Origin of the sequence: Streptomyces flaveolus, from assembly GCF_044765825.1 — a bacterium.
In the GTDB taxonomy this organism is placed as follows: Bacteria; Actinomycetota; Actinomycetes; order Streptomycetales; family Streptomycetaceae; genus Streptomyces; species Streptomyces flaveolus.
In genome coordinates, this window is the sequence record NZ_JBIWKU010000001.1 from 35,977 (window position 1) to 149,226 (window position 113,250).

The 113,250-nt window shown below is 72.5% G+C and carries 101 protein-coding genes, 1 tRNA gene and 1 pseudogene (1 of these 103 only partly in view); 42 read left to right on the top strand and 61 right to left on the bottom strand.

The features are described from left to right. Positions 1–166: 166 nt before the first annotated feature. From ACIRG6_RS00155 to ACIRG6_RS00175, 5 genes are all read right to left on the bottom strand, one after another. A complete protein-coding gene (locus ACIRG6_RS00155; protein WP_364817837.1) occupies positions 167–1,156 on the bottom strand; it encodes a TerC/Alx family metal homeostasis membrane protein in 990 nt (329 codons plus the stop codon). 285 nt (positions 1,157–1,441) lie between these two features. Then, positions 1,442–3,397 (bottom strand): TerD family protein, encoded by a 1,956-nt coding sequence (locus ACIRG6_RS00160; RefSeq protein WP_403320040.1) that lies wholly within the window; start codon positions 3,395–3,397, stop codon positions 1,442–1,444. Positions 3,398–3,491: 94 nt separating this feature from the next. After that, positions 3,492–4,070, bottom strand: a complete 579-nt coding sequence (locus ACIRG6_RS00165) for a TerD family protein (RefSeq protein WP_225635961.1) — start codon at positions 4,068–4,070, stop codon at positions 3,492–3,494. 142 nt (positions 4,071–4,212) lie between these two features. Further along, entirely contained in the window at positions 4,213–6,351 is a 2,139-nt protein-coding gene (gene uvrB, locus ACIRG6_RS00170; protein WP_364817833.1) for an excinuclease ABC subunit UvrB, read from the bottom strand. Between the two features lie 40 nt (positions 6,352–6,391). Next, complete coding sequence (locus tag ACIRG6_RS00175; protein ID WP_364677945.1) at positions 6,392–7,270, bottom strand: MHYT domain-containing protein; 879 nt, start codon at positions 7,268–7,270, stop codon at positions 6,392–6,394. 278 nt (positions 7,271–7,548) lie between these two features. Between ACIRG6_RS00175 and ACIRG6_RS00180 the strand changes: the two genes are divergently transcribed. The 4 genes from ACIRG6_RS00180 (at position 7,549) to ACIRG6_RS00195 (ending at position 10,985) form a co-directional block, all read left to right on the top strand. Beyond that, positions 7,549–8,439, top strand: a complete 891-nt coding sequence (locus ACIRG6_RS00180; RefSeq protein WP_403320042.1) for a glycerophosphodiester phosphodiesterase — start codon at positions 7,549–7,551, stop codon at positions 8,437–8,439. A gap of 77 nt (positions 8,440–8,516) precedes the next feature. Continuing rightward, positions 8,517–9,071, top strand: a complete 555-nt coding sequence (locus tag ACIRG6_RS00185; RefSeq protein ID WP_403320043.1) for a methylated-DNA--[protein]-cysteine S-methyltransferase — start codon at positions 8,517–8,519, stop codon at positions 9,069–9,071. 85 nt (positions 9,072–9,156) lie between these two features. Further along, positions 9,157–10,065 (top strand): pseudouridine-5'-phosphate glycosidase, encoded by a 909-nt coding sequence (locus ACIRG6_RS00190; RefSeq protein WP_403320044.1) that lies wholly within the window; start codon positions 9,157–9,159, stop codon positions 10,063–10,065. Continuing rightward, positions 10,062–10,985, top strand: coding sequence for a carbohydrate kinase family protein (locus tag ACIRG6_RS00195; RefSeq protein ID WP_403320045.1), 924 nt, complete (start codon positions 10,062–10,064; stop codon positions 10,983–10,985). Before ACIRG6_RS00190 ends, ACIRG6_RS00195 begins: the two co-directional genes overlap by 4 nt. A 132-nt stretch (positions 10,986–11,117) precedes the next feature. On the opposite strand, the pseudogene ACIRG6_RS00200 reads toward ACIRG6_RS00195, so the two are convergent. Further along, positions 11,118–11,647, bottom strand: a pseudogene (locus ACIRG6_RS00200) (SAM-dependent methyltransferase); the annotation flags it as partial. 39 nt (positions 11,648–11,686) lie between these two features. Beyond that, positions 11,687–12,319: a nucleoside/nucleotide kinase family protein gene (locus ACIRG6_RS00205; protein ID WP_364677937.1), complete on the bottom strand. Its 633-nt coding sequence runs from the start codon at positions 12,317–12,319 to the stop codon at positions 11,687–11,689. 175 nt (positions 12,320–12,494) lie between these two features. Between ACIRG6_RS00205 and ACIRG6_RS00210 the strand changes: the two genes are divergently transcribed. After that, a complete protein-coding gene (locus tag ACIRG6_RS00210; RefSeq protein WP_318218111.1) occupies positions 12,495–12,974 on the top strand; it encodes an anthrone oxygenase family protein in 480 nt (159 codons plus the stop codon). Positions 12,975–13,156: 182 nt separating this feature from the next. Next, entirely contained in the window at positions 13,157–14,647 is a 1,491-nt protein-coding gene (locus tag ACIRG6_RS00215; RefSeq protein WP_350721691.1) for a glutamate synthase subunit beta, read from the top strand. 60 nt (positions 14,648–14,707) lie between these two features. Here ACIRG6_RS00215 and ACIRG6_RS00220 read toward each other — a convergent pair whose 3' ends face one another. The 3 genes from ACIRG6_RS00220 to ACIRG6_RS00230 form a co-directional block, all read right to left on the bottom strand. After that, entirely contained in the window at positions 14,708–15,511 is an 804-nt protein-coding gene (locus ACIRG6_RS00220; RefSeq protein WP_364677934.1) for an SAM-dependent methyltransferase, read from the bottom strand. A gap of 91 nt (positions 15,512–15,602) precedes the next feature. Next, positions 15,603–15,878: a DUF397 domain-containing protein gene (locus tag ACIRG6_RS00225; RefSeq protein WP_161168324.1), complete on the bottom strand. Its 276-nt coding sequence runs from the start codon at positions 15,876–15,878 to the stop codon at positions 15,603–15,605. Further along, positions 15,879–16,739 carry a helix-turn-helix domain-containing protein gene (locus ACIRG6_RS00230; RefSeq protein WP_318218114.1) on the bottom strand — a complete coding sequence of 287 codons (861 nt, stop codon included), beginning with the start codon at positions 16,737–16,739 and terminating at the stop codon, positions 15,879–15,881. Between the two features lie 276 nt (positions 16,740–17,015). On the opposite strand from ACIRG6_RS00230, the gene ACIRG6_RS00235 reads away from it, so the two are divergent. The 3 genes from ACIRG6_RS00235 (at position 17,016) to ACIRG6_RS00245 (ending at position 20,411) form a co-directional block, all read left to right on the top strand. Next, positions 17,016–17,657: an ATP-binding protein gene (locus ACIRG6_RS00235; RefSeq protein ID WP_350721693.1), complete on the top strand. Its 642-nt coding sequence runs from the start codon at positions 17,016–17,018 to the stop codon at positions 17,655–17,657. Beyond that, positions 17,654–18,088 carry a hypothetical protein gene (locus ACIRG6_RS00240; RefSeq protein ID WP_239771494.1) on the top strand — a complete coding sequence of 145 codons (435 nt, stop codon included), beginning with the start codon at positions 17,654–17,656 and terminating at the stop codon, positions 18,086–18,088. Before ACIRG6_RS00235 ends, ACIRG6_RS00240 begins: the two co-directional genes overlap by 4 nt. Before the next feature lie 457 nt (positions 18,089–18,545). Further along, complete coding sequence (locus tag ACIRG6_RS00245; RefSeq protein ID WP_403320741.1) at positions 18,546–20,411, top strand: ABC transporter ATP-binding protein; 1,866 nt, start codon at positions 18,546–18,548, stop codon at positions 20,409–20,411. Positions 20,412–20,442: 31 nt separating this feature from the next. On the opposite strand, the gene ACIRG6_RS00250 is transcribed toward ACIRG6_RS00245, so the two are convergent. From ACIRG6_RS00250 to ACIRG6_RS00265, 4 genes are all read right to left on the bottom strand, one after another. Further along, a complete protein-coding gene (locus ACIRG6_RS00250; RefSeq protein WP_318218117.1) occupies positions 20,443–20,628 on the bottom strand; it encodes a hypothetical protein in 186 nt (61 codons plus the stop codon). A 155-nt stretch (positions 20,629–20,783) separates the two neighbouring features. Then, on the bottom strand, positions 20,784–21,473 hold the full coding sequence (locus tag ACIRG6_RS00255; protein ID WP_364677931.1) for a DUF899 domain-containing protein: 690 nt from the start codon (positions 21,471–21,473) through the stop codon (positions 20,784–20,786). 146 nt (positions 21,474–21,619) lie between these two features. Continuing rightward, a complete protein-coding gene (locus ACIRG6_RS00260) occupies positions 21,620–23,497 on the bottom strand; it encodes an FUSC family protein (RefSeq protein WP_403320046.1) in 1,878 nt (625 codons plus the stop codon). 225 nt (positions 23,498–23,722) lie between these two features. After that, positions 23,723–24,502, bottom strand: a complete 780-nt coding sequence (locus ACIRG6_RS00265) for a nucleotidyltransferase domain-containing protein (protein WP_364677927.1) — start codon at positions 24,500–24,502, stop codon at positions 23,723–23,725. 148 nt (positions 24,503–24,650) lie between these two features. Here ACIRG6_RS00265 and ACIRG6_RS00270 point away from each other — a divergent pair, with 148 nt between their 5' ends. Together ACIRG6_RS00270 and ACIRG6_RS00275 are read left to right on the top strand one after the other, a co-directional pair. Continuing rightward, positions 24,651–25,064 carry a RidA family protein gene (locus ACIRG6_RS00270; RefSeq protein WP_365020589.1) on the top strand — a complete coding sequence of 138 codons (414 nt, stop codon included), beginning with the start codon at positions 24,651–24,653 and terminating at the stop codon, positions 25,062–25,064. Between the two features lie 8 nt (positions 25,065–25,072). Beyond that, the gene (locus tag ACIRG6_RS00275) at positions 25,073–25,537 is read left to right on the top strand and encodes a GNAT family N-acetyltransferase (protein ID WP_403320743.1); all 465 of its coding nucleotides are present in this window, start codon (positions 25,073–25,075) and stop codon (positions 25,535–25,537) included. 16 nt (positions 25,538–25,553) lie between these two features. Here the strand turns inward: ACIRG6_RS00275 and pip are convergent, their stop codons facing one another. Both pip and ACIRG6_RS00285 read right to left on the bottom strand, forming a co-directional pair. After that, complete coding sequence (gene pip, locus ACIRG6_RS00280; protein WP_403320047.1) at positions 25,554–26,519, bottom strand: prolyl aminopeptidase; 966 nt, start codon at positions 26,517–26,519, stop codon at positions 25,554–25,556. 32 nt (positions 26,520–26,551) lie between these two features. Beyond that, positions 26,552–27,274, bottom strand: a complete 723-nt coding sequence (locus ACIRG6_RS00285) for a uracil-DNA glycosylase (RefSeq protein WP_403320048.1) — start codon at positions 27,272–27,274, stop codon at positions 26,552–26,554. Between the two features lie 185 nt (positions 27,275–27,459). Between ACIRG6_RS00285 and ACIRG6_RS00290 the strand changes: the two genes are divergently transcribed. Continuing rightward, positions 27,460–27,990: an RNA-binding S4 domain-containing protein gene (locus ACIRG6_RS00290; RefSeq protein WP_364677921.1), complete on the top strand. Its 531-nt coding sequence runs from the start codon at positions 27,460–27,462 to the stop codon at positions 27,988–27,990. An 83-nt stretch (positions 27,991–28,073) separates the two neighbouring features. Here the strand turns inward: ACIRG6_RS00290 and ACIRG6_RS00295 are convergent, their stop codons facing one another. Then, complete coding sequence (locus ACIRG6_RS00295) at positions 28,074–28,529, bottom strand: DoxX family protein (protein WP_364677920.1); 456 nt, start codon at positions 28,527–28,529, stop codon at positions 28,074–28,076. 124 nt (positions 28,530–28,653) lie between these two features. Next, entirely contained in the window at positions 28,654–29,340 is a 687-nt protein-coding gene (locus ACIRG6_RS00300; protein WP_403320049.1) for a class I SAM-dependent methyltransferase, read from the bottom strand. Positions 29,341–29,516: 176 nt separating this feature from the next. On the opposite strand from ACIRG6_RS00300, the gene ACIRG6_RS00305 reads away from it, so the two are divergent. After that, positions 29,517–29,840 (top strand): DUF6343 family protein, encoded by a 324-nt coding sequence (locus tag ACIRG6_RS00305; RefSeq protein ID WP_350721705.1) that lies wholly within the window; start codon positions 29,517–29,519, stop codon positions 29,838–29,840. A gap of 45 nt (positions 29,841–29,885) precedes the next feature. Here ACIRG6_RS00305 and ACIRG6_RS00310 read toward each other — a convergent pair whose 3' ends face one another. The 4 genes from ACIRG6_RS00310 to rpsA form a co-directional block, all read right to left on the bottom strand. Then, positions 29,886–30,266 (bottom strand): tetratricopeptide repeat protein, encoded by a 381-nt coding sequence (locus ACIRG6_RS00310; protein ID WP_239771294.1) that lies wholly within the window; start codon positions 30,264–30,266, stop codon positions 29,886–29,888. Positions 30,267–30,365: 99 nt separating this feature from the next. Further along, positions 30,366–30,968 carry a dephospho-CoA kinase gene (gene coaE / locus ACIRG6_RS00315; protein ID WP_403320051.1) on the bottom strand — a complete coding sequence of 201 codons (603 nt, stop codon included), beginning with the start codon at positions 30,966–30,968 and terminating at the stop codon, positions 30,366–30,368. A 56-nt stretch (positions 30,969–31,024) separates the two neighbouring features. Beyond that, entirely contained in the window at positions 31,025–31,963 is a 939-nt protein-coding gene (locus ACIRG6_RS00320; protein WP_239771296.1) for a PAC2 family protein, read from the bottom strand. A gap of 190 nt (positions 31,964–32,153) precedes the next feature. Beyond that, positions 32,154–33,653: a 30S ribosomal protein S1 gene (gene rpsA, locus ACIRG6_RS00325; RefSeq protein ID WP_225634200.1), complete on the bottom strand. Its 1,500-nt coding sequence runs from the start codon at positions 33,651–33,653 to the stop codon at positions 32,154–32,156. 373 nt (positions 33,654–34,026) lie between these two features. On the opposite strand from rpsA, the gene ACIRG6_RS00330 reads away from it, so the two are divergent. Beyond that, positions 34,027–34,851: a class I SAM-dependent methyltransferase gene (locus tag ACIRG6_RS00330; RefSeq protein WP_364677956.1), complete on the top strand. Its 825-nt coding sequence runs from the start codon at positions 34,027–34,029 to the stop codon at positions 34,849–34,851. A 61-nt stretch (positions 34,852–34,912) separates the two neighbouring features. Further along, positions 34,913–37,594, top strand: coding sequence for an ATP-dependent RNA helicase (locus tag ACIRG6_RS00335; protein ID WP_403320052.1), 2,682 nt, complete (start codon positions 34,913–34,915; stop codon positions 37,592–37,594). A gap of 100 nt (positions 37,595–37,694) precedes the next feature. Here the strand turns inward: ACIRG6_RS00335 and ACIRG6_RS00340 are convergent, their stop codons facing one another. Beyond that, on the bottom strand, positions 37,695–39,503 hold the full coding sequence (locus ACIRG6_RS00340) for a lytic transglycosylase domain-containing protein (RefSeq protein ID WP_403320053.1): 1,809 nt from the start codon (positions 39,501–39,503) through the stop codon (positions 37,695–37,697). A gap of 247 nt (positions 39,504–39,750) precedes the next feature. On the opposite strand from ACIRG6_RS00340, the gene ACIRG6_RS00345 reads away from it, so the two are divergent. Continuing rightward, positions 39,751–40,605, top strand: a complete 855-nt coding sequence (locus ACIRG6_RS00345) for a DUF4184 family protein (RefSeq protein ID WP_364817803.1) — start codon at positions 39,751–39,753, stop codon at positions 40,603–40,605. 697 nt (positions 40,606–41,302) lie between these two features. On the opposite strand, the gene polA is transcribed toward ACIRG6_RS00345, so the two are convergent. After that, positions 41,303–44,029 carry a DNA polymerase I gene (polA, locus tag ACIRG6_RS00350; protein ID WP_364677909.1) on the bottom strand — a complete coding sequence of 909 codons (2,727 nt, stop codon included), beginning with the start codon at positions 44,027–44,029 and terminating at the stop codon, positions 41,303–41,305. A 316-nt stretch (positions 44,030–44,345) separates the two neighbouring features. On the opposite strand from polA, the gene ACIRG6_RS00355 reads away from it, so the two are divergent. The 9 genes from ACIRG6_RS00355 (at position 44,346) to ACIRG6_RS00395 (ending at position 54,380) form a co-directional block, all read left to right on the top strand. Next, positions 44,346–46,625, top strand: coding sequence for an FdhF/YdeP family oxidoreductase (locus ACIRG6_RS00355; RefSeq protein WP_403320054.1), 2,280 nt, complete (start codon positions 44,346–44,348; stop codon positions 46,623–46,625). A gap of 65 nt (positions 46,626–46,690) precedes the next feature. After that, on the top strand, positions 46,691–47,179 hold the full coding sequence (locus ACIRG6_RS00360; RefSeq protein WP_318218134.1) for a PaaI family thioesterase: 489 nt from the start codon (positions 46,691–46,693) through the stop codon (positions 47,177–47,179). Between the two features lie 80 nt (positions 47,180–47,259). Further along, positions 47,260–47,718: a hypothetical protein gene (locus ACIRG6_RS00365; protein ID WP_364677906.1), complete on the top strand. Its 459-nt coding sequence runs from the start codon at positions 47,260–47,262 to the stop codon at positions 47,716–47,718. Further along, positions 47,715–48,335, top strand: a complete 621-nt coding sequence (locus ACIRG6_RS00370) for a Tat pathway signal sequence domain protein (protein ID WP_364677904.1) — start codon at positions 47,715–47,717, stop codon at positions 48,333–48,335. The genes ACIRG6_RS00365 and ACIRG6_RS00370 overlap by 4 nt, the downstream gene beginning before the upstream one ends. Positions 48,336–48,622: 287 nt before the next feature. Continuing rightward, positions 48,623–49,864 (top strand): branched-chain amino acid ABC transporter substrate-binding protein, encoded by a 1,242-nt coding sequence (locus ACIRG6_RS00375; RefSeq protein ID WP_364677902.1) that lies wholly within the window; start codon positions 48,623–48,625, stop codon positions 49,862–49,864. A 118-nt stretch (positions 49,865–49,982) separates the two neighbouring features. Then, positions 49,983–50,915 (top strand): branched-chain amino acid ABC transporter permease, encoded by a 933-nt coding sequence (locus ACIRG6_RS00380; RefSeq protein ID WP_225634130.1) that lies wholly within the window; start codon positions 49,983–49,985, stop codon positions 50,913–50,915. A gap of 5 nt (positions 50,916–50,920) precedes the next feature. Next, entirely contained in the window at positions 50,921–52,747 is a 1,827-nt protein-coding gene (locus ACIRG6_RS00385) for a branched-chain amino acid ABC transporter permease (RefSeq protein WP_364817797.1), read from the top strand. Between the two features lie 5 nt (positions 52,748–52,752). Next, the gene (locus tag ACIRG6_RS00390; RefSeq protein WP_225634125.1) at positions 52,753–53,667 is read left to right on the top strand and encodes an ABC transporter ATP-binding protein; all 915 of its coding nucleotides are present in this window, start codon (positions 52,753–52,755) and stop codon (positions 53,665–53,667) included. Next, a complete protein-coding gene (locus tag ACIRG6_RS00395; protein ID WP_350721717.1) occupies positions 53,664–54,380 on the top strand; it encodes an ABC transporter ATP-binding protein in 717 nt (238 codons plus the stop codon). The genes ACIRG6_RS00390 and ACIRG6_RS00395 overlap by 4 nt, the downstream gene beginning before the upstream one ends. A 137-nt stretch (positions 54,381–54,517) precedes the next feature. On the opposite strand, the gene ACIRG6_RS00400 is transcribed toward ACIRG6_RS00395, so the two are convergent. The 6 genes from ACIRG6_RS00400 to ACIRG6_RS00425 all read right to left on the bottom strand — a co-directional run bounded on the left by ACIRG6_RS00400 (position 54,518) and on the right by ACIRG6_RS00425 (position 61,656). Beyond that, positions 54,518–54,688: a hypothetical protein gene (locus ACIRG6_RS00400; protein ID WP_364817998.1), complete on the bottom strand. Its 171-nt coding sequence runs from the start codon at positions 54,686–54,688 to the stop codon at positions 54,518–54,520. Positions 54,689–54,711: 23 nt separating this feature from the next. Continuing rightward, positions 54,712–55,032, bottom strand: a complete 321-nt coding sequence (locus ACIRG6_RS00405; RefSeq protein ID WP_364677895.1) for a hypothetical protein — start codon at positions 55,030–55,032, stop codon at positions 54,712–54,714. Between the two features lie 20 nt (positions 55,033–55,052). Beyond that, positions 55,053–59,777, bottom strand: a complete 4,725-nt coding sequence (locus tag ACIRG6_RS00410) for a putative T7SS-secreted protein (protein ID WP_403320057.1) — start codon at positions 59,775–59,777, stop codon at positions 55,053–55,055. Positions 59,778–59,779: 2 nt separating this feature from the next. Beyond that, positions 59,780–60,445, bottom strand: a complete 666-nt coding sequence (locus ACIRG6_RS00415; protein WP_403320059.1) for a hypothetical protein — start codon at positions 60,443–60,445, stop codon at positions 59,780–59,782. Next, positions 60,442–60,849 carry a hypothetical protein gene (locus ACIRG6_RS00420; RefSeq protein WP_364677889.1) on the bottom strand — a complete coding sequence of 136 codons (408 nt, stop codon included), beginning with the start codon at positions 60,847–60,849 and terminating at the stop codon, positions 60,442–60,444. Before ACIRG6_RS00420 ends, ACIRG6_RS00415 begins: the two co-directional genes overlap by 4 nt. 150 nt (positions 60,850–60,999) lie before the next feature. Then, entirely contained in the window at positions 61,000–61,656 is a 657-nt protein-coding gene (locus ACIRG6_RS00425) for an ANTAR domain-containing response regulator (protein WP_189228316.1), read from the bottom strand. 103 nt (positions 61,657–61,759) lie between these two features. On the opposite strand from ACIRG6_RS00425, the gene ACIRG6_RS00430 reads away from it, so the two are divergent. Beyond that, positions 61,760–61,834 (top strand) — tRNA-Leu (locus ACIRG6_RS00430). Positions 61,835–61,919: 85 nt separating this feature from the next. Here the strand turns inward: ACIRG6_RS00430 and pyk are convergent. Continuing rightward, positions 61,920–63,356 (bottom strand): pyruvate kinase, encoded by a 1,437-nt coding sequence (gene pyk, locus ACIRG6_RS00435; RefSeq protein ID WP_403320061.1) that lies wholly within the window; start codon positions 63,354–63,356, stop codon positions 61,920–61,922. Between the two features lie 213 nt (positions 63,357–63,569). Between pyk and ACIRG6_RS00440 the strand changes: the two genes are divergently transcribed. Continuing rightward, positions 63,570–65,375, top strand: coding sequence for a bifunctional metallophosphatase/5'-nucleotidase (locus tag ACIRG6_RS00440; protein WP_403320063.1), 1,806 nt, complete (start codon positions 63,570–63,572; stop codon positions 65,373–65,375). A gap of 22 nt (positions 65,376–65,397) precedes the next feature. Here the strand turns inward: ACIRG6_RS00440 and ACIRG6_RS00445 are convergent, their stop codons facing one another. The 4 genes from ACIRG6_RS00445 to ACIRG6_RS00460 form a co-directional block, all read right to left on the bottom strand. Then, positions 65,398–66,810, bottom strand: coding sequence for a lysine N(6)-hydroxylase/L-ornithine N(5)-oxygenase family protein (locus tag ACIRG6_RS00445; RefSeq protein WP_364677884.1), 1,413 nt, complete (start codon positions 66,808–66,810; stop codon positions 65,398–65,400). Then, positions 66,807–68,165 carry a pyridoxal phosphate-dependent decarboxylase family protein gene (locus tag ACIRG6_RS00450; protein WP_403320066.1) on the bottom strand — a complete coding sequence of 453 codons (1,359 nt, stop codon included), beginning with the start codon at positions 68,163–68,165 and terminating at the stop codon, positions 66,807–66,809. Before ACIRG6_RS00450 ends, ACIRG6_RS00445 begins: the two co-directional genes overlap by 4 nt. Positions 68,166–68,387: 222 nt before the next feature. Next, positions 68,388–70,985: an aminopeptidase N gene (gene pepN / locus ACIRG6_RS00455; protein WP_365020606.1), complete on the bottom strand. Its 2,598-nt coding sequence runs from the start codon at positions 70,983–70,985 to the stop codon at positions 68,388–68,390. Positions 70,986–71,150: 165 nt separating this feature from the next. Continuing rightward, positions 71,151–71,489: a chorismate mutase gene (locus tag ACIRG6_RS00460; RefSeq protein ID WP_403320068.1), complete on the bottom strand. Its 339-nt coding sequence runs from the start codon at positions 71,487–71,489 to the stop codon at positions 71,151–71,153. A 121-nt stretch (positions 71,490–71,610) separates the two neighbouring features. On the opposite strand from ACIRG6_RS00460, the gene ACIRG6_RS00465 reads away from it, so the two are divergent. Both ACIRG6_RS00465 and ACIRG6_RS00470 read left to right on the top strand, forming a co-directional pair. Further along, a complete protein-coding gene (locus tag ACIRG6_RS00465) occupies positions 71,611–72,504 on the top strand; it encodes a hypothetical protein (protein ID WP_318218153.1) in 894 nt (297 codons plus the stop codon). Between the two features lie 27 nt (positions 72,505–72,531). After that, positions 72,532–73,167 (top strand): SIMPL domain-containing protein, encoded by a 636-nt coding sequence (locus tag ACIRG6_RS00470; protein WP_225634019.1) that lies wholly within the window; start codon positions 72,532–72,534, stop codon positions 73,165–73,167. Between the two features lie 16 nt (positions 73,168–73,183). On the opposite strand, the gene ACIRG6_RS00475 is transcribed toward ACIRG6_RS00470, so the two are convergent. Beyond that, on the bottom strand, positions 73,184–73,912 hold the full coding sequence (locus ACIRG6_RS00475; RefSeq protein WP_403320071.1) for a vWA domain-containing protein: 729 nt from the start codon (positions 73,910–73,912) through the stop codon (positions 73,184–73,186). 143 nt (positions 73,913–74,055) lie between these two features. Between ACIRG6_RS00475 and ACIRG6_RS00480 the strand changes: the two genes are divergently transcribed. Then, positions 74,056–74,985: a rhomboid family intramembrane serine protease gene (locus ACIRG6_RS00480; RefSeq protein WP_364817784.1), complete on the top strand. Its 930-nt coding sequence runs from the start codon at positions 74,056–74,058 to the stop codon at positions 74,983–74,985. Beyond that, positions 74,982–75,884, top strand: coding sequence for a chitosanase (locus ACIRG6_RS00485; protein ID WP_364677870.1), 903 nt, complete (start codon positions 74,982–74,984; stop codon positions 75,882–75,884). Before ACIRG6_RS00480 ends, ACIRG6_RS00485 begins: the two co-directional genes overlap by 4 nt. A gap of 92 nt (positions 75,885–75,976) precedes the next feature. Here ACIRG6_RS00485 and ACIRG6_RS00490 read toward each other — a convergent pair whose 3' ends face one another. The 3 genes from ACIRG6_RS00490 to ACIRG6_RS00500 form a co-directional block, all read right to left on the bottom strand. Beyond that, on the bottom strand, positions 75,977–77,440 hold the full coding sequence (locus ACIRG6_RS00490; RefSeq protein ID WP_350718926.1) for a glutamate synthase subunit beta: 1,464 nt from the start codon (positions 77,438–77,440) through the stop codon (positions 75,977–75,979). Further along, complete coding sequence (gene gltB / locus ACIRG6_RS00495; RefSeq protein ID WP_364677868.1) at positions 77,433–81,971, bottom strand: glutamate synthase large subunit; 4,539 nt, start codon at positions 81,969–81,971, stop codon at positions 77,433–77,435. The genes ACIRG6_RS00490 and gltB overlap by 8 nt, the downstream gene beginning before the upstream one ends. Before the next feature lie 429 nt (positions 81,972–82,400). Continuing rightward, positions 82,401–83,132, bottom strand: a complete 732-nt coding sequence (locus tag ACIRG6_RS00500; RefSeq protein ID WP_225633995.1) for a VIT1/CCC1 transporter family protein — start codon at positions 83,130–83,132, stop codon at positions 82,401–82,403. 256 nt (positions 83,133–83,388) lie between these two features. On the opposite strand from ACIRG6_RS00500, the gene ACIRG6_RS00505 reads away from it, so the two are divergent. From ACIRG6_RS00505 to ACIRG6_RS00530, 6 genes are read left to right on the top strand one after another with little or no spacing between them, the layout of a single operon-like run. Next, positions 83,389–84,618, top strand: a complete 1,230-nt coding sequence (locus ACIRG6_RS00505) for an ADP-ribosylglycohydrolase family protein (protein ID WP_403320074.1) — start codon at positions 83,389–83,391, stop codon at positions 84,616–84,618. Beyond that, on the top strand, positions 84,615–85,973 hold the full coding sequence (locus tag ACIRG6_RS00510; protein ID WP_403320076.1) for an ADP-ribosylglycohydrolase family protein: 1,359 nt from the start codon (positions 84,615–84,617) through the stop codon (positions 85,971–85,973). Before ACIRG6_RS00505 ends, ACIRG6_RS00510 begins: the two co-directional genes overlap by 4 nt. Beyond that, positions 85,970–87,145, top strand: a complete 1,176-nt coding sequence (locus tag ACIRG6_RS00515; RefSeq protein ID WP_364677863.1) for an ADP-ribosylglycohydrolase family protein — start codon at positions 85,970–85,972, stop codon at positions 87,143–87,145. Before ACIRG6_RS00510 ends, ACIRG6_RS00515 begins: the two co-directional genes overlap by 4 nt. Beyond that, positions 87,133–88,515 carry an ADP-ribosylglycohydrolase family protein gene (locus tag ACIRG6_RS00520; protein WP_403320078.1) on the top strand — a complete coding sequence of 461 codons (1,383 nt, stop codon included), beginning with the start codon at positions 87,133–87,135 and terminating at the stop codon, positions 88,513–88,515. Before ACIRG6_RS00515 ends, ACIRG6_RS00520 begins: the two co-directional genes overlap by 13 nt. Continuing rightward, a complete protein-coding gene (locus tag ACIRG6_RS00525; protein ID WP_364677859.1) occupies positions 88,497–89,723 on the top strand; it encodes a CaiB/BaiF CoA transferase family protein in 1,227 nt (408 codons plus the stop codon). The genes ACIRG6_RS00520 and ACIRG6_RS00525 overlap by 19 nt, the downstream gene beginning before the upstream one ends. Next, positions 89,720–90,544, top strand: coding sequence for an HpcH/HpaI aldolase/citrate lyase family protein (locus tag ACIRG6_RS00530; protein ID WP_364817776.1), 825 nt, complete (start codon positions 89,720–89,722; stop codon positions 90,542–90,544). Before ACIRG6_RS00525 ends, ACIRG6_RS00530 begins: the two co-directional genes overlap by 4 nt. 57 nt (positions 90,545–90,601) lie before the next feature. Here the strand turns inward: ACIRG6_RS00530 and lgt are convergent, their stop codons facing one another. The 11 genes from lgt to hisI form a co-directional block, all read right to left on the bottom strand. Continuing rightward, on the bottom strand, positions 90,602–91,609 hold the full coding sequence (lgt, locus tag ACIRG6_RS00535; RefSeq protein ID WP_403320080.1) for a prolipoprotein diacylglyceryl transferase: 1,008 nt from the start codon (positions 91,607–91,609) through the stop codon (positions 90,602–90,604). An 85-nt stretch (positions 91,610–91,694) separates the two neighbouring features. After that, positions 91,695–92,468, bottom strand: coding sequence for a DsbA family protein (locus tag ACIRG6_RS00540; protein ID WP_364817774.1), 774 nt, complete (start codon positions 92,466–92,468; stop codon positions 91,695–91,697). 87 nt (positions 92,469–92,555) lie between these two features. Then, positions 92,556–93,371 carry a tryptophan synthase subunit alpha gene (trpA, locus tag ACIRG6_RS00545; protein WP_318218167.1) on the bottom strand — a complete coding sequence of 272 codons (816 nt, stop codon included), beginning with the start codon at positions 93,369–93,371 and terminating at the stop codon, positions 92,556–92,558. Next, positions 93,368–94,654 carry a tryptophan synthase subunit beta gene (gene trpB, locus ACIRG6_RS00550; protein ID WP_318218168.1) on the bottom strand — a complete coding sequence of 429 codons (1,287 nt, stop codon included), beginning with the start codon at positions 94,652–94,654 and terminating at the stop codon, positions 93,368–93,370. The genes trpA and trpB overlap by 4 nt, the downstream gene beginning before the upstream one ends. A gap of 114 nt (positions 94,655–94,768) precedes the next feature. Then, entirely contained in the window at positions 94,769–94,963 is a 195-nt protein-coding gene (trpM, locus tag ACIRG6_RS00555) for a tryptophan biosynthesis modulator TrpM (protein WP_350718903.1), read from the bottom strand. Between the two features lie 20 nt (positions 94,964–94,983). Then, positions 94,984–95,793 carry an indole-3-glycerol phosphate synthase TrpC gene (gene trpC, locus ACIRG6_RS00560; protein WP_225633911.1) on the bottom strand — a complete coding sequence of 270 codons (810 nt, stop codon included), beginning with the start codon at positions 95,791–95,793 and terminating at the stop codon, positions 94,984–94,986. Positions 95,794–95,910: 117 nt separating this feature from the next. Further along, on the bottom strand, positions 95,911–96,375 hold the full coding sequence (locus ACIRG6_RS00565; protein WP_403320081.1) for a DUF2752 domain-containing protein: 465 nt from the start codon (positions 96,373–96,375) through the stop codon (positions 95,911–95,913). A gap of 95 nt (positions 96,376–96,470) precedes the next feature. Next, entirely contained in the window at positions 96,471–96,722 is a 252-nt protein-coding gene (locus tag ACIRG6_RS00570; protein ID WP_225633906.1) for an HGxxPAAW family protein, read from the bottom strand. 196 nt (positions 96,723–96,918) lie between these two features. Continuing rightward, complete coding sequence (locus tag ACIRG6_RS00575) at positions 96,919–97,560, bottom strand: TIGR02234 family membrane protein (protein ID WP_403320082.1); 642 nt, start codon at positions 97,558–97,560, stop codon at positions 96,919–96,921. Between the two features lie 62 nt (positions 97,561–97,622). Further along, positions 97,623–99,113, bottom strand: a complete 1,491-nt coding sequence (locus tag ACIRG6_RS00580; protein WP_350718975.1) for an anthranilate synthase component I — start codon at positions 99,111–99,113, stop codon at positions 97,623–97,625. Between the two features lie 20 nt (positions 99,114–99,133). Then, complete coding sequence (hisI, locus tag ACIRG6_RS00585) at positions 99,134–99,544, bottom strand: phosphoribosyl-AMP cyclohydrolase (protein ID WP_391982658.1); 411 nt, start codon at positions 99,542–99,544, stop codon at positions 99,134–99,136. Positions 99,545–99,618: 74 nt separating this feature from the next. On the opposite strand from hisI, the gene ACIRG6_RS00590 reads away from it, so the two are divergent. After that, on the top strand, positions 99,619–100,254 hold the full coding sequence (locus ACIRG6_RS00590) for a TIGR03085 family metal-binding protein (protein WP_350718895.1): 636 nt from the start codon (positions 99,619–99,621) through the stop codon (positions 100,252–100,254). Positions 100,255–100,416: 162 nt separating this feature from the next. Here ACIRG6_RS00590 and ACIRG6_RS00595 read toward each other — a convergent pair whose 3' ends face one another. The 9 genes from ACIRG6_RS00595 to hisD all read right to left on the bottom strand — a co-directional run bounded on the left by ACIRG6_RS00595 (position 100,417) and on the right by hisD (position 107,467). Beyond that, positions 100,417–101,670, bottom strand: a complete 1,254-nt coding sequence (locus tag ACIRG6_RS00595; RefSeq protein ID WP_403320083.1) for an MFS transporter — start codon at positions 101,668–101,670, stop codon at positions 100,417–100,419. An 86-nt stretch (positions 101,671–101,756) separates the two neighbouring features. Then, positions 101,757–102,512, bottom strand: coding sequence for an imidazole glycerol phosphate synthase subunit HisF (hisF, locus tag ACIRG6_RS00600; RefSeq protein WP_161167565.1), 756 nt, complete (start codon positions 102,510–102,512; stop codon positions 101,757–101,759). After that, positions 102,509–102,913 carry a RidA family protein gene (locus ACIRG6_RS00605; protein ID WP_189228287.1) on the bottom strand — a complete coding sequence of 135 codons (405 nt, stop codon included), beginning with the start codon at positions 102,911–102,913 and terminating at the stop codon, positions 102,509–102,511. Before ACIRG6_RS00605 ends, hisF begins: the two co-directional genes overlap by 4 nt. Beyond that, positions 102,910–103,635 (bottom strand): bifunctional 1-(5-phosphoribosyl)-5-((5-phosphoribosylamino)methylideneamino)imidazole-4-carboxamide isomerase/phosphoribosylanthranilate isomerase PriA, encoded by a 726-nt coding sequence (gene priA / locus ACIRG6_RS00610; RefSeq protein ID WP_239771359.1) that lies wholly within the window; start codon positions 103,633–103,635, stop codon positions 102,910–102,912. Before priA ends, ACIRG6_RS00605 begins: the two co-directional genes overlap by 4 nt. A 2-nt stretch (positions 103,636–103,637) precedes the next feature. Continuing rightward, the gene (gene hisH, locus ACIRG6_RS00615) at positions 103,638–104,282 is read right to left on the bottom strand and encodes an imidazole glycerol phosphate synthase subunit HisH (RefSeq protein ID WP_403320084.1); all 645 of its coding nucleotides are present in this window, start codon (positions 104,280–104,282) and stop codon (positions 103,638–103,640) included. Continuing rightward, entirely contained in the window at positions 104,279–104,443 is a 165-nt protein-coding gene (locus ACIRG6_RS00620; protein ID WP_189228284.1) for a hypothetical protein, read from the bottom strand. The genes hisH and ACIRG6_RS00620 overlap by 4 nt, the downstream gene beginning before the upstream one ends. Next, the gene (hisB, locus tag ACIRG6_RS00625) at positions 104,440–105,033 is read right to left on the bottom strand and encodes an imidazoleglycerol-phosphate dehydratase HisB (RefSeq protein WP_225633878.1); all 594 of its coding nucleotides are present in this window, start codon (positions 105,031–105,033) and stop codon (positions 104,440–104,442) included. Before hisB ends, ACIRG6_RS00620 begins: the two co-directional genes overlap by 4 nt. Then, entirely contained in the window at positions 105,030–106,145 is a 1,116-nt protein-coding gene (locus tag ACIRG6_RS00630; protein WP_365024121.1) for a histidinol-phosphate transaminase, read from the bottom strand. Before ACIRG6_RS00630 ends, hisB begins: the two co-directional genes overlap by 4 nt. Beyond that, positions 106,142–107,467: a histidinol dehydrogenase gene (hisD, locus tag ACIRG6_RS00635; RefSeq protein ID WP_364677842.1), complete on the bottom strand. Its 1,326-nt coding sequence runs from the start codon at positions 107,465–107,467 to the stop codon at positions 106,142–106,144. The genes ACIRG6_RS00630 and hisD overlap by 4 nt, the downstream gene beginning before the upstream one ends. Before the next feature lie 200 nt (positions 107,468–107,667). Between hisD and ACIRG6_RS00640 the strand changes: the two genes are divergently transcribed. The 4 genes from ACIRG6_RS00640 to ybaK all read left to right on the top strand — a co-directional run bounded on the left by ACIRG6_RS00640 (position 107,668) and on the right by ybaK (position 111,944). Next, positions 107,668–109,245 carry an oxidoreductase gene (locus tag ACIRG6_RS00640; RefSeq protein WP_403320085.1) on the top strand — a complete coding sequence of 526 codons (1,578 nt, stop codon included), beginning with the start codon at positions 107,668–107,670 and terminating at the stop codon, positions 109,243–109,245. Positions 109,246–109,644: 399 nt separating this feature from the next. Then, positions 109,645–110,613 carry a hypothetical protein gene (locus ACIRG6_RS00645; protein WP_403320086.1) on the top strand — a complete coding sequence of 323 codons (969 nt, stop codon included), beginning with the start codon at positions 109,645–109,647 and terminating at the stop codon, positions 110,611–110,613. Positions 110,614–110,686: 73 nt separating this feature from the next. Beyond that, positions 110,687–111,427 carry an LON peptidase substrate-binding domain-containing protein gene (locus ACIRG6_RS00650; protein WP_364677839.1) on the top strand — a complete coding sequence of 247 codons (741 nt, stop codon included), beginning with the start codon at positions 110,687–110,689 and terminating at the stop codon, positions 111,425–111,427. Between the two features lie 13 nt (positions 111,428–111,440). Beyond that, entirely contained in the window at positions 111,441–111,944 is a 504-nt protein-coding gene (ybaK, locus tag ACIRG6_RS00655; RefSeq protein WP_403320087.1) for a Cys-tRNA(Pro) deacylase, read from the top strand. A 218-nt stretch (positions 111,945–112,162) separates the two neighbouring features. Here the strand turns inward: ybaK and ACIRG6_RS00660 are convergent, their stop codons facing one another. Beyond that, a complete protein-coding gene (locus ACIRG6_RS00660; protein WP_403320088.1) occupies positions 112,163–112,861 on the bottom strand; it encodes an AAA family ATPase in 699 nt (232 codons plus the stop codon). Positions 112,862–112,895: 34 nt separating this feature from the next. Continuing rightward, positions 112,896–113,250: the final stretch of an ABC transporter permease gene (locus ACIRG6_RS00665; protein WP_318218181.1), read on the bottom strand. The gene runs 464 nt beyond the window's last position; 355 of the gene's 819 nt are visible here — the last part of the coding sequence; its start codon lies off the right edge, out of view; the stop codon is at positions 112,896–112,898.

A 113,250-nucleotide genomic window follows, 5' to 3' on the forward strand; every position in this document is an offset into this window, starting at 1 on the left:
GCCCCCGCCCCCCCCGGCCCCCGGGCGGGGACCCGCGGCCGGGGGGGGCGGGGGGCCGGGGCCCCCCCCCCCGCCGCGGGCCCCCGCGCGGGGGGGGGGGGGGGGCGCGCCCCCCCCCCCCGCTCCCGGTGGTGGCCTGCGCGCCCGACGGGCGGGCGTACACGGGTCAGGCGTCTATGTCGTGCTTCGACGCGTCCTGGGCAGCCGTCGCCTCCGCCTGCTTCCGGGAGGCCCGGAGGCTGGTGATCGTGGTGACGATCAGGACCGAGCAGATCACGCCGAGCGAGACCGGAATGCTGATCTCGGGGACGTGGACCCCGGACTCGTGCAGGGCGTGCAGCACCAGCTTCACGCCGATGAAGCCCAGGATGATCGACAGGCCGTACGAGAGGTGGACCAGCTTCCTCAGCAGTCCGCCGATGAGGAAGTACAGCTGCCGCAGACCCATCAGGGCGAACGCGTTGGCCGTGAACACGATGTACGGGTCCTGGGTCAGGCCGAAGATCGCCGGGATGGAGTCGAGCGCGAAGAGGACGTCGGTGGTGCCGATCGCGAGCATCACGACCAGCATCGGGGTCATGACGCGCTTGCCGTTCTCCTCGATCCACAGCTTGGTGCCGTGGTACCGGTCGGCGACACCGAACCGGCGCTCGGCGGCCTTGAGCAGCTTGTTCTCCTCGAACTCCTCGTCCTCCTCGTCGGCCCGGGCCTCCTGGATGAGCTTCCAGGCGGTCCAGATCAGGAAGGCACCGAAGAGGTAGAACACCCACGAGAAGCTGGCGAGGATCGCGGCACCGGCGGCGATGAAGATGGCCCTGAGGACCAGGGCGATGAGAACACCGACGAGGAGCACTCGCTGCTGGTACTGCGAGGGCACCGCGAACTTCGCCATGATCAGGACGAAGACGAAGAGGTTGTCGACGCTCAGGGACTTCTCGGTGATGAAGCCCGCGAAGAACTCGCCGGCGGGCTGGCCACCGCCGAAGACGAGGAGCCCGAGTCCGAAGAGACCCGCCAGCGCGATCCAGACGACCGTCCAGATCCCGGCTTCCTTGATCGACACGTCGTGCGGCTTGCGGCCGATGAAGAAATCGACCGCGATGAGGGCGGCGAGGCCCACGATGGTCAGGACCCACAGGGTCATGGAAACTTCCACTTACGCCTCCGGCAGTACGTCACACGGCAGATGTCAGCGTCGTCGCTGCCGGAGGTCTCTTCCACCCCGGACATCCGGTGCGCGAAGCGCGTCCGGAGCCCACGGGCCGACGCCCCGGGATCTGGCCTGATCCGTATTGACGGGTACGCCGCAGTTGGCAGGGAGTACTCCCCTCCGTACGAAAAACAGTACCCCAATCACCAAGGAACGGTAAAGAGGAGGGTAAAGGAGAAGCCAAAACGCCAGGTCAGCATGGCTTTACAAGGACTTGGTGCGCGCTGCGGCTCACCGGTTCCACGAGTGACGGGCCGCGGCGACCATGGTCAGCACCTGCTGGAGCACCTGGCTGCCGGGCGGCACGAGCGAGGGCTCGTAGGTCCACGCGTGGCCGACCCAAGGGTCGGCCAGATGGTCGTCGGCCACCGGGGTCAGGCGCAGCAGCGAACGCCACAGCGGGTCGAGCAGTGGTCCGTACGCCGCGGACTCCTCGCGGTCGGCGACCAGCATCAGGTGCACACCGACGGCCGGGCCCTCGTCCGCGAGGTAGCGCAGCTGGTTCACCGCCCGGTCGTCGAAGCCGTGCGGGAAGTCGTTGACGATCAGGAGCTGCTGGGACGTGTCGAGACCGGGCGGCAGCGCGTCGGCGGCGCCTCCGCGCAGCGCCATCTGCACCAGGTCGACGCGCTGGGTGAGCCGGGCGAGCACGTCGGCCGTCCCCGCCGCGCCCAGGGCCGGCGGGGCGGCGAGCACTCCGGTCCGCACCAGCGGCGCCAGGGCCGGCGTCCCCGCTCCGGCCGGGTCGATGACGTGGACGGTGAACTCGCCCGCCGGGTAGACGGCGAGCAGCCGGGCCGCGTGCGCGACCGCCGTCTCCAGCGCCAGGCGTCCCCTCTCGTGGGAGTCGGCGAACGAACCGTCGAGCGAGCCGCAACGCCCGCTGTCGATCCACAGGCCGCGCTCCAGCGGCAGCCGGACGAGCATCGGTATGCGTATGCGGTCGGCCTCGGGCAGACGGAGGTCGCCCAGGCGCACCGCCATGGGGATCTCCATGGGCACGCGATAGGCGTGCCAGACGGGGTTGTCCCAGCGCGCGTAGGCCGCCGGCAGGGCGGGCTCGACGACCGCCGACTCCGCGGCGAGCTGGGCGAGGTCCCGGTCGAGGGCTTCCCTGGCCTGGGCCACGAGCTGAGCGTGCCGGGCGCGGGCGGCCTCGCGCGCGGCGTCGCCCTGCCCGCCGATCCGGCTGCGCGGGTCGGACAGGGCCTGGTCGATCTCCTTCTCCATGCGCGACTCGGCGAAGTCGACGGCGCTGCGGTACGCGGCCGCGGTGCGGGCCAGGTCCTCGAACATGCCCCACACCTGGTTGTACAGCCGCTCGTCCATCGACCAGCCGGTGGCGTCGCCCGCGACGGGCTGTGCGGGCTGACCGGGTGCGGCCGGGGGCGCGGTCGGCGCGGGCGCGGGCGGAGCCGCGTGCTGCCGGCGCGGGTGGCTGTAGTCGATCGGGCCGCCGGGCGTCTGCGGGCCGCCGGCGCCCTGGGGGTCGTACGGGGACGCCGCCGGTACGGGGCCGGGCGTGCCCTGGGGCGCGCCCGCTCCGTGGTCCGGGCCGAGCGCCGGGGCGGCGGTCTGCCGGGTACGGTCACCGTCCGCCGCATGCGGCGAGGGCGCCGGCACCGAGCGGGCCAGGCCGCCGGCCACCGCCTCCTGGACCGTGCCGGCGAGCCGGTGGGCCTGCGGCAGGCCCTGGTCGGCGAGGAGTTCGGCGAGACCGCCCGCGTAGCCCTGGCCGACGGCCCGCACCTTCCAGGCGCCCTGCCGGCGGTAGAGCTCCAGCGCGACGACGGCCGACTCGGCCTCCAGGCCGGTGATCGTGTAACTGGCGATCTCGGTGCCGTCGAGGCCGGTGACGGCGACGAAGGGAGCGGCGACGGCGCCGAAGCGGAACGGGCCCGCCGCGTCGGCCGCGGCCAGGGCGAGCAGCACGCTGACCCGGTGCACGGCGTCCGGAACGGCGTCCAGGTCCACCGCGAGCCGGTGGTCGGCGGCTGCCTGCCGGGAGACCTCCAGTCCGGGCAGCGCGGGCGTGCCCGGGTGGGCCACCCACTCGGCCCCGTGGACCGTCCCGTTCTCGTCGCCGAGCGTGGCCGCGGCCACCACCGGCGTGCCGGCCGAGACCCGGATCTCCAGACGGGCCTGGGGAAGCGGGTGGTTCTGCCCCCGCACCAGCTCGGCCGTCATCGTCTTTCCCCCTGTGTCACCCGTGCGCCACTCGTGATGTGTGCCGAACCGCCCGCCCGTCCCCTGGCGGAACGGGCCGGGCCGGTGTCCTGCCCTACAGGACCGGCAGGATCGCCGGCATCAGGTCCTGGAAGGTACGGCCGTTGGCCGGGGAGCCGAGGGCGGTCATCGACCAGCCCTGTCCCACCCGGTGGACCTTGGCCATGATCTGGGCCGTGAAGGCGCCGCCGCCGGCCAGCGTGTAGCGGGCGAGCTCCTGGCCGTTGGTCTCGTCCACCAGGCGGCAGAACGCGTTCTGCACCTCCTGGAACGTCTGGCCCGTGAAGGAGTTCACGGTGAAGACGATCTGGTCGATGTGGACCGGGACCCGCTGCAGGTCGACGAGGATCGCCTCGTCGTCGCCGCCCTGGCCGACACCGCCGACCAGGTTGTCACCGGTGTGGCGCACCGAGCCGTCGTCGCTCACCAGGTGGCGGAAGAAGACGACGTCGACCGGCTGCTTGTCCGCGAACAGGACGGCGGAGGCGTCGAGGTCGATCTCCCGGGTGCGCGAGCCGAACAGGCCGCGCCGGGGAGCCGCCTGCCAGCCGAGACCCATGCGCACCGACGTCAGGCTGCCGCCGTCGTTCTTCTGCAGACTGATGGCCTGACCCTTGGTCATGTTGACGGTCACGCGCTGATTCCCCTCTACGAACTGTCCCCTGTTGCCGCGGCGCCCGCGGTTGACCAGAACCCTACGCAGAGCCACCGACGGTGCCCTACCCAGGTCCGCACTTTGTGTCGGTCTTGCAACACACCGCGTGCCGGACGGGCCGTCAGGCCAGGCCGGCCTCCTTCATCTGGCGCAGTTCCTTCTTCATCTCGGAGACCTCGTCGCGCAGTCGGGCGGCGATCTCGAACTGGAGGTCCGCGGCGGCGGCCCGCATGCGGGTGGTGAGGTCCTCGATCTGCTCGGCGAGCTCCGCCGCGGGGCGGTCGGTGGGCGCCGTCTCCGTCTTCCTGCCCTTGGCCGCCTTGGCGCCGGCCGCCGCCTTGCCGGCGAGGGCGGGCACGGGGGCCTTGGCACCGTTGCCGTCCTTCGTCCGGCGGTAGCCCGAGCCGAGGAGCTGCTCGGTGTCGACGTCCTCGCGGGCGATCTGCGCGACGATGTCGTTGATCTTCTTGCGGAGGGGCTGCGGATCGATGCCGTTCGCCGTGTTGTAGGCGACCTGCTTCTCCCGGCGGCGGTTGGTCTCGTCGATGGCCTTCTCCATCGCCGGGGTGATCTTGTCGGCGTACATGTGGACCTGGCCGGAGACATTGCGCGCCGCGCGGCCGATGGTCTGGATCAGGGAGGTGCCGGAGCGCAGGAAGCCCTCCTTGTCGGCGTCGAGGATGGCCACCAGGGAGACCTCGGGCAGGTCGAGGCCCTCGCGCAGGAGGTTGATGCCGACCAGGACGTCGTACTCGCCGGCGCGCAGCTCGCGCAGCAGTTCCACGCGGCGCAGCGTGTCGACGTCGCTGTGCAGGTAGCGGACCTGGATGCCGAGCTCCAGGAAGTAGTCGGTGAGGTCCTCGGCCATCTTCTTGGTGAGCGTGGTGACGAGGACGCGCTCGTCCTTCTCGGTCCGCTTGCGGATCTCGTGCACCAGGTCGTCGATCTGGCCCTCGGTGGGCTTGACGACGACCTCCGGGTCGACGAGGCCGGTGGGGCGGATGATCTGTTCGACGGCGCCGTCCGAGCGGGAGAGCTCGTAGGTGCCGGGGGTCGCCGACAGGTACACGGTCTGCCCGATGCGCTCCTGGAACTCCTCCCACTTCAGCGGGCGGTTGTCGAGCGCCGAGGGCAGCCGGAAACCGTGGTCGACCAGGGTGCGCTTGCGGGAGGCGTCGCCCTCGTACATGGCACCGATCTGCGGCACGGTGACGTGCGACTCGTCGATGACGAGCAGGAAGTCGTCCGGGAAGTAGTCCAGGAGGGTGTTGGGCGGGGAGCCGGGCGAGCGGCCGTCGAAGTGCATCGAGTAGTTCTCGATGCCGGAGCAGCTGCCGATCTGGCGGAGCATCTCGAGGTCGTACGTCGTGCGCATCCGCAAACGCTGGGCCTCCAGGAGCTTGCCCTGCTTCTCCAGCTCGGTCAGGCGCTCGGCCAGTTCCTTCTCGATGTCGTTGACCGCACGCTCCAGGCGCTCGGGGCCCGCGACGTAGTGGGAGGCCGGGAAGACGTAGAGCTGCTGGTCGTCGCTGATGATCTCGCCGGTGACCGGGTGGAGCGTGGAGAGGGCCTCGATCTCGTCGCCGAACATCTCGATGCGGACGGCGAGCTCCTCGTAGACCGGGAAGATCTCGATGGTGTCGCCGCGCACGCGGAAGGTGCCGCGGGCGAAGGCCATGTCGTTGCGTGTGTACTGGATGTCCACGAAGCGGCGCAGCAGCTCGTCCCGGTCGTGCTCGTCGCCGACGCGGAGGGGGACCATGCGGTCGACGTACTCCTGCGGGGTGCCGAGACCGTAGATGCAGGAGACGGAGGCGACCACGACGACGTCGCGGCGGGTGAGCAGCGAGTTGGTCGCCGAGTGGCGCAGGCGCTCCACCTCCTCGTTGATCGAGGAGTCCTTCTCGATGTAGGTGTCCGACTGCGGGACGTAGGCCTCGGGCTGGTAGTAGTCGTAGTACGAGACGAAGTACTCGACGGCGTTGTTCGGCAGCAGCTCCCGGAACTCGTTCGCCAGCTGGGCGGCCAGGGTCTTGTTCGGCGCCATCACGAGGGTGGGGCGCTGGAGCTTCTCGATCATCCACGCGGTGGTGGCGGACTTGCCGGTGCCGGTCGCGCCGAGCAGCACGACGTCCTTCTCGCCTGCTTCGATGCGCCGGGCGAGGTCGGCGATGGCCGTGGGCTGGTCGCCGCTGGGCTGGTAGGGGCTGACGACCTCGAAGGGCGCCACCGTGCGTTCGATCTGGGAAACGGGCCGCATGGCATCAACCGTACGACCCCCCACTGACAACCGGTCCGGATCAGCGGTTCTGCGGGGTACGGGGACGCCGGTGGGCGAGGTGGCGGGGCGTGGGGTGCGTGGGGTGGTGCGCCGGACGGTGAGCCCTCGGCGGGAACTCGCCGTGGGCGGGGACGCCCGGCTTGCGCTCGACGGGCACTCCGGCCGGCCGCCCCATGACCATCAGCGGGTCGAACATCACCACGACGCCGGCGAGAAGGAGGAAGGCGAGGGGGCCGATCAGCATGGGGGCCAGCAGCTCGGCCGGTGAGCCGCCCGAGGCGGGCTCGGACGTGCCGTGCAGATGGACGTCGAGCGCGGCCATGCCGGTGTAGTGCATGCCGGTGACGGCGAGGCCCATCACGAGGCTCGCGCCCAGGCTCCAGAGGAAGCCCCGGACCTGCCCGGCCGCCCACAGGGCCGCGGTGGCGGCGGCCATGGCTATGGCGACGGACACGGCCACGGTGACCGTGTTGTACTCAAGCTGCCCGTCCAGCCGCATACCGGCCATTCCCAGGTAGTGCATCGAGGCGACACCCAGGCCGGTGATCGTGCCCCCGGTGAACAGGGCCGTTCCCCTCGCGCCCCGGTAGCCGACGATGAAGATCCCCACGCCCACCATGACGATGGCGACGGCCAGGCTCGCGAACGTCATCGCCCAGTCGTAGCGGATCGGCGTGTGCTCGATCGTGAACCCCATCATCGCGACGAAGTGCATGGTCCATATCCCGGAGCCGATCGCCGCGGAGCCGAGGGCGAGCCAGGCGGGGCGCCACGACCGGGTGACCAGCATGGACCTGGTGGTGCAGCGCAGGCCGAGGGCCCCGCCCAGGCAGGCCATGAGGTAGGCCACCAGCGGTGTGACGAGTCCGTAGCTGAATCCGTCGACCGTGCCTTGCATGTGCGGCTGCCCTTCCGCCCTTGTACGTCCCGGAATGCTCTGATGTGCGCCCTTCCCAGGACCGTACGAACGGTCAGGGCCGAGGCAGAGAGTATGACTCCCACCGGAATGGTCGAACGATTCTCCGGCAAAGAAACACGGCCTTGCCCCAGTTGTGCGGCCCCGGTGAGCGGAGATGAGCAGCTCCATTCAGCCTGTGGCCATTCTGCACCCATCTCTCGTTGACTCTCTGCTGTCACAGTGGTGCTGTCCGTGAATGCTCGACGCGAGGAGTACGCATGCACGCGCGCGCAGTTGCCGTCCTGACCACCGCGCTCGTGGGGGTCGTCCTCATGGCTCCCGGTTCCCACGCAGACACCCTGGACAGTGGCGACGCGCCGACGGTCGTCGCCCACCGGGGCGCCTCGGCCTACGCGCCGGAGAACACGCTGGCCGCCGTCGACAAGGCGGCCGAGCTGGGCGTCCGCTGGGTGGAGAACGATGTTCAGCGCACCAAGGACGGCGAGCTCGTCGTCATGCACGACGAGAGCCTGCAGCGCACCACCGACGTCGAGGAGGTCTTCCCCGACCGCGCGCCCTGGAAGGTGAAGGACTTCACCGCCGCCGAGATCGCCCGTCTGGACGCGGGGAGCTGGTTCGGCGCCCAGTACGCGGGCGCGCGCGTGCCGACCCTGGAACAGTACGTGCACCGTGTGGATCTCCACCACCAGAAGCTGCTGCTGGAACTCAAGAGCCCGGGGCTCTACCCGGGGATCGAGCAGCAGACCCTCAAGGTCCTCGCCAACGAGGGCTGGCTCGACCGGCGGCACGTGGCCGGCCGGCTGATCGTGCAGAGCTTCGACGCGGACAGCATCCGGACCGTCCACGACCTCAAGCCTGCCGTCAAGACCGGGTTCCTGGGCACGCCGGCCGTGGCGGACCTGCCCGAGTACGCGAAGTTCACCGACCAGATCAACCCCTCCCACGGCTCGATCTCCCTGAGCTACGTCGCCACCGTCCACACCTTCACCGGACCGCACGGCAGGACCATGGAGGTCTTCACCTGGACGGTCGACGACGCGGCCACCGCCCGGCGGGTCGCCGGGTACGAGGTGGACGGCGTCATCACCAACAAGCCCGACGTCATCCGGGACGCGGTGGGCGGAGCGGCGGACTCCTCCGGCCTGTGATCCCACGACGCCCGGGGCGGCGGGCGTCCGCGTCCGCCGCCCCGGGCGTTGTCAGTGGCGGGCCGTACGGTGGGCGCATGGACAGCCATGGGCAGTACGAGCAGCAGGTGGTGTGGGCCGTGGTCGGCACCGGCATCGGCCCGCTGCTGCTGGCCGCGACGGGCGACGGTCTGGTCAACGTCGTGTTCCACGCCACGGACGCCGTGCGCGACCGGGCACTGGAACGGCTCGCGTCCCGGCTGGGCACCCGGCCCGTCGAGGCGCCCGGCTCGCCGCTGCTGGCCGAGGCGGTACGGCAGGTGGAGGCGTACTTCGCGGGCGAGCGGCACGACTTCGACTTGCCGCTGGACTGGTCGCTGATATCGGGCTTCAACCGGCAGGTGCTGCGGGAGCTGGCGTCCGGCGTGCCCTGCGGCTCGGTCGTCGGCTACGGCGATCTGGCCGGGCGGGTGGGCCAGCCCGGGGCCGCCCAGGCGGTGGGCACGGCGATGGGGGCCAACCCGCTGCCGGTCGTCGTGCCGTGTCACCGGGTCGTGGAGAGCGACGGCGGCATCGGCGGGTTCGGCGGCGGCCTGGAGACCAAGCGGCGGCTGCTCGCGCTGGAGGGTGTGCTGCCCGAGCCGCTGTTCTGACCCGAGCCTGAGTGCTCCAGTGGTTTGACCGGGTCTCCCGACCGCCAGGGATGAGGGAGGACCGACGGACTAGGGAGGCAGGCGCGTGATGCTGGTGGTGTCGGAAGAGGTACGGGAGGCGATCGACGCGCATCGCCCCGTGGTGGCCCTGGAGTCCACGATCATCGCGCACGGGCTGCCGCGCCCGCGGAATCTGCTGGTGGCACGGGAGCTGGAGGAGGCCGTGCGGCAGGAGGGCGGCGTACCGGCGACGATCGCCGTGCTCGAGGGGCGACCGCACGTCGGCCTGGACAAGGAACAGCTGGAGCGGGTCGCGAACGAGGAAGGCATCCGCAAACTGGGCCACCGCGATCTGCCGCTCGCCCTGGCCACCGGGGCGAGCGGGGCGACCACCGTGTCGGCGACCGCTCTGCTGGCCGCCCGGGCGGGGGTGCGCGTCTTCGCGACCGGCGGACTCGGCGGCGTGCACCGGCAGTGGACCGTGACACAGGACGAGTCGGCCGACCTCGGTCTGCTGGCGCGCACCCGGATCACGGTGGTGTGCGCGGGCGTGAAGTCCATCCTCGACGTGCCGGCGACCCTGCAGCGGCTGGAGACGCTGGGCGTCGCGGTGGCCGGGTACGGCACGGACCGCTTCCCCGGCTTCTACCTGTCCGACTCGGGGCATCCGGTGGACTGGACGCTGCACACCCCGGAGCAGGTGGCGGCGGTGATGCGCGCGCAGGACACGCTCGGCGGACCGGAGTCCGCGCTCGTCGTCGCCAACCCCGTCCCCCGGGAGGAGCAGCTCGATCCCGCGCTGCACGCACGCGTGCTCGCCGACGCGCTGCACGCGTGCGAGGCGGAGGGGGTCACGGGCCAGGCGGTCACCCCGTTCCTGCTGGACTACCTGGTTCGGCACACCGACGGCGCGTCGCTGAGCGCCAATCTGGCGGCGGTGCGCGGCAACGTGCGGCTGGCGGCACGGGTCGCGGCGGCGTGGGCCGGGGCGTGACCACCGGACCGGGCGGCGCGCTGCTGGTCGTCGGGGACGTCGTCACGGATGTCGTCGCCCGGCACCGGGGGCCGCTGGCCACCGGCACGGACACGGCCGCCTCGATCCGGCGGCTGCCCGGCGGGGCGGGGGCCAACGTGGCCTGCTGGGCCGCGTACGCGGGGTGCGGGGACGTACGGATGCTGGGGCGGGTCGGCGCGGACGCGGCGGCCTGGCACGAGCGGGAGCTGCTGGCGCACGGGGTACGGCCCCTCCTGGTGGTCGACGGGTCGGCGCCCACGGGGACGGTGATCTGCCTGGTCGATACGGGCGCCTCGGCCGAACGGACGTTCCTGACGGACAGTGGGGCGTCACTGCGCCTGGAGCCCGGTGACTGGTCGGACGCACTGCTCGACGGGGTCGCACGGCTGCACCTGTCGGGCTATCTCCTCTTCTCGGAACCGGGCCGCGCCCTGGTGGAGGTCGCGCTGGCCGCGGCACACGCGCGGGGAGTACCGGTGAGCCTGGATCCGGCGTCGGCGGGCTTCCTGACGGACCTGGGCGTCGACCGTGTCCTGGGCCTGATCGAGGGAGTCGACGTCCTGCTGCCCAGCCGCGACGAGGCATGTCTGCTCACCGGGCTGCCCGACGGCGCGGACGCCGCGGCCAAGCTGAGCCGGCACGTTCCGCTGGTGATCGCCAAGCAGGGCGCCGAGGGGGCCCTGGTGGCCCGGTCCGGCGCCGTGTGCGCGCGTGTCCCCGCCGTCCCGGCGTCTCCACGGGACAGTACGGGCGCCGGTGACGCCTTCACGGGTGCGTTCCTCGCCGCGCTGGTCGCGGGTGCGACGCCCGAGGACGCTGCGACGGAGGGATGCCGGGCGGGAGCCGTGGCGGTCGAGCGGCTGGGCGGGAGGCCCCCGCGAACCGGGGATGACGGCTGATCGGCGGGCCCGCCGGGACAGGCGCACCGCGCCGGACACGCCGTCGTGCGCGCCGCGACGTGCCGTCCGTCCGAGCGGCCCGGGGCGCATGCGGCGCACCCGGCCGACGGGAGGCATCGGGAACGCCCGCCGCTACGCCTGGCGCCCCCACGCGGAGATCATCGGGGCCGTCGCCAGGTCCATGCAGCCGGACGCGACGTGGGCGAGGTGCCGGTCGATGTCCCCGTCCGTGGCCACGCCGGCGGAGACCAGCTGATCGCGGATCTGCCGGACCGTCGCGGACTCGAGCGCGGAGCACGCGGGTGAGGTGACCGGGAGGCAGGCGTCGGCCCCCACGTGGCGCAGACCGCTCTCCCACAACAGGCGCGGGAGCCTGCGTCCGTAGGACAGGTCGGCACCGCGGCGGACGAGCAGTTCGCGGAAACCGTGCCGCGGCCGGTTCGCCGACTGCTGCTCGGGACCGCGCTCATCGGGGCACAGCAGGGGCTGCGGCGCGGGATCGGCGTCCTCGAGAGCGGCCGGCCGCCCGGCCGCAGGGCCTCGGCCATGGACCGCAACGCCCGTTCCCGGTCCGGGACATGGACGCGGACGAGGTGCTGGGCGTCAGATCCGTCGCGTGCGTGGTGCTGTACCGGGGGTTCCGGCGCAACGGCCGGCTCTGACCAAGCCCCTGCGTGGCGGGCGCCGCGGGAGGCGTCCGGTCAGCCGTTCCACGCCGGGTGGCGTGGGTCGTCGGCGCGCACCAGGACGTCGGCGGTGCCGGCGGGGTCGGCCTCCTCGGCGTAGCGGTCGAAGGCCGGGAGGGTCCAGTGCTCGGTCTCGGGGGTGCGGCGGCGCAGGGCACCGGGGGTGAGGACGAGATGGACGCTGAGATCGAGGGGGAACCAGTGGCGCAGCAGAAAGGGCCCGTGCAACAGCAGTACGCCGCCCGCCGGGAGGTGGACGTACGGGCTGCGGGTGGCCCGGTCGGTCACCGGGTCCCACAGGTCGGGCAGCACCCGTCCGTCGCCACCGGGACCGAGGGGGTCGAAGACCTCACGCCACAGGGCGCCGGTGTCGTGCCAGCCGTTGTAGTAGGCCTCGACGTCCTGACGTCCGTACTCCAGGCGGAGGGAGGCGGGGCGCAGGAAGCCCTCCGTCCCGACGACGAGGGAGGGGCGTCCGCGCAGGCGCAGTGCCTCGCCGACCCGTTCGGCGAGGTCGCCGGGGCGGGCGGCGGGCGCACCGTCGAAGGCGACGCGCGGCCAGGGGCTGCCGTCGGCCGGCGCGAGGTCGAGCAGGCGCTCGGCGAGCCGGTCGCCGAGCCGGTCCCAGGTGATCGCTTCCAGTCGCACGTGCCCATGATGCGCCGTCGCCCGTCCCGCACGCGTGGGGGCCCGTCCGGACGCCCGCGTCCGGTTCCGCGCGGCTCGGCCATGGTCACCGCCCCCGTGCTGGAGTTGACTGGGGGTGATCGATGGCAGGCGGTGCCGGAGGGGCACCTGCCCGACGGGTGGGAGTGGACGCGACATGATCGATGGGCCGTACTTCGTGCTGGCGGTGCTGGGCGTGCTCGGGACCGGCCTGGCGGCGGGGGTGTTCTGCGCGTTCTCGACGTTCGTCATGCGGGGTCTCGCCGCGCTGCCGCCCGCGCAGGGCGTCGCGGCGATGAACGCGATCAACACGGCCGCGGTGCGCCCGGCGTTCATGCTGGTGTTCCTCGGGACGACGGTGGTCTCCGCGGTGATCGCGGTGGTGACGTTCGTGCTGTGGCCGGACGAGGGCGCGGTGGAGCTGCTGCTGGGCAGCGCGCTGTATCTGTTCGGGTCGTTCGGGGTCACGGCGGCGGCGAACGTGCCGCGCAACACGGCGCTGCTCGGCCTGGAGCCGGGCTCGGCGGAGGCGGCCGGCCGCTGGCCCGCGTACGTGCGCGAGTGGACGGCGTGGAACCACGTCCGCACGGGTGCCTCGGCCGCGGCGGCGGTGGCGTACGTGCTGGCCCTCGCCTGAGCGCCGGCGCCGCGCCGGAGCTGCGGCGGTCCTGAGCGAAGACGGTCGGGCGGGTTGCCGGGAGAGCCGGTGGCACGGCGCGGTCCGGCGCTCTGCGGGCGGCTGCGGCCGGACGTATCGTGACCGGGAGAGCGTCGCACGGCGACGCCCGGCCTGCCAGCCCGCACGCAAGGAAGACGGCCATGGCCGACCCCAAGGGATTCATGACCACGCCCCGCGAGGACTGGCCCCGCAGGCCCGCCGGGGAACGGGTGCGGGACTGGAACGAGGTGTACGTTCCGGGCGCGCTGCTTCCCCTGATCGGTCCGCAGGCCGACCGGTGCATGGACTGCGGTGTGCCCTTCTGCCACGACGCCTGTCCGCTCGGCAACCTGATCCCGGAGTGGAACGAGCTGGTCGCCCGCGAGGACTGGCGGGCGGCGAGCGACCGGCTGCACGCCACGAACAACTTCCCCGAGTTCACGGGCCGGTTGTGCCCGGCGCCGTGCGAGACGGGGTGCGTGCTCGCCATCAACCAGCCGGCGGTCACCATCAAGAACGTCGAGTGCGCCATCGCCGACAGGGCCTGGGAGGAGGGGTTCACCTCCCCGCGTCCGCCGGACCGGCTGTCGGGGCGGACCGTGGCGGTGATCGGGTCGGGGCCCGCCGGGCTCGCGGCCGCCCAGCAGCTGACCCGGGCCGGGCACACGGTCGCCGTGTACGAGCGGGACGACCGGATCGGCGGGCTCATGCGGTACGGCATCCCCGCGTTCAAGATGGAGAAGCGGCATCTGGAGCGCCGTATCGAGCAGATGCGGGCCGAGGGGACGAAGTTCCGTACGTCGACGGCGGTCGGGCGGGACGCCGACGCGGCGCAGCTGCGGGTCCGCTACGACGCGCTCGTGATCGCCACCGGGGCGACCGTCTGGCGCGAACTGCCCGTGCCGGGCCGGGAGCTGGCCGGGGTGCACCAGGCGATGGAGTACCTGCCGCTGGCCAACCGGGTGTGCGAGGGGGACCTGGCGGCCTCCCCGCTGTCCGCCGCCGGCAAGCACGTCGTCATCGTCGGCGGCGGTGACACCGGCGCCGACTGCCTCGGCACGGCGGTGCGCGACGGGGCCGCGTCCGTGACCCAGCTCGACATCTACGCCCAGCCGGGCACGGCACGTGACGAGGAAGCCGAGCCCTGGCCGACGTATCCGAGGCTCTACCGGCTGTCGGTCGCGCACGAGGAGGCACGTCATCTGCGGTCGGCGCCGGCGGCCGACGCGGACGCGCGGCTGTTCGCGGCGTCCACGCTCCGCCTCACCGGCGACGCGGAGGGGCACGTGCGCTCGCTGCATCTGGTCGGGGTGGACGCCGGCCGCCGGCCGCTGCCCGGGACCGAGCGGGCGCTCCCCGCCGACCTGGTGCTGCTCGCCCTCGGGTTCTCCGGCCCCGACCGGACGGACGGGCTCGTCGACGGGCTGGGGCTGGCGCTGGACCCCCGGGGCACGATCGCCCGCGACCGGGACTTCGCCACCAATGTCCCCGGGGTGTTCGCCGCGGGGGACGCCGCCCGCGGGCAGTCGCTCATCGTGTGGGCGATCGCCGAGGGGCGGTCGGTGGCGGCCGCCGTCGACCGCCACCTGTCCGGCGGCAGCACGCGACTGCCGGCACCGATCGGCCCGTACGACCGTCCGATGACGGCCTGAACCGTCCGAACCGCCCGCCCGGTGATCGGCCCTGCGCCCCCGGCAGGCCGCGCCTGTCGGTCACGGCTTTCGGGCCACCGCCCCGTATCCGGGGATGACCCCGTCGTCCTGCCCGGCGACCGGCTCGCCCAGCTCCGGGTGCCACAGGTGGGGCACCTCGATGCCCGGTTCGACCAGGTCGAGGCCCTCGAAGAAGCGGGTGAACTCCTCGCGTGAGCGCAGGGCCAGGGTGACGCCGGCGGCCCTGAGCTTCTCGGTGGCCGCCCGCGACTCCTCGGGCGTGAAGTCGGCCGTCGCGTGGGTCATCACCAGATGGCTGCCGGAGGGCAGCGCGGACAGCAACCGCCCGACCAGGTCGTGCGCGCCGTCCTCGTCGGAGACGAAGTGCAGCAGCGCGACCAGCGACAGCGCCACGGGCCGGTCGAAGTCCAGGACCTTCCTGGCGCCGTCGAGGACGGCGTCGGGGTCCCGAACGTCGGCCTGGAGGTACTCGGTCGTGCCCTCGGGTGTGCCGCGCAGCAGAGCCGCCGCGTGGGCCAGCACGATCGGGTCGTTGTCGCAGTAGACGACGCGGGAGTCGGGCGCGATCTCCTGCGCGACCCGGTGGAGGTTGGGCTCGGTGGGGATGCCGGTGCCGACGTCCAGGAACTGCCGGACGCCGTGGCCGGCCAGCCAGCGCGTGGCGCGGTGCATGAAGGCGCGGTTGACCCGCGCCATCACCGGCACCCTCGGGTCGAGAGCGAGCATCTGCCGGCCCATCTCCTCATCGACCGGGTAGTTGTCCTTGCCGCCGAGATACCAGTCGTACATCCGCGCGGGGTGCGGCCTGCTCGTGTCGATGCCGGCATGGTGCTGCCCGGTCATGGCGCGCTCCAAGGTGTGAAGTTTTCGCAGCAATCGGTGATCGACTCAATGCCAAACAGCTTAAGAACATGCATCAACAACGGTGCGGGTTTCAGGACAGCAGGAAGTCCGCCTCTCCCGCCTTCGCTCCCTCGATGAAGGCCGTCATCTCGGCGGAGGTGTAGATCAGCGCCGGTCCGTCGGGATCGGTGGACTGCCGTACGGCGATGCGGCCGTCGGCGAGCTTCATCGCCTCCAGGCAGTTGCCGCCGTTGCCGCCGCTCCACGGTTTGTGCCAGCCCTCGCTGCCCAGTTCGCGGGCGGGCATGCCGTTGTAGATCCGCTCGGCGCGGCCGCGTGGCGATGGCTGGGACTTGATGCGGTTCATTCACAGCTCCTTGCGGAGATCCCGGAGGATCTCCTTCGTGCGATGTGCCGTGGCGGCCTGGGCCGCCATGCGGTCCATGACCTCGAGGTGGGTCGCCACCTCGGCGCGCGCGTCGAGGTAGACGGCGCCGGTCAGGTACTCGCTGTAGACCATGTCGGGAAGTTCCGGCACGGCGAATCGGAACAGCACGAAGGGCCCGTACGTGCCGGGGTGCGGCCCGTTCGCGAACGGGGCGATCTGCAGCGTCACGTTGGGCAGCTTCGTGGCGTCGAGCAGCCTGTCGATCTGGGCACGCATCACCTCCGGGCCGCCGACCGGGCGGCGCAGCGCGGTCTCGTCCATGACGACCCACAGCCGGGGCGCGTCCTCACGGGTGAGCAGGTCCTGGCGTTGCATGCGCAGGGCGACATGGCGCTCGATGTCGTCCGGCCGGGTCTGGCCGATGGCGCCCGAGCGCAGCACCCCGCGCGCGTAGTCCTCGGTCTGCAGCAGCCCGGGGACGAAGTGGGGCTCGTAGGAACGGATCAGCGCGGCCGCGCCCTCCAGGCTGACGTACATGGAGAACCAGCCCGGAAGGATGTCGTGGAAGCGCTGCCACCACCCGGGTTTGTTCGCGTCCTCGGCCAGCTGGACGAAGACCTCGGCCTCCTCGTCCCCGATGCCGTAGGCCTTCAGCAGCAGCTGGAGGTACGGGATCTTGAGGGCGACCTCGGCCATCTCCATGCGGCGGACCGTCGCGGGGGCCACGCGCAGGATACGGGCGGCTTCCTCACGCTTGAGCCCCGCGCGTTCACGCAGGTCGAGCAGGCGACGGCCGAGGACGACCTGGCCGACCGTCGGCGCGGACCGCGGCTCGCTCACCGCCCCACCTCCACGAAGAGTCCTGAACCGTCCGGTGATCCGGTGATCCCCGAACCGGCGACCCCGTGATCATCGACGAGCCGGCCGCGATGCGCGCGGACAGCCCGGCGGCGCCATTCGAAGACCTATTCGAAAGTCTGGGCAGACCTTCGGTGATCTGAAGTGGCGCCGCTCGACGTGCTGTTGCGAAGCAGTGTGCCACGGCCTTCCAGACCGTCACACAGCACTCTGCAATTTTCAGAGTGACTCTTGCCAAGTGTTCCCGGCGGGGCGATAGTGGCAAGCGTGATTCCGTCCGCGCCCTTAGGAACAGACGCCGTCGCGGCCTCGCCGGCCCTCGGCGCCGCCACGGGAGCCGGCCCCGCGGGGGCCGCCGCTGCCGAGCGGCGGTTCCGTTTCGAGCTGGCCGCACACCCGGGCTCTCCCGCGCAGGCCAGACGCCTGACGCGAGCCCGGCTGAACGGCTGGTCGGTGTGCGAGGACACCTGCGACACCGCGGCCCTGGTGGTCTCCGAGCTGGTGACCAACGCGATCGTGCACACCGCGAGCCGGCACATCGTGTGCGAGCTGCACGACGGTGACGAGCTGGTGCGCATAGCCGTACGCGACGAGGGATGCGCGCCCGGCCAGCCGCATCCGTCGGACGGGCAGCGGCCCGACGACGAGCACGGCCGGGGGCTCCTCCTCGTCGACGCCCTGTGCGACGCCTGGGGCGCCCACGAGCACGGGCCCGGACTCCTGGTCTGGGCCGAACTGCCGCGCAAGGCCGACACACCGCGCGACCCGTCCGAGCCCCGCAACGACCTGGGCTGGGGCGCCCGCCCGAAGCCCGGTCCCGCCGACGACACCGGCGACGACGGCGAGGCGGAGGGACACCACCGAGAGGCACACCACGGAACGGGGACCGCATGGCTATGAGGGCTCCGTCCGGCGTCCGTCCGCTCGGCCTTGACACCCTGGTCCGTCTGCAGCGCGCGCTGCGCGAGCCCGGAACGCCCCGGCGGCTGCCCGTGCCCGACGGCATGACGGCCCCGCTGGGCTGCGACGCGGTGGCGGTGCCCGCGCGCTTCGGCCCCCTGGTGATGCCCCGGCTGCCGCGCGTGGGGTGCGTCTACGCCGACGAGGCGCACTGGTGGTGGATCGTCCCGTCCGACTCCGACTACGCCCTGGAGTGGCCCGCCCCGGCGCGGTACGCCACCGGTGCGGTGGTCCCCGACGCCCCGGGCGTTCCCGGCCTGATACACCGGCCGGACGGCACGGTTCCCTACACCCCGCCCATCCCGCTCTACCTGGCGCTGTGCCGCCTGACGGACACGACGCCGACGTGGTCACGCCCCGTGAGCGCGTAACGGCCGCCGCGCGCCGCGCCGCCCGCGCCTGCCTGAGCCCGCCGACCCGTTCCGCCCCGCGCTGCCCGCACCTCCCGACGCCCCCACACACGAGGCGCGCTCCCGTGCGCGGGCGTGCCCGGCCCGGAACATCCGTGCCGCGAGCCGCCGCCTTTCCCGCGCGCTCCCTCCACCCCTCCCGAGCCGCCGGCCCTCGATCCGCGACTCCTCACTCTCTCCCGAGCCGCCCGCTCCCCCCTCGCCCCCGGCGCGCCCCTGCCCGCTTCGGGGCCGGTACGGCGTGCGCCCGTGAGCTCCGGTCTCCCCCGCTCGCGCCCTGCCCCGAGTGAGCCCGCCCCCGCGACAGTGGCCCTTCGTCCACGAACGGAGGCCGGCGGTGGGGAAGAGAGGCGGCGCGGAGCCGGCCGGGGTGTCGGAGTCGGAGCGGCTGCTCTTCGGCGGGCCCCTGCGCTACGACATGGGCTGGAACCAGCACGCGGACGCGTTCCTGGAGCTGGGCTTCCGGGCCATGGTGACCCGGCTGCCGTCCCTGCTGCTGTCCAGCCTCCGGCTCGCCCGGCAGGCCGATCCGCAGGCGGCACGGGTCGTGCTGGCCGCCGAGGTGGGCCGGGGCATGGCCCAGGCGGTCAGCCTGCTCGCCGTGAACAGCGTGCTGGCCGGGCTGATGGCCGCCGGCCCGATCGAGGAGCGGCTGCGCGGGACCGTCCCCGCGCTGGTCACGGTCGCCGCCGTGATGCTGGTGGCGGCGCTGCTGCGGGCGGCCTCGACGTACGCGACCGGGCGGCTGGAGCCCAAGGTGGAGCGGGTGGCCACCGAACGCTATCTGGAGCGGGCGGCGGCCGTGGAGCTCGCCGCGATCGAGGACCACGCCTTCCACAAACTGCTGGACACCGCCCAGTACGGCGCGGCCTCCGCGCGACGCATGATCATGTACGGCACGCGCGTGGTGAACGCGATGATCTCGCTCGTCGCGGCGGCCGGCGTGCTGACCGTGCTGCATCCGGCGCTGCTGCCGCTGCTGGTGACGATGACGCTGCCGAGCGCCTGGAGCGCCCTGACCCTGGCCCGCCGCCGGTACGAGTCCTTCCACGCCTGGGTGCAGCACGAGCGGGCGGGACGCCTGCTGGGCAGTCTGCTCATCGAACCGGCGGCGGCCCCCGAGATCCGGGTGCACGGCGTGGGCCCCTTCCTGCTGCGGCACTTCCGCGCGATGTCGGAGACCGCCGAGGCGGAGCAGGCCCGGCTGGCCCGGCTGGCGGCCCGTACGGGGCTGGTCGCGGCGGCGTGGACGGGGCTGGCGACGGCGGCGACGTACGCGACGCTCGGCGGGCTGCTGCTGGGCGGCGCGATGGCCCTGTCGGTGGCGGGCACGGCCGTGATCGCGATCCGCACCGGCTCGCAGAGCCTCGGCACGCTCGTCGTGGAGCTCAACGCGCTGCACGAGGAGGCCCTGTTCGTCGGCGATCTGGAACGGCTGCACGTGGAGGCGGCCGGCCGGGCCATCCCCGTGGGCGGCACCGCGCTGCCGGAGGACCCGAAGGAGATCCGCTTCGAGAACGTCACGTTCCGCTACCCGGGCGACTCCACCCGCCCCGCGCTCGACGACGTGACGCTCTCGCTGCCGCTGGGCCGGATCATCGCGCTCGTCGGCGAGAACGGCTCGGGCAAGACGACCCTGGTCAAGCTGCTCGCCGGGCTGTACACCCCGGACGGCGGCCGGATCACGTGGGACGGTGTCGACGCGGCGACGGCGGACCGGCACGCGCTCGCCGAACGCGTCGCGATGGTCGCCCAGGACTTCAAGCGCTGGCCGTTCACCGCCCGGGTGAACGTCGCCGTGGGCCGCTCCTCCGTGCCGCTCGGCGACGAACGGGTGGCGGACGCGGTCGCCGAGGCCGGCGCCGAGGAGGTGGTCGCGGACCTGCCGCGCGGCCTGGACACCCTGCTGGCCCGCAACTTCAGCGGCGGTCACGAGCTGTCCGGCGGGCAGTGGCAGCGGATCGGGATCGCCCGGGCGGCATACCGCAGGGGCCGCATCCTCATCGTGGACGAGCCGACGGCCGCCCTGGACGCCCGGGCCGAACTGGAGGTCTTCGAGAAGATCCGCGCCCTGGCCGGCAGCGGGCAGACGGTCGTCCTCATCACCCACCGGCTGGCGTCCGTGCGCCACGCGGATCTGGTGCACGTCCTCGACCAGGGCCGGCTGGTGGAGTCCGGGACACCGGAGGAGCTGCTCGCCACGGGCGGGGTCTACGCGGAGCTGTACGCGCTCCAGGCGGAGCAGTTCACGAAGGCGCCGGTGCCCGCCCCGAAGGCGGGCTGATCCCGCCGTTCACCCGGTGCGCCGCATGTCGTCACGCGGCCGCGTCACCGGCCGTCCCGCCGCTGCGGACGACGACCAGGAACATGTCCGTGGCGAGGTCCATGACGACCTCGGCGGGCAGGCCCTCCAGACGCCGCGCATGCGCGAACTCCTCCGCCGGCCAGGACCCACGCGGCCCGCCGGCGGGAAAGCGCTCGAGCACCGTTCGCCCGTTCACCCTGCACCTCCATGTAGCGCTGTACTCGTAGAGTTAAACGCCAACCATGGAGTGAACGCCTCGTGAAGTGATGGTACTGAGACTAAGTTGACACTCGTTCACCGCAAAGTGTGAGCGCCGTCTCAGCCGTTCGGACCCTTTCGCTACACTGCGTGTCACTCTTCGTACTCGTCGTGGTACCGCACTCCCTCACTGCCCGCAGGCGCCCCGAGAGCCGACGCACGCCCCTCCGGCCGCTCCCACTGCTCCTGCCGGCCGAGCGCGGTCAGGTCGAGGAGGCTGGTTGTCGAGCCGAGCCCGTCGAGGCCGCGCTCGTACGTCGAGTAGGTGTGGAAGACCCGGTCGCCCTCCCGCAGGAAGCAGCTAAGTCCCGGCCGCTCGCTGAGTTCACCCTCGTGTTCGAGGGTCACCTCGAAGTCGGCGTTGAAGTCGCTGACGTACGACGAGTACCAGGGCAGCGTCCAGCCCATCCGCGCCTTGAACGGCAGGATCTTCGGGTACGGCGCCCGGGACACCGCCGCGAACGACGTGCCGCGTGCGCGCAGGTGCGCGAGGTGCCCGATCTGGTCCAGGAACGCCGAGCAGCTGCGGCAGCCGGCGTCCCACTCGGGGGCGAACATGAAGTGGTAGACGACGAGCTGGTCGCGCCCCTCGAAGAGGTCGAGGAGGGTCGCCTTGCCGTCGCCGCCCTCGAAGACGTACTCCTTGTCGATCTCCACCATGGGCAGTCCGCGCCGCTCGGCGTTCAGCGCGTCCCGGGCGCGCGTGGCCGCCTTCTCCTTGGCCAGTAAGGCCTCGCGTGCCGCGCGCCAGTCCTCGCGCGAGACGATCTCGGGAAGCGACATGGGCTCCAGCTCCTCCTGTGCGACGGTCCGTCGGGGGTACTGACCGGTGGGAGAAGCGGAACTCATCGCAGCGCGGCAAGGTTCTTTTCCGGGCGGTCGTTCCGTCACGCCGGCCACCCGGCGTCACGGCCACCCGGCGTGTCGGTTCACCCGGCGACCGGCAGCTCCGGCAGGCGCAGTCCCGCCCGTTCGCGGCGCGCGGTCAGCTCGTCGCGCAGCTCGGCGAGCCGTTCGGTGTGCCGGGGCGTGAGGCGGCCGCTGTCGTCGAGGTGCACGGCACACGCGGTGGTGGTGTCGACGAGCCGTTCCAGCACGGCGGCGACCTCGTCGGCGCCCGCGGAGTGCCGGGCGAGCGCCGGCAGCTCGGCGGCGGCGAGGGCCACGGCGGTACGGGCTTCGGCGAGGGTGCGGTAGGCCTCCCGGCGCAGCCGCCATCGGACTGCGCGGTCGTCGGACTCGCTCAGGACATGGGCGAGGTAGGCGTACGCGGCGCCGCCCGCCGCCTCCAGTCGGGCGCGGACCGTGCCGCCGCGCTGTCCCGGCATCGGCAGATGCCCGACGATCAGCACGATCGCGCAGGCCAGCAGGGTCTCCCCGATGCGGCTGAGCGCGGCCTGGGGCTCGCCGCCGGTCATGACCAGCGCGAGGACGAGGACGGTGACGACGGCGGTCTGGGCGGCGAAGTGCCGGGCGGCGACGGGCACGAGGGCGCCGCTGACGGCGACGAGCGCGACGAGCCCTTCCGGCCGGGGCAGCACGGCGGCGAACCCGGCGAACACGAGCGCCCCGAGGACGGTCCCGGCCGCCCGGCACAGCACCCGGGACACGAGCGGCCCCAGGTCGGGCTTGACCAGGAAGACGGCGGTGGCGGGCAGCCAGTACCAGTGCTGGTGCGAGCCGTACCAGTGGCCGTGGTGCAGGATCTGGGCGACGGCGGCGCTGGCTCCGAAGCACAGACCGACGCGCAGCCCGTACTCCCGGCCGCCGGCGCCGAGGACGGTGCGTGCCACGGAGGCGAGCGACCGGTTGCGGGTGTGCAGGTCCCGGCCGCTGCCCCGGTCGAAGGCCTCCGCGGCGTGCAGGAGGGCGTCGTCGAGGGCGCGCAGGGCGGGTTCGGTGCGGGTGGGGGCGGGCAGCGGCCCGGTGTGGGTGTTGCCGCGGACGGCCGCGGCGAGTCGCCGGGGGCCTTCGGCGGCTCGCGCGGGCACGGGGTCCTCGGCCCAGGCGAGCGCGGTCGCCGCCTCGCCGAGGGGCAGCGCGGCGGCGTACTGCGCGTGCAGCCGCCGTTCGGCCGAGGAGGAGGCGTGGCGCCGCAGCCGGGGCCCGGCGAGCGCGTCCTGCGCGTGGTCGAGGGCGGCGGTGAGCGCGGCCCGGCGGGCGGCGGCGTGTTCGGTGCCGGCGGCCTCCAGCAGCGCGGCGACGGCGTCGTACACGCCGGCGACGGCCGCGCGTTCCCCGTCGAAGCGGAAGTCGAGGCGCACGTCGCCGGTGAGGGAGCCGGGTGTGGGCAGGAGCAGCCGCAGGGTGAGCAGCCATCCGGCGCCGGCGAGGAAGGCGAGGGCGCTCTGCCACCCGGGGTCGGGCAGCGGCATGCCGGCCCCCACGGCGGTGGTGACCAGCACCTGTGTCCCGGTCCCGGACGCGACGGTGCCGATGGCGCTGATGCCTCCGGCGACCAGCCCGAGCACGGTCAGCGCCAGGGTCAGCGGGACGGGGCCGAGGTGCTGCCCCGCGTACGTACCGGCCAGCAGCCCGGCCGTCCCCGCGAGCGCCGGCACGCCGATCCGCCTGACGGAGGTACGGCGACTGCCCGGACGGTCGTTGATGCCGGCCAGCATGGCGGCGATGGCGGCGACGACACCGAGGGACGCCCGCCCGGCGAGCAGGGCGGCGAGCAGCAGCGGCCCGCCGGCCAGCGCTCCCCGCGTGACCGCGCTCCAGGGCACGGGTCCGCGCTGGGCACTCAGGGCGTGGGCGAGCCAGGGCGGAAGCGCGAGGGCGGCGGGGCGGGCGGTGCGAGGCACGGGGTGCGGGGCTCCTGTCGGCTGGTCGAGGGCGGGGGTGAGCCTTCGGGCGACGGTGGCCGGGCTGTGACGTGCGCTGTCAAGGGTACGGTCGGTTTTTGATCGGGCGGAAACGGACGGGTTTCGGTGAGGTGACGGCCGGCGGCGCGGCAGGGCTTTCCCCGACGGTTCGTCGATGCCGCGGGCGCGGCTCCGCGCAGAAGCCGCTTCCCCCGTCGGGAGTGGTCACCGACCGCGCCGGGCCGCCTCCATGGCCGCGCTCAGCAGTTCCTCGGTCCGTGTGAGCGCCGCTGTCAGGGACCGCGGGTCCGTCGTCAGACGCGTCAGGAGTACGTCGGTCCCGCCCAGCCCTGCCCGTTCGACCAGCCCTTTCTCGTTGGTGACCCACTGCCCGCGGGCCGCCAGCACCGCGTGCGCCGTCTGTGTCGCGGCGAGGGCGATCGCACCGGCGACCTGGGTCAGCGCTCCCTTGGGGGCGTGGCCGGCCTTGGCGTAGGCGAGGCCGGCCGTGGCCGCGCCGTACCAGTGCTCCGGGGCGGTGACCCGGAGGGCCTCCGGGTAGGCGGGGCGGGGCAGCTCGCCGCGCAGCACGTCGTTGACGGCCAGCTCCGCGACCACCAGGTACGTCGGGATGCCGGCCAGGTGGAACATCAGCGGCTCCACGCCGAAGCGGCCCGCCGCCGCCCGTGCCGTCTCGTGCTCGACCACGTCGAGGTCGCGGTAGTGCAGGTCGACCCGGCGCTCGTCGATGGTCAGCCAGGCGCCGCCGTTGAAGACGCCGCCGCCCCAGGCTCCGATGCCGGAGACCTCCCCCGGCCAGCCGACGGCACGGAGGTCGTCCGGGTCGAAGGCGCCCCGGTAGTAGACCGCCAGGTCCCAGTCGCTGTCGGGCCGGTGGGTGCCCTGGGCCCGGGATCCGCCGAGGGCGACGGCCCGGACGGTGGGCAGGGCGGCGAGCCGGTCGGCGGTGGTGTCGAGGAAGGCCTGGTCCGTGAGGGAGGGCACTGCGGTGGGCTCCTGGTGGTGGGGCCGGCAAGGACGGACGTCGGCAGCCTAGGCGGCCGGGACGCGGGGCACGAGGCAAATTCGGATGCGGCGGGCGTGCGGGGAGCGGAGGATCCAGGAGTTGTCCGTACTCCTCCCAGGAGCCCACATGATCCAGCGCGTCACCGTACCCGGCCTGTTCCCGCCGCCCGCCTACTCCCACGCCTCCGTCGTCGAGGCCGGGACGAAGCTCGCCTTCCTAGCCGGGTCCGTGCCGCTCGACGCGGACGGGAAGCTGGTCGGCGAGGGCGATCCGGTCCGGCAGGCGGAGCAGGTGATCGCCAATCTCACCGAGCAGTTGCGCGCTGTGGGGAGCCGGCTGGAGCACGTCCTGTCGACCGATGTGTACGTCGTGGGCACCGGGACCGCCGCGCTGTCCGCGGTCTGGGACGTCGTCGAGGCATCCGGGTTGAGCACCGGCCCGCATTCCTCGACGCTGCTCGGGGTGAGCTGCCTCGGCTATCCCGGGCAGTTGGTCGAGATCACCGCGACGGCGGTCGTGCCGGAGCAGGTACGTCCGTGAGTACGTCCATGAGCCGGCTGGTGGATGAGCAGGTCGCCCTGCGGCGCGCCACGGCCGCCGACGCCCGCGCCGCGGCCGACGTCTGGCTGCGGTCCTTCGCCGCCGCCCTGCCGGCCGTGGTCCGGCCCCGCACCGACGAGGAGGTCCGGGACTGGTTCCGGCACGTGGTGGTGCCCCGGTACGAGACGTGGGTGGCGGAGTCCGCGGGTGAGGTGGTGGGCGTGATGGTGCTGGAGGAGAGCGAGCTGGCGCAGCTGTACCTCGCCCCCGACCGGCGCGGACGCGGGATCGGGGACCGGTTGGTGACGCTGGCCAAGGAGCGCCGGCCGGCGGGGCTCTCGCTGTGGACCTTCCAGGTCAACACGCCCGCGCGGCGCTTCTACGAGCGGCACGGGTTCACGGCCGCTCAGTGGACGGACGGCGCCCGGAACGAGGAGCGGGAGCCCGACGTGCGGTACGTGTGGCAGCCGTAGGGCTCGGCCGCTCCGGTCAGGCCTCGGCCCGGGCGTACGTGTCGGTCGCGGCCACCAGCGCCTCGTCCCCGACCGCTCCGGCGTCGTGTCCCGCCGCGTCCACGACCACCAGTTCGCTGTCCGGCCAGGCGTGGTGGAGCCGCCAGACGATGCCGAGGAGATTGCCGAAGTCGAGGCTGCCCTGCACCAGGGTGCCGGGGATGCCCTTCAGCAGGTGCGCGTCCCGCAGGACCACGCCCTCGTCGTTGCCGTCGCCGAGGAAGTGGTCGTTGCCCCAGTAGTGGGTGACGGTACGGGCGAAGCCCAGGCGGAACACCGGGTCCTGGAATCGCGCGACCGACCCCGGCGGCGCGGGGATGATCGCCGTCTCCCAGTCGGTCCAGGCCCGCGCGGCCCGCTCCCGCACGGCCGGGTCGGAGGACTCCAGCAGCCGGCTGTAGGCGGCGGCCAGGTTGCCGTCGCGCTCGTCGGCGGGCAGCTCGGCGAGGAAGCGCTCGTGGGCCTCCGGGAAAATGTTCCCCAGCCCTCGGGTGAGCAGGTCCACTTCGGGGTTCGAGCCGGTCGCGACTCCGGTCAGTACGAGCGCGGACACGACGCCGGGGTGGGTCTGCGCGTACCGCAGTGCCAGGGCCGACCCCCACGACACGCCCCACACCAGCCACCGCTCGATCCCCAGGTGGGCGCGCAGTCGCTCCAGGTCCGCCATGACGTGGGCGGTCGTGTTCACGCTCATGTCGGTGGCGGGGTCGCTCGCCGCGGGTACCGACCGTCCGGCGCCGCGCTGGTCGAGCAGCACGATCCGGTACGCGGCCGGGTCGAAGTAGCGCCTGAGGTTGGGGCTCGTGCGGGACCCGGGGCCGCCGTGCAGCACCAGTGCCGGCTTGCCGTGCGGGTTCCCGGAGGTCTCCCAGTAGACGTGGTTGCCGTCTCCGACGTCGAGCATGCCGTGGTCGTACGGTTCGGTCTTCGGATACAGGCCCATTGGGGCACCGTAACGCCGGCCGCCCCGACGGTTCATCTCCTTTCCGCCGTGGGCAGCCCCGCCGCCCCTGCCGCGGTGCGCAGCACCTCCCGCAGCATCTCGGGGGTGAGCCGGCCGGTGAAGGTGTTGCGCTGGCTGACGTGGAAGCAGCCGAAGAGGTGCAGGTCGGGGTCGTCGGGGGCGTGCAGGGTGACGTGGGCGCCGTGCGCGAAGGCGGGGCGGGGCCGGGGCACGGTCCAGCCGGCCGCGGCGAACGCGGGCAGCGCGGCCTGCCACCCGAAGGCGCCGAGGACGACCACGGCGCGCAGCGTCGGCCGCAGCAGGCCCAGTTCCTGGACGAGCCACGGGCGGCAGGTGTCGCGCTCCGTGGGGGTGGGCTTGTTGGCGGGCGGGGCGCAGTGCACGGGGGAGGTGACGCGCACGCCGCGCAGTTCCAGGCCGTCGTCGGCGGAGACCGCGGTGGGCTGGGACGCGAGCCCCACGTCGTACAGCGCCTGGTACAGCACGTCACCGGAGCGGTCTCCGGTGAACATCCGGCCGGTGCGGTTGCCGCCGTGGGCCGCGGGGGCGAGCCCGACGATCAGCAGGCGCGCGTCCGGCGGGCCGAAGCCGGGCACCGGGCGGCCCCAGTACGTCCAGTCTGCGAAGGCCGCCCGCTTGGTGCGGGCCACCTCCTCCCGCCAGGCGACCAGCCGCGGACAGGCCCGGCACCCCGCGATCCGCTGATCGAGTCCGACGAGGCCGCTGGTGTCCATGTCCTCCACCGTAAGACCACCGGGCCGCCGCGCCGCCGCCCGGGGATCACGGTGCCGCCCGCCTGCCGGTCGGCACGACACCCGGCGTCCCGGCGCTCCGGCGCTCCGGCGCTCCGGCGCTCCGGCGCTCCGGCCTCACCGATATCCGGTCCCCCGCACGGGGTCCTGGCGACTAAGGTCGGGGCATGGCTTCCGAGCATGACGAAGGCAGCAACGGCGAGGCGACGGCCGTACCGGACTCCGCCGAGGCGAAGGCCGCCGACCACGCCCCGGACCCGAAGACCGCCGCCGCGATCGCCGCCGCCGAGGCTGCCGGGCCGCAGCACGGCGAGAGTGTCCGGGTCGACAGCTGGATCTGGGCCGTCCGCCTGATCAAGACCCGCTCCCTCGGTGCGACCGCCTGCCGGGGCGGTCACGTCCGGGTGAACGGCGAGCGTGTGAAGCCCGCGCACTCCTTGCGTGTCGGCGACGAAGTGCGCCTGCGGCACGAGGGCAGGGAGCGGGTCGTCGTCGTGAAGCGCCTGATCCGCAAGCGGGTCGGGGCCCCGGTCGCCGTCCAGTGCTACATCGACAACTCCCCGCCGCCCCCGCCCCGCGAGGCCGTTGCCCCGGCCGGCATCCGTGACCGCGGCGCCGGACGCCCGACCAAGCGGGACCGGCGCGAGCTGGAACGCCTGCGCGGCCTGGAGGGCCTGGGCCGGCCGGAAGGCCACTGAGACGACGGACCCCGCTCCCGATGCGAACTCCGGGGGCGGGGCCGGTGGCGGCCTGGTGCGGGTCGGGGCCGCCTGCGGACCAGTCACCTGCGGACCAGCCGGAGCAGCTCCGCGTTGTGCCCCCGGCGGGCCCAGGCCACGAGCAGCAGCGGGACCATGAGGATGAGCGGCGTCGCCGCGTTCTCGCCGTCGAAGTAGGTGAGCTGGACGACGAACGCGCCCACCATCAGCGCGCTCAGCGCGGTCGCCGCCACCGACTGGAGCACCGGGACCAACAGGGCGACCGCTCCGGCCAGTTCGAGGATGCCGATGGCGTACATGCCGGCATGGCCCCAGCCCATCTCGTCGAAGGCCTCGGCCGCCGACGGGTGCGCGATCAGCTTCGGCAGGGCGCTCGCGACGGCGAAGAACAACGCGAGGATCACCTGTACCCCACGCAGGGCGATCCGGGCACCGCGCCTGCGGGCCGCCGGGACGGAGGCCGCGGAGAGGGCGGAGGTGGTGGAGGGGGCGGAGGTGGTGGCGGTGGTCTCGGACATGGGGATCTCCTGGGCTGAGCGGTCCGTGCTGCTGTCGGGGAGGTAGACCGCTCCTCGCCCCGGAACTCATCGCCCTCTGCCGCGACGCCCGCGCCCTTTCCCGCGCAGCCTGCGGCGTCGCTCCCTAGCCCTGGCCCACGGGCACCGCCCGCACCCAGGTCCCGTCCTCGGTGAGATACCGGTCCACCCTCAGCCCCACCTCTGCGAGCGCCTCCTCGAACTGCTCCGCGGTCAGCGGCCGGGCACGGAAGGTCTGCGTCCAGACCGCGTCCGGGAACTCGTACTCCACATGCACCGAGTTGACGCCGTCCCCGACCGGCTCCGCCGACACGATCCGCACGGTGAAGCCGCTGGGGTCCACCCGCTCGCGCGGCACGTTCGTGTGGTAGTCCTCGCCCTCCCGCTGGATCAGTACGCAGCCGCCCTCCGCGACATGCCGGGCGCACGCACTCAGCAGCCCCCTTCTCACCTCGACGTCCCCGGCGTGGACGAGGAACGACGCCAGCATCACCGCGTCGAACGTCTCGCCCAGGTCGAGGCGCTCGATCGGGCCGCATATCGTCCGTGCCCCGCGCACGTGCTCCAGCATCTCGGCGGACTCGTCGACCGCCGTGACGGCGAACCCGCGCTCCAGCAGCGGCCGGGTCATGCGGCCCACCCCGCTGCCCAGTTCCAGAATGCGTGCGCCCGCGGGCACCGCGGAGGCCACGATGTCCGGCTCGGCGCCGACGGGCAGCCGGGAGTAGAGCTCGACCGCGCAGCCGTCCGGAGTGATGGCTCCGGGTCCCGTCCCCTGATGTCCCTCTCGCATTTTCAGCTCCATGCCCGCCCAACGGGCCGCACCCGCACAGTCGTTCCACTCCGCACCCGATTCACCCGACCGAGTGAACGCCCGGCGGCGGCCACCCGCCCGCAGCCGGTCCCCGACGGCTCGGTTTCCTCCTCGGCGTTCCGGGAGTACGTTTTTTCACAGGAGTGGTCGTCACCATGCGTACGGGCAGTGAACCGACAACCGCGCGCAGTGCCCTGCGGGCGCGGTTCTGGCTGTGCGTGTGGGGACTGGTCTGGACGATCTTCGGGACGGCCGTCTTCGCGCTCACCGGGCGGCCCGGCTGGGCCGCTGCCTTCGGGGTGCTGTGGCTGATCATCACGGTCGACCTGACGGTGGTCCTCCGGCACATCCGCCAGGGCCCGCACTACCAGCCCGGCCCGGACGTCCCGCCGTACCGGCCGCCGGAGCACCGCATCCGGACCGATCCGCCGCCGCGGTCCCCCAAGAAGCCGGGGACACGCGGGAGCCCGTGGGACTGAGCGCCGCACACCTGACGCCCGGAACCCCGGCCGCCCGCCGGGGGATCAGGAGTCGAACCGCGCCTGTTGCAGGTACTCCGGGTTCGGGTCCAGGGCCGCCGCCAGCCGGAAGTGACGTCTGGCCTGGTCGGGACAGCCCCGGCGCTCGAAGGTGCGGGCCAGCGCGAAGTGCGCGAACGCGTTGTCCGGCTCGCGTTCGAGGACGATGGTGAACTCCAGCTCGGCCGGTCTGAGCTGCGCCGCCGCGAAGAAGGCACGGGCGCGCAGCAGCCGTGCCGCGGTGCTCTCCGGGTGCGCGGCGATGACTTGGTCGAGGAGCTTCACCGCGCCCCGCGGATCACGCGCGGCGAGCAGTTGCTCGGCGGCGCGGAAGTCGATGACGTCCGTCTCCGGGGTCCGTCCGGTGGAACCGCTGGTCTCGGGCACGGCTGAGTCCTTCCCTCGCTGGAAGGGATCAACGCCCGCGCGAAGACCGCTATTCCTGGGCCGGCCGGGGCGTGCGGGGTCCTCGCCGGAGCCGCCGGGCTACTCCGCGTGCGCCCTGCGGGCCAGCTCCGCCCACACCTCTCGCACGCGGTGCCGGAGCTCCTCCAGCGGCACGTCGTTGTCGATGACGACATCGGCGATCTCCCGGCGCTGTTCCCGGGTCGCCTGGGCGGCCATGCGCGCCCGTGCGTCCTGCTCGGACATGCCGCGCAGCCGCACCAGCCGGTCGAGCTGGGTGGCCGGGTCGGCGTCGACGACGACCACGACGTCGTACAGCGACGCGAGGCCGTTCTCGGTGAGCAGGGGGACGTCGTGGACGACGACGGCGTCCTCGGCGGCGGACTGCTCGAGTTCGCGGGAGCGGGCGCCGACCAGGGGGTGCACGATCGCGTTGAGCGCGGCCAGCTTCTCCGGGTCGGCGAACACGATCGAGCCCAGCTTGGGCCGGTCCAGACTGCCGTCGCCGGCGAGGACGTCCTCGCCGAACGCCTCCACGACCGCCGCGAGCCCCGGGGTCCCGGGCGCGACGACCTCGCGCGCGATGCGGTCCGCGTCGATCAGTACGGCCCCGCACTCGACGAGCAGCCGCGACACCTCGCTCTTGCCGGCGCCGATCCCGCCGGTCAGGCCCACTGTCAGCATGAGCGGAAGCTTAGGGCCTGCCGGTGACGGCACCTCGGACGGGGCATCGCCTGACGTCAGCCTTCGCCCTCCCGCTCGGCCAGGAAGCGTTCGAACTCGCGGCCGATCTCGTCCGCCGACGGGATCTCGACCGGCTCGGCGAGCATGTTGCCCCGGGTCTGGGCGCCCGCGGCGGCGTCGTACTGGTGCTCCAGGCCCTGGACGAGCGCGGTGAGCTCCTCGTCGCCCTCCTGGATCTGCCGGTCGATCTCGGTCTGGGTGCGGTGGGCCTCCGTGCGCAGGGAGTGCGCCACGCCGGGCAGGACCAGTCCGGTCGCCGCCGTGATGGCCTCCAGGACGGTCAGCGCCGCGTCCGGGTAGGCGGACCGGGCGATGTAGTGCGGCACGTGCGCGGCGACGCCCAGCACCTCGTGGCCGGCCTGCATGAGCCGGTACTCGACGAGCGCCTCGGCGCTGCCGGGGACCTGTGCCTCCTCGAAGGGGCTGCGGTGGCCCGGGACGAGGTCGGTGCGGTTGCCGTGCGGGGTGATGCCGACGGGGCGGGTGTGCGGGACGCCCATGGGGATGCCGTGGAAGTTGACCGAGAGGCGGACGCCGAGCCGCTCGACGATCTGCCCCACGGCGGCGGCGAAGCGCTCCCACTCCACGTCCGGTTCGGGGCCCGACAGCAGCAGGAAGGGTGCTCCGGTGGCGTCCTGGACGAGCCGCACCTCGATGGTGGGTTCCTCGTAGTCGGTCCAGGTGTCGCGCTTGAAGGTCAGCAGCGGGCGGCGGGCCCGGTAGTCCACGAGCCGGTCGTGGTCGAAGCGGGCGACGACCTGGTGGGGCAGTGAGTCGAGCATCTGGTCGACGATCTGGTCGCCGGTCTCGCCGGCGTCGATGTATCCGTCGAAGTGGTAGAGCATGACCAGCCCGGCCGACTCCTGGGCGAGTGCCGTGTCGACCACGGCCAGGCCCTTCGGCTCCCACGCGTACAAACCCTGCGGATCAAGCACAGTGACCGCTCCCCTCCTCGTGTCCGTACGTCATAACGCCGTTGCCGGGGCGGGCATTCCCGGAGCGGGGCGCTGTGATCTTGACGGCGGGGGCCGGTATCGCCGGGGCCGAGCCGGGGCAACGCCGAAGGGCCGTACCTCGAAAGGTACGGCCCCTCGGTGTCAACGGCTAGGCCTCAGCGGCCCGCGATCAGCTCTGGCCGCCGGCCAGCTTCTCGCGGAGCGCGGCAAGCGCCTCGTCCGACGCGAGGGCGCCGGAGTTGTCGCCACCCTCGGAGGAGTACGAACCGCCACCGGACGCGGCCGGAGCCGCACCCGCGGTGTCGCCACCCTCGGCAGCGGCCTTCTCGTCCGCCTCGCGGGACTTGATGACCTGCGCCTGGTGCTGCTCGAAGCGCTGCTGCGCCTCGGCGTACTGGGTCTCCCAGGCCTCGCGCTGGGTCTCGTAGCCCTCGAGCCAGTCGTTGGTCTCGGGGTCGAAGCCCTCGGGGTAGATGTAGTTGCCCTGGTCGTCGTAGGACGCGGCCATGCCGTACAGGGTCGGGTCGAACTCGACCGCCGACGGGTCGGCACCGAAGGCCTCGTTGGCCTGCTTCAGCGAGAGGCTGATGCGACGACGCTCGAGGTCGATGTCGATGACCTTGACGAAGATCTCGTCGTTGACCTGGACGACCTGCTCCGGGATCTCCACGTGGCGCTCGGCCAGCTCGGAGATGTGGACCAGACCCTCGATGCCCTCGTCCACGCGGACGAACGCACCGAACGGAACCAGCTTCGTGACCTTGCCAGGCACGACCTGCCCGATCTGGTGGGTGCGGGCGAACTGCTGCCACGGGTCTTCCTGGGTCGCCTTCAGCGACAGGGAGACACGCTCGCGGTCCATGTCGACGTCGAGGACCTCGACGGTGACTTCCTGGCCGACCTCGACAACCTCGGAGGGGTGGTCGATGTGCTTCCAGGACAGCTCGGAGACGTGGACCAGGCCGTCGACGCCACCCAGGTCCACGAAGGCACCGAAGTTGACGATCGAGGAGACGACGCCGGAACGGACCTGACCCTTCTGGAGGGTCGTGAGGAACGTCTGGCGGACCTCGGACTGGGTCTGCTCCAGCCAGGCACGGCGGGACAGGACCACGTTGTTGCGGTTCTTGTCCAGCTCGATGATCTTGGCCTCGAGCTCCTTGCCCACGTAGGGCTGGAGGTCGCGAACACGGCGCATCTCGACCAGGGAGGCCGGGAGGAAGCCGCGGAGGCCGATGTCGAGGATGAGACCACCCTTGACGACCTCGATGACGGTACCGGTGACGATCCCGTCCTCTTCCTTGATCTTCTCGATGGTGCCCCAGGCACGCTCGTACTGGGCGCGCTTCTTCGAGAGGATCAGGCGGCCTTCCTTGTCCTCCTTCTGGAGAACAAGGGCCTCGATCTCGTCACCGACGGCGACGACCTCGTTGGGGTCGACGTCGTGCTTGATCGAGAGCTCGCGGCTCGGGATAACGCCTTCGGTCTTGTAACCGATGTCGAGCAGGACCTCGTCCCGGTCGACCTTCACGATGACGCCGTCGACGATGTCGCCGTCGTTGAAGTACTTGATCGTCTCGTCGATCGCGGCGAGGAAGGCTTCCTCGTTACCGATGTCGTTGACCGCAACCTGCGGGGTGGTGGCGGTGGTCTCGGTGCTGCTCGTCATGTGGGAAAGGGCTCCGGTACGGACATTGAAGTCGTAGGTACTGCTTACGCCGGGAGCCCGTTTCGCTCTGCAGAAGCCGGACAGCCAAGTAAGCGTCACCGAAAAAACTGGCGACGCCTCGAGAACCGAGGGGACATACAACAGATGCGAGCGCGACCTGCTACGTCTGAGGTGCGCAGGCCCGCAGCGCAACTTGTAGCATACGGGGGCGGCCGGGCATGGTCAATGCGCGAAGCCGCCCACCCGGGGCGAACAGCCGCATATCCGGCACAAGAGCCGTCTTCCGAGGCCGCACGGAGCCCACCGGGTCCCGTGCCCGACGCCTGGGACGGGCCGGTCGGAAGAGCCGCAGACTAGTACGAGGGAGCCGGTCATCCAAGAGTCCGTAACGTCCGAAGCCGGAGAGACCGAAGCCGAGGCCACCCGGCGTGCCGCCGGTGTCACGGAGAGTGCCCGCGCCAACCGTGGCTGGTGGGACCGGAACGCGGACGAGTACCAGATCGAGCACGGCACCTTCCTCGGCGACGACCGCTTCGTGTGGTGCCCCGAGGGCCTGGACGAGGTGGAGGCCGAGCTGCTCGGCCCGACGGAGGAGCTGAAGGGCAAGGACGTCCTGGAGATCGGCGCCGGTGCCGCCCAGTGCGCGCGCTGGCTGGCCGGCCAGGGCGCGCGTCCGGTGGCCCTGGACCTCTCCCACCGCCAGCTCCAGCACGCGCTGCGCATCGGCGCCGGCTTCCCGCTGGTGCAGGCGGACGCGGCCGTGCTGCCCTTCGCGGACGGGTCCTTCGACCTGGCGTGCTCGGCGTACGGGGCGCTGCCGTTCGTGGCCGACCCCCGGCTGGTGCTGCGGGAGGTGCGCCGGGTGCTGCGGCCCGGGGGCCGCTTCGTCTTCTCCGTCACGCACCCGGTGCGCTGGGCGTTCCCGGACGAGCCGGGCCCCGAGGGCCTGTCGGTGTCCGCGTCCTACTTCGACCGCACGCCGTACGTCGAGCAGGACGACGAGGGCCGCGCGGTGTACGTCGAGCACCACAGGACGCTCGGCGACCGCGTCCGGGACGTCGTGACGTCGGGGTTCCGCCTGGTGGATCTGGTGGAGCCGGAGTGGCCGGACTGGAACACCTCGGAGTGGGGCGGCTGGTCGCCGCTGCGCGGGCATCTGATCCCCGGCACGGCGATCTTCGTGTGCGAGCGCGACTGACCCGCTGTCGCCGGGCACGCGCGCGTGGAGGGCGGTTCTGCCGGCGTACGACACTGGGGGCGTGATCCGTTACGACGCCCTGGAGGCGCTGCCCGTACGCGGTGCCCTGCCCGCTCTGCACGACGCCCTGGAGGGCCACGGCACCGCGGTGCTGGTCGCGCCGCCCGGCACCGGCAAGACGACGCTGGTGCCGCTCGCGCTGGCCGGACTGCTCGGCGAGGGGCCGGCGCGGCGCGTGGTCGTGGCCGAGCCCCGGCGGATCGCGGCGCGGGCGGCGGCCCGGCGGATGGCCTGGCTGCTGGGCGAGAAGCCCGGCGCGAGCGTCGGGTACACCGTGCGCGGCGAGCGGGTGGTCGGGCGGCACACGCGCGTGGAGGTCGTCACGACCGGTGTCCTGTTGCAGCGGCTCCAGCGCGACCAGGAGCTGACCGGCGTCGACGCGGTCGTGCTCGACGAGTGCCACGAACGGCATCTGGACGCGGACACGACGGCGGCGTTCCTGTGGGACGTGCGGCAGGCGCTGCGGCCGGAGCTGCGGCTGGTGGCCGCGTCGGCGACGACCGACGCGGAGGGCTGGGCCCGGCTGCTGGGCGGGGCGCCGGTCGTCGAGGCGCGGGGGGTGTCGTACCCGGTGGAGGTGGTGTGGGCGCCGCCCGCCCGTCCGGTGCGGCCGCCGCACGGGATGCGGGTCGACCCGGCCCTGCTCGCCCACGTGGCGTCGGTGGTGCGGCGGACACTGGCCGAGCGGGACGGGGACGTGCTGTGCTTCCTGCCGGGCGTCGGGGAGATCGCCCGGGTCGCGGGGCAGTTGTCCGGGCTCGGGGACGTCGAGGTGCTCCAGGTGCACGGGCGGGCGCCGGCCGCCGTGCAGGACGCGGTGCTGTCCCCTGGGGAGCGGCGCCGGGTGGTGCTGGCGACCTCGGTGGCGGAGTCGTCGCTGACGGTGCCGGGCGTGCGGGTGGTGGTGGACGCGGGGCTGGCCCGGGAGCCGCGGGTCGACCACGGGCGCGGGCTGAGCGCGCTGACAACGGTACGGGCGTCGGTGGCGGCGGCACGGCAGCGGGCCGGGCGGGCGGGACGTGAGGCGCCGGGCGCGGTGTACCGCTGCTGGACGGAGGCCGAGGACGCCCGGCTGCCGCGCTTCCCGGCGCCGGAGATCAAGGTGGCCGACCTGACGGCGTTCGCTCTCCAGGCGGCGTGCTGGGGCGATCCGGACGCGTCCGGGCTGGCGCTGCTGGATCCGCCGCCGGGCGGGGCGATGGCGGCAGCGCGGGCGGTGCTGACGGCCGTGGGTGCGGTGGACGCGGCCGGGCGGGCCACGGAGCGGGGCGTACGGCTGTCGCGGCTGGGGGTGCATCCCCGTCTGGGGCGGGCACTGCTCGACGCGGGCGCCTCCGGTGCGGTGGCGGAGGTGGTGGCGTTGATCGGCGAGGAGCCGCCGCGGGAGTACGGGGACGACCTGGCGTCCGCGCTGCGGGCGGCCCGGCGCGGGGGTGACGCCTACGGGGCGCGGTGGCGGGCGGAGGTACGACGCCTGCGGGCCGCCGCGACCCCGGCCGCCGGACTCGCCGGCGGTCCGGGGGACGTCGTGGTCGACGGCGCGGGCGGCGCCCCGGGGGCGACCGACGCGCCTGCCGGCGGGGCGCAGGGCGCCGTGGCGGAGGCCGTGGCGGGCGGCGCTGTGGGACGAGCGAACGCCGGCCACCGCCGGGCGGGGGGCGGCGGGGTGAAGGGGGACGTGCCGTTCGGCGGGGAGGACGGAATCGTCGGGCTCGTGGCCGCGCTGGCGTTTCCCGAGCGGGTGGCCAGGAAGGACGGCGGTTCGTATCTCATGGTGTCCGGGACGCGGGCGGAGCTGCCGGAGGGGTCCGAACTGCGCGGGGCGCCGTGGATCGCCGTGGCCGTGGCCGACCGGCCGGTGGGCAAGGGGCACGCGCGCGTGCGGCTCGGCGCGGTCGTCGACGAGGCGACGGCGCGGCTCGCGGCCGGCGCCCTGCTGACGGAGCGGGACGAGGTCCACTGGGCCGGCGGTGACGTGGTGGCCCGGCGGGTCGAACGGCTCGGGGCCGTCGAACTGTCGGTGGGGCCCCCGGCCGACGCCGCCCCCGGCCTCGTACGGGACGCGCTGCTGGAGGGGCTGCGGCAGGAAGGGTTCGGGCTGCTGCGCTGGTCGGCCGATGCGCGGGTGCTGCGGCAGCGGCTCGCGTTCCTGCGGCTGCACCTGGGCGAGCCCTGGCCGGACGTCTCGGACGAGGCGCTGCACGCGCGCGTGGACAAGTGGCTGGAGCCGGAGCTCGGACGGGCCCGGCGGCGGGCCGACCTGGCACGGATCGACGCCGGGCAGGCGCTGGCGCGGTTGCTGCCCTGGGCGTCGGGCGAGGCGGCACGGCTGGACGAACTCGCCCCGGAGCGGATCACCGTGCCCAGTGGGTCCAGGATCCGGATCGACTACGGCGATCCGGGGCAGCCCGTGCTCGCGGTGAAGGTGCAGGAGATGTTCGGGCTGGAGCGGTCGCCCGAGATCGCCGGGGTGCCGCTCCTCGTCCACCTCCTCTCCCCCGCCGGCCGGCCCGCCGCGGTCACGGCCGACCTGGCCTCCTTCTGGCGGGACGGCTACAAGGGCGTACGGGCGGAGCTGCGCGGCCGGTATCCGAAGCATCCGTGGCCCGAGGACCCGGCCACGGCGGAGCCGACGCGGCACACGAAGGCGCGGCTCGGGCGGGAGTCCGCGTCCGGTTCGTGACCGCGCCCGGCCGTCGCACGGCCCACAGCCCGAGGGCGCCCCGCCGCCGTGGCGGTGGGACGCCCTGGGTGCCCGGTCCGGTGGGTGCCTGTGCGGGTGCCTACGCGGTGGGCTCGGTCGAGGGTTCGGCCGAAGGGGTCTGCGAGGCGTCCGGGGACGGCTCGGTGGACGGGCTCGGTGACGGCTCCGCCTCGGGCTTCGCCACCGTGAGCTGGACGTCGAGGGTGGCGCCGCCCGCGGTGGTGAGACGCAGCACGAACGTGCCGGCGGTGTCGTCCGCGTACAGCTTCGGCAGCGTCAACAGGCCCTTGGCGTCGGTCGTCAGGCCGCCCAGGGTGCGGACGGCCTTGCCGTCGGCGTCCTTGAAGTAGGGGCCCTTGTCGTTCTCGGCCGGGTCGGCCGCCGACTTGACGAGCGTGGCGGTGACGGCGACCTTGTCCGCGACGGCGCCCTTGTACGTCGCCTTCACCTCGACCCGGTCCGCGAACTCGCCGCCCGCGGTGCAGGTGAGCGCCGCGTCACCGGTGCGCGCGAGGGCGTCGGCGACGCGCTCGGTGACGGTGGCCCGGTAGTCGAGGCCGACGACCATGCGGCCGACGACGGTCGCCCGGACCGTGAACGCACCGGTCTTCTCGCCCGCCTGGAGTGCGGGTGCCGCGGCCACGCCCGCGCTGCCGGTGATGACGGTGGCGACGTTCTCACCGCCGGCGAAGGTGGCGTCCGTGTCCCCGATGATCGTGAAGCGGATGCGGACCTTGGCGACGGCCTCGCCGCTCTTCGTCTCCGCCCGGGCGCTGATCCTCTTGGCGAACGTGTCGCCCGCGGTGGCGGTGAGGCCGGAGGTACCGGCGTTCTCCAGGTGATCCACCGTGTCGGTGGGGGTCTGCGTCGGTGGCGGGGTCGCCGGGGCGGTCGGAGGGATGGGGCTCGGTGAACCGGCGCCGGGCGGCGTGGGCTTGACGGGGCCGGTGGGGTTGCCCGGAGCCGGCGTCGACGTGCCGGGGGTCTGGGGTGCCGTGGGCAGACCGGGGGTGCCGGTGACGGCGGGCGACGGGCTCTGCCCGGTCACGGCGGAGTCGGCGTCGCTGCGGCCCACCGGCAGCGCGCCGGTGCCGTCCGGGACCTCGTGGGTGCCCTTGCGGTAGTACTCCAGCCAGGACAGGACCGTGTGCAGGTACTCCTGCGAGTTGTTGTAGCTGAGGATCGCGCGGTTGAGGTCTGCCTGGTCGGACAGGTCCCAGCCGTTGCGGCACAGGTAGTGGCCGGCGGCGAGGGCGGCGTCGTAGACGTTGTTGGGGTCCTTCTTGCCGTCACCGTTGCCGTCGCGGCCCGCCCAGGCCCAGGTGGACGGGATGAACTGCATGGGGCCGACGGCGTTGTCGTAGCTGCTGTTGCCGTCGTAGACGCCGTTGTCGGTGTCCTTGATGAGCGCGAACCCGTTGCCGTCGAGCTGCGGGCCGATGATCTGGCTGGTGGTGGTGCCGTTCGCGTCGACACGGCCGCCGCGGGCCTGACCGGACTCCACCTTGCCGATGGCGGCGAGGAGTTGCCAGGGGAGGTTGCACCCCGGCTTGGTCCGGCGCAGCTCCGACTCGGCCTTCTTGTAGGCGTCGAGGACGGTCGCGGGGATGCCCGCCTCGGCGGGGCCCCGGGACACGGGGGTGCCGACGGTGGGCGCGGGGCTCGGGCTGTTGAGCGGCGGCAGGTCCGTGTAGTAGGGCGAGTTGCCGGTGGCGCTGTCGTCGGAGGGTGCGGAGGGCGACGCCGCGCTGTCGGCGGTGGTCCGTCTGCCGTTGCCGTCCGCCGTGACGTCGGGAGCCTGGGACGCGGACAGGGCCGCGACCGCGACCGCCGCGACGGTGGTGGTGACCGCCGCCTTGCGGAGTCTCCTGTCGAACTGCGCCGCCATAGAGTGACCCCTCCCGTGGACGCCCGCGCGTCCGTCTCCGTCGTCCGTCTGTCTTCGGCTGTGGTGCTCGCGCCGTACCGCCCCTGTTGTGACGATCGACCCGAGCCGAGGGTTGCGCCGCAACTTTCCGAGCACGACGGTCGTCTGTTCGACCAGTACGGCGCCGCAGGTGACCCTACGACAACTTGCTTTGCGCGGGCACCCGTTCGTGCCCGATATTCACCAGTTGGCCATATGAGGAGCGGCGTTGCCTTTCACCCTCAGTCATGCGGCGGCCGTGCTGCCCGCCGTGCGCGGCGACGGATCCGGGCGGGGGCGTCTGGTGCCCGCCGTGTTGATCGCGGGGTCGTTCTCGCCTGACATGACCTATTACGCGGCGAGTCTGGTGTCCGGTGCGATGGAGTTCGGGGATGTGACGCACTCCTTCGCCGGGGTCTTCTCGGTCGATGTGCTCATCGCCTGGGCGCTGGTGGGGCTGTGGCTGCTGGTCCGCGAGCCGTTGGTGGCGCTGCTGCCGCGGGCCCGGCAGGGACGCGCCGCCGCCCTGCTGCGCTGCGGGGCGCCACGGGCGCGGGTCCGGCCGTCCCTGGTGGGGTGGTGGTACGTGTCGGCGGCGCTGGGTGCGCTGACGCATGTGGTGTGGGACGCGTTCACGCATCTCGACCGGTGGGGGATGCGGGTGTTCCCCGTGCTGGGGCGGGAGATCGCGGGTTCGCCGCTGTACTGGTACCTGCAGTACGGCGGTTCCGCGGTGGCCGCGGTGGTGATCGCCGTGTTCCTGGCCCGGGCGCTGCGCCGCCTGCCCCCGGCCCGGCCGCTGGGCGTCCCCGCGCTCTCGGTGCGGGACCGGTGGTGGGCCGGGGCGGTGCTCGGCGGCTGCGCGCTGGCCGGGGTGGCCCAGCGGACCACCCGCTGGTGGGACCAGCGGGGGTCCCTGGCGAGGCTCTGGGAAGTCGTCCCGACGGTGTGTTTCGGGGCGGGCGCGGGGCTCGTCCCGGGGCTGCTGCTGTGTGCCGTGGGGATCAGGGTGTGGCGTCCGGTCCCGGTTTCCGGAAGCCCGGGAGGCGTCGGTACGGAGCCGGGCCGCCGGGTCGCGCGCTGAGGGTGTCGGCGGTGGCGACGAACACGGTGGAGGTGTGTGCGGGGCGTGAGCGCGGCAGCAGGGTGACGGCGAGCGTCAGGTAGCCGCGCGCCAGGCCGGCCCACAGGCGCCGGGCGGGCGTCTCGCGTGGCGTCGCGGCGGCCGGGTCACGGCGGGAGAGGCTGCGGCGGAGGTCTGCCGCGGTGCGGCGCAGGGCCGTCGCGAGGGTGGTGGGGGTGCGGCCGGTACTTGCGCCCGGCGCGAAGACCGGGACCGGGAGGAGTGGCACGCGGGCGGGTCGGTCTGTGCTTGCCCGTGCCGGTGTCGTCCGGTGGTGGAGCATGCGTATACCCATGCCCAGCATCCTCGGGGGCGACAGGGGGCGGGGGCTTTTCCGCGGGGGCCACCTGAGTGACGGGCCCTCCGGGGGTTGGCGGGCCGGTGTGAGCCGACGCCCTCTGACGCCAACGGCCCTGTCCCCGCCTGGGCGGGGGCGGGCGCGGGCCCTGGAGGTGCGGGGCCCGCGGGTACGGGGGCGTGCGCGGGCCGGGTATCGGGCGGGACAGCGCCTACCGGTACCGGCGGCCGGTGGGGGTGGCTCTTGGGCGGACGCGGACGGTCCCCTACGTCGCTCACCCCCCGAGGGCCGGGCACCGCAAGAGCCGGGGAGGGCAGACGTCGGCCCGCTCCCCGGCCCCCGCGGCGCCACCGCCGGAGGCTAGTGCGCTGCCGATTCCCAGTCCGGGCCCGAGCCCACCGAGACGCCCAGGGGGACCCTGAGGTCGACGGCGTTCGCCATCTCGCGGCGGACCAGTTCCTCCGCGGCCGCCCGCTCGCCGGGGGCGATCTCCAGGACGATTTCGTCGTGGACCTGGAGCAGCATGCGGGAAGCCAGGCCGGCCTCGCGCAGCGCCTTGTCCACGTTGAGCATGGCGATCTTGACGATGTCGGCCGCCGTGCCCTGGATCGGGGCGTTCAGGGCCATCCGCTCGGCCGCCTCGCGGCGCTGGCGGTTGTCGCTGTTGAGGTCGGGCAGGTAGCGGCGGCGACCGAAGAGCGTCGCCGTGTAGCCGGTGGCCCTGGCCTCGTCGACGACCCGGCGCAGATAGTCCCGGACTCCGCCGAACCGCTCGAAGTAGGCGTCCATCAGACCCCGGGCCTCGGCCGCCTCGATGTTCAGCTGCTGGGAGAGACCGAAGGCCGACAGGCCGTACGCCAGGCCGTAGGACATGGCCTTGATCTTGCGGCGCATCTCCGCGTCCACCGCGGACTGCTCGACGGAGAACACCTGCGCGGCGGCCGTGGTGTGCAGGTCCTCGCCGGAGGTGAACGCCTCGATCAGGCCCGCGTCCTCGGACAGGTGGGCCATCACGCGCAGCTCGATCTGGCTGTAGTCCGCCGTCATCAGGGACTCGAAGCCCTCGCCGACGACGAAGCCGCGGCGGATCGCCCGGCCCTCGTCGGTGCGGACCGGGATGTTCTGCAGGTTCGGGTCGGTCGAGGAGAGGCGGCCGGTCGCGGCGACCGTCTGGTTGAACGTGGTGTGGATGCGGCCGTCGGCGGCGATCGTCTTGATCAGCCCCTCGACGGTGACGCGCAGCTTGGCCTGCTCGCGGTGCCGGAGCATGATCACCGGCAGTTCGTTGTCCGTCTGCGTCGCCAGCCACGCCAGGGCGTCGGCGTCCGTCGTGTAGCCGGTCTTGGTCTTCTTCGTCTTGGGCAGGTTCAGCTCACCGAAGAGGACTTCCTGGAGCTGCTTGGGCGAACCCAGGTTGAACTCGCGTCCGGCCGCCGCGTGGGCCTCCTTCACGGCCTGCTGGACCGCCCCCGCGAACATCTGCTCCATGGCCTGCAGGTGCTCCCGGTCGGCCGCGATACCGTGCCGCTCCATGCGGGCCAGCAGGGCGGACGTGGGCAGTTCCATGTCGCGCAGCAGGTCCGCGGCGCCGACCTCCGCCAGGCGGCCCTCGAAGGTCTCGCCCAGATCCAGGATCGCGCGGGCCTGCACCATGAGCGCCTCGGCCTCGGCGGCGTCGTCCGCGCCGAAGGCCAGCTGCCCGTCGGCCGCGGCGGCGGGGGCCAGCTCGCGGTGCAGGTACTCCAGGGACAGCGCGTCCAGGTCGAAGGAGCGCCGGCCCGGCTTGACCAGGTAGGCGGCGAGCGCGGTGTCCATGTCCACGCCGGCGACGCTCCAGCCGTGCTCGGCGAAGACGCGCATGGCGCCCTTGGCGTTGTGGAAGACCTTCGGCCGGTCCGGGTCGGAGAGCCAGGCCGTGAACGCCGCCTCGTCGGCCTCGTCGATCTCCGTCGGGTCGAACCAGGCGGCCTTCCCGTCGGAAGCGGCGAGCGCCACCTCGGCCACCGAGCCGGTGCCCAGCGCCCAGGTGTCGACCGTGGCGACACCGAGAGGCCGGCTGCCGTGCTCGGCGAGCCAGCCGGCCACCTCGCCCGTGCCCAGCACCGTGCCGTCCAGCTCCACGCCGTCCGCCACGACCGGCGTCGCCTCGGCCTCCTCGGCTCCCGGATCGACGGCGAACAGGCGCTCGCGCAGCGAGGGGTTGCGGATCTCCAGGGTGTCCAGGATCATCGCGACGCCCTTGCGGTCGTACGCCGGCCGCTCCAGGTCGGTGACCGCCTTGGGCAGCTCGACCTGCCGCTCCAGCTCGGTGAGCCGGCGGTTGAGCTTCACGGACTCCAGGTGGTCGCGCAGATTCTGCCCGGCCTTGCCCTTGACCTCGTCGACGCGCTCGACCAGCTCCGCGAAGGACCCGAACTGGTTGATCCACTTCGCGGCCGTCTTCTCGCCGACGCCCGGGATGCCCGGCAGGTTGTCCGACGGGTCGCCGCGCAGGGCGGCGAAGTCGGGGTACTGGGCGGGCGTCAGTCCGTACTTCTCGACGACCTTCTCCGGGGTGAACCGGGTGAGCTCGGAGACGCCCTTGGTCGGATACAGCACCGTGGTGTGCTCGCTGACCAGCTGGAACGAGTCCCGGTCTCCGGTGACGATCAGCACCTCGAAGCCCTCGGCCTCGGCCTGCGTGGCGAGTGTGGCGATGACGTCGTCCGCCTCGAAGCCCTCGACGGCGAAGCGGGTCACGTGCATCGCGTCGAGCAGCTCGCCGATCAGCTCGACCTGGCCCTTGAACTCGTCCGGCGTCTTGGAGCGGTTCGCCTTGTACTCCGTGAACTCCTCGGAGCGCCACGTCTTGCGGGAGACGTCGAACGCCACCGCGAAGTGCGTGGGCGCCTCGTCACGCAGCGTGTTGGCCAGCATCGACGCGAAACCGTAGATCGCGTTGGTCGGCTGGCCCGTCGCGGTCGTGAAGTTCTCCGCGGGCAGCGCGAAGAACGCGCGGTACGCCAGCGAGTGCCCGTCCATGAGCATCAGGCGCGGCCGGCCGCCGCCGGTGGGGGTCTCGGTCTTCTTCGATGCTGTATCTGCCACGTCCCCGATCCTGCCACGTGCCGCTGACAGTCGGTCCCGCCGGCGCCGGTGGCACGGGTGCGGAGCCTTCCCGGCCGCGGGTGCGGAGCCGCTTGTCCCCGCGGGTACGTCGTGGCCGGTCGCGCCCGCGCGGCGGAGCCGCACGTCGCACACAGCCCCCTTCAGGGCGTCGCTCGCGTCCGGCGCCGCGGGACCGGTGTTCCTCCGTCGCCGCAACCACGGCTTCCGGGCTCCGGACCGTCCGGCCTCCGTCGCTGTCACAGGGTCATGCGAGGATCGAAGACGTACCTCACACGTGCAGGCGAAGGAGCGCGCGATGGCCACGAAGCCGCCCAAGGGTGATCCGGTTCAGGACGCTCCGGAGGTCACCGAGCCCCAGCATGCGGCGGCGGGCATTCCGGCGATCGGCCACACCCTGCGCATCGCGCAGCGGCAGATGGGCGTGCGGCGGACCGCGCTGACGCTGCTGAGCGTGAACCAGAAGGACGGCTTCGACTGCCCGGGCTGCGCCTGGCCGGAGCCGGACCACCGGCACAAGGCGGAGTTCTGCGAGAACGGCGCGAAGGCCGTGGCCGAGGAGGCCACCCTGCGCCGGGTCACCCCGGAGTTCTTCGCCGCGCACTCGGTGGCCGACCTCGCGACCCGCAGCGGCTACTGGCTGGGCCAGCAGGGGCGGCTCACGCATCCCGTGTACCTCCCGGAGGGCGGCGAGCACTACGAGCCGGTCACCTGGGAGCGCGCCTTCGACATCGTCGCGGAGGAGATCACCGCCCTGGACTCGCCCGACGAGGCGGTCTTCTACACCTCGGGGCGCACCAGCAACGAGGCGGCGTTCCTCTACCAGCTCTTCGCGCGCGAGCTGGGCACCAACAACCTGCCGGACTGCTCCAACATGTGCCACGAGTCGTCCGGCTCGGCCCTGTCCGAGACCATCGGCATCGGCAAGGGCAGCGTCCTGCTGGAGGACCTCTACAAGTCCGACCTGATCATCGTGGCCGGCCAGAACCCGGGCACCAACCACCCGCGCATGCTCTCCGCACTGGAGAAGGCCAAGGCGAACGGCGCGAAGATCATCAGCGTCAACCCGCTGCCCGAGGCCGGCCTGGAGCGCTTCAAGAACCCGCAGACGCCGAAGGGGCTCACCACCGGCGCCGCGCTCACCGACCTGTTCCTGCAGATCCGCCTCGGTGGCGACCAGGCCCTGTTCCGGCTCCTGAACAAGCTGATCCTCGAGACCGAGGGCGCGGTCGACGAGGCGTTCGTCCGGGAACACACGCACGGCTTCGAGGAGTTCGCCGAGGCCGCGCGTGCCGCCGACTGGGAGGAGACGCTCGCGGCGACCGGTCTGTCCCGCGCGGAGATCGAGGAGACGCTGCGCCTGGTCCTCGCCTCGAAGCGCACCATCGTGTGCTGGGCGATGGGCCTGACCCAGCACAAGCACTCGGTGCCCACCATCCGCGAGGTCGTGAACTTCCTCCTCCTGCGCGGCAACATCGGCCGTCCGGGCGCGGGCGTCTGCCCGGTGCGCGGCCACTCCAACGTGCAGGGCGACCGCACGATGGGCATCTTCGAACGCCCCGCGCCCGCGTTCCTGGACGCCCTGGAGAAGGAGTTCGGCTTCGCTCCGCCCCGCGAGCACGGCTTCGACGTCGTACGGGCCATCCGCGCGCTGCGCGACGGCGAGGCGAAGGTCTTCTTCGCGATGGGCGGCAACTTCGTCTCCGCGTCCCCCGACACGGAGGTCACCGAGGCGGCGATGCGCCGCGCCCGCCTCACCGTGCACGTCTCGACGAAGCTGAACCGCTCGCACGCCGTCACGGGCGCGCGGGCCCTGATCCTGCCGACGCTGGGCCGTACCGAGCGCGATCTCCAGGGCGGCGGCGAGCAGTTCGTCACCGTCGAGGACTCGATGGGCATGGTGCACGCCTCACGGGGGCGGCTCGAGCCCGCGAGCCGGCACCTGCTGTCCGAGCCGGCCATCGTGTGCCGGCTGGCGCGCCGGGTGCTCGGCGAGGACAGCAAGGTGCCGTGGGAGGAGTTCGAGAAGGACTACGCGACGATCCGCGACCGCATCGCCCGTGTGATCCCCGGGTTCGAAGACTTCAACGCGCGCGTGGCGGACCCGGGCGGCTTCGCCCTTCCCCACGCGCCGCGCGACGAGCGCCGCTTCCCGACGGCCACCGGCAAGGCCAACTTCACCGCCGCACCCGTCGAGTACCCCGAGCTGCCCGAGGGCCGGCTGCTGCTGCAGACGCTGCGCTCGCACGACCAGTACAACACCACGATCTACGGCCTGGACGACCGCTACCGCGGCATCAGGAACGGCCGCCGGGTGGTCCTCGTGAATCCGGAGGACGCCGAGAAGCTGAGCGTCCGGGACGGCTCCTACGTCGACCTGGTCGGCGAGTGGTCGGACGGCGTCGAGCGCCGGGCACCCGGTTTCCGCGTCGTGCACTACCCGACGGCCCGGGGCTGCGCCGCCGCCTACTACCCGGAGACGAACGTCCTGGTGCCGCTGGACGCCACGGCGGACACCAGCAACACCCCGGCCAGCAAGTCGGTCGTCGTCCGTCTGGAACAATCGGCGACCGACTGAGCGTTCGCTCAGTCGAGCCGACAGGCGCGTCGGACCGACGGATCGCAATGAACGGAGCCAGGCCCATGGGCGAGCAGCAGCAGGTGCAGTTCCCGCAGGAGATCATCGACGAGTACGCCGCGATGGGCGTCGATCTTCCCGCGCTGTTCTCCGCGGGCCACCTGGGGGCGCGGATGGGTGTCCAGGTCCTGGAGGCGGCGCCCGAGCGGGTCGTGGGCACCATGCCGGTGGAGGGCAACACCCAGCCGTACGGGCTGCTGCACGGCGGTGCCTCCGCGGTGCTGGCCGAGACGCTGGGGTCGGTGGGCTCGATGCTGCACGGCGGCAGCTCCAAGATCGCTGTCGGTGTCGACCTGAACTGCACCCACCACCGCGGGGTCCGCTCCGGCCTGGTGACCGGCGTGGCCACGCCGGTGCACCGCGGCCGGACGACGGCGACCTACGAGATCGTGATCAGTGACGAGCAGGAGCGGCGGGTGTGCACCGCCCGTCTGACCTGCCTGCTGCGCGAGGTGACTCCCGGCGACGCCGCCCGGGCGGGCGCGGCGGGCTGAGCGCGCCCGCCGGCAGCGGTGTCCTCAGCGGTGCCGGCAGCGTCATTGCCCCCGTGGGCCCGGCGCCTTAGCGTCGGGTCATGGAACGGGGAGGAGTCCCTCGGCCGGCGGCCGCCACGAGCGGGATCCGGCGCGCGCTCTCACTGGCGCTGCTGACGGCCGCCCTGGCGACCGCATGCGGCAACTCCGGGACCGGCGGCCCACGTTCGGCCACGGTCACCACCGGCACCGGAATGGGCTCCGGGGACACCGGCTCCTCGCGGCCGTCGCCGTCGCCCGCGTCGGGCGCCGAGTTGTGCGTGCGCGTCGTCGCCCACTGGTCGCGCGAGGTGCTGGACGGTGGCACCTACGGCGACTACCAGTCGATGGGCCTGTCGAACCGGCAGTACGACATCCTGCGGGAGGTCGTGGACGCCGCGCGGCCCGTGCGTCGGGAGCAGGGCGACCGCGCCGCCGACGAGTTGATCGACCGTCGGACGCGCGCCCGGTGCGCCGAGCACCACGGCGACGGCGGCGCGGGCAAGGGTCCGTGGCGGTGAGCGGCACCGGGCCCGTCGAGCCGGGCGAGGGTACGCACGCGCGGGAGGCCCCGCAGCGCCCCCGCCGCCCCGCCCGGCCGCGCGGGCGTCTCGGCCGCGGCTGCACCCGTCACCGCCGGGCGGTCCACGCGGTGGTCACGGCCCTCGTCGTCCTGGCGGGCGGCGGCTATCTGTACGCCGGCCGACCGCAGGAGCGGCCGGCTCCCCCGCCACCGCCCCCGCCCTTCCCCTCCCAGGCGGTCGACCTCGTCTATCTGGACCCGGTGGCCGGTCCCGGCAACGCTCCGACCAGCGGCTTCAGCTTCGCGGTGCTGCTGAGCGTGCGGTCCGGACCGCCCGTCACGGTGACGCGGGTGACCCAGCCCTACGCCGGGCTTTCGGCGACCTCGACCCCCGCGGCACCTTTCCAGACAAAGTCGCATTCCGCCCGCAAGATCATCGTCACTCTGCGGGTGACGGAATGCGAAAAAGCACCACGGAACCCCGGACTCCCTTTCCTGGATGTAACGCTGCGTAATACGCGCGCAATAGAGGATCACAGTTTCATCCTCGGGACGCGCTATGCGCGGCACCTCTCCGAGGCCCTGCAGGTCGCCTGTGGCAACGATTCCCGGTAATCACCAAAACGCCTTACACGCCTGAACGCTCCCCGTCGGTCCTGCGGGTTCTCACCATGTGGACGGAGCAAATCGGCCTGAATTCCGCCGTTCTTCCCAGCCAGTACCGCTCTGCATTACCGCGTGTCATAACAAGAGCGTCACAGCATGAGTCAGACCCTCCTCCACGTTCCCCACACACGCTTAGAGTCACGGCCAGTCACCGCGCCGTCGGATTGTCACTTCGGCCCAGCGCTCGACTCGGCCGTCTCCACGGGGAAACGGCTGCGCCAGGGAAAGGACTGATCGTGCGTCAACGTTCGCTCATCGCCATCACCGCCGCTCTGGCGGCGGGAGCGCTCACCCTCACCGCCTGCGGTTCGCGCGACGACGACGGCGGCTCCGACTCCGGGAACGGCGGCAGCGGTGGCGGCACCACCGTCGTCATCGGTGTCGACGCCCCGCTGACCGGCGACCTGTCCGCGCTCGGCCTCGGCATCAAGAACTCGGTGGACCTCGCGGCGAAGACCGCCAACAAGCAGAAGACCGTCGAAGGCGTCACCTTCAAGGTCGAGGCCCTCGACGACCAGGGCCAGCCCTCGGTGGGCCAGCAGAACGCCACCAAGTTCGTCGCCGACAAGGACGTCCTCGGCGTCGTCGGCCCGCTGAACTCCTCCGTCGGCGAGTCGATGCAGAAGGTCTTCGACACGGCCAAGCTGGTCGAGGTCTCCCCGGCCAACACCAACCCGTCCCTCACCCAGGGCGTGGACTGGCAGAACAAGAAGGTCCGGGCCTACAAGTCGTACTTCCGCACCGCGACCACGGACGCCGTCCAGGGCCCGTTCGCCGCGCAGTACGTCTACAACGACTCCAAGAAGAAGAAGGTCTTCGTCATCGACGACAAGAAGACCTACGGCGCCGGCCTCGCCGGTACCTTCACCGAGGAGTTCAAGAGGCTCGGCGGCCAGGTGGTCGGCACCGAGCACATCAACCCGGACAGCAAGGACTTCAACGCGGTCGCCACCAAGGTCAAGAACTCCGGCGCCGACGTCGTCTACTACGGCGGCGAGTACCCGCAGGCCGGCCCGCTCAGCAAGCAGATCAAGGAAGCGGGCGCCAAGATTCCGCTGGTCGGCGGTGACGGCATCTACAGCGCCGACTTCATCAAGCTCTCCGGCGCCAGCGGCACCGGCGACCTCGCGACCTCCGTCGGCGCACCGGTCGAGGAACTGCCCTCCGCCAAGGAGTTCGTCGCCAACTACAAGGCCGAGGGTTACAAGGACGCCTACGAGGCGTACGGCGGCTACTCCTACGACTCCGCCTGGGCGATCATCGAGGCCGTCAAGAAGGTCGTCGCCGACAACGGCGGAAAGCTCCCCTCCGACGCCCGCGCCAAGGTCGTGGACGCCATGCAGAACGTCTCCTTCGACGGTGTGACCGGCAAGGTCTCCTTCGACGAGTTCGGTGACGCCACCAACAAGCAGCTCACCGTGTACGCCGTCGAGAACGGTGCGTGGAAGGCCGTGAAGTCCGGCACCTACACCGGCTGACCCACCCGCACCACACCACTGCCCACGAGCCGCGCGGGGCGCTGTTCCACAGGCGCCCCGCGCGGACTCGCATCCGGGCCACATCCGTCGAACATCCGAAAGTCTCGGAGGACATGCGGTGAACGAACTGCCGCAGCAGCTGGTCAACGGCCTGCTACTGGGATCCATGTACGGGCTGGTCGCCATCGGCTACACAATGGTCTACGGCATTGTCCAGCTCATCAACTTCGCGCACGGTGAGATCTTCATGGTCGGCGCCTTCGGCGCCCTCACGGTCCACCTGTACATCCTGCCCGACGGCACCACCATGTGGGTCGCCCTGCCTCTGATGCTGCTCGGTGCCGTGGTGGTCTCCGTCGCCGTCGCGATCGGGGCGGAACGGTTCGCCTACCGCCCGCTGCGCGGCGCTCCCCGTCTCGCGCCGCTCATCACCGCCATCGGCCTCTCGCTCGCCCTTCAGCAGGCGGTGTGGGCGCTGTACCCGAACGCCAAGTCGAAGCTCGCCTTCCCGCAGATCGAAGGCGGCCCGTTCCACATCGGCAGCGCCACCATCCAGACCGGTGACATCTTCCTGCTCGTCGCCGCTCCGGTCAGCATGGCCATCCTCGCCTTCTTCGTGATGCGCACCCGCACCGGACGGGGCATGCAGGCGACCGCGCAGGACCCGGACACGGCCAAGCTGATGGGCATCAACACGGACCGCATCATCGTGGTCGCCTTCGCGCTCGGCGCCGTCTTCGCCGCCGTCGGAGCCGTCGCCAACGGCCTCAAGTACGGCCAGATCGACTTCAAGATGGGCTTCATCCTCGGCCTGAAGGCCTTCACCGCGGCGGTGCTGGGCGGCATCGGCAACATCTACGGCGCCATGATCGGCGGCGTCGTCCTCGGCGTCGCCGAGACCCTGGCCACCGCCTACATCGCCGACATCCCCGGCCTGGACAAGTTCGGCAGCCAGTCCTGGGCCGACGTCTGGGCGTTCATCCTCCTCATCCTCGTGCTGCTGTTCAGGCCACAGGGCCTGCTCGGCGAACGCGTTGCGGACAGGGCGTGACACCGATGACCACACAGACCACCGCTTCGAAGACCGCGGACACCCCCACCACGGGTGCCCCCACCGGCCTCATCGGGATACCCGCGCACATCGGACGTGCCCTTGCCACCGGCGGCGGCGTCCTCAGCGTTCTGTCCACGTTCCTCGCCTGGACCTGGACCGCCGAGTTCCCCGGCGACCTCACCGTCTACGGCTACCCGGGCGGCCTGCAGGTCCTGGTGCTGATCGGCGGTGCCCTCACCACCCTCCTCGGCCTCGCCTCGTACGGCGTCAGGGGGCTGGGCTGGCTCGCGCCCGCGGGTGCCGACGCGGCCGTCAAGCTCGCCGCACTCGCCACCTTCGCCACCGCCTGGTACACGGTCGTCGCGATGAGCTTCCAGCTCGGCGGCGTGGTGAACCTGGAGCCCGGCGGCTACGTCGTGGCGGCCGCCACCCTGATCGCCCTGCTCGGCTCGCTGGCCCTGCCGTTCGAGCGTCCCGAACCGGACCCGGCCGACCCCGACGACACCGGCTGGGAGCAGTTCAAGCACACCGCCGGCCAGAACTGGCAGACCGTCAGGGCCGCCTTCGCGTCCGGCACCCCGCGCCCCGCGCGCGCGCTGCCCTCCTACGCCGAGATCCTCATCATCGTCGCCGTCCTCGCGGTCGCCCTGCTCGTCTTCACCTACGGCATCGGCACCGAGTACGACGAACTCTTCGTCGGCTTCCTGATCATGACCGGTCTCGGTTTCGCGGCCCTCAACAAGTCGGGACTGATCGGCCGGGTCACACAGATCACCGCCCGGCACCAGAACATCACCGTCTGCGGCGCCTTCGTGGCGGCGGCCTGCTTCCCCTTCACCCAGACCGACGACCAGTACGCCACCCTCGGCGTCTACATCCTCATCTTCGCCACGGTCGCCCTCGGTCTGAACATCGTCGTCGGCCTCGCCGGCCTGCTCGACCTCGGTTACGTCGCCTTCCTCGGCGTCGGCGCCTACGCGGCCTCCATGGTCTCCGGCTCCCCCAGCTCGCCCTTCGGCGTGCACTTCCCCTTCTGGGCAGCGGTGCTCGTCGGCGCCGCCGCCTCCCTGGTCTTCGGTGTCCTGATCGGCGCGCCCACCCTGCGGCTGCGCGGCGACTACCTCGCCATCGTCACCCTCGGCTTCGGTGAGATCTTCCGCATCGCCGCCAACAACCTCGACGGCACCTCGGGACCGGACGTCACCAACGGCTCCAACGGCATCTCGTCCATCCCCGACCTCAAGATCCTCGGCTTCGACCTCGGGATCCCGCACGACATCGCCGGCTTCACCATCGGCCGGTTCGCCAACTACTTCTTCCTGATGCTGATCATCACGGCCGTCGTCGTCCTCGTCTTCCGGCGCAGCGGCGACTCCCGCATCGGCCGGGCCTGGGTCGCCATCCGCGAGGACGAGACCGCCGCGCTCGCCATGGGCATCAACGGCTTCCGCGTCAAGCTCATCGCGTTCGCCGTCGGCGCCACCCTCGCCGGTCTCGCGGGCACCGTGCAGGCGCACGTCACCTACACCGTCACCCCCGAGCAGTACCTCTTCGCCGGTACCACCCCGCCCAACTCCGCCTTCCTGCTCGCCGCGGTCGTCCTCGGCGGCATGGGCACCATCGCCGGTCCGCTCATCGGTGCCGCACTGCTCTTCCTGATCCCCAACAAGCTCCAGTTCCTCGGCGACTACCAGCTCCTCGCCTTCGGACTCGCACTCGTGCTGCTGATGCGCTTCCGCCCCGAGGGCCTCATCCCCAACCGGCGCCGCCAGCTGGAGTTCCACGAAGAGGCCGACGCGCCCGCAGTCCTGAGCAAGACAGGGGCCTGACCACCATGACCACCGACACCACCACCAAGGACACCACCGCGGGCGCCCCCGCCCCCGGCACCCCCGTCCTCGACGCACGCGGCGTCACCATGCGCTTCGGCGGACTCACCGCCGTGCGCGGCGTCGACCTCACCGTCAACAGCGGGGAGATCGTCGGCCTCATCGGCCCCAACGGCGCCGGCAAGACCACCTTCTTCAACTGCCTGACCGGTCTGTACATCCCGACCGAGGGCGAGGTCCGCTACAAGGACAAGGTCCTGCCCCCCAAGTCCTTCAAGGTCACGGCCGCGGGCATCGCCCGCACCTTCCAGAACATCCGGCTGTTCGCCAACATGACGGTTCTGGAGAACGTCCTCGTCGGCCGCCACACCCGCACCAAGGAAGGCTTCTGGTCGGCCGTCCTGCGCGGCCCCGGCTTCCACAAGGCGGAGGCGGCCTCCCGCGAACGCGCCATGGAACTCCTGGAGTTCGTGGGCCTCGCCGACAAGGCCGAGCACCTCTCGCGCAACCTCCCCTACGGCGAGCAGCGCAAGCTGGAGATCGCCCGCGCCCTCGCCAGCGAACCGGGCCTGCTGCTCCTGGACGAGCCCACGGCCGGCATGAACCCCCAGGAGACCCGGGCCACCGAGGAACTCGTCTTCGCCATCCGCGACAAGGGCATCGCCGTCCTCGTCATCGAGCACGACATGCGCTTCATCTTCAACCTCTGCGACCGCGTCGCCGTCCTCGTCCAGGGCGAGAAACTCGTCGAGGGCGACAGCGCCACCGTCCAGGGCGACGAACGCGTCGTCGCCGCCTACCTCGGCGAACCCCTCGAGAACGACCCCGGCGCGGCGGAAGCCGCCGAGGTCGAGGCCGCCGAGGCCGCGCAGGCCGACACCACCACGGACACCTCGGCCGGCAAGGAGAACGACCGATGACCGCACTGCTCGAGGTCGAGGACCTCCGCGTCGCCTACGGCAAGATCGAGGCCGTCAAGGGCATCTCGTTCAAGGTCGACGCAGGTGAGGTGGTCACCCTCATCGGCACCAACGGTGCCGGCAAGACCACCACCCTGCGCACCCTGTCGGGGCTCCTCAAGCCGGTCGGCGGCCAGATCAAGTTCGGCGGCAAGTCGCTCAAGAAGGTCCCCGCCCACCAGATCGTCTCCTTGGGGCTCGCCCACTCCCCCGAGGGCCGGCACATCTTCCCCCGCATGACGATCGAGGACAACCTCCGCCTCGGCGCCTTCCTCCGCGACGACAAGCCGGGCATCGAGAAGGACATCCAGCGCGCCTACGACCTCTTCCCGATCCTCGGCGAACGCCGCAAGCAGGCCGCGGGCACGCTGTCCGGCGGTGAGCAGCAGATGCTCGCCATGGGACGCGCCCTGATGTCCCAGCCCAAGCTGCTCATGCTGGACGAGCCCTCCATGGGCCTCTCCCCGATCATGATGCAGAAGATCATGTCGACGATCGCCGAGCTGAAGTCGCAGGGCACCACCATCCTGCTGGTCGAGCAGAACGCCCAGGCCGCCCTGTCGCTGGCCGACCACGGCCACGTCATGGAGGTCGGCAACATCGTCCTGTCCGGCACCGGCCAGGACCTCCTCCACGACGAGTCGGTCCGCAAGGCGTACCTCGGCGAGGACTGAGCCGACGGCACCCGGCACGCGAGGGCCGCCACCGCACTCCGGTGGCAGCCCTCGCGCGTCGGTGCCGTGGCGTCACCTCGTCGAACACCGCATGGTGACCAGGCCCGGGCACCGTGCGTAAGCCACGTGCCGGAGGACTACTGTTCCAGCTCCGCCGCGCGTCGCTCGAGGTCCTCCGCCTCCGCGTCCCAGTCGGGGCCGAAGCACAGCAGGTCGGCGGCGGCCTCGCGCAGCAGCTCCGGGTCGTCCGGACGCTGGAGGCAGGCGAGACGGTAGGCCGGATTGCGGGCCCACGGCGGCAGCCCCATCCAGTCCTCGGCGAGCCTTCACTTCACCCCTCCAGAAGATCGGTGACGTAGTCGCGGAGCTGAGGAGGAAGGTCGTCGACGTCGATCTCACGCAGAGGCGAGAGGTGATCGACCTGGACATGGCCGGTGGAGGTGAGCTCGATGATCGCGTGCAACTCGGCTTCCAGGGCGGATTCCTCCCCCTCTGAGGCCGCGGTCGCCGCCAGCAGGGTCGCCAGAGCGGAAGCCTGAGCAGACGTGTACGAACCCACATGGTCCGACGCTTCGTCGGCCGCGCGTTCCCGCGCCGATGCGTCGACGCCCAAAACCGTCCGAGCCACGCTGATGAAGTCGTGGGACTTCATTGTGAAACACCCGTTCGTCACTAGTACGGAAGCGGAAACTGCGCCGGCCACGGAATGTGTGTGGCATGGGCCGCGTCCGGATTGTAATGAGGACTGTTGGCGTTGTGGACCTGACGGTGATACAGGTTTCCCGCCTCGTCCTGGTACTTCCCGCCGATCGAGATACGGTAGATGTCCCCGTTCGCCGCGTTGGACCCGGCGGGAGCGGTTCCGTCCTTGTCGTGGACCCGCAGACGAACCTTGTTGCCCGTCTCTGGATCGTCCCACTTGTATTCGACGCCCTTCTGCGCACCGCCGTTGGGGTCCGGCTTGAGGACCCGCATCTCGGCATCGTCCGGGACGATGTCGAGCGGGTTGCGACCTCTCACGTCCCAGCCGCCCCCCTCGACGCGGGAGGGATAGGGGGACAGGCCCAGTGGGTCGGCCCACACGTGGGGGTTGACCACGTACGCCGTCGGATTGGGAGCGGGCTCCAGACCGAGCGGATCGGCGGTGAGGTAACGGGCCGTCTCGGGATCGTAGTGGCGGAAAACGTTGTAGTGGAGGCCGGTCTCAGGGTCGTAGTACTGGCCGGGGAACCGTAGCGGGGTGTAGGTGGTCCCGGCAGTGGACCATGCTGTGGTGCCCCACAGCGTGCTCCGGCTGCGCCAGGCGATGTCACCGTTCTCGTCGACCAACTCGGTGGGAGTGCCGACGAGGTCGGCGGCGATGGCGAAGAAGCGGCGGTCGATCTCTTCCTGCCGGACGTCCGCGGTGAGGATGCGCTCGGTCTGGGCCAGCGGCGCCAGGCCGCGGTGGTCCCACGTGAGGACCACTGGGCGGGGCAAGTCCGGGGACACCGTGCTCTGTTCGCACAGTGCCGCGCCGTCCCAGGTGAAGAGAACCTCCTCGACAGCCGTTTCACCGTCGGCGGCGAGGCGCTGCTTGGCGGTACGGCGACCCAGCGGGTCGTACCGGTACCGCCACCGCGCTCCGTCCGGGGTGACCACGGACGTCAGGCGGCCTTCGATGTCCCACGTGAAGCGCCAGGTGTCCGGCTTGCGAGACAGACGGGTCCTCCGACGCAGGATCACGCGGCCGAGCGCGTCGTGTTCGTAGCGGACGCTTCCGGCGCGAGTGAGGGCGGTGCCCTCGTACGTCCGGCGACCGGTGGCCTCGTGGCCCGGGTGGGAGACCGGCCAGGACGCCTCCGTCTGATTGCCGCTCGTGTCGTAGGCGTACCGCTCGCTCCAGCCGTCGGCGGTCACGGAGGTGACGCGGCCGACCGGGTCGTGAGCGAATGCACGGGTGCCGGAGAGCTGGTCGACGAGCGTGACGAGGTGCCCGTCCGCGCGGTAGGTGTACGCCCGGCTGTTGAGCGTCCGGCCCCCGGCGGTCAGGTGCTGGGCGGCCAGCCGCCCCGACTCGTCCCAGGCGGAGTGCACGGTGAAGATGTCGTCGTCGAAGACCCGGGACAGCTCACGGCCCGCGGCGTCGTGGGCGAAGGCGATGTGGTGGCCACCGGTGGTCAGATGGTCGGGGCGGCCGGCCTTGTCGTAGGCGTACGTGGTGACATGCCCGGTGGGGGTCACGCGCCGGGACCGGCGGCCGAGCGCGTCGTAGGCGTACGTGATCACATGGCCGTCGACGACTTCGGTCTTGAGCCGGCCGCAGCGGTCGTAGCCGCGTGCCAGTTCGGTGTCCGGGCCGGAAGCGTGGACGAGACGCCCTGCAAGGTCGTAGGCGTACTCGGTCACCTGCCCCGCGACGTCCTTGCGGATCACCCGGTCCAACGAGTCGTGTGTGAGAGAGACGACGTGGCCGAGAGAGTCCTCCCGTGCGGTCAACCGGCCTGCCCGGTCCCGGCGGTAGAGAATGGTGCGGCCGTCGAAGTCGGTCTCGGCCGTGAGCCGCCCGGCCGCGTCGTACACGTAGCTCCAAGGGAGTCCGTGCGGATCGGTGACCCTGGTGAGACGCAAAGCCGCATCGTGCTCGAACTCGTAACGGGCACCGTCCGGGTAGGTACGGGCAGCGAGCAGGTCGAAGTGGGTGTACTCGAAGCGGGTCACCCCTCCGACCGGGTCGGTGTGGGTGAGGCAGTTGCCTTCGCCGTCGTACGTCCACGACGTCGTGGCCCCGCCCGGATCGACACGTCGGGCGAGATTGCCGTCGGCGTCCCACACGAAACGGGTGGCCCCGCCGGCCGGGTCGGTGATCCGCACGACTCTGCCGAGGGCGTCCCGTTCCAGGCGAGTGGTGCCGCCGGCCGGATCGGTAACCTCCACCGGCAGACCAGCGGCATCGCAGCGGACCCCCGTGGTGGCGCCGAGGGCATCGGTGACGGAGGTCGGACGGCCGGCGTCGTCGTAGGCGTAACGGGTCGTGCGGCCGGCCGGGTCGGTGACCGAGACCCGGTTGCCGCGCCCGTCGAACTCCTGCGTGCGGCGGGCACCGTCCGGTTCGTTGATCTCCACCGGCAGCCCGAACCGACCGTACGAACCCCGGACCTGGCTGCCGTCCGGCCGGGTGACCCCGGTGAGACGGCCGTCCTCGTCATAGGTGTAGGCGGTGATGCGGCCCAGCGGGTCGGTGCGGCTCGACAGATTGCCGCGAGCGTCGTACGTGAACCGCGTGGTGCTACCGAGCGGGTCGCTGGTGGCCAGGACACGACAGCCGCGGCCGATCAGATGACGCGTGACGGCGCCGTCCGCCGTGGTCAGCGTCGTCGTGCGGTGTCCGGTCCGAGGGTCCGGGTCCGTGTACGCCAGGGTGATCTGGACGTGCCCGGCCTCGCCGCCCTCGGCGACGACACGGTCGCGGTCGTCGTACGCGTAGTCGTAGCGGCTCCCGTTGGAGTCGATCCAGGCGGTCACGCGGCGGCGTTCGTCGTAGACGAACGTGGTCGTGGCACCGGACGGCTTGGTGACGGCCGTGAGATTGCCGTCCTCGTAGCCGTAGCGCATCAGCAACAGGTCCGCGCCGCCCTCGCCCGCCCCCGCCAGGGACAGCGCGGTCACCCGGCCCTCGGCACACGTCACCCGCACCTCGTGCCCCGCCGAGTGGACCAGCGCCAGCGGCAGGCCGTCCTCGGACCGGTCGACGTCGACGGCGTGGCCGTTGCGTTCGGTGATGCGGGACAGCCAGCAGGTGCCGTCACCGCCCGGCTCCGTTCCCACCGGGGCGGCGAAGCGCCGCACCAAGCCGCTGTCCGGCTCGGTGACCGTGTAGTCGCCGTCGGCGTCACGCGACAGCAGCGTCCGTGCCGTGCCCGACTCCGGGCGCGTCGGGGCCCCGGGCACCGGATGCGGATACGTGACCAGCAGACCGTCGGCCGTGACGTGGAGGACCCCCACCGGGTCGACGACGAGGCGCTCATCGACCGTGGAGGACCACGACGGGCCCAGAAACCTGCCAGAGGTGAGACCCGACTCCGTACGCCGGGTGAACGTCAACGGCAGGATGCCGGGGATCACGACATCCGTCTGGGGCAGGAACATCCGCCCCGAGGCGAGGTCCACCGGGTCCGTGCCGTCCGTGACGCGCTCACCGTCGGGACGGTTGTGCGTGCCGTCCGGCGCGTCGTCCACCAGCCGCCGCAGCCGCGCCGCGTCGGCCGCCTCCTCCGCGACCCGCACCCCCTTCACCGCCGCGCCGCCACCACCCGTGGCCACGGTCAGCGCCAGGTCCGGGATCAGCCGCCCGAACCCCTCCGCCGGGTCCTTCATGAAGTCGCTGACCATCTGCTTGCCCGTGCCGACCGGGTCGTTGGCCGCCACCACCAGCCCCGCCGCCAGACTGTTCAGCGACGTCGCGTACTCCGCCGGATGCGTCAGGTTGTACGGATCCATCGGATTGACACTGCGGACGAAGTTCAGCAGCCCCGCGGTGCCCTTGATGATCCCGCCACCGACATGGTCACCCATGATCTGCATCTCCTGCAGACCGTCACCGAGCTGATCCGCGTACGACGGCTTCTTCGGCGCCTTGTCACGAGCCGCACGGACCGCACTGCGCGCGGTCTCCGCAGCGGTGTTGCGCTGCTTGCGCGCCTCCGCCAGCAGATCCTGCGCCTCCTTCATCAGCGCCTTGCCCGGATCGTCGAACGTCGGCGCCGGACACGGCGGCAACGTGGACGGGTCCCGCTTGTCCGGAGCCTGCGCGTTGTAGCGGTCGACGGCCTTGTTGTAGTCGTCGACCTTCTTGCGATGGGCGTCCGCCGCCTCCTCCGACGCCTTGACGCCCTCCTTCCACTTGTCGATCGCCGTCTGCGCCTGCCCCTGCGCCCACGTCACCGTCGTGGCGAACGCCTCCAGCGCGGCAGCCGCCTCCCCACAGGCATCCGTCCCGGTGAACCACTTCGGCGGCTGGGACCCCACCACCGTCCGCAGCGTCTCCGCCGCCTTGCCCTTCAGCTCGGACGAGTCCAGACCCTTGAGACCGTCACCCACACCGTCGAACGACAACTGGAACCCCCGCAACCGCTCAGCGGTCGACCGGATCTTCGACGCACTGCCGTACACCAGCTTCGTCTTGTCCTCGGTCTGCCCGAGATCCATCTCGTCGACCTCGGCACCCATCCGGTTCGCCACCGAACGGGACTGCTCCCGCACCCAGTCAGCACCGGACTCCCAGCCGACGTCGTCCAGCCGGTCCGCCGTCCAGTTGCCGGCGTCCTCGACCCGGTTGCCGACCCACTCGACACCGTCCTCGACCGCGTTCTCCACCGAGTCCGGAGTGATGTCGCTGAGGAAACCGCCGATACCCACGCTCAGTTCCTCCCGGACTCACCCTGCTGTGCCTGCTGCTGCGCCTGTTGCGCGCGCTCCTGCGGCGACGGACCGAACGTGTCGTCCAACGCCTGGTCGAACTGATCGTCGGAGATCCCGAGCGCCTGGTTGAGCAGGTCCGCCCGGCGCCCGCCCTCCCCCTCGGTCAGAACGGTGCGGCCGGTGTCCTTCCACGTCTGCGAGATGTCCTGCCCCGCCTGCTCGAACGACTGCGCACTCCAGTCCGGATCCAGACAGTCCGGCGTGAACACGTCGCCCCAGCCCTGCTGGGTGATCTCCTCCTCCGACGCGTGCGGATTGCCGCCCATCACCGAGTTCACACCGACCTTCAGCGCGCCCTCGACGTACTGGTCGTGCTCCCACTGCGTGCCCGCGGCCAGACCCAGGCGGTTGGCGATCTCGCTCGCGTCGTGGACCAGGGCGCGCACGCCCCACTCCCAGCGCTCGCAGAAGTCCTCGAAGTCGGTCGACAGACCGTGGTGCCCGGCCTCCATACCGGTCATCGCCAGCTCGGAGAAACCTTTGCCCATCACCGAGCCCGTGGAGTCACCGATCTCACCGAGCTGGTCGATCGTGCCGCCCAGCCCCTTGGTGAACTTCGCGACCGCGGCCTTGTCGAACTGCAGGTCCGGCCCGTCCCCGCTCATGCCCGCACCTCATCGCCCGCGTCGACGGCGGCCCGGTCCGGCACGATGCCGACGACCGGCGGGAAGAACATCGACCCGTCCTCCGTCGCGATGTCCACCGCGAGCCCCGCCGGCTCACCCAGCGACGGCACGATCTCGTCGACGATGCGGGCACCGAGCAGCGCGGCACAGTCCACGGACTGCCCGCCCGGCGCGTGCAGCAGGGCGAAGCGCGCCAGCGCGGCCTCGTCGGTGAAGGCGCAGACCCACCGCACCCCGCCCGAACGCGCACTCCACAGACCGCCGTCGGCCAGCGGAACCAGCAGCGTCGCTCTCCGCATCTCGCCCACCAGCGCCCGCGGATCCCCGACCCCGGCCCGCCGCTCGGCGATACGCCCGGCGAGCGCCGTCCCTGCCTGCTCCACAGCTCCTCCCCCGTTCCGGTGCCTGGCGGCACCCTAGAACAGGACGCGACGGGCGAGGCGGACGGTTCTGTGCAGGGACGGTGTGAACCGCACGACGAGGCCCGCGCCCCCTGCCGCACAGGGAACACGGGCCTCGTGAGGTACCGGGCGTCAGCCCTTGGACGCCTTCTTCTCCTCGGCGTCCTGGATGACCGCCTCGGCCACCTGCTGCATCGACATCCGCCGGTCCATCGACGTCTTCTGGATCCACCGGAACGCGGCCGGCTCGGTCAGCCCGTACTGCGTCTGCAGCACCGACTTCGCCCTGTCCACCAGCTTCCGCGTCTCCAGGCGCTGCGAGAGGTCCGCGACCTCCTGCTCCAGCGCCTTCAGCTCCGTGAAGCGCGAGACGGCCATCTCGATCGCCGGGACGACGTCACTCTTGCTGAACGGCTTCACCAGGTACGCCATCGCCCCGGCGTCCCGCGCCCGCTCCACGAGGTCGCGCTGCGAGAACGCGGTCAGCATCAGCACCGGCGCGATGCTCTCCTCGGCGATCTTCTCGGCCGCGGAGATGCCGTCCAGCTTTGGCATCTTCACGTCGAGGATCACGAGGTCGGGCTTGTGCTCCCGGGCCAGCTCCACGGCCTGCTCCCCGTCACCGGCCTCACCGACGACGGAGTACCCCTCCTCCTCCAGCATCTCTTTGAGATCCAGCCGGATGAGCGCCTCGTCCTCGGCGATGACGACACGGGTCGTCAGCGGAGGCACGTGCGACTTGTCGTCTTCGGGCACGTCAGCGGGCTGGGGCGACTCGGGGGCGGTCACGTGGGCGCTCCTTGTTCGGGGCAGGCGGTACTGCTGACAAGAGCCTACCTAGCTGCGGTAAGGTGGACGCGCGGAGGGTCAGGGGAAACCTTCGATTCTGCGAGCCCCGGTAGCCCAATTGGCAGCAGGCAATGGATTCAAAACCCATACAGTGTCGGTTCGAGTCCGACCCGGGGCACTTTTCCTTGGTTTGCAAGGTTGATCTCGCAGCGGATGTCCACTTCTCGTGAACATCCGCTTTTTTGCTGCGCGCCGCCGAGGACCTACCGGGGCCCGTCGTCCTCGCCGATGCGATGGACCCGGACCAGGTTCGTCGTGCCCGAGACCCCCGGCGGGGAGCCGGCCGTGATGATCACCACGTCGCCCTTCCGGCAGCGGCCGTACTCCGTCAGGAGTTCGTCCACCTGGTCGACCATCGCGTCCGTGGAGTCCACGTGCGGGCCCAGGAAGGTCTCCACGCCCCAGGTGAGGTTCAGCTGGGAGCGGGTCGCCGGTTCCGGGGTGAAGGCGAGGAGCGGGATGGGTGAGCGGTAGCGGGACAGGCGGCGGGCGGTGTCGCCCGACTGGGTGAAGGCGACCAGGTACTTCGCGCCGAGGAAGTCGCCGATCTCCGCCGCCGCGCGGGCGACGGCACCGCCCTGGGTGCGGGGCTTGTTGCGGTCGGTCAGCGGAGGCAGCCCCTTGGCGAGGATGTCCTCCTCGGCCGCCTCGACGATGCGGGCCATCGTGCGCACCGTGTCGGTCGCGTGCTTGCCGACGCTGGTCTCGCCGGAGAGCATCACGGCGTCCGTGCCGTCGATGACCGCGTTGGCCACGTCGGAGGCCTCGGCGCGGGTCGGCCGGGCATTGTCGATCATGGAGTCGAGCATCTGGGTGGCGACGATGACCGGCTTGGCGTTGCGCTTCGCCAGCTTGATCGCGCGCTTCTGGACGATCGGGACCTGTTCGAGGGGCATCTCGACGCCGAGGTCGCCCCGGGCGACCATGATGCCGTCGAAGGCCGCGACGATGTCCTCGATGTTCTCGACGGCCTGGGGCTTTTCGACCTTGGCGATGACGGGGAGGCGGCGGCCCTCCTCGTCCATGATGCGGTGGACGTCGAGGACGTCCCGCCCGCTGCGGACGAAGGACAGGGCGATGACGTCGAAGCCGCTGCGCAGTGCCCAGCGCAGGTCGTCCTCGTCCTTCTTGGAGAGGGCGGGGACGGAGACGGCGACGCCGGGGAGGTTGAGGCCCTTGTGGTCGGAGACCACGCCGCCCTCGATCACCGTGGTGCGGACGCGGGGGCCGTCGACGCCGGTGACTTCGAGGCAGACCCTGCCGTCGTCGACGAGGATGCGTTCGCCCGGGGTGACGTCGGTGGCGAGGCCGGCGTAGGTGGTGCCGCAGATGGTGCGGTCGCCGTCGACGCCCTCCTCGACGGTGATGGTGAAGGTGTCGCCGCGTTCAAGGAGTACGGGGCCTTCGGTGAAGTGGCCGAGCCTGATCTTCGGGCCCTGAAGGTCGGCGAGGGTGCCGACGCTGTGGCCGGTCTCGTCGGAGGCCTTTCGGACCCGGTGGTAGCGCTCTTCGTGCTCGGCGTGGGTGCCGTGACTGAAATTGAAGCGGGCGATGTCCATTCCGGCGTCGACCAGGCTCTTGATCTGGTCGTACGAGTCGGTGGCGGGCCCAAGTGTGCAGACGATCTTTGCTCGGCGCATGGGTCGAGCCTATGACCTACCGCCGGGTAGCGAATTGGCCACACATGACGACTCAACAACCTCTGAGTAAAGGGTCATTGACAACTGTTGAATTGTGCGCCGCTTCGCTCGGATGAGCGTGAAATCCGGTTCCCACTCTTGACAGGTGCCATGCCCAGGACAGAATCTACGCGCGTTGTTGATGATGTGACGGGTCACCGAGGAGAGTCAGCCATGCCGTTGAACCGCCGGAAGTTCCTGAGCAGGTCCGCCGTGACGGGAGCGGGGGTGGCGCTGGCCGGCGCGGTGGCGGCTCCGGCGGCCGAGGCGGCCTCCGCACAGCAGAGCCCCAAGAAGCCGAAGCGGTACGCGCTGACGGTGCTCGGCACGACGGACCTGCACGGACACGTCTTCAACTGGGACTACTTCAAGGACGCGGAGTACAAGGACGCCGCGGGCAACGCCCAGGGCCTGGCCCGTATCTCGACGCTGGTGAACCAGATCCGTGCGGAGAGGGGCCGGCACAACACGCTGCTGCTGGACGCCGGCGACACCATCCAGGGCACACCGCTGACGTACTACTACGCGAAGGTGGACCCGATCACCGCCGAGGGCGGCCCGGTGCACCCGATGGCGCAGGCGATGAACGCGATCGGATACGACGCGGTGGCGCTCGGCAACCACGAGTTCAACTACGGCATCGAGACCCTGCGGAAGTTCGAGGAGCAGTGCGACTTCCCGCTGCTCGGCGCGAACGCGGTGGACGCGAAGACGCTGAAGCCGGCTTTCCCGCCGTACTTCATGAAGACGTTCCGGGTGAAGGGCGCCCCGCCGGTGAAGGTGGCCGTGCTGGGGCTGACCAACCCGGGCATCGCGATCTGGGACAAGGCGTACGTGCAGGGGAAGCTGGCGTTCCCGGGGCTCGAGGAGCAGGCGGCCAAGTGGGTGCCGAAGCTGCGTTCGATGGGTGCGGACGTGGTGGTCGTGTCGGCGCACTCGGGGTCGTCGGGCACGTCGTCGTACGGTGACCAGGTGCCGTACGTGGAGAACGCCGCGGCCAATGTGGCGCGCCAGGTGCCGGGCATCGACGCGATCCTCGTCGGGCACGCGCACGTGGAGATCCCGGAGCTGAAGGTCGTCAACGAGAAGACGGGGAAGACGGTCGTGCTGTCGGAGCCGCTGTGCTTCGCCGAGCGGCTCACCCTGTTCGACTTCGATCTGGTCTTCGAGCACGGCCGGTGGCACGTCGAGTCCGTGCGGGCGTCGCTGCGCGACTCCAGCACGGTGGAGGACGACCCGCGGATCGGCAAGCTGCTGGCGGACGAGCACGCGCAGGTGGTGGCGTACGTCAACCAGGTCGTCGGGACGGCCACCGAGACGCTGACGACGGTGGAGGCGCGGTACAAGGACGCGCCGATCATCGACCTGATCACCAAGGTGCAGGAGGACGTGGTCAGGGAGGCGCTGGCGGGTACGGAGTACGCGTCGTTGCCGGTGCTGGCGCAGGCGTCGCCGTTCTCGCGGACGTCGGAGATCCCGGCCGGCGAGGTGACGATCCGGGACCTGTCGAGCCTGTACGTCTACGACAACACGCTGGTGGCGAAGTTGATGACGGGGGCGCAGCTGCGGGCGTACCTGGAGTATTCGGCGGAGTACTACGTGCAGACGGCGGCCGGTGTGCCGGTGGACGTGGAGAAGCTGACGAATGCGAACGGCCGTCCGGACTACAACTACGACTATGTGTCGGGGCTGACGTACGAGATCGACGTCGCGCAGGCGGCCGGTTCGCGGATCAGGAATCTGGCCTTCGGGGGTGCTCCGCTGGACGACGCGCAGCAGTTCGTGCTGGCGGTGAACAACTACCGGGCCAATGGCGGGGGTGCGTTCCCGCACGTGGCGTCGGCGAAGGAGCTGTGGTCGGAGTCGACGGAGATCCGTACGCGGATCGCCGAGTGGGTGACGGCGAAGGGTGTGCTGGACCCGAAGGACTTCGCGTCGGTGGACTGGTCGTTGACGCGGAACGGTACGCCGGTGTTCTGACGCGCTGAGTGTGTTCGCGGCCTCAGATTCCGTCCGCCAGCGGGGTGAGTTCCCGGTAGTGGTGTGCGGACGGGATCTGGGGCCGTTGCCGTTCCAGGCCGAAGGTGGTGAACGCGGTCCGCGCCGGCAGCGGGTACGGCTCCTCGCCCGTGAGGTCGTTGAGGATGGTGGCGCTGCGCCAGGCGGCGAGGCCGAGGTCGGGGGCGCCGACGCCGTGGGTGTGGGTCTCGGCGTTCTGGACGTAGACGGAGCCGGTGACGGAGGGGTCGAGGAGGAGGCGGAAGCGTTCGTCGATACGGGGGCGCTCGCGGTTGTCACGGCGCATGAACGGGTCGAGGCCGGCGAGGATGCGGCCGAGCGGGCGTTCGCGGTAGCCGGTGGCGAGGACGACGGCGCCGGTGGTGAGGCGCGAGCGGGTGTTCTGCTGGGTGTGTTCCAGGTGGAGTTCGACCTGGGTGGTGGCGATGCGGCCGGCGGTGCGGACGTGGACGCCGGGGGTGAGGACGGTGTCGGGCCAGCCGCCGTCGAGGGTGCGGCGGTAGAGCTCGTCGTGGATGGCGGCGCTGGTGTCGGCGTCGATGCCCTTGTGGAGCTGCCACTGTGCGGCGACGAGGCGGTCGCGGACGGGTTCGGGCAGGGTGTGGAAGTAGCGGGTGTGGTCGGGGGTGAAGTGCTCCAGGCCGAGCTTGGAGTACTCCATGGGGGCGAAGGCCTCGGTGCGGCCGATCCAGTGGAGGCGTTCGCGGCCGGCGGGGCGGTGGCGGAGCAGGTCGAGGAAGATCTCCGCGCCGGACTGCCCGGTGCCGATGACGGTGATGTGCTCGGCGGCGAGGAGCGTGTCGCGGTGGTCCCGGTAGTCGGCGGAGTGGATCACGGGCACGCCGGGGGCGTCGACGAGGGGGCGGAGCGCGTCGGGGACGTGGGGTTCGGTGCCGATGCCGAGGACGACGTTGCGGGTGTGCGTGCGGCCGAGGGCCTCGGCTTCTCCGTCGGCGCCGAGTTGGGTGTAGTCGACTTCGAAGAGCCGGCGTTCGGGGTTCCAGCGGACGGCGTCGACCTGGTGGTGGAAGCGCAGCGCGGGGAGGTGTTCGGCGACCCAGCGGCAGTAGGCGTCGTACTCGGTGCGCTGGATGTGGAAGCGTTCGGCGAAGTAGAAGGGGAAGAGGCGTTCGCGGGCCCGCAGGTGGTTGAGGAAGGTCCAGGGGCTGGCGGGGTCGACCAGGGTGACGAGGTCGGCGAGGAACGGGACCTGGACGCGGGCGCCGTCGATGAGCTGGCCGGGGTGCCAGTGGAAGGCGGGGCGCTGGTCGTAGAAGACGGCGTCGAGTGCGGGCAGCGGGTCGGCGAGTGCGGCGAGGGAGAGGTTGAAGGGGCCGATGCCGACGCCGACGAGGTCGCGGGGTGTGCCGGGGGTGTGGTGGGCGGGGGTGTTCATCGCGGGGTGTGTCCTTCCACGAGGGCGAGGAGGCGGGCCAGGTCGTCGGCCCGGGTGTGGGGGTTGAGGAAGGTCGCCTTGAGCCAGAGCCGGCCGTCGGCGCGGGCGCGGCCGAGGACGGCGCGGCCGGTGATGAGCAGGTCGCGGCGTACGGCGGCGACGGCGGTGTCGGTGGCGTCCGCGGGCCGGAACAGGACCGTGCTGATGGCGGGCGGGGCGTGCAGGGTGAAGCCCGGGTGGCCGTCGACGAGGGCGGCGAACGCGTGGGCGCGGGCGCAGACTTCGTCGACGAGCGCGCCGAGGCCGGTGCGGCCGAGGGTCTTGAGGGTGACGGCGATCTTGAGGATGTCGGGTCGGCGGCTGGTGCGCGGGGAGCGGCCGAGGAGGTCGGGGAGTCCGGCGTCGGTGTCGTCGTCGGCGTTGAGGTAGTCGGCGCGCTGCTGGAGTGCGGTGAGGTCGTCGGGGTTCTTGACGGCGAGGAGGCCGGCGGCGATGGGCTGCCAGCCGAGTTTGTGCAGGTCGAGGGTGACGGTGTCGGCGGCGTCGAGGCCGGTGAGGCGGGCGCGGTGCCGGTCGCTGAAGAGGAGGCCCGCGCCGTAGGCGGCGTCGATGTGCAGGCGGGCGCCGTGGGCGGCGCAGCGGCCGGCGATCTCGGGCAGCGGGTCGATGAGGCCGGCGTCGGTGGTGCCGGCGGTGGCGACGACGAGGTGGGGGCCGGGGACGGTGGTGAGGGCTTCGTCGAGGGCGGCGGGGTCGAGGGCGCCGGCCGGGGCGGGGACGGTGACGGGTTCGGGGAGTCCGAGGAGCCAGGCGGCGCGGGGCAGGGAGTGGTGGGCGTTGGTTCCGTGGAGGAGCCGGAGGCCGGCGCCGTGGGTCTCGCGGGCGAGCAGGACGGCGAGTTGGTTGGATTCGGTGCCGCCGGTGGTGACGAGGGCGTCGACGGCGCCGGCCTGCTGGGCGAGGGCGCGGGTGACGAGGGCTTCCAGGGTGGAGGCGGCGGGGGCCTGGTCCCAGGAGTCGAGGGAGGGGTTGAGGACGCTCGCGGCGAGGTCGGCGGCGGTGGCGACGGCGAGGGGCGGGCCGTGCAGGTGGGCCGCGCACAGGGGGTCGGCGGGGTCGGCGGCGCCTTCGGCGAGCGCGGTGACGAGGGTGCGCAGGGCATCGGGGTCGCCGTGGTCGGGCAGGGCGTCGCCGAGGGCGTCCCGCACCCTGGCGGTGACGGCGTCGGGGCCTCCGGCGGGCAGTGGTCCGCCGCGTGCGGCGGTGCCGGCGCGCAGTGCGTCGAGCACGGTGTCGCACAGGGGCCGCAGGGCGTCGGGGCCGTGCGGGCCCGAGGCGAGGGGCGGCATGCCCATGGGCTGTCCTCCGGGCGCGATACGAGGGGTGGCGCGCAGCGTCTCGACCAGGGGCGGCGGTCGGGTGACGGGTGGGCGGGATTACAGGGTGTACGCGGATGCGTGCCTGCGCCCGGAAAGCCCAACGATCAGAACCCGAAAGGGGGTACTTCCGTGGGGTAGCCGTGTCTGGGTGATGGTGCGGCCGGCCTCCGTGCGTCGGGGGCCGGCCGCGTGCCGGGGTCAGCCGGCCTGTGTCCCGCGGACCCGCAGGGCGCGGGCGAGGTCGTCGAGCTGGTCGACGAGCTTGCGGCGCAGGGCGGGGATGGGGTCGGCGGCGGCGAGGCACTCCTGGCCGAGGCGCAGGGTGTCGGCGTCGACGGCGTACGCGGGGAAGGCCCAGCGGCCGGCGGCGTCGGCGATGGCGGGGCCGCGGCGGGCGGCGACGGCGACCGCTTCGGCGTAGTAGCGGGGGACGTAGTCGGCGACGAGGTCGGCCTGTTCGGGCTGCCAGAAGCCCCGGGCGGTGGCGGTGAACAGGTAGTTGGACAGGTCGTCGGAGGCGAACATGGCCGCCCAGGCGCGGCTCTTGGCCTCGGCGTCGGGCAGTGCGGCGCGGCAGCGGGCGGCGCCTTCCTGGCCGGTGGCGCTGGGGTCGCGTTCGAGTTCGGCGGCGATGGCCGTCTCGTCGGTGGCGCCGAGGACGGCGAGGCGGGTGAGGATGCGCCAGCGCAGTTCGGGGTCGAGTTCGGGCCCGCCGGGGACGGTGCCGTCGGCGAGCCAGGCGGCGATGGTCTCGGGATGGGCGGCGGCGTCGATGTAGTGGCGTACGGCGATCAGGCGCAGGCCGGGGTGGTCGCCGTCCTCGGTGCGGCGGATGAGGTCGCGGCACAGGTCGGAGAGGGTGGCCAGGGCGGCGGGCCGCTGCTCGGGGGCGAGGTAGCGGTCGGCGACCTGGGCGGCGGCGAAGGCGAGGACGCCGGAGACGAGGGCGAGGTCGGTCTCGTGCGGGAGGTGGGCGCGGGCGGTGTCGAGGTAGGCGGTGGCGGGGAGTTCGCCGTCGCGGACGGCGTCGCGCAGGGCGTTCCAGACGACGGCGCGGGTGAGGGGGTCGGGCAGGCCGGACAGGGCGGCGCGGATGGTCCGGAAGGATTCCGCGTCGAAGCGGATCTTGGCGTAGGTGAGGTCGCCGTCGTTGAGGACGACGAGCGCGGGCTGCGGGCCGGGGGTGCTGACGAGGACGTTCTCGCCGGCGAGGTCCTCGTCGAGGCGCTGGCGCAGGGTGAGGCGGCCGGCGTCGTGGAGGTCGTGGTCGTAGACGCCGATGGTGATGCGGTGCGGCCGTGTGCCTCCCCCGGGCTCGAGACGGCCGGCGTGCTTCGTGCCGTCGCGGTCCTTGGTGGGATCGGGCGCGGGCCGGGCTCCGGAGCTGCCCCGGTGCGAGATGTGGAGGCTCCAGTTGCCGTTCTCGGCGCGCGGTTCGGGCACCAGGGTGTCGACGCCGGTGGTGCGCAGCCAGGCGTCGGCCCAGGCGTGGACGTCGCGCTCGGTGGCGGAGGCGAGGGAGTCGATGAAGTCGGCGAGGGTGGCGTTGGCGAACCTGTGCCGCTCGAAGTGGGTGTTGATGCCGGCGAGGAAGTCCTTCTCGCCGAGCCAGGCGACGAGCTGGCGCAGGGCGGAGGCGCCCTTGGCGTAGGAGATGCCGTCGAAGTTGAGGAGGGCGGAGGCGGTGTCCTCGACGTTCTCGGGGGCGACGGGGTGGGTGGAGGGGCGCTGGTCGGCGTCGTAGCCCCAGGGCTTGCGGGTGACGCCGAAGTCGGTCCAGGTGCCGGTGAAGCGGGTGGCCTCGGCGCAGGTCTGGTAGCCCATGTACTCGGCGAAGGACTCGTTCAGCCAGATGTCGTCCCACCACTTGAGGGTGACGAGGTCGCCGAACCACATGTGGGCCATCTCGTGGGCGATGACCATGGCGCGGGTCTGGCGTTCGGTGTCGGTGACGGCGGAGCGGAAGACGAACTCGTCGCGGAAGGTGACCAGGCCGGGGTTCTCCATGGCGCCGGCGTTGAACTCGGGGACGAACGCCTGGTCGTAGGAGTCGAAGGGGTAGGGCTCGGCGAACTTCTCGTGGTAGCGGTCGAAGCAGGCGCGGGTGACGTCGAAGAGCTCGTCGGTGTCGGCGTCGAGGTGGGGGGCGAGCGAGCGGCGGCAGTGGAGGCCGAAGGGCAGGCCGCGGTGCTCGGTGCGCACGGAGTGCCAGGGGCCGGCGGCGACGGCGACGAGGTAGGTCGAGATCAGCGGGGTGGTCGCGGCCTTCCAGCGGCCGTCGCCGGTGTGCTCGGTGATGCCGTTGGCGAGGACCGTCCAGCCGTCGGGGGCGGTGACGGTGAGGTCGAAGACGGCCTTGAGGTCGGGCTGGTCGAAGGCGGCGAAGACGCGCTGCACGTCGTCCATGAACAGCTGGGTGTAGACGTAGGTCTCGTCGTCGGTCGGGTCGGTGAAGCGGTGCATGCCCTCGCCGGTGCGGGAGTAGCGCATGGCCGCGTCGACGCGCAGTTCGTGCTCGCCGGGGGTGAGGTTCTTCAGGGGCAGCCGGTTCTCGTCCAGGCCGTCCGGGTCGAGGGGGTGTCCGTCGAGGGTGACGCTGCGCAGCTCGGCGGGCTTGACCTCGACGAAGGTGTCCGTGGTGCCCGTCTCGGCGCGGACGGTGAACCGGATGACGGTGCGGGAGTCGAAGGTCTCGTCGCCACGGGTCAGGTCGAGGTCGATCGCGTAGTGGTGGACGTCGAGGAGTTGGGCACGGGTCTGCGCTTCGTCGCGCGTCAGTACGGACATGCAGGACATGCTGCCTGATGCGGTGGGCGGGGCACAGGGGCGGATCGGTACGCGGGGTATGTCCGGTCCGCGCCGGGGCGGCCGCCCGCCTGCGTGCGCCCTGGCAGCGGCACCCCGTCAGCGCCGGGCAGCGTGCCCCGCCCCCGTCCCGCACCTGCGCCGGGCACCCCGGGCTCAGCCGGCCCCGTTGCCCGTGTCCTCCGCGATGCGCTCGTGGTGGTGGATGACCTCGGCGATGATGAAGTTCAGGAACTTCTCGGCGAACGCCGGGTCCAGTTTGGCGCTCTCGGCGAGGGCCCGCAGCCGGGCGATCTGCTGGGCCTCGCGGGCGGGGTCGGCGGGCGGAAGCTGGTGGCGGGCCTTGAGGAGGCCGACCTGCTGCGTGCATTTGAAGCGCTCGGCGAGCATGTGCACGACGGCCGCGTCGATGTTGTCGATGCTGTCCCGCAGCCGGGCCAGCTCGTCGCGGACGGCGTGGTCGGCGGCACCGGTACCGGTGTTGCTGGTGGTCATGGGCGATCACCCTACGGGCGGCCCGCCGGCCGCCGCACACCGTCTCAGGCCGTGAGCGGGCCCGGCGTCCCGGCGCGGCTCGTACAGTGGAGGCAGGGTCAGGTGTCTTGGGGGTACGGGCGTGGCGAACGGCGGTCCGGTCGAGCACGGCTACCCGCACCTGGAGACGGTGCGGGCCGCCATCACGGCGCTGTACAGGCGTCTGTCGTACGACACCGTCCAGACCTTCTCGGCCAGCGTGGCCCCGGCCGACGTGGCGTTCTGCGACACGGACGACCTGTATCTGGGGGCGCAGCGGGTGGCCCACGAGCTGGTGCGTCACTACCGTCTGCCGGACGCCCGGATGATCGTCTCCTTCCGTGAGATGACGCATGCGGCGAATGTCGAGCTGGCGGCGGGCCCGGAGTACTTCGTGGAGCTGAACGACCGCTTCCGCACCCATCGCCGGGACATCGGCGCGGCCCTCGCGCACGAGGTGATGCACGTGTACCTGCACCGCCTGGACCTGTCCTTCCCGGGGACGCGGGACAACGAGATCCTCACGGACACGGCGGCGGCGTACCTGGGCGCGGGGTGGCTGCTGCTGGACGCGTACCGGGAGGACGCGGCGTCGTCGCAGAAGCTGGGGTATCTGACGCCGGAGGAGTTCGGGTACGTGCTCGCCAAGCGGGCGCTGCTGTTCGGGGAGGATCCTGCGGTGTGGTTCACCAGTCCGCAGGCCTACACGGCGTACGTCAGGGGCATGGAGCGGGCCCGGCGGGACGAGCAGCAGCCGCCGCTGACCGCGGCCGGGTGGGCGGGGCGCCGCCGGTACGCCCGGGACCGGCGGCACGCGCTGGACCCGCACGCCGCCCCCGTGACGGACGCTCCCTACTCCTTCCTGCCGGACGCGCGGGGGCCGCTGCGGGTGTCGTTCGCCTGCCCGACGTGCCACCAGCGGATCCGGGTGCCGGTGCGGGGGCGGGTGCGGGCGCGGTGCGGGTTGTGCCGGACGGTGCTGGAGTGCGACACGTAGGCGGGCGGGGGCTGCTTCAATGCCCGCATGACGGAGACGATCAGGGAGCCCTGGGGGCTCAGTGTGTTCGGCGCGGGCAGTGTGCGGGTGGAACCGCAGCTGGTGCGGGTGAGGTTGGCGGTGGATGTGCTGGCGCCGTCGCCGGACCGTTCCTTCGGGGAGGCGGGGACGGCGGTGACGCGGCTGCGGGAGGTGCTGCGCCGGCACGGGATACCGGACACCGCGGTGTCGGGTTCCCGGCTCAGGCTCAGCTCGGAGTACAGCGGTTACAACGGTGAGCGCAAGCTGCTCGGTTACCGCTGCCAGGCCTCGTACTCGGTGGAGACCGAGACGCTGGACGGCCTCCAGCAGCTGATCGTGGACGCGGTCGACGCGGGCGCGCACCGCATCGACCAGGTGGAGTTCGACGTGCACGACAAGCCGGCGATGCGTGACGAGGCCCGGCGCAGGGCCGTGGCCGCCGCCCGCCGGAAGGCCGAGGTGTACGCGGAGGCGGCGGACGTGCGGCTGGGGCCGGTGGTGCACATCCAGGACGTGGACGCGGAGTCCGTCGTGCAGTACCGCGGCCACGGCGGCGGGGGCGGCAGCTCGGCCGGGGATCTGGCGCCGGGGATGGTGGAGGTGTCGGCGGCCGTGGTGCTGGGGTACTCGCTGCGGCGCTGACCCGTGCGGCCCGTCGTCAGTGCGGGGGCCGCACGATGCCCTGGGCGCGTGCGGCCACCAGCCACTTGGGGAACTCCCCCACCAGCCGGTCGTACAGCTCGGCGTCGGACACCTGCCGCGGGTCGCGGCCCGCGTGGAAGAACCCGGCGTTGTCGACGGCCCGCTTGTCCGGCACGGCCAGCTCGTCGAGCTTGCGCAGGTACTCGAACTGGCGGCTGCCCGGGTCGCCGAAGCCGACGAACTGCCAGAACAGCGGGAGCCGCGCCGCCTTGCACAGATAGCGTTCCGCGGCGAGCCTGCTGGTCGGGCCCCCGTCCGTCTGGAAGACGACGAAGGCGGGATCACGCGCGCCGCTGTCGAGGTAGTGATCGACGACGGCGTCCATGGCCACGTGGTAGTTCGTCTTCCCCATGTGCCCGAGGCCGGCCACGATCCGCTCGACGCGTCCCTGGTGGTCGGCGAGGGCGATCTCGGTGACCGCGTCGACGTCGGTGGAGAAGAACACCACGGGCACGGTGCCGTCGTCGTCGAGGTGCGCGGACAGTCCCAGCACCCGGTCGGCGAGCGCCTGCACGGTGCCGTCCCGGTAGTAGGGCTTCATCGAGCCCGAGTAGTCGACGACGAGGTACACGGCGGCCCGTGTCCCCTCGAGCCCGTGTTTCGTCAGGGACACACCAGCGCTCTTGTACAGGCTGACCAGCGCGGGCGCGGTCTCCTGGACCTTGGTGAGACTGATCGCGGCCATGCGGCTCCCCCTCGTGCGGCGGCGACTGGCTGCCGAGCGTACGGCACTGCGGACCCCGCCTCTCAGCCGCTCCACAGTGTTTCGATATTTTGTTCGCCGCCGTCCCCACCGGCTCACCGTCCGCCCGTCCCGAGGAGCCGGCCGTGGATTCCGAGTCCACCGTCACCACCTGCTACCGCCATCCCGCGGTGGAGTGCCATGTCCGCTGCACCCGCTGCGACCGCTGCATCTGCCCCGACTGCATGCGCGAGGCGGCGGTGGGCCACCACTGCCCGGAGTGCGTGAAGGAGGGCGCGCGGTCGGTCCGGCAGGCCCGGACGATCGTCGGCGGCCGGGTCTCGGCGACGCCCGTCGTGACGTACGTCCTGATCGGGCTGAACGTCCTCGCGTACCTGGGTGAGCTGGTGCGGCCGGGGATCGTGGACCGGTTCTCGATGGTCGGCGCGCGCCTGGTCGGGCCGGACGGGGGCCACTACGTCTACCAGAGCGTGTTCCCGGGGGACTTCCACGCCGAGGGTGTCGTCGCCGGCGAGTGGGAGCGGATGCTCACCAGCGCCTTCCTGCACCTGGAGCCCACCGAGGGCACGTTCGGCATCCTCCACATCGTGATGAACATGGCCGCGCTGTGGCAGCTGGGGCGGGTGGTGGAGCCGATGCTCGGCCGCGTCCGGTACGCCGTCCTGTATCTGCTGTCGGCGCTCGGCGGTTCCGTCGTGGAGCTGCTCCTCGCCGACCCCGCCCAGCCCTCGGTCGGCGCGTCGGGCGCGGTCTTCGGCCTCGCAGCCGCGTACTACGTCCTGGCGCGGCGGCTCGGCGCGGACATGGCGCCGGTCAACCGCTTCATGGCGTACCTGCTGCTGTGGCTGCTGATCTCGGCCGGGATCACCTCGTGGCAGGGCCATCTGGGCGGTCTGCTGGCGGGCGCGGCGGTGGCCGCGGCGTACGCGTACGCGCCGCGCGACGGGCGGCGGGTGCTGGTGCAGGCGGGTGCGTGTGCGGTTCTGGTGGTGCTGCTGGCGGTGTCGGCGGCGGTCAAGGTGTCGGATCTGTCAGGTGGAGGTATTCCCCAGTGAAACGTGCCGGTGTGCTGCTCCTCGCGGCCGTCCCCGTGGTCGCCACGGGGGTGTACTTCCTCATGCCGACGGACTCGGCCGACGCCCCGGTGACACCGCCCACGTCCACCACCCAGTCCTCCCGCGAGGACGCCAAGGACCGGGCCGAGCAGGAGCGGGAGGCGGACGACGAGCTGATCGCCGACCTGCCGCCGGGGCTGGCCGCCCCGGCCGAGAAGGAGCTGGCGCAGCAGCTGGTCTCCAGCGCCGAGAACTCGACCACGGACTGGCGCAGCGCCTACGGCACCATCGAGGATCTCGGGCAGGGTGACGGCTACACCGCGGGCATCATCGGTTTCTGCACCGGCACCCACGACCTGCTCGCCCTGGTCGAGCACTACACCGAGGACCACCCGGGCAACGGCCTCGCGAAGTACCTGCCGGCCCTGCGCGAGGTCGACGGGACCGACTCCCACGAGGGCCTGGACCCCGGCTTCACGGCCGCCTGGGAGGCGGAGGCGAAGCTGCCCGCCTTCCGCAAGGCCCAGGAGGAGGAGCGCGACCGGGTCTACTTCCAGCCGTCGGTGCGCCTGGCCAAGCTGGACGGGCTCGGCACGCTGGGCCAGTTCGTCTACTTCGACGCGATGGTCTTCCACGGCCCCGACAGCGACACGGACGGCTTCTACAGCCTGCGCGAGCTGGCGATGAAGAAGGCGAAGACACCGGCCGACGGCGGGTCCGAGAAGGCCTATCTGGACGCGTTCCTCGACGTCCGGCGCGAGGCGATGCTGGCCAAGCGGCCGGACATCGACACCTCCCGCGTCGACACGGCCCAGCGCCGGTTCCTGAAGGCCGGGAACCTGGACCTGAAGACGCCGCTGGTGTGGGAGATGTACGGGGACACCTACAAGCTGCCCTGAGCATGCGACGGCGCCTGCCCATTCGTCCGGTCGGGGACAGGGCAGGCGCCATCAGTGTTCCGCACGCCTTTGTGCGGGACGACTGTGAGCCGTCAGACCGCCAGTGCGCGGTCGGTCGGGCGGATCGGGGCCGGCAGTTCGCTGGCTCCGGTCAGGAAGCGGTCCGCGCCACGTGCGGCGGAGCGGCCCTCGGCGATCGCCCAGACGATGAGCGACTGGCCGCGGCCGGCGTCACCGGCGACGAACACACCCGGCACATTGGTCTGGAAGTCGGCGTCCCGGGCGATGTTACCCCGTTCGTCGAGCTCCAGGCCGAACTGGTCGACCAGGCCGTTCTCCCGGTCGGTGCCGGTGAAGCCCATGGCGAGGGTGACCAGCTGGGCCGGGATCTTGCGCTCGGTGCCCGGCTTCGGGGTCAGCTTGCCCTCGACGAACTCGACCTCGCTCATGTGCAGCCACTGGACGTTGCCGTCCTCGTCGCCCTCGAAGTGGGTCGTGGAGACGGCGTAGACCCGCTCGCCGCCCTCCTCGTGGGCGCTGGTGACCTTGTAGAGCATCGGGAAGGTCGGCCACGGCTGCGAGACCGGGTTCCGTTCCTCGCCCGGCCGGGGCATGATCTCCAGCTGGGTGACGGAGGCCGCGCCCTGGCGGTGGGCGGTGCCTACGCAGTCGGCGCCGGTGTCGCCGCCGCCGATGACGACGACGTGCTTGCCCTCGGCGCTGATCGGCGGGGCGACGTAGTCGCCCTCCTGGACCTTGTTGGCCAGGGGCAGGTACTCCATGGCCTGGTAGATGCCCTGGAGCTCGCGGCCGGGGACCGGCAGGTCACGGGCAGTGGTGGCACCGGCGGCGATGACGACGGCGTCGTACCGCTTCTTCAGGTCCGTCGCCTTGAGGTCGCGGCCGATCTCGACGCCGGTGCGGAAGCGGGTGCCCTCCGCGCGCATCTGCTCTATGCGGCGGTTGATGTGCCGCTTCTCCATCTTGAACTCGGGGATGCCGTAGCGGAGGAGGCCTCCGATGCGGTCCGCGCGCTCGTAGACGGCGACGGTGTGGCCGGCCCGGGTGAGCTGCTGGGCGGCGGCCAGGCCCGCCGGGCCCGAGCCGATCACGGCGACGGTCTTGCCGGACAGGCGCTCCGGGATCTGCGGGGCGACGTCCCCGGTCTCCCACGCCTTGTCGATGATCGAGACCTCGACGTTCTTGATGGTGACCGGCGGCTGGTTGATGCCGAGCACGCACGCCGACTCGCACGGGGCCGGGCACAGGCGGCCCGTGAACTCCGGGAAGTTGTTGGTGGCGTGCAGGCGCTCCTGCGCGGCCGACCAGTCCTCGCGGTAGGCGTAGTCGTTCCACTCGGGGATCAGGTTCCCGAGCGGACAGCCGTTGTGGCAGAACGGGATGCCGCAGTCCATGCACCGGCTGGCCTGCTTGCTGATGATCGGCAGCAGGGAGCCGGGGACGTAGACCTCGTTCCAGTCCTTGACGCGCTCCTCGACGGGCCGGGTCTTGGCGACCTCGCGCCCGTGGTTCAGGAAGCCCTTGGGATCAGCCATTGGTCGCCGCCTCCATCATCTTCTCGGTGATCTCGGTCTCGGAGAGACCGGCTCGCTCGGCGGCGTCCTTGGCGGCGAGCACTGCCTTGTACGTACGGGGGATGATCTTGCTGAAGCGCTCCACGGCGGCCGGCCAGTCGGCGAGCAGCTTCTGGGCGACCGTGGACCCGGTCTCCTCGGCGTGGCGGCGCACGACGTCGTGCAGCCACTCCTTGTCCGTGTCGTCCAGCGCCTCGACCGCGTCGAGGTTGCCGGCGTTGACGTTGTTCGGGTCGAGGTCGACGACGTACGCGACGCCGCCGGACATGCCGGCCGCGAAGTTGCGCCCGGTCTCGCCGAGGACGACCGCGTGGCCGCCGGTCATGTACTCGCAGCCGTGGTCGCCGACGCCCTCGGAGACGACGAGCGCGCCGGAGTTGCGGACGCAGAAGCGCTCGCCGACCTTGCCGCGCAGGAACATCTCGCCGCCGGTGGCGCCGTAGCCGATGGTGTTGCCGGCGATGGTGGAGAACTCCGCGAGGTGGTCGGCGCCCCGGTCGGGGCGGACGATCACGCGGCCGCCGGAGAGGCCCTTGCCGACGTAGTCGTTGGCGTCGCCCTCCAGGCGCAGCGTGATGCCGCGCGGGACGAAGGCGCCGAAGGACTGGCCGGCGGATCCGGTGAAGGTGATGTCGACGGTGTCGTCGGGCAGGCCCGCGCCGCCGAACTTCTTCGTCACCTCGTGGCCGAGCATGGTGCCGACCGTGCGGTTGATGTTGCGGATGGCGACCTGGGCGCGCACCGGCGCGGCGTCGGTGGCGTCCGTGGCACCCAGCGCGTCCGCGGCGAGCTTGATCAGCTCGTTGTCGAGGGCCTTCTCCAAGCCGTGGTCCTGGCCGACGGCCTGGTGGCGCACGGCGCCCTCGGGCAGCTCGGGCACGTGGAAGAGCGGGGCCAGGTCCAGGCCCTGCGCCTTCCAGTGGTCCACGGCGCGGGTGACGTCGAGGGCCTCGGCGTGGCCGACGGCCTCCTCGATGGAGCGGAAGCCCAGCTCGGCGAGGATCTCGCGGACCTCTTCGGCGATGAACTTGAAGAAGTTCACGATGTACTCGGCCTTGCCGGAGAACCGGTCGCGCAGCACCGGGTTCTGGGTGGCGATGCCGACCGGGCAGGTGTCCAGGTGGCAGACGCGCATCATGACGCAGCCGGAGACGACGAGCGGCGCGGTCGCGAAACCGAACTCCTCGGCGCCGAGCAGCGCGGCGATGACGACGTCGCGGCCGGTCTTGAGCTGGCCGTCGGTCTGGACGACGATCCGGTCGCGCAGGCCGTTGAGCAGCAGGGTCTGCTGGGTCTCGGCGAGACCGAGCTCCCAGGGGCCGCCCGCGTGCTTGAGCGAGGTGAGCGGGGAGGCACCCGTGCCGCCGTCGTGGCCGGAGATGAGCACGACGTCCGCGTGCGCCTTGGACACACCCGCCGCGACCGTGCCGACGCCGACCTCGGAGACCAGCTTGACGTGAATCCGCGCCTGCGGGTTCGCGTTCTTCAGGTCGTGGATCAGCTGGGCCAGGTCCTCGATGGAGTAGATGTCGTGGTGCGGCGGCGGGGAGATCAGGCCCACGCCGGGGGTGCTGTGCCGGGTCTTGGCGACCCAGGGGTACACCTTGTGGCCGGGCAGCTGGCCGCCCTCGCCGGGCTTGGCGCCCTGGGCCATCTTGATCTGGATGTCGTCCGCGTTGACCAGGTACTCGGAGGTGACGCCGAAGCGGCCGGAGGCGACCTGCTTGATGGCCGAACGGCGCGCCGGGTCGTACAGGCGCTCCGGGTCCTCGCCGCCCTCACCGGTGTTGGACTTGCCGCCCAGCTGGTTCATGGCGATGGCGAGCGTCTCGTGCGCCTCCTGGGAGATGGAGCCGTAGGACATGGCGCCGGTGGAGAAGCGCTTGACGATCTCGGAGACCGGCTCGACCTCGTCGAGGGGGATCGGCTGCCGGTCGGAGGTGAAGCCGAACAGGCCGCGGAGCGTCATCAGGCGCTCGGACTGCTCGTTCACCCGGTCGGTGTACTTCTTGAAGATGTCGTACCGGCCGGAGCGCGTGGAGTGCTGGAGGCGGAAGACCGTCTCCGGGTCGAACAGGTGCGGCTCGCCCTCGCGGCGCCACTGGTACTCGCCGCCGATGTCCAGCGCCCGGTGCGCGGGCGCGATGCCGCTGGCCGGGTAGGCCTTCGCGTGGCGGGCGGCGACCTCCTTGGCGACGACGTCGATGCCGACGCCGCCGATCTTGGTCGCGGTGCCGTTGAAGTACTTCTCCACGAAGCCCTCGTCGAGGCCGACGGCCTCGAAGACCTGGGCGCCGCGGTAGGAGGCGACGGTGGAGATGCCCATCTTGGACATGACCTTGAGGACGCCCTTGCCGAGGGCGTAGATCAGGTTGCGGATGGCCTGCTCGGGCTCGGCGCCCGGCAGGAAGGTGCCGGCGCGGACCAGGTCCTCGACGGACTCCATCGCCAGGTACGGGTTGACGGCGGCGGCGCCGTAGCCGATGAGCAGGGCGACGTGGTGGACCTCGCGGACGTCACCGGCCTCGACCAGCAGGCCCACCTGGGTGCGCTGCTTGGTGCGGATGAGGTGGTGGTGGACGGCCGCGGTGAGCAGCAGCGACGGGATCGGGGCGTGCTCGGCGTCCGAGTGGCGGTCCGACAGGACGATCAGCCGGGCGCCGTTCTCGATGGCGGCGTCGGCCTCGGCGCAGATCTCCTCGATGCGCGCGGCCAGCGCGTCGCCGCCGCCGTGCACCCGGTACAGGCCGGAGAGGGTCGCGGCCTTGAAGCCGGGCATGTCGCCGTCGGCGTTGATGTGGATGAGCTTGGCCAGCTCGTCGTTGTCGATGACCGGGAAGGGCAGGGACACACTGCGGCAGGAGGCGGCCGTCGGGTCCAGCAGGTTGCCCTGGGGGCCGAGCGAGCTGCGCAGGGAGGTGACCAGTTCCTCGCGGATCGCGTCCAGCGGCGGGTTGGTGACCTGCGCGAACAGCTGGGTGAAGTAGTCGAAGAGCAGCCGGGGGCGCTCGGACAGCGCGGCGATCGGCGAGTCGGTGCCCATGGAGCCGATCGGCTCGGCGCCGGCCTTGGCCATCGGCGCGAGGATGACGCGCAGCTCCTCCTCGGTGTACCCGAAGGTCTGCTGGCGGCGGGTGACCGAGGCGTGGGTGTGGACGATGTGCTCGCGCTCGGGCAGGTCGGACAGCTCGATCTCGCCGGCCTCGAGCCACTCGGCGTACGGCTTCTCCGCCGCGAGCTTGGCCTTGATCTCGTCGTCCTCGATGATGCGGTGCTCGGCGGTGTCCACGAGGAACATGCGGCCGGGCTGGAGGCGGCCCTTGCGGACGACCTTCGCCGGGTCGATGTCGAGGACGCCGACCTCGGAGCCGAGGACGACGAGGCCGTCGTCGGTGACCCAGTAGCGGCCGGGGCGCAGACCGTTGCGGTCGAGAACCGCGCCGACCTGGGTGCCGTCGGTGAAGGTGACGCAGGCGGGGCCGTCCCAGGGCTCCATCATCGTGGAGTGGAACTGGTAGAAGGCGCGCCGGGCCGGGTCCATGGAGTCGTGGTTCTCCCACGCCTCCGGGATCATCATCAGCACGGAGTGCGGCAGCGAGCGCCCGCCGAGGTGCAGCAGCTCCAGGACCTCGTCGAAGGAGGCGGAGTCCGAGGCGTCCGGCGTACAGATCGGGAAGATCCGCTCCAGGTCCGGGGACGAGCCGAACACGTCGGAGACGAGCTGGGACTCGCGGGCGACCATCCAGTTGCGGTTGCCCTTGACCGTGTTGATCTCGCCGTTGTGGGCGACGAAGCGGTACGGGTGGGCGAGCGGCCACGACGGGAAGGTGTTCGTGGAGAACCGGGAGTGCACGAGCGCGATCGCGGATGCGAAGCGGCGGTCGGACAGGTCCGGGAAGAAGGGCTCCAGCTGGCCGGTGGTCAGCATGCCCTTGTAGACGATGGTCCGCGCGGACAGCGACGGGAAGTAGACGCCCACCTCGCGCTCGGCGCGCTTGCGCAGCGCGAAGGCACGGCGGTCGAGGGCGATGCCCTGCGAGGCACCGTCGGCCACGAAGATCTGACGGAAGACCGGCATGGTCGAACGGGCGGTGGCGCCGAGCAGCTGCGGGGCGACGGGGACCTCGCGCCAGCCGAGGACGGTGAGGCCCTCCTCGGTCGCGATCGTCTCGATCCGCGCGGCGGCGTCCTCGGTGCCGTCGACCGGCAGGAAGGCGATGCCGACGGCGTAGGCCCCGGCCTCGGGCAGGTCGAATCCGGCCACCTCACGGAAGAAGGCGTCCGGCACCTGGGAGAGGATGCCCGCGCCGTCGCCCGAGTCGGGCTCGGAGCCGGTGGCACCGCGGTGCTCGAGGTTGCGCAGCACGGTGAGGGCCTGGTCGACCAGGGTGTGGGACGCCTCGCCTGTGAGGGTGGCGACGAAGCCGACGCCACAGGCGTCGTGCTCGTTGCGGGGGTCGTACATACCCTGCGCAGCAGGGCGAGCATCCATGAAGGACCAGTTCTGGCCATTCGCGGAATGCTGGGACGGCTGGCGCGGCGTACGCATCGGCTCTCCCGTCGTCGTCAGGTGGCATGTGGCAAGTTGCCGAGGGACGACGTTGGCCCTCTGCGTGAGTGCAAAATTTGCTGCAGGTTACATGATGGAGTGGTTCTCGTTAACCGGGATAATCCGTTCCACCATGCGGACGTCGCGGGTCTCGGCGGGGGTACTGGATTCCAGCGACGGAAGCTGTGGGGGCCGAGGCGGACAGGTCGGTGTCCGTCGGCCCGAGGGGCGGAGGGAGCGTCGTCGCCCACTCCGCGCGTACACGGCGGGCGTCGTTGCCCGCAGCGCTTACGGCTCATGCCCGGTGGTCACGCACTCGAAACCAGCGAGTAACGACTACTTATGCGGTCCGACGCATAAGTTCGAGCCGGGCTATCCTACGGCCGTTCCGAACAGGCTGCCCAGGACGTACGTCACACCCGCCGCGGCACCACCGAGCGCGAGCTGCCGCAGCCCGCTGTACCACCAGCTGCGCGCCGTCACCTTGGCCACCACCGCGCCGCACAGGAACAGACCGGCCAGCGCCAGCAGCACGGCGGGCCACAGCGCACTGGCGCCGAGCAGGAAGGGCAGGAGGGGCAGCAGGGCCCCCAGGGCGAACGAACCGAACGACGACACGGCCGCGACCAGCGGCGACGGCAGGTCACCGGGGTCGATGCCCAGCTCCTCGCGGGCGTGTATCTCCAGGGCCTGCTCGGGGTCGCGCGAGAGCTGCCGGGCGACCTCGCGGGCGAGCTCCGGCTCGACGCCCCGCGCCTCGTAGAGGGCGGCCAGCTCGGCCTCCTCGTCCTTCGGGTGCTTTTTCAGCTCCCGGCGCTCCACGTCCAGCTCGGCCTCGACGAGTTCGCGCTGCGAGGCGACGGAGGTGTACTCGCCGGCGGCCATGGAGAAGGCGCCGGCCGCCAGGCCCGCGAGGCCGCTGATCACGACGGTGTGCTGACTGGCCGTACCGCCGGCCACGCCGGTCATCAGGGCGAGGTTGGAGACCAGGCCGTCCATGGCGCCGAAGACGGCGGGGCGCAGCCAGCCGCCGTTCACGTCCCGGTGGGTGTGGTTGTCGCGGTGCGCCTCGTGCAGCGACGCCTCGGTCTCGATGATGGCCATGGGTCCCCCAGCAGCGGTTTTGGACGAGTTCTACTTTTCGACAACACCAAATGTACGTCGGTGATTTCCGTCCCGCCAGCAAGGAAAGGCTGGGCTTACCAGGGCTTTTGGGTCTCGGCGCTCATCCGTGATCATGCTCGCCCATATGTCGACCGGGTGACGCTGGGGCGTGTGAGGCTGCGGGGCGAGCCGCACCGGGGACAGTTCCGCAAAGGGCTGTGCGCCTCTTCGGGCGCCGCCTGAGAGGAGAGGCCGCATGGCATCCACCGCCTGCATTCCCTCGGTCCCCGCCCCGGGGGACGCCGCCGGGCTCCGCGAACGGGCGCGGGGCGCGCTGCTCGGTCTGGCCGTCGGGGACGCCCTCGGGGCGCCGGCCGAGAACATGAAGCCCTCCGAGATCCGCGCCCGCTGGGGCCGCATCACGGGATACGTGGCGGAGCGGCCGTCCGGCACGGACGACACGGAGTACGCGATCTTCTCGGGACTGCTGCTGGCCCGGCACGGCTCCGCCCTCACCCCGGCCCATGTGGAGGCGGCCTGGCACGAGTGGATCGCGGACCGGGAGGAGGGCCCCTTCCGGGGCGCGGGCTTCAGCGAGCGCGGCACCCTGGAGAACCTGCGCCGCGGGCTGGCCGCACCCATCTCCGCCCAGCACCGCCACGCCTGGAGCGACGGGCTGGCCATGCGGGCCGCGCCCCACGGGGTGTTCGCGGCCGGCCGGCCCGCCGAGGCGGCCCGGCTGGTGGCGGTCGACGGCTCGGTCAGCCACGACGGCGAAGGCATCTACGGCGGCCAGGCGGTGGCCGCGGGTGTCGCGGCGGCGATGACGGGGGCACCGGCCGTCGCGGTGGTGGCCTCGGCCCTGGCCGTCGTGCCGGAGGACTCCTGGACGGCCCGCTGTCTGCGCCGCGCGATGACGGCGGCCCACCTCGGCGAACGGGCGGTCCGTTCCGCGGTGGTCATCGGCGGCTACCCCTGGACGGACCTCGCCCCGGAGGCGGTCGCCCTCGCCTTCGGGGCGTTCGCGGCGGCCGACGGGGACTTCACGGACGCCGTGCTGACGGCCGTGAACATGGGCCGCGACGCCGACACCACGGCGGCGGTGGCCGGCGCCCTGGCCGGGGCGAGCCGGGGCGTCTCCGCCATCCCGGCCGACTGGGCCGCGGCCATCGGCCCGGCCCGCGGCACCTGCCTGCCGGCGATGGCGGGCCACCATGTGCTGGACATCGCGGACCTCCTGGTACCGGGCGACCGGCCCAGAGGCGACGCCGCCACCGCCCGGGCCACGGGGGGTGGCGCCGCCGGCCATCGCACCCGAGGTGACACCGCCGACCGAGCCACAGGAAGCGGCGCCGTCAGGCCGGGGTTCGCGGACCGCCGTGCCCCGGGGTCCGGCGAGCGCGGCGGTCGCGGGGGCGCGGAGCGCGACGCCGTCACGCTCGTCGTACCCGTGCCGGACGGGGACACCGCGGGGGTGCGGCCGTGACCCGCTCCCGCCCCGCCGGCGAGGAACCGGCCACCACGGCGTACGTCGCCACCCCCGACGACGTGGACCAGCCCACCGCCGGAAGCGTCCACCGCCCCGAACCCCCACCCCCCACCGACGCGGGCCCCCCGGTGCCCGCCCCCGCCGGCGACGGCACCCGCACCGCCCCCAGCCCCTCGCCACCCACTCCCGCCCACGGCACCCACCCCGGCGCGGCACCGCTCGCCGGCCCCCGGCGGGTCGAGGGGCTGCTGCTGGGGCTCGCCGCCGGGGACGCGGCCGGATGGCCCGCCGCCCGGCACCGGGCGGCCCGGATGCCCGAGTGGACCCGTCGGCTCACCCGCGAGCTGGACACGTTCGCCGAGCAGAACGCGACCACCACCCTCCCCGTCCCCATCGCCCTGAACCAGTCCCCCGAGCCCCTGCGCCTCGGTCCGTCGGACGACGCCGAGTGGGCGGCGTTCGCGGCGGAGGCCCTGCTGCGCGCCGGGGACGACAGCGCGCTCGGCGACCTGAGCCGGGAGCGCCGGACGCGTGCCGCGATCGACCTCACCTGGAACGCCGCCGCCAGCGAGGTGGCCGCGGCGGCGGACCGCGCCCCCGAGATCGAGTCGGCGGTGGTGCCCCTGCGCGCCCGCATCTCCGTACGGGCCGGGCTCGGCAACCTCGCCACCGGCCTGCGCCCGCCCGCCACCGGCCACGACAACCCCCACTACTTCGACGACGCCGCCTGCGTCCGGGCCTGCGTCCTGGCCGTCGCCCACCCCGGCGCCCCGCACCTCGCCGCCGACCTCGCCGAGTTCGACGCCCGCTACACCCAGGACGGCGACGGTGTGCACGGCGCCCGGGCCATGGCGGCGGCACTGGCGTGCGCCCTCGGCGACGGCGACGTGGAGGCCTGCGTGGACGCCGCGCTCGCCGAACTCCCCGAGGAGACCGAGATCGGCCGCAACACCCGGCAGGCGCTCGCCCTCACCGCCGGGGCGGAGAGCGCGTTCGCGCTGGTCCCGCTGCTGGAGCACCAGATCGTCGACCACGTCTACAGCTACGGCGTCGCCGCCGCCGAGACCGTCCCGGTCGCCCTCGCCCTGGCCCGGGCCGCCCGGGGCCGGATCGCCGAGGCCGTACCGGCGGCGGCCTGCCTCTCCCGCGTCGCGGACTCCGCCCCCGCGTTGGCGGGCGCCCTCACGGGCGCGCTGGGCGGCGGCGCGTCGATCCCCGCGCCCTGGCGCGACGCGTGCCGCACGCTCCCCGGCTGCGTTCTGCCCCGGCTCACCGGTACGGACCTGGTGGAACTGGCCGGGCTCCTGCACGCCACGCAACCGTCCCGACCCGAAGGAGGACGCACACCATGACGGCCCGCACATCGGAGAACGGCACGGCGAGCCTGGAGGAGCGCGTCACCGGCGCCCTCGTCGGCGCGGCCGTCGGCGACGCGCTCGGCGGCCCGGTCGAGGGCTACTCCCCCGAGCAGATCCTCGAACGCCACGGCGGCCGGATCCACGGCGTCGTCGGCCCCTGGAACGGCGACGCCTGGCGCACCGCACGCCCCATCGCCCCGTACCACAAGGGCGACGGCCACGTCACCGACGACACCCTGATGACCCACGCGCTGGTCCGGGTCTACGGCACGGTCCGCGACCATCTCGACGCCTACGCGGTCGCCGAGCACCTGGTCCCGGACCTGATGACGAACCCGCGCTGGATCCCGGAGCTGGAGGCGGAGGCCCTCCCGCTCCAGCGGATCTTCCTCGCGGAGAAGTGGCTGGTGGCCAGGATCCACTACGGCCACGTCGACCCCCGCGAGGCCGGCACCGGCAACATCGTCAACTGCGGCGCGGCGATGTACATGGCCCCGGTCGGCCTGGTCAACGCGGCCGATCCGGCCCGCGCGTACGCCGAGGCGCTGGACGTCGCGGGCGCGCACCAGTCCTCGTACGGCCGTGAGGCGGCCGGCGTCTTCGCGGCGGCGGTCGCGGCGGCGTGCGCGCCCGGCGCGACACCGGAGACGGTGCTGTCGGCCTGTCTGTCGCTGGCGAAGGACGGCACCCGGGCGGCGATCGAGGCGGTCGGCGAAGTGGCTTCGCGGCACTCGGAGTTCGAGTCGGCACTCGCGCCGCTGCGCGAGGCGGTCGCACCGTACGACACGGTCGGCCCCGACTACCGCGCCCCGTCCCTCGGCGCCCGCCGCCCGTCCCGGCTGCACGCGATCGAAGAACTGCCCGTCGCCCTGGGCATGCTGCTGGTGTCCGGCGGCGACTACCGCCACGCGGTCCTCGGCGCGGTCAACTACGGCCGCGACTGCGACTCCATCGCCACGATGGCGGGGGCGCTCGCCGGGGCGCTGGGCTCACCCGTCCCGGAGGACTGGGCGAAGACGGTCGCGGAGGCGAGCCGCCTGGACCTGTGGCAGCCGGCGACGACGCTCACCGAGGTCGCGCGGGAGGTCTTCGAGCGGGACGTCCTGCGACGCCGTGCCCACGAGCGGGCGTTCGCCGCGATCGGAGGCGCGAGATGCTCCGACTGACCTGGGTCCAGCCGGAGGACCTGATCGGCCACGAACTCCGCCAGGCCGCGCTGGACGGCCGCGACACGTCGGCGATCGCCTCCCGCTGGCGCGCGGCGGGCGGCTGCGACGCCCCGGCCCGGGCGGGCGCGTCCCCCCAGCCGGCCTCCCCGTACCTGCGCCTGCTGGCGGAGGAGCTGCTGGACGAACTGGCCGGCCTGCCCAGCCCGTCGGCGGCGGCGGAGCCCACGGACCTGGACGAGATCAGGGCCAGGTGCCCGGACTGGCCCGCACCGCGCCGCACCGCGCCCCCGGCCGTGTCCGCCGGCCGCCTGGAGGCCGCCTGGCTGGGCCGGGCCGCCGGCTGCCTCCTCGGCAAGCCCGTCGAGAAGCTCCCCCTGACCGGCATCCGCCTCCTCGCCCGGGCCACCGGCAACTGGCCCCTGAGCAGGTACTTCACGGCCCGCGGAGTCCCTGGAGAGCTCCTCGCCCAGTACCCCTGGAACCGCCGCTCCGCGCCCACCTCCCTCGCCGAGAACATCGACGGCATGCCGGAGGACGACGACCTCAACCACCCCCTCCTGGGCCTCCTGCTCCTCCAGCGCCACGGCCGGGCCTTCACCACCGCCGACGTCGCCCGCGTCTGGCTCGACGAACTCCCCGCCGGCCGCGCCTTCACCGCCGAACGCGTCGCCTACCGCAATCTCCTCGCCGGTCTCGAACCCCCGCACACGGCGAGCCACCGCAATCCCTTCCGTGAGTGGATCGGCGCCCTGATCCGCGCCGACGTGCACGGCTGGACCAACCCCGGCGACCCGGCCGGCGCCGCCGCGCAGGCCCATCGCGACGCGACCCTCACCCACACCGCGAGCGGCGTCCACGCGGCGATGTTCGCGGCGGCGGTCATCGCCGACGCCGCCACCGGCACCCACGACGTCCACGCCTGCCTGCGCACCGGCCTCACGGTCGTGCCGCCCGGCTCACGCCTGGCCGGGGCCGTCCGCCACGCCGTCCGGCTCGCCGAGACGCACGACGACTTCGACACGGTCGTGGACGCACTCCACGCCACCTACTCCCCCTCCCACCACTGGGTCCACGCCGTCCCCAACACCGCACTGATCGCCGCCGCCCTCACCCACGCGGACGGCGACTTCACCGGCTCGGTCTGCCGCGCCGTGTCGGGAGGCTGGGACACCGACTCCAACGGAGCCACCGCCGGCAGCGTCGCCGGCCTGCTCGCCGGTTCCCCGGCCGCCCTGCCCGAGCAGTGGACGGCTCCGCTGAAGAACCGCCTGGCCACCTCGGTCGGCGACTTCGACGGCATCGGCTTCGACACCCTCGCCCACCTCACCCACACGGAGGCCACCCGCTCATGCCCCGGCCCGTCGTGACTCCCCCCGCGCCCCTGCCCGTCCCGGCTCCCCTGGCCGGCCTGCGCGTCCTCGATCTCGCCACCCTCTTCGCGGGCCCGCTCGCCGCCACCATGCTCGGCGACTTCGGCGCCGAGGTCGTCAAGGTCGAGCACCCCACCCGCCCCGACCCCTCCCGGGGCCACGGACCGTCGAAGGACGGCGTCGGCCTGTGGTGGAAACTGCTGGGCCGCAACAAGCGCACCATCACCCTCGACCTGTCGAAGCCGGCCGGCCGCACCACCCTGCTGCGCCTCGCCGCGACCGCGGACGTCGTCATCGAGAACTTCCGCCCGGGCACCCTGGAGAAATGGGACCTGGGCTGGGACGAGCTGTCCGCGGTCAACCCGCGCCTGGTCCTCACCCGGGTCACCGGCTTCGGCCAGTTCGGCCCGTACGCGCGCCGCCCCGGCTTCGGCACCCTCGCCGAGGCGATGAGCGGCTTCGCCGCGATGACCGGCGAGCCGGACGCCCCGCCGACGCTGCCGCCGTTCGGGCTGGCCGACTCGATCGCCGCGCTGGCGACGGCGTACGCCGTGATGACGGCCCTGTCCGCCCGCGACCTCACCGGCGAGGGCCAGGTCGTGGACATGGCGATCATCGAGCCCATCCTGACCGTGCTGGGCCCGCAGCCGATCTGGTACGACCAGCTCGGCCACGTCCAGCCGCGTACCGGCAACCGCTCCCAGAACAACGCCCCGCGCAACACCTACCGCACCGCCGACGGCACCTGGGTCGCCGTCTCCACCTCCGCCCAGTCGGTCGCCGAGCGCGTGATGCGCCTGGTGGGCCGCCCGGAGCTGATCGACGAGCCCTGGTTCGCGACGGGCGCCGAACGGGCACAGCACGCGGACGTGCTGGACGCGGCGGTCGGCGACTGGATCGCCCGGCACCCCCGCGCCGACGTGCTCGCCGCCTTCGAGAAGGCCGAGGCGGCCGTCGCCCCGGTCCAGGACGTCCGGGACGTGATGGCCGATCCGCAGTACCAGGCCCTGGACACGGTCACCACGGTCGACGATCCCGAGCTGGGGCCGCTGCGCATGCAGAACGTCCTGTTCCGGCTCTCCGCCACCCCCGGCGCGATCCGCTGGGCCGGCCGCCCGCACGGCGCGGACACCGAGGAGGTGCTGACCGAGCTGGGCCTGTCCCCGGCGGACGTGAAGGAACTGCGCGAGGCGGGTGTCGTATGACTCCCCCCGCGCTGACCTGGCTGTACGCCCCCGGGGACCGGCCCCGGGTGGTCGCCAAGGCGCTGGCCGCCGGGGCCGACGTGGTCGTGATCGACCTGGAGGACGCGGTCGCCCCGGACCGCAAGGAGTACGCCCGCGCCTGCACCGCCGAGCTGCTCACCGACCCGCAGCCGGTGCCGGTGCACGTGCGGGTGAACGCCCTGGACGGGCCGCTGGCCGCGGCGGACCTGGCGGCGGTGGCCGCGCTGCCGGGGCTGTCCGGGCTGCGCCTGCCCAAGGTGACGTCCCCGGGGCAGGTCGCCGCGGTCGCCGAGGCCACCGGCGGACCGCCCCTGTACGCGCTGCTGGAGACGGCCCTGGGCGTGGAGCGGGCGTACGCGATCGCCGCCGCCCACCCGTCGCTGCGCGGCATCGCCCTCGGCGAGGCGGACCTCCGCGCCGACCTGGGCGTACGGGGTGACGCGGGCCTGGACTGGTCGCGTGCGCGGGTGGTGGTGGCCGCGCGGGCGGCGGGGCTGGCGCCGCCGTCGCAGACGGTGCATCCGGACATCCGGGACCTGGAGGGGCTGGCTGCGTCCTGCGCCCACGGCCGTGCCCTGGGCTTCCTCGGCCGCGCCGCCATTCACCCCCGCCAGCTGCCGATCATCGAGCGGGCGTACCTGCCCACCGAGCGGGAGCTGGAGGAGGCGGAGACGATCGTCAAGGCGGCCACCGCGCAGCCGGGCGCCCAGGCGCTGCCGGACGGGCGGTTCATCGACGCGGCGGTGGTGGCCACGGCCCGGCGGACCCTGTCGCTGGCCCGGCGGCCCGTCCTGGCCTGACACACGCCGAGGGCGCCCGGATCCTCTCCGGGCGCCCTCGGCGACGTACGGCGGGCGTCAGCCCTTCCTGGCCGAGTCGGCCCCGTCCTTCACGTCCTCCACGGTCCCGGCCCCGGCGTCCTTGCCGCCCCCGGAGGCATCGGGAGCCTCGGCGCCCTTGACGTCTTTGGCGTCCTTGACGGACCCGGTGTCCTCGGAGGTCTCGGCGCCCGTCTTCGCGTCGTCCCCGGCGTCCGCGTCGGAGCCCTCCGCGCCCGGCTCCACCACGGCCTCCCGGCCCGGCCGCATCCGCGCCGAGAGCACCATGTAGACGACCGCGAGCAGGAACACGAAGAGCGCGGTCCAGTTGTTCAGCCTGAGGCCCAGGATGTGGTGGGCGTCGTCGACGCGCAGGTACTCGGTCCAGAAGCGGCCCGCGCAGTACGCGGCGACGTACAGCGCGAAGGCCCGCCCGTGGCCGAGCTTGAAGCGCCGGTCGGCCCAGATGACGAGCAGGGCGACGCCGATGCACCACAGCGACTCGTACAGGAAGGTCGGGTGGTAGGTGCCCGGCACCCGCCCGTCGGCCGACGAGGTGATCTTCAGCGCCCAGGGCAGGTCGGTGGGCTTGCCGTACAGCTCCTGGTTGAACCAGTTGCCCCAGCGGCCGAGGGCCTGGGCGAGGGCGATGCCGGGAGCGACGGCGTCGGCGTACGCGGGCAGCGGGATGCCCCGGCGGCGGGCGCCGATCCAGGCACCGAGCGCGCCGAGCGCGATCGCACCCCAGATGCCGAGGCCGCCCTCCCAGATCTTGAAGGCGTCCACCCAGTCGCGGCCCTCGCTGAAGTACAGCTCGTAGTCCGTGATCACGTGGTAGAGGCGACCGCCGATCAGACCGAACGGAACGGCCCAGACCGCGATGTCGGCCACCGTGCCGGCCCGCCCGCCCCGGGCGATCCAGCGCTTGTTGCCGAGCCAGACGGCAACGAAGACGCCGATGATGATGCAGAACGCGTAGCCGCGCAGCGGGATGGGACCGAGGTGCAGCACCCCGCGCGACGGGCTGGGAATGAAGGCAAGTTCCATGGCAGGGTCGACGCTACCGTGTGGGACGGGCAGCGCGGCAAGCAGCCCGGCTACGGGTCCGTAACGGGCGGGCGTCCGACGTCACCTACTTGTTCGCGTCCCGCACGAGCTGCTTCAGCTTGGCCGGGGTCATCGACTTCTCCTGGTAGATGTTCCTGCCGTCCAGGAGCACGGTCGGCGTGCCGCTGAAGCCGCCGTTCCGGAAGGCCTCGCTGGACTTCGCGACCCAGCTGTCGTGCATGCCGTCCTTCACGCACTTCTGGAAGACCGGGGTGTCCAGTCCGTCCACCTTGCCGGCCAGCCCGATCAGCTTGCCGTTGTCGGCGAAGGCGTCGTCGGTCTCCTCGGGCTGGTTGTCGTACAGCACGTCGTGGTACGCCGGGAACTTGCCGGCGTCCTGGGCGCAGGCGGCGGCGTTGGCCGACTTGCGGGAACCGGTGCCGCCCACGTTGCCGTCGATGATCGTGGCCAGGTGGTACTCGACCTTGAGCTGCCCGGCGCCGGTGAGCTCGTGGATCGTGTCGCGGTACGCCAGCTCGAAGGCCTTGCAGGCCGGGCAGCGGAAGTCCTCCCAGATGACGAGCGTCGACTTGGCGCTCTCCTTGCCGACGGGGATGGCGAGGCCGTCCTTGCCCTGCGCGCCCGAGGGCGCCACGACCGGGCCGGCCGACTCGCTGCCGTCGTCCTTCCCCGCGTTCGCGGCGACCACGCCGATCACCGCGGCCAGTCCCAGGACACAGACCACGGACGCGCCCACGATCAGCGCACGGCGGCGCTTGTCCCTGGTCTTCTGCTTCTCTCGCTGCTCCGCCAGCTTCTGGCGGGCGGCGCGCTTTCCGTCTCGGTTCTTCTCGCTCACACCCCGCAGAACGAACCGGGGAGGCGCACAGCGCCTCCCCGGTCCCAGGTCCACCCGTACGGAGGACCCCCTGTCACATGCTTGCCGTCACGCCTGTCGGCGTACGCCCTTCGCCAGGTCGGCGGCGAGCGCGCGGACGCCCTCCAGGCCGGCCGCCTCGTCGGGGGCGTCCAGCATCCGCTTGACGAAGGCGGAGCCGACGATCACACCGTCGGCGAAGCCGGCGACCTCGGCGGCCTGCGCGGCGTTGGAGACGCCGAGCCCGACGCAGACCGGGGTGTCGGTGGTGGCACGGGTGCGCCGCACCAGGTCCTCGGCCTGCGCGCCGACCGACTCGCGGGTGCCGGTGACGCCCATCAGGGAGGCGGCGTAGACGAAGCCGCTGCCGACCGCGGTGATCTCGGCGAGCCGCGCGTCCTTGCTGCTGGGCGCGACCACGAAGACCGTGGCGAGCCCGTGCTTGTCGGCGTGCTCCCTCCACAGCGCCGACTCCTGGACGGGCAGGTCGGGCAGGATGCACCCGGCGCCGCCCGCCTCGGCGAGCTCGGCGGTGAAGCGCTCGACGCCGTAGCGGTCGATGGGGTTCCAGTACGTCATGACGAGGATCGGCTTGCCGGTGGCCTCGTGGGCCTCGCGGACCGTCCGCATCACGTCGGCGATCTTCACGCCGCCGCGCAGGGCGATGTCGTCGGCGGTCTGGATGACCGGGCCGTCGAGGACGGGGTCGCTGTGCGGCAGGCCCACCTCGACGACGTCGGCGCCGCCGTCGAGCGCGGCCTTGACCGCCTCGATGCCGCCGTCCACGGTCGGGAATCCGGCCGGGAGGTAGGCGATGAGGGCGGCGCGGCCCTCGGCCTTCGCGCCGGCGAGAGTGTCGTTCAGCAGCCGCACGTTCCCGCTCACTTGGCGTCCCCCTCGATCTCGGCGGTGGTGCCGGCCTCGTCGGCGGCGACCTCGGCGTCGGTGTCGTACAGCCCGAAGTAGCGGGCGGCGGTGTCCATGTCCTTGTCGCCGCGGCCTGACAGGTTGACCACGATCAGCCCGTCCTTGCCCAGCTCCCTGCCGACCTCCAGGGCGCCGGCGAGGGCGTGGGCGGACTCGATGGCCGGGATGATGCCCTCGGTGCGCGACAGCAGGCGCAGCGCCTGCATGGCGGCGTCGTCGGTGACCGCGCGGTACTCGCCGCGGCCGGAGTCCTTGAGGTAGGCGTGCTCGGGTCCGATGCCTGGGTAGTCCAGGCCGGCGGAGATGGAGTACGGCTCGGTGATCTGGCCCTCGTCGTCCTGGAGGACGTAGGACCGGGAGCCGTGCAGGATGCCGGGCTCGCCCGCGGTCAGGGTGGCCGCGTGCTCGCCGGTCTCGATGCCGTGCCCGGCGGGCTCGCAGCCGATCAGGCGGACGTCCGTGTCGGGGATGAAGGCGTGGAAGAGGCCGATGGCGTTGGAGCCGCCGCCGACGCAGGCGATCGCGGCGTCGGGGAGGCGTCCGGCCTGCTCCAGGAGCTGACGGCGGGCCTCGACGCCGATGACGCGGTGGAAGTCGCGGACCATCGCCGGGAAGGGGTGGGGGCCGGCGACCGTGCCGAACAGGTAGTGGGTGCGGTCGACGTTGGCGACCCAGTCGCGGAACGCCTCGTTGATGGCGTCCTTGAGCGTGCGGCTGCCGGACTTCACGGCGATGACCTCGGCGCCGAGCATGCGCATGCGGGCCACGTTGAGGGCCTGGCGCTGGGTGTCGATCTCGCCCATGTAGATGGTGCAGTCGAGGCCGAACAGCGCGCAGGCCGTGGCCGTCGCCACGCCGTGCTGGCCGGCGCCGGTCTCGGCGATCACGCGGGTCTTGCCCATGCGCTTGGTGAGCAGGGCCTGGCCGAGCACGTTGTTGATCTTGTGCGAGCCGGTGTGGTTCAGGTCCTCGCGCTTGAGGAAGACGCGGGCTCCGCCGGCGTGCTCGGCGAAGCGGGGGACCTCGGTGAGTGCCGAGGGGCGGCCCGTGTAGTGGACGAGCAGGTCGTCCAGTTCGCGGGCGAACTCCGGGTCGGACTTGGCCTTGTCGTACTCGACGGCCACCTCGTCGACCGCCGCGACGAGGGCCTCGGGGATGAACTTCCCCCCGAAGGCGCCGAAGTAGCCCTCGGCGGAGGGGACGTGGCCCTCCGGGTCGGGGATGAAGAAGTTGCTGGGCATGCGTGAACCTCACGGTGAGTGTCTGGTGTGGGCACCTTCGCCGTGGGAGCGCGGGTTGTCAGGTCTCCGCGGGCCGTCGCTGGTTGCTCGCGCCCACGCGACGGAGTCGCATATTCAACAAAGCCCCGCGCCCCTTACGGGGCGCTTGAGCCATCGCATGCCGTTCACTTGCCCCGGTTCGTCACCGATGACGTACCGCACCCGGCGGCCGTGGACCCTGCGTGCGGGGGCGCGGCAGCCGCGGGGGCGGCAGCCTCGCGCCAGGCGCGCGTAGGGGTCCCGGGATGCCGGGACGAGCGGGAGCGTCATGGAAGTCAGCCTACCGGGGGTCAGCCGCGGCCGTGGCGCAGTGCAGGGTGCTCGCCGGCGGCCACGAGGTCCGAGACGGCCGTCTTGGGATCGCGGCCGGTGACCAGCGATTCGCCGACGAGGACCGCGTCCGCGCCCTCGTTGGCGTAGGCGATGAGGTCGTGCGGGCCGCGGACGCCGGATTCGGCGACCTTGACGATGTGCGCGGGGATCTCCGGGGCGACCCGCTCGAACGTGCCGCGGTCGACCTCGAGCGTCTTCAGGTTGCGCGCGTTCACGCCGATGATCTTCGCGCCGGCGTCCACCGCGCGCTCGACCTCGTCCTCGTCGTGCACCTCGACGAGCGGGGTGAGACCGATGGACTCGGCGCGCTCGATCAGCGACTCCAGGGCCGGCTGGTCGAGGGCCGCGACGATCAGCAGCACGAGGTCGGCGCCGTGCGCCCGGGCCTCCCACAGCTGGTACGACGTGACGATGAAGTCCTTGCGCAGCACGGGGATGTCCACGCGGGCGCGGACGGAGTCCAGGTCGGCCAGCGAGCCGCCGAAGCGGCGCTGCTCGGTGAGGACGGAGATGACGGCGGCGCCGCCCGCCTCGTAGTCCGCGGCGAGTCCGGCCGGGTCGGCGATGGCGGCCAGCGCACCCTTGGACGGGCTGGAGCGCTTGACCTCGCAGATGACCTTGACGCCGTCGCCCCGCAGGGCGCTCACGCCGTCCTTGGCGGGGCGAGCCTTGGCCGCGCGCTCCTTGAGCTCGTCGAGGCTGACGCGCGCCTGCCGCTCCGCGAGGTCGGCACGGACTCCGTCGATGATCTCGTCGAGCACACTCACGCGAGCGGCCCCCTTTCAGACGGCGGAACCTGTGGTCACTCCGATGGTATCCGCAGCGGGGCGACGGTCCCGCATCCGGTTGTCACCGGTCCCACTACCTGGACATTCGTCGGGTGATCAAGGGATGAGCCAGCCACCGAACGGCAGGTTCCGGACAACGGTGAAGACCAGCAGCAATGTGCCCAGCGTCCACAGGTGCACCGGGCCCAGGTCGACCCTGACGGGGCGGCCGCGCACCGCGCGGATCACCCAGACGGTCCACAGCACGGCGAAGCCCAGATAGCCGAGGACGGCCGGCGCGTTGGCGTGCAGCGCGGTCAGGACGTCCCCGTGGACGAACGCGTGGGCACTGCGCAGACCGCCGCAGCCGGGGCAGTAGAGCCCGGTGAAGCGCAGCAGCGGGCAGACCGGGTAGTGGCCGGGCTCGTTGGGGTCCACGCTCCCCACGTAGGCGAAGGCACCGACGACGGCCGCCAGCACCCCGGCCGGGACGGCGAGGCGGGCCGCGACGGCCGGCGCGCCCCCGGGGGGCAGGGTCCTGATCGGGGCCGGTTTCCGGCTGTCGGCGTCCACGCCCCGCATTCTGCCCGGCACCGGCCGTACACGCACGTGAGGGGCGGCCTCGGCACCCAGGTGCCGGTCCACCCCTCAGGGAGTACTGCGCGACCGCGGTCGGGTCAGCCCTTGGCGCCGGCCGGCGCACGGTTGTCGGCGACCTGGTGCACCGGGTGGTTCTCCTTCGGCTGGCCGAGGCCCATCGCGCGCATGATGAAGCCCACGACGCCGCCGAGGAGCACGACCGCCATGCCGGCCCAGAAGCCCGCCGGCTGGGCCGCCACCATGAACACGCCCGCGATGCAGAAACCGATGAAGGTGATGATGACACCCGTCCAGGCGGCCGGGGTGTGACCGTGGCTGCTGCCCGCCATTGCTTGCTCCTCGTTGCTGTGTACGTGTCTGAGCAGGACGCTCGCGCCCATTGTCCCGTACGCACGCGCGCGCCGTGACCGGGGGTGCTCTCCACGCGCGCGTGGCGGCCGCCGGACGCCCCGGTCGTGCGCGGCGCGTGTACGGGTGCCCCGGCGGGCGCGCCTGAACCGCGTGGCCGCGCCGGGTCGCCGACGGTCAGGCGCCGGTCGGGTCCTCGCCCCGGTCCAGGGCCTTCCACAGGTCCTCGGGGCGGTCGGGGTCGACGGTCTGTGCCGTGCGGCGCGGGCGCGGGGTGCCGTCGCGTTCGTAGCGGCCGGACATCGCGGGCCACAGCCGGCCGTAGCGCAGGGCGAGCAGTCCGGCCAGCAGGAGCAGGACCCCGCCGACGGCCGCGACGTAGGGCCAGGCGGTGTGGGAGAGGGCGTCGACGGTGGCCGAGGTGTCGCCGGCCGCCCCGGCGGCCTTGTCGTCCAGCGCGGAGCTGTCGGAGACGCCGGCCAGGGCCGCGGCGACGGTGCCCGCGCCGCTCAGCGCGAGCACGGCGGCGACGGCGAACCGGCCGGCGCGGCGGACCGCGAAGACGGCGACGAGCGCGGCGAGGCCCACTATCGCGAGCGCCGCGGGGACGCCCGTGACGTCGCTGCCCTTGGCGGTCAGGGGGAACGCGCCGCCGGCCACCGTCGCGGTGCCCTCCGACCACTCCTGCCGGGTGGCGAGGAGGGTGACGGCCGCGCCGAGCGCGCCGCACAGCAGGGCGGCGGCGAGGCTCCGGCGGCCGGCCCGGGCGGGTCCTGCGGCGGGGGTACGGGGGTGAGGAACAGCTGTCACGTACTCCACTATCGCCCGAACCCCGGGCGAACCGTCACCCGGGGTTCGGAATCCGAGGCGTGAGAATGGCCCTATTGCCCCAGCCGGTTGGCCGTGTGCACCGCCCTCAGCACCGCCGCCGCCTTGTTGCGGCACTCGGTGTCCTCGGCGACCGGGTCGGAGTCGGCGACGACGCCGGCGCCCGCCTGGACGTAGGCCGTGCCGTCGCGCAGCAGTGCCGTGCGGATGGCGATGGCGGTGTCGGAGTCGCCCGCGAAGTCGAGGTAGCCGACGCAGCCGCCGTACAGGCCGCGGCGGGACGGTTCGAGTTCGTCGATGATCTGCAGGGCGCGCGGTTTGGGGGCGCCGGAGAGGGTGCCGGCCGGGAAGCAGGCGGTGAGGACGTCGAAGGCGGTGCGGCCCGGGGCGACCCGTCCGGTGACCGTCGAGACGATGTGCATGACGTGCGAGTACCGCTCGACGGACATGAAGTCGACCACCTCGACCGAGCCGGGTTCGCAGACGCGTCCGAGGTCGTTGCGGCCGAGGTCGACGAGCATCAGGTGCTCGGCGCGCTCCTTGGGGTCGGCGAGCAGCTCGTCGGCGAGGGCCTGGTCCTCCTGCGGGGTGGCGCCGCGGGGCCGGGTGCCGGCGATGGGGTGGACCATGGCCCGCCCGTCCTCGACCTTGACCAGCGCCTCGGGGGACGAGCCGACGACGTCGAAGCCGTCGAGGCGCAGCAGGTACATGTACGGGGACGGGTTGGTGGCCCGCAGCACCCGGTACACGTCCAGGGCGCTCGCCGTGCACGGTGTCTCGAAGCGCTGCGAGGGGACGACCTGGAAGGCCTCGCCCGCGCGGATGCGCTCCTTGATGTCCTCGACGGCGTCCTGGAAGTCGGGGCCGCCCCACAGCGCGGTGTACTCGGGCAGCTCGGAGGGCGGCAGCGCGGCCGGGGGCTGCGCCACCGCGCGCGTGAGGTCGGCCTCCATGGCGTCCAGGCGGGCGACGGCGTCGGCGTAGGCCTCGTCGACGCCCGTCTCGAGGTCGTTGTGGTTGATCGCGTTGGCGATCAGCAGGACGGAGCCCTCCCAGTGGTCCATGACGGCGAGGTCGCTGGTGAGCAGCATGGTCAGCTCGGGGAGCTTCAGGTCGTCGCGCTCCCCCGGGCCGACCTTCTCCAGGCGGCGCACGATGTCGTAGCCGAGATAGCCGACCATGCCGCCGGTAAAGGGCGGCAGGCCCAGGTCGTGGGCGAGGTCGCGGGGGGTGTGCAGGGCCTCGACGGTGGCGCGCAGGGCGGCGAGCGGGTCGCCGCCGGTGGGGACGCCGACGGGCGGGGTGCCCTGCCAGTGGGCCTCACCGTCCCGTTCGGTGAGGGTGGCGGCGCTGCGGACGCCGACGAAGGAGTACCGGGACCAGGACCGTCCGTTCTCGGCGGACTCCAGCAGGAACGTGCCGGGGCGCTCGGCGGCGAGCTTGCGGTACAGGGCGACCGGGGTGTCGCCGTCGGCGAGGAGCTTGCGGCCGACCGGGATCACCCGGCGGTCGGCGGCCAGCTTGCGGAAGGTGTCGAGGTCCATGACGTCCATGGCGGCAGACCCTACTGATCCGCGCCGGGCGCCTCGGCACCCGCGCCGTCCTTGAGCAGGACATCGGCGTCGAAGCAGGTGCGGGCGCCGGTGTGGCAGGCGGCGCCGACCTGGTCGACCTTGACCAGGACGGTGTCGGCGTCGCAGTCCAGGGCGACGGACTTCACCCACTGGAAGTGCCCGGAGGTGTCGCCCTTCACCCAGTACTCCTGGCGGCTGCGCGACCAGTAGGTGCAGCGGCCCGTGGTGAGCGTGCGGTGCAGTGCCTCGTCGTCCATCCAGCCGAGCATCAGCACCTCCCCGGTGTCGTACTGCTGGGCGATGGCGGGCAGGAGGCCGTCGGCACTGCGCTTGAGGCGCGCGGCGATCTCCGGGTCGAGCGGGCTGGGGCGCCGGGAGGAGCTGCTGGTCATGACGCCCATTGTGCCGCGCGCGGGGGCCCCGCCCCGGCGCCGTCCACTGGGCGGACCCGGTGGACGGCCGTAGGCTGGCTGGCATGTCGACATTCGCGAAGCGTGAACGACTTCTGCTGGCCGACCTGTTGGAGACGGCGGGCCCGGACGCCCCCACCCTCTGCGAGGGCTGGCGGGCCCGGGACCTCGCCGCGCACGTGGTGGTCCGCGAGCGCCGGCCGGACGCCGCCGGCGGCACCCTGATCAAGCAGCTGGCGTCCCGGCTGGACCGGGTGACGGAGGAGTACGCGGCGAAGCCGTACGAGGAGCTGATCCAGCTCATCCGCACCGGCCCGCCCCGGTTCTCGCCGTTCCAGCTCAAGCAGGTCGACGAGGCGGCGAACACGGTGGAGTTCTACATCCACACCGAGGACGTCCGCCGCGCCCAGCCGGACTGGTCGCCGCGCGAGCTGGACCCGGTCTTCCAGGACACCCTGTGGTCCCGGCTGGAGCGCACCGCCCGGCTGGTGGGCCGGGGCATCCCGACGGGCCTGGTGCTGCGCCGTCCGAACGGCCAGACGACGGTGGCCCACCGCGGTACGCCGGTGGTGACGGCCACGGGCGAGCCGTCCGAGCTGCTGCTGTTCGCGTACGGCCGGCAGAGCGCGGCGAAGGTGGAGCTGGAGGGCGAGAAGGACGCGATCGTCCGGCTGAGCGAGACGAAGCAGCTCGGGATCTGACGGGTCCGGCGGCTCGGGTCCGGCGGCTCGGTCGGCAAGGGGCCCTGGACCGACCGCCGGCACGGTCGGCCGGGGGCCCTGGACCGACCCGCCGGCGCGGACCGCAAGGGGCTCCGGGCCGACCCGCCGGCGCGGTGACGCCGTGGCCGGACGCCGGTGGCGTCACCGCGGCAGTTCGGCCCGCCGCAGGCCGGGGGCGCACAGGGCGACGACTCCGCCGAGGGCGCAGACGGCGGCGCTGACGGCGAAGACGGGGCCGGTGCCCCAGAGGCCGATGGCGGCGGCGGACAGCGGCATGCCGAGCGGCGCGATGCCGAGGCTGACGATGCCGGCGGCCGCGGTGACCCGACCGAGGTAGGCGGGCGCCGCCTGGGTCTGCAGCAGGGCCCCGCACACGGCGCCGCTGAGCCCGGTGAGCAGCCCGACGAGCACCGCGACGCCGACGGCGGCGGGCAGGCCGGGCACGTACGCCAGGGCGGCGATCGCGCCGGCGCCGGGGATGATCGCGCCGGCGGCGACCAGCCCGGCGTGCGGCACGCGTCCGCGTACGGTCAGCAGCAGGGCCGCCGTGCCCGCCCCCGTGCCGAATCCGGCGAGCACCCAGCCCATGCCGGAGGCACCCCAGCCGCGCTCGTCCGCCAGCAGGGTCAGGCCGACGTTGAGGGGGCCGACGAAGCCGAGGTCGCCGAGGGCGATGACCACCATCAGGGGGCCGAGGACACGGTGGTGGCGGATGTGGCTCAGCCCGGCCCGCAGGTCGCGCCAGGCGGTGGTGTCCCGGTCGGCGGCCGGGGCGTCGTCCGGGGGCAGGTCCCGCATCCGCACGGAGACCAGCAGCGGCACCGACACCGCGATCAGTGCCCCGGCGAGCGCGAAGGCCGCCGCCGACCCGCCGGCCGCCACGCCGAGCCCGCCGAGCGGGGCGCCCACGACGGCGGCGAAACGGACGGCGAGACCGCGCATGCCCTGGACCCGGGCGAGCTGGTCCTTGGCGGTGATACGGGCGGGCAGCGCTCCGACCGCCGGCACGAACACGGCGTCGACGGTGCCGAAGACGACGGCGAGCAGCGCCAGCAGCCACAGCCCGGGGTCGGTCGCGAAGAGCACGGCGGCGACCGCCAGGACCGTGACGCACCGTACGGCGTCGCTGCCGATGACGACCCGGCGCGGGCCCAGCCGGTCGGCGATCACGCCGCCGCCGAGCATGAGCAGCGCCCGGGGCACCGCGCTCACGGCGGTGACGAGGCCGGCCTGGGCGGGGGTGCCGTTCTGCACGGCGGCCCAGGACAGCGCCAGGAAGAAGACGGTGTCGCCGAGCATGGAGGCGGTGTAGGCGGCGATCCAGCGCAGGACGTTGGCGTCGCGGTGGGCCGGGACGGGGGTGGCGGCGGCCCGCGGTATCAGCGTGTTCGTCACGGACGGTGGTCCTCCAGAGGGGGTCCCCTCGGACACGGAACGGGAAAGCCCCGGCCGTCCGGCGGCCGGGGCTGTCGTGCGGGGTGCTACCGGACGGGGTGACCCGCCTCCCGCAGCGTGTCCTTGACCTGCCCGATGCGCAGATCACCGAAGTGGAACACGGACGCCGCGAGGACCGCGTCCGCGCCCGCCGCGACGGCCGGCGGGAAGTCGGCGAGGCGGCCGGCGCCGCCGGAGGCGATCACCGGGACCGAGACGTGCTTGCGGACGGCCGCGATCATCTCCAGGTCGTAGCCGTCCTTCGTGCCGTCCGCGTCCATCGAGTTGAGCAGGATCTCCCCCGCGCCCAGCTCGGCGGCCCGGTGCGCCCACTCGACCGCGTCGATGCCGGTGCCGCGCCGGCCGCCGTGGGTGGTCACCTCGAAGGTGCCGGCCTCGGTGCGGCGGGCGTCGACCGACAGCACGAGGACCTGGCGGCCGAAGCGCTCGGCGATCTCGCGGATCAGGTCGGGGCGGGCGATGGCGGCGGTGTTGACGCCCACCTTGTCCGCGCCGGCCCGCAGCAGCTTGTCGACGTCCTCGGCGGTGCGCACGCCGCCGCCGACGGTCAGCGGGATGAACACCTGCTCGGCGGTGCGGCGCACCACGTCGTAGGTCGTCTCGCGGTTGCCCGACGAGGCGGTGATGTCCAGGAACGTCAGCTCGTCGGCGCCCTCGGCGTCGTACACCTTGGCCATCTCGACGGGGTCGCCCGCGTCGCGCAGGTTCTGGAAGTTGACGCCCTTGACGACCCGGCCGTTGTCCACGTCCAGGCAGGGGATGACTCGGACCGCCAGGGTCATGAATCCACGGCTCCTCTATACGCTTCCACTTCGACTGTCACCAGGACCCGCGAGTCGATGAATCCCTCCACGACCAGCAGGGTCGTGGCCGGGCGCACGGAGTCGAAGAGCTCCTTGTGGGCCCGGCCCGCCGCGTCCACGTCGCGTGAATGTGCCAGGTACACACGGGTGCGGATCACGGACTCGATGGCGAGACCGAACTCGCCGATCGCCTCGACCGCGGTGGTGAAGGCCACCTTGGTCTGTTCGTACGGGTCGCCGTCGCCGTACAGCACGTCGCCCTTGAACGCGGTCGTGCCCGCCACGATGACACGGTCACCCGCCGCGACGGCCCGTGCGAAACCGAAGGACTCTTCCCAGGGACTTCCGCTCTGCACGCGCCGTACGGCTTCGGATGTCATGGCGACACAGCCTCCAAGGCCTCTTCCAGAGTGAACGCCTTCGCGTACAGGGCTTTCCCGACGATGGCACCCTCGACACCGGCCGGGACGAGACCGGCGATGGCGCGCAGGTCGTCCAGGGAGGACACGCCGCCGGACGCCACGACCGGGCGGTCGGTGGCCGCGCACACGTTCTTCAGGAGTTCCAGGTTGGGGCCCTGGAGGGTGCCGTCCTTGGCGATGTCGGTGACGACGTACCGGGCGCAGCCCTCCTTGTTCAGGCGGTCCAGCGTCTCGTAGAGGTCGCCGCCGTCGCGGGTCCAGCCCCGGCCGCGCAGCGTGGTGCCGCGTACGTCCAGACCGACCGCGATCTTGTCGCCGTGCTCGGCGATGACCTTGGCGACCCACTCGGGGGTCTCCAGGGCGGCCGTGCCCAGGTTGACGCGGGTGCAGCCGGTGGCGAGCGCGGCGGCGAGCGTGTCGTCGTCGCGGATGCCGCCGGACAGCTCGACCTTGATGTCCATGGCCTTGGCGACCTCGGCGATCAGCTCGCGGTTGTCCCCGGTACCGAACGCGGCGTCCAGGTCGACCAGGTGCAGCCACTCGGCGCCGGAGCGCTGCCAGGCGAGGGCGGCCTCCAGCGGGGAGCCGTAGGAGGTCTCGGTGCCGGACTCCCCGTGCACGAGGCGGACGGCCTGGCCGTCGCGGACGTCGACGGCGGGGAGGAGTTCGAGCTTGCTCATCTCTACAGGGTCTCGATCCAGTTGGTGAGGAGCTGGGCTCCGGCGTCGCCGGACTTCTCGGGGTGGAACTGGGTGGCCCACAGGGCGCTGTTCTCCACGGCCGCCACGAAGGGCGCGCCGTGCGTGGACCAGGTGACCTTGGGGGCGGCGATCAGCGGGTTGTGCGCCTCCAGGGTCCAGTCGTGGACGGCGTAGGAGTGCACGAAGTAGAAGCGGGCGTCCGCGTCCAGGCCGGCGAAGAGCTGGGAGTCGGCCGGTGCCTCGACCGTGTTCCAGCCCATGTGGGGCACGACGTCGGCCTGGAGGGGGCCGACCGTGCCGGGCCACTCGTCCAGTCCCTCGGCCTCGACGCCGTGCTCGATGCCGCGCGCGAAGAGGATCTGCATGCCGACGCAGATGCCCATCACGGGGCGTCCGCCCGCCAGCCGGCGTTCGACGACCCAGTCGCCGCGCGCGGCCTTCAGGCCGTCCATGCAGGCGGCGAAGGCGCCGACGCCGGGGACGAGCAGCCCGTCGGCGTTCATGGCCTTGTCGTAGTCACGGGTGATCTCGACGTCGGCTCCCGCGCGCGCGAGGGCACGCTCGGCGGAGCGGATGTTGCCGAAGCCGTAGTCGAAGACGACGACCCGCTTGGCGGGAGCGGTCAATTCCACACCTCCAGCCTCATGACACCCGCGACGAGGCACATCGCGGCGCCGACGGACAGCAGGACGATGAGCTGCGTGGGCATCTTCTGCTTGATGAAGGAGATGATGCCGCCGACGAGGATCAGGCCGACGAAGATCAGAGCGGTCGAGGAGCCGTTCACAGCGCGCCCTTCGTGGAGGGCAGGATGCCGGTCGCGCGCGCGTCGCGCTCGGAGGCGTAGCGCAGGGCCCGGGCGAGCGCCTTGAACTGGCACTCCACGATGTGGTGCGCGTTGCGCCCGTACGGCACGTGCACGTGCAGCGCGATCTGCGCCTGCGCGACGAAGGACTCCAGGATGTGCCGGGTCATCGTGGTGTCGTACTCGCCGATCATCGGCGCCATCTTCTCGGGCTCGGTGTGCACGAGGTAGGGGCGGCCGGACAGGTCGACGGTGACCTGGGCGAGGGACTCGTCCAGCGGGACCGTGCAGTTGCCGAAGCGGTAGATGCCCACCTTGTCGCCGAGGGCCTGCTTGAAGGCGGCGCCCAGCGCGAGGGCGGTGTCCTCGATGGTGTGGTGGGAGTCGATGTGCAGGTCGCCGTCGGTCTTCACGGTCAGGTCGAACAGACCGTGCCGGCCGAGCTGGTCGAGCATGTGGTCGTAGAAACCGACGCCGGTGGCGATGTCGGTCTTGCCGGTGCCGTCGAGATCGATCTCGACGAGGACCGAGGTCTCCTTGGTGGTGCGCTCCACGCGCCCGACGCGGCTCATCCGCTCTGCTCCTGTTCCTTCTTCAGTTCGCGTACCGCATCAAGGAACGCGTCGTTCTCCTCCGGGGTGCCGGCGGTCACCCGCAGCCATCCCGGCACGCCGTTGTCCCGGACCAGGACGCCCCGGTCGAGGATCTTCCGCCAGGTGGCGTGCGCGTCCGCGAACCGCCCGAACTGGACGAAGTTGGCGTCCGACTCGGTCACGGCGTAGCCGATCGCGCGCAGTTCGGCGACGAGCCGGTCCCGCTCGCTCTTCAGCTGCTCGACGTACTTCAGCAGCGTGTCCGTGTGCTCCAGGGCGGCCAGCGCGGTCGCCTGGGTCACGGCCGACAGGTGGTACGGCAGCCGTACGAGCTGCACGGCGTCCACGACGGCCGGGTGCGCGGCGAGGTAGCCGAGGCGCAGGCCCGCCGCGCCGAACGCCTTCGACATCGTGCGGGAGATGACGAGGTTCGGCCGTCCGTCGAGCAGCGGCAGCAGCGAGGCTCCGTGGCTGAACTCGATGTAGGCCTCGTCCACGACCACCATCGACGGCTTGGCGGCCTGGGCGGCCTCGTACAGCGCGAGGACCGTCTCGGCCGGGACCGCGTTGCCCGTGGGGTTGTTGGGGGTGGTGATGAAGACGACGTCCGGGCGGTGCTCGGCGATCGCCTTCTCGGCGGCCGGCACGTCGACGGTGAAGTCCTCGTGGCGCGGGCCGGAGATCCAGCCCGTGCCGGTGCCGCGCGAGATGAGGGCGTGCATCGAGTACGACGGCTCGAAGCCGATCGCCGTGCGGCCCGGGCCGCCGAAGGTCTGCAGCAGCTGCTGGATGACCTCGTTGGAGCCGTTGGCCGCCCAGACGTTGCTCATGTCCACGGGATGTCCGGACGTCTTCGTCAGGTACTCGGCGAGCTTCGTGCGCAGCTCGACCGCGTCCCGGTCCGGGTAGCGGTTGAGGTCGCGGGCGGCCTCACGGACCCGCTCGGTGATCCGCTCGACCAGCGCCTCGGGCAGCGGGTAGGGGTTCTCGTTGGTGTTCAGCCGTACCGGCACGTCGAGTTGGGGCGCGCCGTAGGGGGACTTGCCGCGGAGCTCGTCCCGTACGGGGAGATCGTCGATTCCGAACGTCACTTGCTCTCCGGGACCTTCCAGTCGAACCGGGCCTTGATCGCCGCGCCGTGCGCGGGCAGGTCCTCCGCCTCCGCCAGCGTCACCACGTGGTGCGCCACCTCGGCCAGGGCGTCCCGCGTGTAGTCGACGATGTGGATGCCGCGCAGGAAGGACTGGACCGACAGGCCCGAGGAGTGGCAGGCGCAGCCGCCGGTGGGCAGGACGTGGTTGGACCCGGCCGCGTAGTCGCCGAGGGAGACGGGCGCCCAGGGGCCGACGAAGATCGCGCCGGCGTTCCTCACGCGCCCGGCGACCGCGGCGGCGTCGGCGGTCTGGATCTCCAGGTGCTCGGCGCCGTAGGCGTCGACCACGCGCAGGCCCTCGTCGATGCCGTCGACCAGCACGATCGCGGACTGGCGGCCCTTGAGCGCGGGGACGATCCGGTCGTCGACGTGCTTGGTGGCCGAGACCTGCGGCTCCAGCTCCCGCTCGACCGCGTCGGCCAGCTCCGGCGAGTCGGTGACGAGGACGGCGGCGGCCAGCGGGTCGTGCTCGGCCTGGCTGATCAGGTCGGAGGCGACGTGCACCGGGTCGGCGGTGGCGTCGGCGAGGACCGCGATCTCGGTCGGGCCGGCCTCGGCGTCGATGCCGATCTTGCCGGTGAAGTACCGCTTGGCGGCGGCAACCCAGATGTTGCCGGGGCCGGTGACCATGTCGGCGGGCGGGCAGGACTCGGTGCCGTACGCGAACATCGCGACGGCGGTGGCGCCGCCGGCCGCGTACACCTCGTCGACGCCGAGCAGGGCGCAGGCGGCGAGGATCGTCGGGTGCGGGAGGCCGCCGAACTCGGCTTGTGCCGGAGAAGCGAGCGCGATCGACTCGACGCCGGCCTCCTGCGCGGGCACGACGTTCATGACCACGGACGACGGATAGACGGAGCGGCCACCGGGCGCGTACAGACCGACCCGGTCGACCGGCACCCACTTCTCGGTGACCGAGCCGCCGGGCACCACCTGGGTGGTGTGGGTCGTCCGGCGCTGCTCGCGGTGGACGAGGCGGGCACGGCGGATGGACTCCTCGAGGGCCGCGCGCACGGCCGGCTCGAGCTCCTCCAGCGCGCGCGTGAGCGCGGCGGCCGGAACACGCACCTGGTCGAGCCTGACGCCGTCGAACTGCTCGGCGAAGTCGATCAGCGCCGCGTCGCCACGATGATGCACGGCCTCGCAGATCGGACGCACCTTCTCCAGGGCGGCCGAGACGTCGAAGTCGGCTCGGGGCAGCAGGTCGCGCAGGGCGGGGCCCTCGGGGAGGGCGTCGCCGCGCAGATCGATTCGGGAGATCACGGAACCAATTCTCTCAGACCCGCGTCGGAGACCGTTCGCGCGTATCAATGGCTGATACAGAACGCGACCACTCGTCACACCCGGCCGCGGAGCCCGGCGAATCACCCTCACGTTCAGTGTTCGGGGCGTCACCCAGCGGGCATGAACGGTTGTACGAAGCGTGTGTGACTCGCGAGTAGCCGGGGAGGGAGTGAAGCGCCGTGACCGAGGGGGACGGCCGCCGTGACGGAGAGCTGCCGGACGACCTGACCGCCGCGGAGGCGGGCATGTGGCAGGCCTTCCGCAACGGCAGCGTGTACGACCTGAGCAGCGGGGACGCGCTCGTCGACGATCCGCACGGCGCGCAGCCGTGGGGGCCCGAGCGGACCGTGCGGGCCCGCATCGTGTGCTGGCTGCTCCTCGACGGCCCGCCCGCGCTCGCGGGCCGCGTCTCCTCGCTGCAGCTCGTGGGCGTGCAGATCAGCGACACCATGGATCTGGCCGGCGGCACGGTGGTGCCGTACGTCGAGCTGCGGGGCTGCCGCTTCGAGCGGGAGGTCCTGCTGCCGGAGACCCGCTTCACCACCCTGCGGATGGTGGACTGCTCGGTGCCGCGGCTGGAGGCGGCCCGGCTGCACACCGAGGGCGATCTGCACCTGCCGCGCTGCCGGATTCCGGGCGGGATCCGGCTCACCGACGCCCAGATAGGCACCGACCTGCTGCTCAGCCAGGCGGTCGTGCACCGGGACCGCAGCGGCCGTTCCATCGCGGCGGACGGCCTGACCGTCGGCCAGGACCTCCAGGCCGAGATGCTCGAGTCGTACGGCGAGGTGAGTCTGCGCAGCGCCCAGGTCGGGGTCTCCCTGAGCCTGCGCGGCGCCCGGCTGCTCAACCCGTACACGCGGCACGCGCTGAACGCCCCGAGGCTGGCGGTGGAGCGCACCCTGTACCTGACACCGGCGGGCCTGGGCAGCCCGATGCTGCGCGGCACCACTCCGGCGCAGGGGACGCGGATCCAGCGGTTCGAGTGCGAGGGCGGGGTGCGGCTGGACGACGGGCGGTTCGGGGACGCCGTCGACTTCGAGCACGCCCGGTTCACCTTCACCGACGACCAGGAGCTGTCGCTGCGCCGGGTGCAGACGCCCGAGCTGCGGTTCCTCGGCGAGCGGCCGGCGCGGGGGCGGGTGGTGCTGTCGGGGGCGCGGGTGGTCAACCTGATGGACCGGGCGGACAGCTGGCCGGGCCCGGGCCGGCTGCAGATGGGCGGCTTCTCCTACGAGAACCTGGTGCCGCGGGGGCCGTTCCCGCTGGCGAAGCGGCTGCGGTGGGTGGGTGCCGCGACCGCCGAGTACCACCCGGAGCCGTACGAGCGCCTCGCCGCCGTGCTGCGGGCCTGCGGCGAGGACGAGGACGCCCGTGAGGTGCTGCTCGCCAAGCACCGACGGCGCCGCGAGAGCCTGCCGCTCGCCGCGAAGCTGGTGGGGTACGCACAGGACTGGACGGTGGCCTACGGCTACCGGCCGGGGCGGGCCGCGGTGTGGATGGCGGTGCTGTGGGCGGCGGGCTCGTTCGCCTTCTCGCGCACCGACCATCCGCCGCTCAAGAGCGGCGAGCACCCGGACTGGAACCCGGCCCTGTTCGCCCTCGACCTGCTGCTACCGGTCATCGACCTGGGCCAGGTGGGCTTCTGGCAGCTGCGCGGGGCCTGGCAGTGGCTGGCGGCGGTGATGATCCTGCTCGGCTGGGTCCTCGCCACGACGGTCGCGGCGGGCGCGACGAGACTGTTGCGCCGCAACTGACGCCGGCGGACGCCGCCCGGCAAGGCCACTCGGGGGCGACGGCATGCCGCGGGCGCGCCGGCCCCGCAGGGCGTGCGGGGCAGCACGGCACGCGGCGCGGGCGACGCCGAGCCCACCGAGCCCCGCCCCGTTCCCGGCTGCCGACCGGCAGCCGCCGACGGCGAGGTCGCCCCGCGCGGGGCCACCCGCACCCGACGACGAGTCCGCACGGGTGGTGCGGCTGGGAACACACAGGCCGCAGCTAAGCCGAGGCCGCCCCCCGCACAACCCGCCCCACGGGGGCCATCCGCACCCCGCAACAAGTCCGCACGGGTGGTGCGGCTGGGAACACACAGGCCGAAGGCGAAGCCGAGGCCACCCCCGCACAACCATCCCGCACCGTCGGCCGTCGTACTGGCCATGCTGCGCGCGTTCCTCCGTTCGTCGCGGCCCGCCGCCGCACCGACCGCCGACGACGAGGCCGACGTGCTCCTCGACGCCCCCGACGACCGCCTCGCCCCCGCCCTGGTCGCCGCGGCCCGCGGCGAGTACGCCCCCGCGGCAGGCCTGCTCGCCGGCACCCGGGAGAAAGCCGAGTGGGAACACCGCGACCGCTACGCCACCCACCTGGCCGCCTTCGCCCGCTCCCGCTCCGAATGGCTCGAGCACTGGCACGCCACCGCCCCGGACGACCCCGGTGCCCTGCTGGTCCGGGCCCGGCTGGCCGTGGACCGCTGCTGGGACTCACCGGCCCGCGCAGAACTCCTGCGCCAGGTGGGCCCCGCGGTCACGGCCGCCACCGAGGCCGGCGGACCCGACCCGGTGCCGTGGCGCGTCGCGCTGGACACCGCGCGGGGCGCGCCGGGACACGCCGAGTTCGAGCGGCTCTGGGAGCAGGCGGTCCGCCGCTCCCCGCACCACTACGGCTGCCATGTCGCCGCCCTGGAGTACCTGTCGGCCGCCTCTCCCCGCGCCCACCGCGAGTGCCTCGACTTCGCCGAGACGGCCGCGCAGGACGCCCCCGAGGACGCGCTCGTACGCGCGCTGCCGATGCGGGCGGTCTTCGCCTGCCTGGCCCGCGCCGGCGGCCAGGTGTCCGGCCGGGACCCCGTGCCCGGCGTGGACCGGGCCCGGCTGGACGCGGCGGCCGACCGCGCGATCGTCCTGTCGGCCGCGTACCCGGCCGCGGACCCCTGGCCGGCGGAGCTGCGCAACCTGCTGACGTACGTCCTGGTCCGCCTGGAGCGTCCGCGGGACGCGGCGGAACAACTGCGGCTGACCGGCCCGTACGTCACGTCCTTCCCGTGGGAACGGGACGCGGACGATCCGCTCGGCCGGTTCCTCCAGGTGCGCAGGAACGTCCGCGCGGCGGTGCGGCCACGGGGGTGACGGCGGGTTCGCGCCATCCAGGAAGTGGGCACGGCGGTCGCGCCCGCCCCGGCGACCATTAGGCTTCTGCGTCGTGACCACCGTCCGGCTCCCCCTCTTCCCCCTGAACTCGGTGTTGTTCCCGGGGCTGGTGCTCCCGCTCAACATTTTCGAGGAGCGCTATCGCGCCATGATGCGCGAGTTGCTGAAGACCCCCGAGGAAGAACCGCGCCGGTTCGCCGTCGTGGCGATCCGCGACGGCCACGAGGTCGCCCCGAGCGCACCCGGCATGCCCGACCCGACGGCGGTGCCCGAGCGCGGCCCCACGGCCGGGTTCGGCCCCGACCCGGCCAAGTCCTTCCACAAGGTGGCCTGCATCGCGGACGCCGCGACCGTCCGGGAGCGGGCCGACGGCACCTTCGAGGTGCTGGCGACCGGGACCACCCGGGTGCGTGTGCTGTCGGTGGACGCCTCCGGGCCGTTCCTGACGGCCGAGCTCGAACCGCTGGCCGAGGACCTCGGAGACGAGGCGGGAGCGCTGGCCGAGGGAGTGCTGCGGTCGTTCCGGCAGTACCAGAAGCGGCTGGCGGGGGCCCGCGAGCGCTCGCTGGCGACCGGCGCGGACCTGCCGGACGAACCGGGCGTGGTCTCCTACCTGGTCGCCGCCGCGATGATGCTGGACACACCGACCAAGCAGCGCCTGCTCCAGGCACCGGACACCGCGTCCCGGCTGCGCGACGAGCTGAAACTCCTTCGCACCGAGACCGCGATCATCCGTACGCTGCCGTCCCTGCCGGCGTCCGACCTGACGCGCGGCCCGACGAGTTTCAACTGAGGTACTGGCCCGGATGGCGAAGAAGCCGAAGAAGCAGCAGCAGTCGGGCGGAACGCCCGCGACGGTGGCCCTCACGGCGGCCGGGGTGACGTACACGGTCCACGCCTACGACCACGACCCCGCCCACCCGTCCTACGGCGAGGAGGCGGCCGAGGCGATGGGGGTGTCGCCGGAGCGCGTCTTCAAGACGCTGGTGGCGGACGTCGACGGCGCGCTGACGGTCGCGGTGGTCCCGGTGGCGGGCCAGCTGGACCTGAAGGCGCTGGCCTCCGCGGTCGGCGGCAAGCGGGCGGCGATGGCCGATCCGGCCCTGGCCGAGCGCACCACGGGTTATGTGCGGGGCGGCATCTCGCCTCTCGGCCAGCGCAAGCGGCTCCCGACGGTCCTGGACACGTCGGCGTCCGGCCACACCACGATCTGCGTCTCGGCGGGCCGCCGCGGCCTGGAGGTCGAACTGTCCCCCGACGACCTGGCGAAACTGACGTCCGCGACCCTCGCCCCCATCGGCCGCACCTGACCTCGCACGGGACGCCCACCCCGCGCCATCGGGCCACCAGGGCCGTCCCGCACCGACCGGACACGACGGCTCACGCCGTCCGGCACCCACGGCCGCCCCGCGCCGACCGCGCACAATGTCTGTCCCCGCGCCGTCGGGACACGGCCGTCCGCGCCGGGCCGGGCGCCACGGCCGGCGCGCGGACCGGCCAAGCGGGAGCTGGTCGGCTGCCCGGCGGCCTACGCGGACTTGCCGCCGTAGGGCCCCTGCGGAAGGTACGGCTGGTGCCGGTCGTACGGGTCCGGCTCCGGGTCCCGGGGGCCGAACAGGCCCGTCAGCCCCAGGTGCACCACCAGCGCGGCGAACGGCCACGCCAGCCACGCCCCCTTCGCGCCCAGCTTCAGCGGCGCGGAGAACGTCGCCCCCTTGCCCACCTCCCGCGCGTGGGCGATGACGTCCTGGCCGGGCCCCAGCCACACCCCGACCCGCCACGCCAGCAGCGAACCGAGGAAGGCGCCGACGCCCAGCGCCACCACCAGCAGCACACCCCCGCGCCGCCGCAGCAGGAAGACGACCAGCGCGCTGAGCGCCCCGAATCCGAGCGCGAGCAGCGTGAACGTGCCGTCGACCCCGACGGCCTGCTCGCCCTCGGAGTCCTTCAGGTAGACCACCCAGCTGCCGTCCACGACGTCACCGACGAGCGGCACGCTCGGCGCCAGCCACCACCACAGCACGCCCAGCAGGACGCCGGAGAGCGCCACCGCCACCAGCGTCACGGCGGCCTGCCGCACTTCGGTCAGCATCCCGGGGCCGTCCTGTTCGCCGTGGTGGTCGTACGTGGTACCCACCGCATGCGCGCCCACGGGCGGCGGCACCGGCCCGTCGTGGGACGACGAGTGATCGTTCGGCGGCGGAGGGGGAGTCAGAGGTGCGGTCACCCTGCCATCGTGCCAAACCCGCCTGTGCCGCGCGTCACCGGACGGCGGCCCGGCGGTACGCCCAGGTGGCGACGGCCAGGGAGATCACGCCGACCGCCGCGCACACGGCGAGGTCACCGAGGACGAAGGCCCAGTCGGGCCTTGTTCCGAAGGTGCGCGCGAAGGCCTCCACGCCGTACGTCGAGGGCAGCAGGTCGCGGGCCAGCCGTACCGCCTCCGGCATCCGCTCGGCGGGCAGCACGCCCAGCAGCAGCGCCGCCGACATGCCCAGCTGGCCCAGCAGGGTGGCGAGCTCCGGCCGGGGCGCGAGCAGGCCCAGTGCCGCGCCCAGCCCGGCGAGCGCGGCGCCGGCCAGCGGGATCACGGCCACCAGCACCCACAGATGGGTC

Bases quoted from the DNA above. Each gene is read 5' to 3' on its own strand.
- ACIRG6_RS00160 (WP_403320040.1), bottom strand. From the start codon at position 3,397: ATGACGGCCGAGCTGGTGCGGGGGCAGAACCACCCGCTTCCCCAGGCC.
- uvrB (WP_364817833.1), bottom strand. From the start codon at position 6,351: ATGCGGCCCGTTTCCCAGATCGAACGCACGGTGGCGCCCTTCGAGGTC.
- ACIRG6_RS00175 (WP_364677945.1), bottom strand. From the start codon at position 7,270: ATGCAAGGCACGGTCGACGGATTCAGCTACGGACTCGTCACACCGCTG.
- ACIRG6_RS00180 (WP_403320042.1), top strand. From the start codon at position 7,549: ATGCACGCGCGCGCAGTTGCCGTCCTGACCACCGCGCTCGTGGGGGTC.
- ACIRG6_RS00185 (WP_403320043.1), top strand. From the start codon at position 8,517: ATGGACAGCCATGGGCAGTACGAGCAGCAGGTGGTGTGGGCCGTGGTC.
- ACIRG6_RS00210 (WP_318218111.1), top strand. From the start codon at position 12,495: ATGATCGATGGGCCGTACTTCGTGCTGGCGGTGCTGGGCGTGCTCGGG.
- ACIRG6_RS00215 (WP_350721691.1), top strand. From the start codon at position 13,157: ATGGCCGACCCCAAGGGATTCATGACCACGCCCCGCGAGGACTGGCCC.
- ACIRG6_RS00220 (WP_364677934.1), bottom strand. From the start codon at position 15,511: ATGACCGGGCAGCACCATGCCGGCATCGACACGAGCAGGCCGCACCCC.
- ACIRG6_RS00225 (WP_161168324.1), bottom strand. From the start codon at position 15,878: ATGAACCGCATCAAGTCCCAGCCATCGCCACGCGGCCGCGCCGAGCGG.
- ACIRG6_RS00240 (WP_239771494.1), top strand. From the start codon at position 17,654: ATGAGGGCTCCGTCCGGCGTCCGTCCGCTCGGCCTTGACACCCTGGTC.
- ACIRG6_RS00245 (WP_403320741.1), top strand. From the start codon at position 18,546: ATGGGCTGGAACCAGCACGCGGACGCGTTCCTGGAGCTGGGCTTCCGG.
- ACIRG6_RS00255 (WP_364677931.1), bottom strand. From the start codon at position 21,473: ATGTCGCTTCCCGAGATCGTCTCGCGCGAGGACTGGCGCGCGGCACGC.
- ACIRG6_RS00270 (WP_365020589.1), top strand. From the start codon at position 24,651: ATGATCCAGCGCGTCACCGTACCCGGCCTGTTCCCGCCGCCCGCCTAC.
- ACIRG6_RS00275 (WP_403320743.1), top strand. From the start codon at position 25,073: ATGAGCCGGCTGGTGGATGAGCAGGTCGCCCTGCGGCGCGCCACGGCC.
- pip (WP_403320047.1), bottom strand. From the start codon at position 26,519: ATGGGCCTGTATCCGAAGACCGAACCGTACGACCACGGCATGCTCGAC.
- ACIRG6_RS00285 (WP_403320048.1), bottom strand. From the start codon at position 27,274: ATGGACACCAGCGGCCTCGTCGGACTCGATCAGCGGATCGCGGGGTGC.
- ACIRG6_RS00290 (WP_364677921.1), top strand. From the start codon at position 27,460: ATGGCTTCCGAGCATGACGAAGGCAGCAACGGCGAGGCGACGGCCGTA.
- ACIRG6_RS00295 (WP_364677920.1), bottom strand. From the start codon at position 28,529: ATGTCCGAGACCACCGCCACCACCTCCGCCCCCTCCACCACCTCCGCC.
- ACIRG6_RS00300 (WP_403320049.1), bottom strand. From the start codon at position 29,340: ATGCGAGAGGGACATCAGGGGACGGGACCCGGAGCCATCACTCCGGAC.
- ACIRG6_RS00305 (WP_350721705.1), top strand. From the start codon at position 29,517: ATGCGTACGGGCAGTGAACCGACAACCGCGCGCAGTGCCCTGCGGGCG.
- coaE (WP_403320051.1), bottom strand. From the start codon at position 30,968: ATGCTGACAGTGGGCCTGACCGGCGGGATCGGCGCCGGCAAGAGCGAG.
- rpsA (WP_225634200.1), bottom strand. From the start codon at position 33,653: ATGACGAGCAGCACCGAGACCACCGCCACCACCCCGCAGGTTGCGGTC.
- ACIRG6_RS00340 (WP_403320053.1), bottom strand. From the start codon at position 39,503: ATGGCGGCGCAGTTCGACAGGAGACTCCGCAAGGCGGCGGTCACCACC.
- ACIRG6_RS00355 (WP_403320054.1), top strand. From the start codon at position 44,346: ATGGCCACGAAGCCGCCCAAGGGTGATCCGGTTCAGGACGCTCCGGAG.
- ACIRG6_RS00360 (WP_318218134.1), top strand. From the start codon at position 46,691: ATGGGCGAGCAGCAGCAGGTGCAGTTCCCGCAGGAGATCATCGACGAG.
- ACIRG6_RS00365 (WP_364677906.1), top strand. From the start codon at position 47,260: ATGGAACGGGGAGGAGTCCCTCGGCCGGCGGCCGCCACGAGCGGGATC.
- ACIRG6_RS00385 (WP_364817797.1), top strand. From the start codon at position 50,921: ATGACCACACAGACCACCGCTTCGAAGACCGCGGACACCCCCACCACG.
- ACIRG6_RS00390 (WP_225634125.1), top strand. From the start codon at position 52,753: ATGACCACCGACACCACCACCAAGGACACCACCGCGGGCGCCCCCGCC.
- ACIRG6_RS00395 (WP_350721717.1), top strand. From the start codon at position 53,664: ATGACCGCACTGCTCGAGGTCGAGGACCTCCGCGTCGCCTACGGCAAG.
- ACIRG6_RS00400 (WP_364817998.1), bottom strand. From the start codon at position 54,688: ATGGGGCTGCCGCCGTGGGCCCGCAATCCGGCCTACCGTCTCGCCTGC.
- ACIRG6_RS00405 (WP_364677895.1), bottom strand. From the start codon at position 55,032: ATGAAGTCCCACGACTTCATCAGCGTGGCTCGGACGGTTTTGGGCGTC.
- ACIRG6_RS00415 (WP_403320059.1), bottom strand. From the start codon at position 60,445: ATGAGCGGGGACGGGCCGGACCTGCAGTTCGACAAGGCCGCGGTCGCG.
- pyk (WP_403320061.1), bottom strand. From the start codon at position 63,356: ATGCGCCGAGCAAAGATCGTCTGCACACTTGGGCCCGCCACCGACTCG.
- ACIRG6_RS00440 (WP_403320063.1), top strand. From the start codon at position 63,570: ATGCCGTTGAACCGCCGGAAGTTCCTGAGCAGGTCCGCCGTGACGGGA.
- ACIRG6_RS00445 (WP_364677884.1), bottom strand. From the start codon at position 66,810: ATGAACACCCCCGCCCACCACACCCCCGGCACACCCCGCGACCTCGTC.
- ACIRG6_RS00450 (WP_403320066.1), bottom strand. From the start codon at position 68,165: ATGGGCATGCCGCCCCTCGCCTCGGGCCCGCACGGCCCCGACGCCCTG.
- pepN (WP_365020606.1), bottom strand. From the start codon at position 70,985: ATGTCCTGCATGTCCGTACTGACGCGCGACGAAGCGCAGACCCGTGCC.
- ACIRG6_RS00460 (WP_403320068.1), bottom strand. From the start codon at position 71,489: ATGACCACCAGCAACACCGGTACCGGTGCCGCCGACCACGCCGTCCGC.
- ACIRG6_RS00470 (WP_225634019.1), top strand. From the start codon at position 72,532: ATGACGGAGACGATCAGGGAGCCCTGGGGGCTCAGTGTGTTCGGCGCG.
- ACIRG6_RS00475 (WP_403320071.1), bottom strand. From the start codon at position 73,912: ATGGCCGCGATCAGTCTCACCAAGGTCCAGGAGACCGCGCCCGCGCTG.
- ACIRG6_RS00490 (WP_350718926.1), bottom strand. From the start codon at position 77,440: ATGGCTGATCCCAAGGGCTTCCTGAACCACGGGCGCGAGGTCGCCAAG.
- gltB (WP_364677868.1), bottom strand. From the start codon at position 81,971: ATGGATGCTCGCCCTGCTGCGCAGGGTATGTACGACCCCCGCAACGAG.
- ACIRG6_RS00500 (WP_225633995.1), bottom strand. From the start codon at position 83,132: ATGGCCATCATCGAGACCGAGGCGTCGCTGCACGAGGCGCACCGCGAC.
- ACIRG6_RS00505 (WP_403320074.1), top strand. From the start codon at position 83,389: ATGGCATCCACCGCCTGCATTCCCTCGGTCCCCGCCCCGGGGGACGCC.
- ACIRG6_RS00515 (WP_364677863.1), top strand. From the start codon at position 85,970: ATGACGGCCCGCACATCGGAGAACGGCACGGCGAGCCTGGAGGAGCGC.
- ACIRG6_RS00520 (WP_403320078.1), top strand. From the start codon at position 87,133: ATGCTCCGACTGACCTGGGTCCAGCCGGAGGACCTGATCGGCCACGAA.
- ACIRG6_RS00525 (WP_364677859.1), top strand. From the start codon at position 88,497: ATGCCCCGGCCCGTCGTGACTCCCCCCGCGCCCCTGCCCGTCCCGGCT.
- ACIRG6_RS00530 (WP_364817776.1), top strand. From the start codon at position 89,720: ATGACTCCCCCCGCGCTGACCTGGCTGTACGCCCCCGGGGACCGGCCC.
- lgt (WP_403320080.1), bottom strand. From the start codon at position 91,609: ATGGAACTTGCCTTCATTCCCAGCCCGTCGCGCGGGGTGCTGCACCTC.
- trpB (WP_318218168.1), bottom strand. From the start codon at position 94,654: ATGCCCAGCAACTTCTTCATCCCCGACCCGGAGGGCCACGTCCCCTCC.
- trpM (WP_350718903.1), bottom strand. From the start codon at position 94,963: ATGACGCTCCCGCTCGTCCCGGCATCCCGGGACCCCTACGCGCGCCTG.
- ACIRG6_RS00565 (WP_403320081.1), bottom strand. From the start codon at position 96,375: ATGCGGGGCGTGGACGCCGACAGCCGGAAACCGGCCCCGATCAGGACC.
- ACIRG6_RS00570 (WP_225633906.1), bottom strand. From the start codon at position 96,722: ATGGCGGGCAGCAGCCACGGTCACACCCCGGCCGCCTGGACGGGTGTC.
- ACIRG6_RS00580 (WP_350718975.1), bottom strand. From the start codon at position 99,113: ATGGACCTCGACACCTTCCGCAAGCTGGCCGCCGACCGCCGGGTGATC.
- hisI (WP_391982658.1), bottom strand. From the start codon at position 99,544: ATGGGCGTCATGACCAGCAGCTCCTCCCGGCGCCCCAGCCCGCTCGAC.
- ACIRG6_RS00590 (WP_350718895.1), top strand. From the start codon at position 99,619: ATGTCGACATTCGCGAAGCGTGAACGACTTCTGCTGGCCGACCTGTTG.
- hisF (WP_161167565.1), bottom strand. From the start codon at position 102,512: ATGACCCTGGCGGTCCGAGTCATCCCCTGCCTGGACGTGGACAACGGC.
- ACIRG6_RS00605 (WP_189228287.1), bottom strand. From the start codon at position 102,913: ATGACATCCGAAGCCGTACGGCGCGTGCAGAGCGGAAGTCCCTGGGAA.
- priA (WP_239771359.1), bottom strand. From the start codon at position 103,635: ATGAGCAAGCTCGAACTCCTCCCCGCCGTCGACGTCCGCGACGGCCAG.
- hisB (WP_225633878.1), bottom strand. From the start codon at position 105,033: ATGAGCCGCGTCGGGCGCGTGGAGCGCACCACCAAGGAGACCTCGGTC.
- ACIRG6_RS00645 (WP_403320086.1), top strand. From the start codon at position 109,645: ATGCTGCGCGCGTTCCTCCGTTCGTCGCGGCCCGCCGCCGCACCGACC.
- ybaK (WP_403320087.1), top strand. From the start codon at position 111,441: ATGGCGAAGAAGCCGAAGAAGCAGCAGCAGTCGGGCGGAACGCCCGCG.